The organism is Nonomuraea endophytica (assembly GCF_014203235.1).
GTDB classification, from domain to species: Bacteria; Actinomycetota; Actinomycetes; order Streptosporangiales; family Streptosporangiaceae; genus Nonomuraea; species Nonomuraea endophytica.
Window position 1 is genome coordinate 230,933 of the sequence record NZ_JACHIN010000003.1, and the last position, 114,743, is coordinate 345,675.

At 70.8% G+C, this 114,743-nt stretch carries 103 protein-coding genes and 1 tRNA gene (2 of these 104 running past the window's edge); 63 read left to right on the top strand and 41 right to left on the bottom strand.

Features of this window, described 5'->3' with window-relative positions:
• Positions 1-228, top strand: the 3' portion of a protein-coding gene (locus HNR40_RS56205) for a galactose-binding domain-containing protein (RefSeq protein ID WP_184960774.1). It extends 1,068 nt beyond the left edge of the window; only the last 228 of its 1,296 coding nucleotides appear in the window; its start codon lies beyond the left edge, outside the window; the stop codon is at positions 226-228.
• Positions 229-1,398, top strand: coding sequence for an MFS transporter (locus tag HNR40_RS12975; protein ID WP_184960775.1), 1,170 nt, complete (start codon positions 229-231; stop codon positions 1,396-1,398).
• On the opposite strand, the gene HNR40_RS12980 is transcribed toward HNR40_RS12975, so the two are convergent.
• Positions 1,376-1,906 (bottom strand): hypothetical protein, encoded by a 531-nt coding sequence (locus HNR40_RS12980; protein WP_184960777.1) that lies wholly within the window; start codon positions 1,904-1,906, stop codon positions 1,376-1,378. The genes HNR40_RS12975 and HNR40_RS12980 overlap by 23 nt on opposite strands.
• Before the next feature lie 295 nt (positions 1,907-2,201).
• On the opposite strand from HNR40_RS12980, the gene HNR40_RS12985 reads away from it, so the two are divergent.
• On the top strand, positions 2,202-2,966 hold the full coding sequence (locus HNR40_RS12985; RefSeq protein ID WP_246509028.1) for a TolB family protein: 765 nt from the start codon (positions 2,202-2,204) through the stop codon (positions 2,964-2,966).
• 843 nt (positions 2,967-3,809) lie between these two features.
• Entirely contained in the window at positions 3,810-7,208 is a 3,399-nt protein-coding gene (locus HNR40_RS12990) for a M28 family peptidase (RefSeq protein ID WP_312896317.1), read from the top strand.
• Between the two features lie 3 nt (positions 7,209-7,211).
• Here the strand turns inward: HNR40_RS12990 and HNR40_RS56210 are convergent, their stop codons facing one another.
• The 3 genes from HNR40_RS56210 to murA form a co-directional block, all read right to left on the bottom strand.
• Positions 7,212-10,061 (bottom strand): ATP-binding protein, encoded by a 2,850-nt coding sequence (locus HNR40_RS56210; protein WP_184960778.1) that lies wholly within the window; start codon positions 10,059-10,061, stop codon positions 7,212-7,214.
• 110 nt (positions 10,062-10,171) lie between these two features.
• On the bottom strand, positions 10,172-12,382 hold the full coding sequence (locus HNR40_RS13000) for a transglycosylase domain-containing protein (protein ID WP_184960779.1): 2,211 nt from the start codon (positions 12,380-12,382) through the stop codon (positions 10,172-10,174).
• A 52-nt stretch (positions 12,383-12,434) separates the two neighbouring features.
• Entirely contained in the window at positions 12,435-13,745 is a 1,311-nt protein-coding gene (gene murA / locus HNR40_RS13005) for a UDP-N-acetylglucosamine 1-carboxyvinyltransferase (protein WP_184960780.1), read from the bottom strand.
• 113 nt (positions 13,746-13,858) lie between these two features.
• Here murA and HNR40_RS13010 point away from each other — a divergent pair, with 113 nt between their 5' ends.
• Positions 13,859-14,362, top strand: a complete 504-nt coding sequence (locus HNR40_RS13010; RefSeq protein ID WP_312896318.1) for a hypothetical protein — start codon at positions 13,859-13,861, stop codon at positions 14,360-14,362.
• Here HNR40_RS13010 and HNR40_RS13015 read toward each other — a convergent pair.
• Entirely contained in the window at positions 14,359-15,729 is a 1,371-nt protein-coding gene (locus HNR40_RS13015; protein WP_184960782.1) for an amidase, read from the bottom strand. The two genes, HNR40_RS13010 and HNR40_RS13015, sit on opposite strands and share 4 nt — an antisense overlap.
• Before the next feature lie 66 nt (positions 15,730-15,795).
• Between HNR40_RS13015 and HNR40_RS13020 the strand changes: the two genes are divergently transcribed.
• The gene (locus tag HNR40_RS13020) at positions 15,796-16,302 is read left to right on the top strand and encodes an RDD family protein (protein ID WP_184960783.1); all 507 of its coding nucleotides are present in this window, start codon (positions 15,796-15,798) and stop codon (positions 16,300-16,302) included.
• Here HNR40_RS13020 and ybaK read toward each other — a convergent pair.
• On the bottom strand, positions 16,289-16,789 hold the full coding sequence (ybaK, locus tag HNR40_RS13025; protein ID WP_312896319.1) for a Cys-tRNA(Pro) deacylase: 501 nt from the start codon (positions 16,787-16,789) through the stop codon (positions 16,289-16,291). The two genes, HNR40_RS13020 and ybaK, sit on opposite strands and share 14 nt — an antisense overlap.
• Before the next feature lie 38 nt (positions 16,790-16,827).
• Entirely contained in the window at positions 16,828-17,538 is a 711-nt protein-coding gene (locus HNR40_RS13030) for an AraC family transcriptional regulator (protein ID WP_221340298.1), read from the bottom strand.
• Between the two features lie 107 nt (positions 17,539-17,645).
• On the opposite strand from HNR40_RS13030, the gene HNR40_RS13035 reads away from it, so the two are divergent.
• Both HNR40_RS13035 and HNR40_RS13040 read left to right on the top strand, forming a co-directional pair.
• A complete protein-coding gene (locus tag HNR40_RS13035; protein ID WP_312896320.1) occupies positions 17,646-18,767 on the top strand; it encodes an MFS transporter in 1,122 nt (373 codons plus the stop codon).
• Between the two features lie 19 nt (positions 18,768-18,786).
• Positions 18,787-19,659, top strand: a complete 873-nt coding sequence (locus tag HNR40_RS13040) for an alpha/beta fold hydrolase (RefSeq protein WP_184960787.1) — start codon at positions 18,787-18,789, stop codon at positions 19,657-19,659.
• 24 nt (positions 19,660-19,683) lie between these two features.
• Here HNR40_RS13040 and HNR40_RS13045 read toward each other — a convergent pair whose 3' ends face one another.
• The gene (locus HNR40_RS13045) at positions 19,684-21,153 is read right to left on the bottom strand and encodes an amidohydrolase family protein (RefSeq protein ID WP_184960789.1); all 1,470 of its coding nucleotides are present in this window, start codon (positions 21,151-21,153) and stop codon (positions 19,684-19,686) included.
• Positions 21,150-22,403 (bottom strand): MFS transporter, encoded by a 1,254-nt coding sequence (locus HNR40_RS13050; protein ID WP_184960791.1) that lies wholly within the window; start codon positions 22,401-22,403, stop codon positions 21,150-21,152. The genes HNR40_RS13045 and HNR40_RS13050 overlap by 4 nt, the downstream gene beginning before the upstream one ends.
• 173 nt (positions 22,404-22,576) lie before the next feature.
• Here HNR40_RS13050 and hisD point away from each other — a divergent pair, with 173 nt between their 5' ends.
• From hisD to HNR40_RS13100, 10 genes are read left to right on the top strand one after another with little or no spacing between them, the layout of a single operon-like run.
• A complete protein-coding gene (gene hisD / locus HNR40_RS13055; RefSeq protein ID WP_184960793.1) occupies positions 22,577-23,887 on the top strand; it encodes a histidinol dehydrogenase in 1,311 nt (436 codons plus the stop codon).
• On the top strand, positions 23,884-24,954 hold the full coding sequence (locus HNR40_RS13060; protein WP_184960794.1) for a histidinol-phosphate transaminase: 1,071 nt from the start codon (positions 23,884-23,886) through the stop codon (positions 24,952-24,954). The genes hisD and HNR40_RS13060 overlap by 4 nt, the downstream gene beginning before the upstream one ends.
• The gene (gene hisB, locus HNR40_RS13065) at positions 24,951-25,544 is read left to right on the top strand and encodes an imidazoleglycerol-phosphate dehydratase HisB (protein ID WP_184960796.1); all 594 of its coding nucleotides are present in this window, start codon (positions 24,951-24,953) and stop codon (positions 25,542-25,544) included. The genes HNR40_RS13060 and hisB overlap by 4 nt, the downstream gene beginning before the upstream one ends.
• Positions 25,541-25,696 carry a CG2302 family histidine operon protein gene (locus HNR40_RS13070; protein WP_184960798.1) on the top strand — a complete coding sequence of 52 codons (156 nt, stop codon included), beginning with the start codon at positions 25,541-25,543 and terminating at the stop codon, positions 25,694-25,696. Before hisB ends, HNR40_RS13070 begins: the two co-directional genes overlap by 4 nt.
• A complete protein-coding gene (gene hisH, locus HNR40_RS13075; protein ID WP_312896321.1) occupies positions 25,693-26,322 on the top strand; it encodes an imidazole glycerol phosphate synthase subunit HisH in 630 nt (209 codons plus the stop codon). The genes HNR40_RS13070 and hisH overlap by 4 nt, the downstream gene beginning before the upstream one ends.
• A 7-nt stretch (positions 26,323-26,329) precedes the next feature.
• Entirely contained in the window at positions 26,330-26,659 is a 330-nt protein-coding gene (locus tag HNR40_RS13080) for a hypothetical protein (RefSeq protein ID WP_184960802.1), read from the top strand.
• On the top strand, positions 26,660-27,382 hold the full coding sequence (priA, locus tag HNR40_RS13085; RefSeq protein WP_184960803.1) for a bifunctional 1-(5-phosphoribosyl)-5-((5-phosphoribosylamino)methylideneamino)imidazole-4-carboxamide isomerase/phosphoribosylanthranilate isomerase PriA: 723 nt from the start codon (positions 26,660-26,662) through the stop codon (positions 27,380-27,382). It begins immediately after the preceding gene.
• Positions 27,383-27,416: 34 nt separating this feature from the next.
• Positions 27,417-27,806, top strand: coding sequence for a Rid family hydrolase (locus HNR40_RS13090; protein WP_246509079.1), 390 nt, complete (start codon positions 27,417-27,419; stop codon positions 27,804-27,806).
• Positions 27,803-28,567 (top strand): imidazole glycerol phosphate synthase subunit HisF, encoded by a 765-nt coding sequence (gene hisF / locus HNR40_RS13095; protein WP_184960805.1) that lies wholly within the window; start codon positions 27,803-27,805, stop codon positions 28,565-28,567. The genes HNR40_RS13090 and hisF overlap by 4 nt, the downstream gene beginning before the upstream one ends.
• Positions 28,568-28,575: 8 nt before the next feature.
• Positions 28,576-28,890: a nuclear transport factor 2 family protein gene (locus HNR40_RS13100; RefSeq protein WP_184960806.1), complete on the top strand. Its 315-nt coding sequence runs from the start codon at positions 28,576-28,578 to the stop codon at positions 28,888-28,890.
• A gap of 34 nt (positions 28,891-28,924) precedes the next feature.
• Here the strand turns inward: HNR40_RS13100 and HNR40_RS13105 are convergent, their stop codons facing one another.
• Positions 28,925-30,283 carry a glutamine synthetase family protein gene (locus tag HNR40_RS13105; RefSeq protein ID WP_184960808.1) on the bottom strand — a complete coding sequence of 453 codons (1,359 nt, stop codon included), beginning with the start codon at positions 30,281-30,283 and terminating at the stop codon, positions 28,925-28,927.
• Between the two features lie 61 nt (positions 30,284-30,344).
• A complete protein-coding gene (locus HNR40_RS13110; RefSeq protein WP_184960810.1) occupies positions 30,345-30,506 on the bottom strand; it encodes a hypothetical protein in 162 nt (53 codons plus the stop codon).
• A 516-nt stretch (positions 30,507-31,022) separates the two neighbouring features.
• Between HNR40_RS13110 and HNR40_RS13115 the strand changes: the two genes are divergently transcribed.
• On the top strand, positions 31,023-31,643 hold the full coding sequence (locus HNR40_RS13115; protein WP_246509080.1) for a MerR family transcriptional regulator: 621 nt from the start codon (positions 31,023-31,025) through the stop codon (positions 31,641-31,643).
• Here HNR40_RS13115 and HNR40_RS13120 read toward each other — a convergent pair.
• A complete protein-coding gene (locus HNR40_RS13120) occupies positions 31,640-32,269 on the bottom strand; it encodes a TIGR03085 family metal-binding protein (protein WP_184960814.1) in 630 nt (209 codons plus the stop codon). The genes HNR40_RS13115 and HNR40_RS13120 overlap by 4 nt on opposite strands.
• 116 nt (positions 32,270-32,385) lie before the next feature.
• On the opposite strand from HNR40_RS13120, the gene HNR40_RS13125 reads away from it, so the two are divergent.
• The 19 genes from HNR40_RS13125 to HNR40_RS13215 all read left to right on the top strand — a co-directional run bounded on the left by HNR40_RS13125 (position 32,386) and on the right by HNR40_RS13215 (position 55,596).
• On the top strand, positions 32,386-34,167 hold the full coding sequence (locus tag HNR40_RS13125) for an ABC transporter ATP-binding protein (RefSeq protein ID WP_184961650.1): 1,782 nt from the start codon (positions 32,386-32,388) through the stop codon (positions 34,165-34,167).
• A complete protein-coding gene (locus tag HNR40_RS13130; RefSeq protein WP_184960815.1) occupies positions 34,167-35,936 on the top strand; it encodes an ABC transporter ATP-binding protein in 1,770 nt (589 codons plus the stop codon). Before HNR40_RS13125 ends, HNR40_RS13130 begins: the two co-directional genes overlap by 1 nt.
• Before the next feature lie 169 nt (positions 35,937-36,105).
• Entirely contained in the window at positions 36,106-36,444 is a 339-nt protein-coding gene (hisI, locus tag HNR40_RS13135; RefSeq protein ID WP_184960817.1) for a phosphoribosyl-AMP cyclohydrolase, read from the top strand.
• Positions 36,441-36,998, top strand: coding sequence for a Trp biosynthesis-associated membrane protein (locus HNR40_RS13140; RefSeq protein WP_184960819.1), 558 nt, complete (start codon positions 36,441-36,443; stop codon positions 36,996-36,998). Before hisI ends, HNR40_RS13140 begins: the two co-directional genes overlap by 4 nt.
• 90 nt (positions 36,999-37,088) lie before the next feature.
• Entirely contained in the window at positions 37,089-37,781 is a 693-nt protein-coding gene (locus HNR40_RS13145) for a DUF4190 domain-containing protein (RefSeq protein ID WP_184960821.1), read from the top strand.
• 123 nt (positions 37,782-37,904) lie between these two features.
• Positions 37,905-38,420 (top strand): CD225/dispanin family protein, encoded by a 516-nt coding sequence (locus HNR40_RS13150; protein WP_184960823.1) that lies wholly within the window; start codon positions 37,905-37,907, stop codon positions 38,418-38,420.
• Positions 38,421-38,437: 17 nt separating this feature from the next.
• Positions 38,438-38,887, top strand: a complete 450-nt coding sequence (locus tag HNR40_RS13155) for a DUF2752 domain-containing protein (protein WP_184960825.1) — start codon at positions 38,438-38,440, stop codon at positions 38,885-38,887.
• Positions 38,888-39,008: 121 nt separating this feature from the next.
• Positions 39,009-39,827: an indole-3-glycerol phosphate synthase TrpC gene (trpC, locus tag HNR40_RS13160; protein WP_184960826.1), complete on the top strand. Its 819-nt coding sequence runs from the start codon at positions 39,009-39,011 to the stop codon at positions 39,825-39,827.
• 38 nt (positions 39,828-39,865) lie between these two features.
• Positions 39,866-41,071: a tryptophan synthase subunit beta gene (gene trpB / locus HNR40_RS13165; protein WP_221340378.1), complete on the top strand. Its 1,206-nt coding sequence runs from the start codon at positions 39,866-39,868 to the stop codon at positions 41,069-41,071.
• 11 nt (positions 41,072-41,082) lie between these two features.
• On the top strand, positions 41,083-41,883 hold the full coding sequence (trpA, locus tag HNR40_RS13170; protein WP_184960828.1) for a tryptophan synthase subunit alpha: 801 nt from the start codon (positions 41,083-41,085) through the stop codon (positions 41,881-41,883).
• A gap of 178 nt (positions 41,884-42,061) precedes the next feature.
• The gene (locus HNR40_RS13175) at positions 42,062-46,036 is read left to right on the top strand and encodes an endo-alpha-N-acetylgalactosaminidase family protein (protein WP_184960830.1); all 3,975 of its coding nucleotides are present in this window, start codon (positions 42,062-42,064) and stop codon (positions 46,034-46,036) included.
• Positions 46,037-46,076: 40 nt separating this feature from the next.
• Positions 46,077-46,895 (top strand): AraC family transcriptional regulator, encoded by an 819-nt coding sequence (locus HNR40_RS54505; RefSeq protein WP_184961654.1) that lies wholly within the window; start codon positions 46,077-46,079, stop codon positions 46,893-46,895.
• A gap of 68 nt (positions 46,896-46,963) precedes the next feature.
• Positions 46,964-50,845, top strand: coding sequence for an endo-alpha-N-acetylgalactosaminidase family protein (locus HNR40_RS13185; protein WP_221340300.1), 3,882 nt, complete (start codon positions 46,964-46,966; stop codon positions 50,843-50,845).
• An 82-nt stretch (positions 50,846-50,927) separates the two neighbouring features.
• On the top strand, positions 50,928-51,458 hold the full coding sequence (locus tag HNR40_RS13190; protein ID WP_184960832.1) for a MauE/DoxX family redox-associated membrane protein: 531 nt from the start codon (positions 50,928-50,930) through the stop codon (positions 51,456-51,458).
• Positions 51,458-52,210: a DsbA family protein gene (locus HNR40_RS13195; protein WP_184960833.1), complete on the top strand. Its 753-nt coding sequence runs from the start codon at positions 51,458-51,460 to the stop codon at positions 52,208-52,210. The genes HNR40_RS13190 and HNR40_RS13195 overlap by 1 nt, the downstream gene beginning before the upstream one ends.
• Positions 52,211-52,324: 114 nt before the next feature.
• Positions 52,325-53,455 carry a prolipoprotein diacylglyceryl transferase gene (gene lgt, locus HNR40_RS13200; protein WP_376773468.1) on the top strand — a complete coding sequence of 377 codons (1,131 nt, stop codon included), beginning with the start codon at positions 52,325-52,327 and terminating at the stop codon, positions 53,453-53,455.
• The gene (locus HNR40_RS13205; RefSeq protein WP_184960838.1) at positions 53,452-54,156 is read left to right on the top strand and encodes a VIT1/CCC1 transporter family protein; all 705 of its coding nucleotides are present in this window, start codon (positions 53,452-53,454) and stop codon (positions 54,154-54,156) included. Before lgt ends, HNR40_RS13205 begins: the two co-directional genes overlap by 4 nt.
• The gene (locus HNR40_RS13210; protein ID WP_184960841.1) at positions 54,153-54,974 is read left to right on the top strand and encodes a hypothetical protein; all 822 of its coding nucleotides are present in this window, start codon (positions 54,153-54,155) and stop codon (positions 54,972-54,974) included. The genes HNR40_RS13205 and HNR40_RS13210 overlap by 4 nt, the downstream gene beginning before the upstream one ends.
• A 25-nt stretch (positions 54,975-54,999) precedes the next feature.
• Positions 55,000-55,596, top strand: a complete 597-nt coding sequence (locus tag HNR40_RS13215) for a hypothetical protein (protein WP_184960844.1) — start codon at positions 55,000-55,002, stop codon at positions 55,594-55,596.
• Here the strand turns inward: HNR40_RS13215 and HNR40_RS13220 are convergent.
• Positions 55,534-57,108: a bis-aminopropyl spermidine synthase family protein gene (locus HNR40_RS13220; protein WP_184960846.1), complete on the bottom strand. Its 1,575-nt coding sequence runs from the start codon at positions 57,106-57,108 to the stop codon at positions 55,534-55,536. The genes HNR40_RS13215 and HNR40_RS13220 overlap by 63 nt on opposite strands.
• Before the next feature lie 205 nt (positions 57,109-57,313).
• On the opposite strand from HNR40_RS13220, the gene gltB reads away from it, so the two are divergent.
• Together gltB and HNR40_RS13230 are read left to right on the top strand one after the other, a co-directional pair.
• Positions 57,314-61,813 carry a glutamate synthase large subunit gene (gene gltB, locus HNR40_RS13225; protein WP_184960850.1) on the top strand — a complete coding sequence of 1,500 codons (4,500 nt, stop codon included), beginning with the start codon at positions 57,314-57,316 and terminating at the stop codon, positions 61,811-61,813.
• 9 nt (positions 61,814-61,822) lie between these two features.
• Positions 61,823-63,301: a glutamate synthase subunit beta gene (locus HNR40_RS13230; RefSeq protein ID WP_184960852.1), complete on the top strand. Its 1,479-nt coding sequence runs from the start codon at positions 61,823-61,825 to the stop codon at positions 63,299-63,301.
• 222 nt (positions 63,302-63,523) lie between these two features.
• On the opposite strand, the gene HNR40_RS13235 is transcribed toward HNR40_RS13230, so the two are convergent.
• The gene (locus HNR40_RS13235; RefSeq protein ID WP_184960854.1) at positions 63,524-64,315 is read right to left on the bottom strand and encodes a neutral zinc metallopeptidase; all 792 of its coding nucleotides are present in this window, start codon (positions 64,313-64,315) and stop codon (positions 63,524-63,526) included.
• A gap of 183 nt (positions 64,316-64,498) precedes the next feature.
• On the opposite strand from HNR40_RS13235, the gene HNR40_RS13240 reads away from it, so the two are divergent.
• From HNR40_RS13240 to pyk, 3 genes are all read left to right on the top strand, one after another.
• Positions 64,499-66,109, top strand: a complete 1,611-nt coding sequence (locus tag HNR40_RS13240; RefSeq protein WP_246509029.1) for a S8 family peptidase — start codon at positions 64,499-64,501, stop codon at positions 66,107-66,109.
• Positions 66,110-66,124: 15 nt separating this feature from the next.
• Positions 66,125-66,475, top strand: coding sequence for a DUF2784 domain-containing protein (locus HNR40_RS13245; RefSeq protein ID WP_184960858.1), 351 nt, complete (start codon positions 66,125-66,127; stop codon positions 66,473-66,475).
• Positions 66,476-66,555: 80 nt separating this feature from the next.
• On the top strand, positions 66,556-67,986 hold the full coding sequence (pyk, locus tag HNR40_RS13250) for a pyruvate kinase (RefSeq protein ID WP_184960860.1): 1,431 nt from the start codon (positions 66,556-66,558) through the stop codon (positions 67,984-67,986).
• Between the two features lie 64 nt (positions 67,987-68,050).
• On the opposite strand, the gene dapD is transcribed toward pyk, so the two are convergent.
• The gene (gene dapD, locus HNR40_RS13255) at positions 68,051-69,013 is read right to left on the bottom strand and encodes a 2,3,4,5-tetrahydropyridine-2,6-dicarboxylate N-succinyltransferase (protein ID WP_184960862.1); all 963 of its coding nucleotides are present in this window, start codon (positions 69,011-69,013) and stop codon (positions 68,051-68,053) included.
• 17 nt (positions 69,014-69,030) lie between these two features.
• The gene (locus tag HNR40_RS13260) at positions 69,031-69,450 is read right to left on the bottom strand and encodes a pyridoxamine 5'-phosphate oxidase family protein (protein ID WP_184960864.1); all 420 of its coding nucleotides are present in this window, start codon (positions 69,448-69,450) and stop codon (positions 69,031-69,033) included.
• A 168-nt stretch (positions 69,451-69,618) separates the two neighbouring features.
• Between HNR40_RS13260 and HNR40_RS13265 the strand changes: the two genes are divergently transcribed.
• Positions 69,619-69,918: an ATP-binding cassette domain-containing protein gene (locus tag HNR40_RS13265; RefSeq protein WP_312896322.1), complete on the top strand. Its 300-nt coding sequence runs from the start codon at positions 69,619-69,621 to the stop codon at positions 69,916-69,918.
• 375 nt (positions 69,919-70,293) lie between these two features.
• On the opposite strand, the gene HNR40_RS13270 is transcribed toward HNR40_RS13265, so the two are convergent.
• Both HNR40_RS13270 and HNR40_RS13275 read right to left on the bottom strand, forming a co-directional pair.
• Entirely contained in the window at positions 70,294-71,061 is a 768-nt protein-coding gene (locus HNR40_RS13270) for a helix-turn-helix domain-containing protein (RefSeq protein ID WP_184960866.1), read from the bottom strand.
• 43 nt (positions 71,062-71,104) lie between these two features.
• Positions 71,105-71,190: transfer RNA gene (locus HNR40_RS13275), tRNA-Leu, on the bottom strand.
• Positions 71,191-71,295: 105 nt separating this feature from the next.
• Here HNR40_RS13275 and HNR40_RS13280 point away from each other — a divergent pair.
• Entirely contained in the window at positions 71,296-71,880 is a 585-nt protein-coding gene (locus HNR40_RS13280) for an ANTAR domain-containing response regulator (protein WP_312896323.1), read from the top strand.
• Positions 71,881-71,991: 111 nt separating this feature from the next.
• On the opposite strand, the gene HNR40_RS13285 is transcribed toward HNR40_RS13280, so the two are convergent.
• Positions 71,992-72,831, bottom strand: coding sequence for a hypothetical protein (locus HNR40_RS13285; protein ID WP_184960868.1), 840 nt, complete (start codon positions 72,829-72,831; stop codon positions 71,992-71,994).
• 164 nt (positions 72,832-72,995) lie between these two features.
• Between HNR40_RS13285 and HNR40_RS13290 the strand changes: the two genes are divergently transcribed.
• On the top strand, positions 72,996-74,285 hold the full coding sequence (locus HNR40_RS13290) for an ABC transporter substrate-binding protein (protein WP_184960870.1): 1,290 nt from the start codon (positions 72,996-72,998) through the stop codon (positions 74,283-74,285).
• Positions 74,286-74,495: 210 nt separating this feature from the next.
• Positions 74,496-75,791, top strand: a complete 1,296-nt coding sequence (locus tag HNR40_RS13295; RefSeq protein WP_184960872.1) for an ABC transporter substrate-binding protein — start codon at positions 74,496-74,498, stop codon at positions 75,789-75,791.
• A 48-nt stretch (positions 75,792-75,839) separates the two neighbouring features.
• On the opposite strand, the gene HNR40_RS13300 is transcribed toward HNR40_RS13295, so the two are convergent.
• The 6 genes from HNR40_RS13300 to HNR40_RS13325 all read right to left on the bottom strand — a co-directional run bounded on the left by HNR40_RS13300 (position 75,840) and on the right by HNR40_RS13325 (position 81,173).
• A complete protein-coding gene (locus tag HNR40_RS13300) occupies positions 75,840-76,241 on the bottom strand; it encodes a hypothetical protein (RefSeq protein WP_184960874.1) in 402 nt (133 codons plus the stop codon).
• A 90-nt stretch (positions 76,242-76,331) separates the two neighbouring features.
• Positions 76,332-77,117: an ABC transporter ATP-binding protein gene (locus tag HNR40_RS13305; RefSeq protein WP_184960875.1), complete on the bottom strand. Its 786-nt coding sequence runs from the start codon at positions 77,115-77,117 to the stop codon at positions 76,332-76,334.
• A complete protein-coding gene (locus tag HNR40_RS13310) occupies positions 77,114-78,052 on the bottom strand; it encodes an ABC transporter ATP-binding protein (RefSeq protein WP_184960877.1) in 939 nt (312 codons plus the stop codon). The genes HNR40_RS13305 and HNR40_RS13310 overlap by 4 nt, the downstream gene beginning before the upstream one ends.
• Positions 78,042-79,028, bottom strand: a complete 987-nt coding sequence (locus HNR40_RS13315) for a branched-chain amino acid ABC transporter permease (protein ID WP_184960879.1) — start codon at positions 79,026-79,028, stop codon at positions 78,042-78,044. The genes HNR40_RS13310 and HNR40_RS13315 overlap by 11 nt, the downstream gene beginning before the upstream one ends.
• Positions 79,029-79,039: 11 nt before the next feature.
• Complete coding sequence (locus HNR40_RS56215) at positions 79,040-80,191, bottom strand: branched-chain amino acid ABC transporter permease (RefSeq protein ID WP_312896324.1); 1,152 nt, start codon at positions 80,189-80,191, stop codon at positions 79,040-79,042.
• Positions 80,192-80,828: 637 nt separating this feature from the next.
• Positions 80,829-81,173, bottom strand: a complete 345-nt coding sequence (locus HNR40_RS13325; RefSeq protein WP_184961660.1) for a PaaI family thioesterase — start codon at positions 81,171-81,173, stop codon at positions 80,829-80,831.
• A 122-nt stretch (positions 81,174-81,295) separates the two neighbouring features.
• Between HNR40_RS13325 and polA the strand changes: the two genes are divergently transcribed.
• The 3 genes from polA to rpsA all read left to right on the top strand — a co-directional run bounded on the left by polA (position 81,296) and on the right by rpsA (position 87,076).
• Positions 81,296-83,986, top strand: coding sequence for a DNA polymerase I (gene polA, locus HNR40_RS13330; protein ID WP_184960883.1), 2,691 nt, complete (start codon positions 81,296-81,298; stop codon positions 83,984-83,986).
• Between the two features lie 208 nt (positions 83,987-84,194).
• A complete protein-coding gene (locus HNR40_RS13335) occupies positions 84,195-85,367 on the top strand; it encodes a polysaccharide deacetylase family protein (RefSeq protein WP_312896325.1) in 1,173 nt (390 codons plus the stop codon).
• Positions 85,368-85,579: 212 nt separating this feature from the next.
• On the top strand, positions 85,580-87,076 hold the full coding sequence (rpsA, locus tag HNR40_RS13340; RefSeq protein WP_184960885.1) for a 30S ribosomal protein S1: 1,497 nt from the start codon (positions 85,580-85,582) through the stop codon (positions 87,074-87,076).
• Between the two features lie 73 nt (positions 87,077-87,149).
• Here rpsA and HNR40_RS13345 read toward each other — a convergent pair whose 3' ends face one another.
• Positions 87,150-87,617, bottom strand: coding sequence for a hypothetical protein (locus tag HNR40_RS13345; protein WP_184960886.1), 468 nt, complete (start codon positions 87,615-87,617; stop codon positions 87,150-87,152).
• A gap of 93 nt (positions 87,618-87,710) precedes the next feature.
• On the opposite strand from HNR40_RS13345, the gene HNR40_RS13350 reads away from it, so the two are divergent.
• On the top strand, positions 87,711-88,286 hold the full coding sequence (locus HNR40_RS13350) for a dihydrofolate reductase family protein (RefSeq protein WP_184960888.1): 576 nt from the start codon (positions 87,711-87,713) through the stop codon (positions 88,284-88,286).
• On the opposite strand, the gene HNR40_RS13355 is transcribed toward HNR40_RS13350, so the two are convergent.
• A complete protein-coding gene (locus HNR40_RS13355) occupies positions 88,274-89,233 on the bottom strand; it encodes a DNA topoisomerase IB (protein WP_312896326.1) in 960 nt (319 codons plus the stop codon). The two genes, HNR40_RS13350 and HNR40_RS13355, sit on opposite strands and share 13 nt — an antisense overlap.
• A gap of 40 nt (positions 89,234-89,273) precedes the next feature.
• A complete protein-coding gene (locus HNR40_RS13360) occupies positions 89,274-90,485 on the bottom strand; it encodes a glycosyltransferase (RefSeq protein WP_184960890.1) in 1,212 nt (403 codons plus the stop codon).
• A 294-nt stretch (positions 90,486-90,779) separates the two neighbouring features.
• Here HNR40_RS13360 and HNR40_RS13365 point away from each other — a divergent pair, with 294 nt between their 5' ends.
• Positions 90,780-91,019, top strand: a complete 240-nt coding sequence (locus HNR40_RS13365) for a WhiB family transcriptional regulator (protein WP_184960892.1) — start codon at positions 90,780-90,782, stop codon at positions 91,017-91,019.
• Here the strand turns inward: HNR40_RS13365 and HNR40_RS13370 are convergent.
• Entirely contained in the window at positions 91,003-91,332 is a 330-nt protein-coding gene (locus tag HNR40_RS13370) for a helix-turn-helix transcriptional regulator (RefSeq protein ID WP_184960894.1), read from the bottom strand. The genes HNR40_RS13365 and HNR40_RS13370 overlap by 17 nt on opposite strands.
• 86 nt (positions 91,333-91,418) lie before the next feature.
• Between HNR40_RS13370 and HNR40_RS13375 the strand changes: the two genes are divergently transcribed.
• From HNR40_RS13375 to HNR40_RS13385, 3 genes are all read left to right on the top strand, one after another.
• Positions 91,419-91,778: an STAS domain-containing protein gene (locus HNR40_RS13375; protein ID WP_184960896.1), complete on the top strand. Its 360-nt coding sequence runs from the start codon at positions 91,419-91,421 to the stop codon at positions 91,776-91,778.
• A gap of 87 nt (positions 91,779-91,865) precedes the next feature.
• Positions 91,866-92,348 carry an EF-hand domain-containing protein gene (locus HNR40_RS13380; protein ID WP_184960898.1) on the top strand — a complete coding sequence of 161 codons (483 nt, stop codon included), beginning with the start codon at positions 91,866-91,868 and terminating at the stop codon, positions 92,346-92,348.
• Positions 92,349-92,429: 81 nt separating this feature from the next.
• Complete coding sequence (locus HNR40_RS13385; RefSeq protein WP_184960900.1) at positions 92,430-92,750, top strand: plasmid stabilization protein; 321 nt, start codon at positions 92,430-92,432, stop codon at positions 92,748-92,750.
• An 88-nt stretch (positions 92,751-92,838) separates the two neighbouring features.
• Here the strand turns inward: HNR40_RS13385 and HNR40_RS13390 are convergent, their stop codons facing one another.
• The gene (locus HNR40_RS13390; RefSeq protein WP_184960901.1) at positions 92,839-93,297 is read right to left on the bottom strand and encodes an SRPBCC domain-containing protein; all 459 of its coding nucleotides are present in this window, start codon (positions 93,295-93,297) and stop codon (positions 92,839-92,841) included.
• 128 nt (positions 93,298-93,425) lie between these two features.
• On the opposite strand from HNR40_RS13390, the gene HNR40_RS13395 reads away from it, so the two are divergent.
• Genes HNR40_RS13395 through coaE form a run of 4 tightly spaced genes read left to right on the top strand, consistent with a single transcriptional unit; the run spans position 93,426 to position 95,633 of the window.
• Positions 93,426-93,989, top strand: coding sequence for a PadR family transcriptional regulator (locus tag HNR40_RS13395; protein ID WP_184960902.1), 564 nt, complete (start codon positions 93,426-93,428; stop codon positions 93,987-93,989).
• Between the two features lie 50 nt (positions 93,990-94,039).
• Positions 94,040-94,558 (top strand): DoxX family protein, encoded by a 519-nt coding sequence (locus HNR40_RS13400; RefSeq protein WP_184960904.1) that lies wholly within the window; start codon positions 94,040-94,042, stop codon positions 94,556-94,558.
• Between the two features lie 12 nt (positions 94,559-94,570).
• Complete coding sequence (locus HNR40_RS13405; protein WP_184961666.1) at positions 94,571-95,026, top strand: GNAT family N-acetyltransferase; 456 nt, start codon at positions 94,571-94,573, stop codon at positions 95,024-95,026.
• A gap of 4 nt (positions 95,027-95,030) precedes the next feature.
• Positions 95,031-95,633, top strand: coding sequence for a dephospho-CoA kinase (gene coaE / locus HNR40_RS13410; RefSeq protein ID WP_184960906.1), 603 nt, complete (start codon positions 95,031-95,033; stop codon positions 95,631-95,633).
• Here coaE and HNR40_RS57835 read toward each other — a convergent pair whose 3' ends face one another.
• A complete protein-coding gene (locus HNR40_RS57835) occupies positions 95,634-95,837 on the bottom strand; it encodes a DUF397 domain-containing protein (protein WP_184960908.1) in 204 nt (67 codons plus the stop codon).
• A 25-nt stretch (positions 95,838-95,862) separates the two neighbouring features.
• Positions 95,863-96,732 (bottom strand): helix-turn-helix domain-containing protein, encoded by an 870-nt coding sequence (locus HNR40_RS13420; RefSeq protein WP_312896327.1) that lies wholly within the window; start codon positions 96,730-96,732, stop codon positions 95,863-95,865.
• 302 nt (positions 96,733-97,034) lie between these two features.
• Between HNR40_RS13420 and HNR40_RS13425 the strand changes: the two genes are divergently transcribed.
• Entirely contained in the window at positions 97,035-97,556 is a 522-nt protein-coding gene (locus HNR40_RS13425; RefSeq protein WP_184960911.1) for a DUF6292 family protein, read from the top strand.
• Here the strand turns inward: HNR40_RS13425 and HNR40_RS13430 are convergent.
• The 3 genes from HNR40_RS13430 to HNR40_RS13440 form a co-directional block, all read right to left on the bottom strand.
• Positions 97,525-98,532, bottom strand: coding sequence for a helix-turn-helix domain-containing protein (locus HNR40_RS13430; RefSeq protein ID WP_184960912.1), 1,008 nt, complete (start codon positions 98,530-98,532; stop codon positions 97,525-97,527). The genes HNR40_RS13425 and HNR40_RS13430 overlap by 32 nt on opposite strands.
• Before the next feature lie 14 nt (positions 98,533-98,546).
• The gene (locus HNR40_RS13435) at positions 98,547-99,515 is read right to left on the bottom strand and encodes an alpha/beta hydrolase (protein WP_184960914.1); all 969 of its coding nucleotides are present in this window, start codon (positions 99,513-99,515) and stop codon (positions 98,547-98,549) included.
• A gap of 74 nt (positions 99,516-99,589) precedes the next feature.
• Entirely contained in the window at positions 99,590-105,148 is a 5,559-nt protein-coding gene (locus tag HNR40_RS13440) for a WD40 domain-containing protein (RefSeq protein WP_184960916.1), read from the bottom strand.
• Positions 105,149-105,205: 57 nt separating this feature from the next.
• On the opposite strand from HNR40_RS13440, the gene HNR40_RS13445 reads away from it, so the two are divergent.
• On the top strand, positions 105,206-106,366 hold the full coding sequence (locus HNR40_RS13445) for an ArsB/NhaD family transporter (RefSeq protein ID WP_184960918.1): 1,161 nt from the start codon (positions 105,206-105,208) through the stop codon (positions 106,364-106,366).
• Positions 106,367-106,431: 65 nt separating this feature from the next.
• Positions 106,432-108,495, top strand: coding sequence for a phosphocholine-specific phospholipase C (locus HNR40_RS13450; RefSeq protein WP_184960920.1), 2,064 nt, complete (start codon positions 106,432-106,434; stop codon positions 108,493-108,495).
• Positions 108,496-108,501: 6 nt separating this feature from the next.
• Here HNR40_RS13450 and HNR40_RS13455 read toward each other — a convergent pair whose 3' ends face one another.
• The 3 genes from HNR40_RS13455 to HNR40_RS13465 are packed head-to-tail and all read right to left on the bottom strand — an operon-like array spanning position 108,502 to position 111,054.
• A complete protein-coding gene (locus HNR40_RS13455; RefSeq protein WP_184960922.1) occupies positions 108,502-109,401 on the bottom strand; it encodes an inositol monophosphatase family protein in 900 nt (299 codons plus the stop codon).
• Positions 109,401-110,024 (bottom strand): hypothetical protein, encoded by a 624-nt coding sequence (locus tag HNR40_RS13460; protein ID WP_184960924.1) that lies wholly within the window; start codon positions 110,022-110,024, stop codon positions 109,401-109,403. The genes HNR40_RS13455 and HNR40_RS13460 overlap by 1 nt, the downstream gene beginning before the upstream one ends.
• On the bottom strand, positions 110,002-111,054 hold the full coding sequence (locus HNR40_RS13465; protein WP_246509031.1) for a hypothetical protein: 1,053 nt from the start codon (positions 111,052-111,054) through the stop codon (positions 110,002-110,004). Before HNR40_RS13465 ends, HNR40_RS13460 begins: the two co-directional genes overlap by 23 nt.
• 171 nt (positions 111,055-111,225) lie before the next feature.
• Here HNR40_RS13465 and HNR40_RS13470 point away from each other — a divergent pair, with 171 nt between their 5' ends.
• Entirely contained in the window at positions 111,226-112,119 is an 894-nt protein-coding gene (locus HNR40_RS13470) for a PIG-L family deacetylase (RefSeq protein WP_184960926.1), read from the top strand.
• Between the two features lie 20 nt (positions 112,120-112,139).
• On the opposite strand, the gene HNR40_RS13475 is transcribed toward HNR40_RS13470, so the two are convergent.
• The 3 genes in view from HNR40_RS13475 to HNR40_RS13485 are tightly spaced (at most 9 nt apart) and all read right to left on the bottom strand, a layout consistent with a single transcriptional unit that may run on beyond the window.
• Positions 112,140-112,913, bottom strand: coding sequence for a sporulation protein (locus HNR40_RS13475; protein WP_184960928.1), 774 nt, complete (start codon positions 112,911-112,913; stop codon positions 112,140-112,142).
• Between the two features lie 9 nt (positions 112,914-112,922).
• A complete protein-coding gene (locus HNR40_RS13480; protein WP_184960930.1) occupies positions 112,923-114,149 on the bottom strand; it encodes an SPFH domain-containing protein in 1,227 nt (408 codons plus the stop codon).
• Positions 114,149-114,743, bottom strand: the end of a protein-coding gene (locus tag HNR40_RS13485) for an SPFH domain-containing protein (RefSeq protein ID WP_184960931.1). Its footprint extends 1,019 nt past the window's final position; 595 of the gene's 1,614 nt are visible here — the last part of the coding sequence; its start codon lies off the right edge, out of view; its stop codon occupies positions 114,149-114,151. Before HNR40_RS13485 ends, HNR40_RS13480 begins: the two co-directional genes overlap by 1 nt.

Below are 114,743 nucleotides of genomic sequence, written 5' to 3' on the forward strand. Positions count from 1 at the left end.
CAGAGCCCGACCGCCCAGGCCGACCCCAACGGCATCGTCGAGATCCTCGGCGGGATGGGCGGGGCCTCGCCGTACAACATCGAGAACGTCCAGCCGAACAGCCAGAAGCGCATCACCAACACCTTCGGCGTCCTGAAGCTGAACTTCACCGACACCACCTTCGCCTGGCAACTGATCGGCGTCGACGGTTCGGTCAAGGACACCAGCCCGACCTACACCTGCCACTAGATGTACGTATCGATCCGCGGCACCATGCTCACCCGCGCCGTGCCCGCCAACGTGGTGGCGCTCGGCGCGGTGAGCCTGGTGACCGACATCTCCTCAGAAATGATCACAGCGGTGCTTCCGCTGTACCTCGTCGGCACGCTCGGGCTCAGCCTCGTGCAGTTCGGCGTCCTCGACGGCCTCTACTTCGGCATCACCGCCGCCGTACGCCTCGCCGGCGGCCACGCCGCCGACCGCTGGCGCCGCCGCAAGCTGGTGGCCGGCCTCGGCTACGCCCTGTCCGCCGCCGCCAAGGTCGGCCTGCTCGCGGCCGGCGCCTCCGTGGCGGCGCTGGGCGCGGCCATCGCCGCCGACCGCACCGGCAAAGGCCTGCGCACCGCGCCCCGGGACGCGCTGATCACGTTGAGCGCGCCGCCGGAGGGGCTCGGCTCGGCGTTCGGCGTCCACCGCGCGATGGACACCGCCGGCGCCTTCCTCGGCCCGCTGGCCGCCTTCGGTGTACTGGCGGCGACCGGCGGCGCGCACGACGCCGTGTTCGTGACCAGCTTCTGCGTCGCGATGCTCGGCGTCGTCCTGCTCGCCGCCCTGGTCCGCGACCGCCGCGGCCCCCTGGCCCCCCGCCCGTCCCTGCGCGCGGCGGTCCTGCGCGACCGCGCGTTCCTCCGGGTCTGCGCGGCCGCGTGCCTGCTCGGACTGGTGACGGTCAGCGACGCGTTCGTCTACCTCATGCTGCAACGTCGCCTGGGCTTCGCCCCGGAACTGTTCCCGTTGCTGCCGTTGGGGACGGCCGCGGTCTATTTGGTGCTGGCCGTCCCCTTCGGCCGCCTTGCCGACCGGTACGGCAGGGCCTACGTGTTCCTGGGCGGGCATCTGGCTTTGCTGGGGGCGTACCTGGTGCTGATGGGGCCGGGCTGGCTCGTACCGGTGCTCGTGTTGCACGGCGCGTTCTACGCGGCAACGGACGGCGTCCTGATGGCCCTGGCCGCCCCCATGCTCCCCGAAACCCTCCGAACCAGCGGCCTGGCGGTACTACAAACCGGACAGGCGGCAGCCCGCATGGTCTCATCGATCGGCTTCGGAGTGCTGTGGACCGGATTGGGCGCAGGCCAGGGGCTCCTGGTGATGGCCGCCGGACTCGTCCTATCGATCATCATTGCTTGGAGAGTCCTATGACCCCCACCCCAACCCCAACCTCCACCCCAACCCCAACCTCCACCCCAACCCCCACCCCCACCTCCACCCCCACCTCCACCCCCACCTCCACCCCCACCTCCACCCCCACCTCCACCCCCACCTCCACCCCCACCCCCACCCCCACCCCCACCCCAACCGCCCCTCCCGCCTCGCCCCCTCCCATCTCCGCCCCTCCCGCCTCAGCCCCTCCCACGTCCTCCGCCTCCGCCTCCGCCCCTACCGCCCCTCTCACCTCTCCCGCCTCCGCCCCTTCCACCTCTCCCGCCTCGGCGTCTCCGGCCTCTGCCCCTTCCACCTCTCCCGCCTCCACCTCTCCCGCATCCGCCTCTCCTGCCTCCGTCCCTTCCCCCTCTCCCGCCTCGACCCTTCCCACCCCCGCTTCTCCCAGCTCCACCCCTGCTGCCTCTGCCGTTCCCGCCTCTGCCGCTCCCGCTTCCGATCCTCCCGAGCTCACCTCTTCGGCCTCCGCGACGGACGCCCACGTCACCCCCGACCGCTCCACCCCTGACCGTGTCCCTCGCGGCCTGCGGGAGGTGGCTACCGACCAGGTGGTAGGGAGGAGTGGGGTCCTGCGGGAGGTGGCTACCGACCAGGTGGTAGGCGGGAGCGGGGTCCGGCGGGTGGGGGCGGTTGTGCTGGCGGTGGTGGTGCTGGCCGGGGTGGCTGTTGGGTATGCGAGTTGGGCGGCGGCGAAGAAGGAGGGGCCGGCGGCTTCGGCTGTGGATCCGGGGAGGGCGGGGCAACTGGTGGTTCGGAGTTCGGGGCGGGTTGCCTCGGTGCCGATGGGTGATCCCAGGGCGGTGCCGGCCGTCAGCGCGACCAAGTGTGACCGGAACTACACGGCCGCCGGTACGACCATCTGCCTGGTCACCCGCCCTGGTGCGCCGCCCACCACGGACGCGGTCATTCTTGACCGTTCGATGCGTGAGGTCCGCACGGTACGGCTGGCCGGAATCCCCAGCCGGGCCCGGATCTCGGCCAGTGGGCGGATGGCGTCGTGGACGGTGTTCGTAACCGGTGACTCCTACAACAGCGGCGGCTTCTCCACCTGGAGCGGCATCCTGGACACCAAGACCGGCTACGTGATCACCAACATCGAGGAGATCCCGCTACGCATCGACGGCCACCGCTACTACTCCGCCGACGTCAACTACTGGGGCATCACCTTCGCCGCCGACGACTCCCGCTTCTATGCCACGTTGTCCACGAAGGGCAAGACGTACCTGGTGGAGGGGGACTTCACGAACTGGCGCGCACGTACGCTCCGCGAGAACGCCGAATGCCCCTCCCTCTCCCCGGACGGCACCACCCTGGTCTACAAGAAACGCGTCAAACCGGGCCCGTGGCGCCTGTACGCCCTCGACCTCGCCACCGGCCGCGAAACGCCGCTGGCCGAGACCGCCTCCATCGACGACCAGGCCGCGTGGCTGGACGAGCGCACCGTGATGTACGCCAAGGGCAAGGACATCTGGTCCGTCCCCGCCAACGGCACCGGCACCCCCCACCTCCTCACCCCCAACGCCTCCTCCCCCTCCGCCATCCACTAACCATCCCCACCCCTCCGGCCCACCCTGCTCCCCGCTCTCTGGCTCGCCTTCGCGCCCCCTCCGGCCGGGCCGCGCCATCCCGCCCCGTCCTTTGGTTCGGCGGCGTGGTGATGCTGCGCGGGTTGTCGCGGGTGCACGCCAAGCATGGGTGGGGCCGCGCCATCCCGCCCCGTCCTTTGGTTCGGCGGTGTGGTGATGCTGCGCGGGTTGCTGCGGGTGCACGCCAAGCATGGGTGGGGCCGCGCCATCCCGCCCCGCCCTCTAGCCCGGCGGCGTGGTGATGCCGCGCGGGTTGTCGCGGGTGCGCCAAGGCATGGGTGAGGCGGGGCCGCGCGGTGTGGGCTCGCGGGCGTGCTGGCGGGGACGGGGGTGATGGGCGCGCCTGTGTGGCTGAGGGGCGGGCAGGGTGCCGTGCGGGCGGGGTGGAAGGCGGGCGTCGGGGGCGAGGAGTCGGGGGGAGGCGGAAAGCGGCCAGAGGTCGGGGTGCGGGCGAGAGGGCGCGGCGTGCCAGCGGGCGGGGTGCGGGGGCAGGCGGGCTCAGGGGCGAGGGGGCGAGGGGGCGGGGGTGGGTGGGAAGCGGGCCACGGGTCGGGGTGCGGGTGAGAGGGCGCGGCGTGCCAGCGGGTGTGGCGGGGTGGGGGTTGGGGGCGAGGGGTCGGGTGGGTCTTACAGGTGGGCGCGTAAAGCGGTGGTTAACGTAATTTCCGTACGTATACCGATAGCGATACGGATATCCCGTCAAGCTGTCCAGTCTTAGTGTCAAGCCGCCACACCCCCCATCCTCCACGCCGGCCCGCCCATACCGGCGGGCCAGCGTGGACGGACCCCTGAAAGGACTGGCGAGTGAGACGCAGATCCGTCCTCGCGGCAGTCGCCGGGCTGGCCGTGACGGCCGCCATGGTGATCAATCCAGCAGCCGCAGCGGCGCCCCCGGGCGTCAACCCCCAAAAGAGCCTGACCGCCTCAGACCCGAAGAGCCTCGCCGCCACCGCGGCCGATCGGGCCGTTGCCAGCGGGCTGGACGAATTACGCAAGGGACCTGATGAGACGTACTGGCGCCGGGCGGTCACGCCTGGCGCCAGTGGCATGTTCTACGTGTCCTACGAGCGCACCTACAAGGGCCTGCCGGTGGTCGGCGGCGACGCTGTCGTCGTGACCGACTCGCAGGGCCGGGTGCGTGACACCACCGCGGCTTCCGGCGCGGCTCCGGCCGATCTCGCGGTGCAGCCTGTGGTCAGCGCCGAGCGCGCGGCCCGGGTGTCGAAGAGCCGGCTGTCGCGGGTGGACGTCACCGGTACGCCCCGCCTGGTGGTGCTGGCCTGGGGCGAGCGGCCGGCGCTGGCCTGGGAGACCGTGGTGGAGGGCGTCGCCGCCCGTAAGCCGAGCAAGCAGCACGTCTTCGTGGACGCCCGCACCGGCAAGGTCGCCGACCACTACGACGAGGTCAAGGCCGGCACCGGCAACGGCTACTACTACCCGAACGTGACCATCGACACGAGCCAGGCGAGCGGCACGTACCGGATGGTCGACACCACTCGTCCCGGTATCCAGTGCGGCGGTCAGAACGGCCAGCCGTACACCGGACCGGACGACGCCTGGGGCAACGGCCAGGGCACCAACCTGGAGACCGCCTGCGTGGACGCCCTGTACGGCGTGCAGCGCGAGTGGGAGATGCTCCGTGACTGGCTCGGCCGCAACGGCATCGACGGCGCCGGCCGAGGCTTCCCGGCGCGGGTCGGCCTGGCCGACGTCAACGCGTACTGGAACGGCAGTTACACCAACTTCGGCCGTTCCCAGGACAACCAGCGCCAGGTCACCCCGATCGACGTGGTCGGCCACGAGTACGGCCACGCGATCTTCCAGACCACGCCCGGCGGCGCCGGTTCCGGCAACGAGAACGGCGGCATCAACGAGGGCACCGGCGACATCTTCGGCGCTCTGACCGAGCACTACGCCAACCACCCGAACGACCCGCCGGACTACGAGGTGGGTGAAGAGGTGAACCTGGTGGGCGACGGCCCGATCAGGTACATGTTCGACCCGTCGCGCGTCGGCGACCCGAACTGCTGGTCGACCGCGATCCCGAACACCGAGGTGCACGCGGCGGCCGGTCCGCTGAACCACTGGTTCTACCTGCTGGCCGAGGGCAACGCGCCCGGCGGCGGCAAGCCGAACAGCCCGATCTGCTCCGGCGGACCGAGCTCGGTGACCGGCATCGGCATCCAGAAGGCCGGCAAGATCTTCATGGGCGCGCTGGCCCGCAAGACCTCGACCTGGCGTTACGCCGGCGTCCGTTCGGCCTCGCTGGCCGCGGTGGTCGAGCTGTACGGCGCCGCCAGCGTCGAGTGCGCCACGACCAAGGCGGCGTGGAACGCGGTGAGCGTGCCGGTGCAGACCGGTGAGCCGACGTGCCAGCAGGCCGGTCAGGACTTCTCCATCTCCACCAACCCGGCGACGGGGACGGTCCAGCCGGGTCAGACGGCCACGACGACGGTCGGCACCCAGACCACGTCGGGCGCGGCGCAGACGGTCAACCTGACCGCCTCCGGGCTGCCGGCCGGCGCCAACGCCAGCTTCAGCCCGGCGTCGGTGACCAGCGGCAACAACAGCACGCTGACGATCACGACGAGCGCGACGACGCCGCAGGGCGCCCACACCATCACGGTGACGGGCACCGGCCAGACCGCCACGCACACGGCCACCTACCGGCTGACGGTGGGCACCTCGACGGTGGACCCGCCGGACATCAGCCTGACGAACGTCAAGGCGCACCTCTCGCAGTTCCAGACGATCGCCACCAACAACGGCGGCAACCGCAGGTCGACCGGCGCCGGCTACACCGCCTCGGTCTCCTACGTGGAGCAGAAGCTCCAGGCCGCCGGCTTCGAGGTACGCCGCGTGGCGTGTGGTTCGACCTGCACCTCCGGGGCGGGCCCGAACCTGATCGCCGACTGGCCCGGCGGTGACGCCAACCAGGTCATCATGGCCGGCGCGCACCTCGACGGCGTCTCGGCCGGACCGGGCATCAACGACAACGCCTCCGGCTCGTCGGCGCTGCTCGAAGTCGCGCTGACGCTGGCGGCGACGCGGCCGAACATGCTCAAGCACGTCAGGTTCGGCTGGTGGAGCGACGAGGAGCAGGGTCTCAACGGCTCCGAGGGCTACGTGGCCACGCTGAACCAGACCGAGCGCACCAAGATCCAGGTCTACCACAACTACGACATGGTGGGCTCGCCCAACGGCGGCTACTTCATCAACAACATCAACACCACCGCCGCGCAGCACCTCAAGGCGTTCTACGACCGGCTGAACCTGCAGCCTGAGGAGAACACCGAGGGCGCCAACCGCTCCGACGACGCCTCCTTCCGCAACGCGGGCATCGCGACGTCGGGTGTGGCGGCGGGCGCCAGCTACACCAAGACCCAGGCGCAGGCGACCAAGTGGGGCGGCACGGCCGGACAGGCCTATGACCGCTGCTACCACGCGGCGTGCGACACCTCCGCCAACATCAACGACACGGTCCTCGACCGCGCCTCCGACGCGTCGGCGTGGGCCATCTGGAAGCTCGCGGTGGGCACGGACAACCCGAACCCGCGCGACTTCTCGATCGCGGCCAACCCGTCGTCCGGCACCGTTCTGGCCGGCAACGCGGCGACGACCACGATCAACACGCAGACGACGGCCGGCACCGCGCAGACGGTCAACCTGACCGCCTCGGGCCTGCCCGCCGGCGCCAACGCCACCTTCAACCCCGCCTCGGTCACCTCCGGAGCCAGCTCCACGCTGACGATCACCACCAGCGCGTCGACCCCGACGGGCAACCACTCGGTGACGATCACCGGCACCGGTGAGACCGCGACCCGCACCACGGTGTTCACGCTGAACGTGACGGGCGACACGGGCGGCCGCACGTTCCGCAACGACACCGACTACCAGATCCGCGACTTCACCTACGTCCAGAGCCCGATCACCTCCACGGCGACGGGCACGGCGCAGTCGCCGGTGACGGTCACCGCCACCAGCAACCACACCTGCCTGGAGGACCTGGACATCTGGCTGCGTGGCCCCAACGGCACGTGGCGCCAGATCAGGGCCGCCGGCGGCACGTCCTGCTCGGCCTTCGGCACCCGGACCTGGACCGTGCCGGTGACCCAGCAGGCGAGCGGCCAGTGGGTGCTCTACATCGAGGACATCTACGCCCAGGACCAGGGCGTTCTCGACTGGTGGAGCATCAAGGTCTGATGATCACCCGGGTCCCGGCCGCTCGGCGGCCGGGACCCCCTCAGCGGCGAGCGCGGACACGACCTCCGTCCGCGAGCGCACTCCGAGTTTGCGCAGGAGGGTCGCCACGTGAGTCTCGACCGTCCTGCGCGACAGGAACAGCACCTCCGCGATCTCCTTGTTGGTACGGCCCAGCGCCACCAGCCTGGCCACCTCCCGCTCCCGGGGAGACAGGACACCGGCGCTCTTGCGCCGCACGGTCGGGATGGCGACGCCGCACTCGCGCAGCGCGTGCCGGCACCGGGCGGCGTCCCGGGTGGCTCCGAGGGCGGCGAACCGTTCGGCGGCCTCGGCCAGCGCGGTGGCGGCAGCCGTACGGTCGCCCAGGGCGAGGTTGGAACCCGCTTCTGCCTCTCCGGCGCGGGCGGCGGCGTAGGGCTGCGGCAGGGCGGCGTAGGCGGCTCGGGCCAGCGCGAACCTGGCGGCGGCCGCCTCGTGCCGGCCGGCGGCGGCTTCGAGGGTGCCGCGGGCCAGGTCGAGCGCGGCGGCGCTGGAGGGCGCGCGGCGGCCCACGACTCCTTCGGCGAAGCCGGCGGTCAGGTCGGCGGCCTCCTCGGCCATCCCGCCGCGCAGCAGGGCGTTGACGGCGGGGACCAGAAGCTGGTCGCCCCAGACCCACAGGCCCTTGCCGCGCAGCCGTTCCACCGCGCGCACCGCCTCCACCACGGCCGGGGCCTCCTCGCCGCGGGCCAGGTGCAGCTCGATGAGGCCGCCGCTGGCGGCCAGCGCGAGCGGCAGGTAGCCGGCGTGCGGTTCGTCGAGGCCGGCGGCGTGCAGGTGGGCGGCGGCCTCGGACCACTCGCCCGAGGCGAGCGCGAGGCGGCCGATGACGAAGTGCGCGTCGAGGGTCGCGACCGGGGTCTCCTCGAACTGCTCGATCGCGGTCGCCGCCCTGGCGGCCAGGCCCTCCCAGCGTCCGGTCAGCCAGGCCAGGCGCAGGTCCACCCCTTCGGCCAGGTTGGCGTGGAAGAAGGCGCCGGTGTCCTGGGCGAGCGTGCGGCCGCGGCGGCCGAGGTCGTCGGCCTCGCCGTACAGGCCGAGGGTGGCGGCCAGGTCGTAGAGGTTGCAGTAGGCGCGGGCGACCTGCCTGCGCACGGCGGCGGAGGGGTCGGAGGCCGGCAGGCGGGCGATGAGCTTACTCGCATCGGGGGTGCCCATCGCCATCGCCAGCGCCGCCCTGTTGCCCAGCACCGCCGAGCTCACCTCGGGGTCGTCGGCGGTCGCGACCAGTTCCTCGGCGCGGGCCATCCACTTCTCGTGCACGGCCAGGGGTTCGGTGCCCCACCAGGGCATGGCCAGCCCGGCCAGGCCCCTGGCCGCCAGCGCGGGGCGGTCGTCCAGTTCCTCCACGGCGGTCAGGATCGCCGGCGGGCCGGTGACCATGTCGCCCATCTGGGCGAACAGGATGAGGCCGAGGGCCAGCCTGGCCTGGCCGCGCAGGTCGCGGGAGAGCGTGTTGTCCGTGAGCACCTGCTTGAGCAGCCGGGTCACGCGGGGCACCGACAGCCCGGCCACGGCCAGGCGGCCCATGGTCAGGACCAGCGCGACGCGTTCGGAGCCGGGCAGTCCCGGGTCGGCGACCATCTCCTCGAGGAGCTGGATCGCCAGCGCCACGTCGCCGAGGGCGGCGGCCCGCTCGGCGGCGGCGGTGCCGTAGCGCAGCCAGGCGAGGGTGTCGCCGGACCTGCGGGCGTGGAAGGTGAGCTGGACCAGCGACGGCGGGTCCTCGCCGGACAGGGCCCGCACCGCGCGCTCGTGGGCCATCCTGCGGTCGGGGCCGGGGATGGTGTCGTAGACGGCCTCCTGGGCGAGGGCGTGGCGGAAGCCGTACCGGTTGCCGGGGTATTCGTGCAGGACGCCGAGGGCGAGCGCTTCGAGGAGGCCGCCGCCGTCGCCGGCGACGGCGGCGAGCTGCGGCTCGCCGGAGGGCAGACGGAGTACGGCGGCCGCCCGGACGGTGCCCAGCGCGGCGGGGGAGAGCCTGGCCAGCTGCTCGGTCATGGACTCGCGCAGCAGCAACGGCACTCCGGCGTGTTCCAGGGCTTCGGGGCTGCGGTCGTCGCCCAGCGAGCGCACGACCTCCTCGACCAGGAACGGGATGCCGGAGGTGCGTTCGTGCAGGCGGGTGGCGAAGGCGGAGGGCAGGTCGTCGCGGCCGAGCAGGCCGGCGGCCAGCGTGCCGACGTCGCGCGCGTCGAGCGGGCCGAGCGGGATGACGACGGTGGTGGCCTCGGGGGCGTGGCGGTAGGCGGAGCCGAGCGGCAGCCCGGCGGCGGGCAGGTCGCGCCTGCGGTAGGTCATGACCAGCGACAGCCCGTCCGGCGGCCGGCGGCGCAGGAACCGCAGCAGGTCCTGGGTGCCGTCGTCGGCCCAGTGCAGGTCCTCGATGACCAGGACGGTCGGCCCGGCGGCGTCCAGCAGGCCGTGCACGGCGCGGAAGAGACGGTGGCGCTCGGCGTCGGGGTCGGACAGCGGCGCCGGCGCCACGGGTAACACGTCGCTCAGCTCGGGCAGATGGCCGTGCAGCGCGCCGGTGACGGGATTGAGCTTCTCCGGGTACGGCAGGCGGCCCAGCAGGTCGCGTAGCGCCTCGAAGACCGGTCCATAGGGAAACGGCTCGCGCAGCTGATGGCAGTGCCCGAGCAGCAGGCTGCGCCCGGACGCGCGGGCGTGGACGGCCGCCGCGTGCACCAGCGTGGTCTTGCCGATGCCCGGCTCACCCTCTACCAACGCAACGGACGGGGGAGCCGTCATCGCCTCGCGCAGCGACTGTAGTGCGGCGTCCCGCCCGATTAAACCTGGCCAATCGCGCATGAATGACTCCGAACGGCTAGGTGAATCCTCCCGGACGTTATCCACCGCAGACACGTGGTTCAATCCCGGAACATAACTCCCGGGTTGCGATGCGGTGTCAAGCGCCCCCTTCAGCGGTGGCGGCGCTTCCAGCGCACCTTGTGCGGCTTGCGGTGGTTGCCGCCGCGGTTCCAGCGCACCCGCTGGTGGCGGGCCTTGCGGTCGCGGCCGGCCTTGCGCTCGGCCGCTTGGGCCTCCTTCAGGCCGGGAGTGAATCCGCCGCCAAAGCGGGACATGTCAGGATAGACGAAGCCGTGGCGCCGGACGTCTTGGAGCGCCGACTCCATCGACCGCACCCAGATCGGGCCCGGCAGCGAGGCGCCCTGGACCGAACCGTAGTACTCGTCGCCGATCTGGACCCCGCGCAGCGGATAGCGGTAGGAGCCCCGGATGTCGCCGACGCTGACCGCCGCCGCCAGGTCCGGCGTGTAGCCGGCGAACCACGCCGAGGTGTAGCCGTTGTTGGTGCCGGTCTTGCCGGCGGCGGGGCGGCCGATGCTCTGGCCCTTCATCGTGCCCTTGCTGAACACCCCGCTGAGCACGTGGTTGACCGCGTCGGCCACCCGCCGGTCGAGCGCCTGCTCGCAGGAGGGCGGCACCGAGGTCCTGCCGGTGTCGCCGCCCGCGCCGCCGGAGATCTCCAGGATGGCCTGCGGCTTGCAGTAACGGCCCCTGGCGCCGAAGGCGGCGAACGAGGCGGCCACCGTCACCGGGTCCATCTCGTTGACGCCGAGCGTGAACGTCGGCACCTCGCGCAGCGCCGTCCCGTCGGCGCGGCCGACGCCGAGCGCCTGCGCGGTCCTGACCACGTTGCAGAGGCCGACCTTCTCCTCCAGCATCATGTAGAAGATGTTGACCGACTGCCAGGTGCCGGTCTCCAGGCTGTGCGGGCCGCCCTTGCCCTCGCCGCTGGCGTTGTAGACGCGGGCACTGCGGTCGTTGACGGCGTTGCCCCGGCAGTCGCGGTAGCCGCTTGAGGGCACCAGCGCGCCGGGCGTCTGGAAGCCCTGGCCGAAGCGCCAGCCCTGCTGCAGGGCGGTGGCCAGGGTGAACGCCTTGAACGTCGAGCCCGCCTGGAAGCCCTGCCCGCCGCCGTGCATGACGTCGGCGGCCAGGTTGAAGGTGGTGTTCGGGCCGTTCTTGCGGTTGCCGGGGTTGTTGCCGAAGCGTTTGCTGGCCGCCATCGCCCTGATGCGGCCGTTGCCGGGCTCGACCATGGCCTCGGCGGCCACCTCGGTGTCCTCCGGGCGTACCTCCGCGGAGATGGCGCGCTCGGCGGCGCGTTGCGCCCTCGGGTCGAGCGCGGTGCGGATCGTCAGCCCGCCGCGGGCCATGCGCCGCTGCCGCTCGGCGGGCGTGTTGCCGAAGACCGGGCTGGACAGCAGCTCCCGCTGCACGTACACGCAGTAGAACGGGTAGGCGCTCTGGGCGCAGCCGCCCGGCTGGGGCGCCAGCTTGATGCCGAGCTTGGCGCTCTTGGCCGCCGCGGCCTGCGGCGCGGTCACCATGCCGAGCGCGGCCATGCGGTCCAGGACGAGGTCGCGCCGCGCCTTCAGCCGCGCCTGCTGCCTGCGTCCGAGCGAGGGGTCGTTGGCGTACGGCGAGCGCACCGCCCCGGCCAGCGTGGCCGCCTGGGCGAGCGTCAGCTTGGCCGAGGAGGTGGAGAAGAAGCGCCGGGCGGCGGCCTCGACGCCGTACGCGCCGGCGCCGAAGTAGGCGATGTTGAGGTAGCGCTCCAGGATCTCGTCCTTGCGGTACTTCTCCTCCAGCGCCAGCGCGTACCGCAGCTCGGTGATCTTCCTGGCCATGCTGGGCGCCCGCGCCCGGTCGCGCTCGACCTCGCTCTGCGCGTTCTCCACCAGGATGTTCTTCACGAGCTGCTGGGTGAGCGAGGAGCCGCCCTGGCGGATGCCGCCCGCCTGGCTGTTGGTGATCAGCGCCCGCAGCGTGCCCTTGACGTCGAGGCCGCCGTGCTCGTAGAAGCGGGCGTCCTCGATGGCCACGATGGCCTGGCGCATGACCGGCGCGACCGCGGCCAGCGGCACCTCGGTCCTGTTGGCGGTGTAGAACTGCGCGAAGACCTCACCGTGCCGGTCGAGGAGCCGCGTCACCTGGGAGAGCGGCTCTTCGCGGGGGGCGGGCGGCAGGTCGGTGAAGGTCGCGGCGAGGCTCTTGGCCGTGAGCCCCGCTCCGCTGACGGCGGGCACGGCCAGGGCGGCCGTGAGCACCCCTCCGAGAGCCCCCACCACACCCAACGCGCTGACGGATTTGAGGACGGTCACGAAGGATGATGTACGACCTGGTGATCAGCGGCAAACGCCCGCTTCCAACTCTTTACCGGCGCCTTTGGATGTTCAATCCCAGCATCTTGAACTGCTCGAAAGGCCGGTGATATCCGCGTTCGATGTGGTGCACCCCGCGCAGCGTGGACTGCCCGTCGGCCACCGCCGCAGCCAGTACCGCGGAGAAGCCGGCGCGGATGTCGGGCAGCCGCACGTCGGCGCCCTTGAGCTGCGACACGCCCCGCACGACCGCCGAGTGCTTGGCGTTGGTGTCGTGGTAGCGGCAGGCCGGGCCGCCCAGGCACTGGTCGAACACCTCGATCTCGCAGCCCATCTCCTGCAGCGCGGGCACGTAGACCAGGCGGTTCTCGAAGACGGTCTCGTGGAGCACCGACATGCCCTGGCTCTGGGTGAACAGCACCATGAGCGGCGTCTGCCAGTCGGTCATGAACCCCGGGTGGGTGTCGGTCTGCACCGCGGCCGAGCGCAGGCCCTCGGGCGGCGCGGTGGCGCACAGGTACTCGTCGTTGATCTGGAACTGGGCGCCCATCCTGGCCAGCGTGGTGATCGCGGTGACCAGGCGGTCCTGCGGGCAGCCGTGCACGCGGACCTCGCCGCCTGTGACCAGCCCGGCCGCCAGGTAGGAGAAGGCCTCGATGCGGTCGCCGGCCAGCCACGTCTGGGCGCCGTGCAGGCGCTCGACGCCCTCGATGACGATCCTGCGGTCGGGCGAGAGCTCGATCCTGGCGCCCATCCGCTGCAGGAACAGCGCCAGCTCCACGACCTCGGGCTCCATGGCCGCGTTCTTCAGCACGGTCTTGCCCTCGGCCAGCACCGCCGACATCAGCACCGTCTCGGTGGCGCCGACGCTCGGGTAGGGCAGCACGAGGCGGGTGCCGTTCAGGCGCTTGGCCTTGGCGTAGACGCCGCCCTCCTGGATGTCGACCTCGGCGCCCATCTGGCGCAGCGCGTCGACGTGGAAGTCGATGGGCCGCCGGCCGATCGGGTCGCCGCCGACCAGCGGCACGAACGCCTCTCCGGCCAGATGCAGCAGCGGGCCGAGCATCAGGATCGGTATGCGGTTGAGCCCGGTGTATTCCTCAGGCACCCTCGGCCGGATCTCCGGCCCCTGCTCGATGCGGATCTCGCCGTCGTCGATCTCCACGTTGATGCCGAGGGCGCGGAGCATGGCGGCGGTGATGCCGACCTCGCCGACCTCGGGCGCGTTGCCGATCGTGCTCTCCCCGGTGCCCAGCATGGCGGCCACCATGTGCTTGGAGACGCCGTTCTTGGATCCCCTGACGACGACGTCCCCCCGCAGCGGTCCGGAGGGATCGATCAGCCAGACCTCTTCATCGCTCATCCGGACATTGTCCCGCGTTACCGGACGCGCTGGTGCGATGTCCGCCTCGGCGTGTTCGGGTAGGTACCGGGATACCATCGAGCGGTTCGGGCATAGTTGCGAGGGAGAGTGGCGTGGTACGGCATGTGCGGTCTTTCGCGGTGACCGTGCTCGTCATGGCGGTCCTGGGGGTTCTGGCCGGTCTGGCCTGGTCGTACGCGGCTCCGCGCGCGGCGATGGCGGTCACCGAGAAGGGCCCCGTGCTGGCCGACCCGTCCACGCAGGCGCTCATCGCCGCCGACGGATGGTTCGCCGCGATCACCGGCGGACTCGGCCTGCTGTGCGGGGCCGCGGCGTGGTTCCGCAACCGGCACGAGCAGTTGCCCGTGCTCGCCGGGCTCTGCGCCGGCGGCGTGCTGGCCGCCTTCCTCACGTTCTGGGTCGGCTCGGCCGTCACCATCGGCGTGGTCACCGTGGAGGCGGCGGCGCCCGGCCTGAAGGTGGTGCCGGGGTCGCTTGAGCTGACCGCGCGCGGGGTGCTCGTGGCCTGGCCGCTGCTGGCCGTGGCGCTGTTCGGGCTGCTCGAAGGCATGCACGGCTACCGCGACTCGGCGTTGCGCAAGCCGTACGGGATCTAGAGGGCGGGGTGGCGGGAGCCGTACCCGGTGGCCTGCTCGAAGGCGCGCGCCACGCGCAGGACGCGCGCGTCGGCGAAGGGGCGGCCGACGATCTGCACGCCGACCGGCAGCCCCTCCGGCGTGAAGCCCGCGGGAACGCTGGCGGCGGGCGCGTGCAGGACGCTGATCCAGTACGCCGAGCGCATCCACGACAGGTAGTCGGGCAGGCGGACCCCGTTGATCTCGCTGACGTACGGGTCCTCGACCGGGAACGGCGGCACCTGGCTGACCGGGGCGAGCAGCACGTCGTATCGGTCCCAGAACGCGGTCATCCGGTGGTAGAGGCCGGTGCGCAGGCGTTCGGCGCGGGCCAGGTCGGCGCCGGACAGGAGGCGGCCCTGCTCGGCGTTCCAGCGGGTGTTGGGGCCGAGGATGTCCAGGTCGGGGAAGGCCAGCGCGTAATACCAGGCACGGTAAATGCGGAAGGCTTCGTCGGCGTCGGACAGGTCGAGGTCGACCCGCTCGACGCGGGCGCCGAGCTCCTCCAGGACATGGGGCGCGTTCGCGGTGACCTCGGCGGTGCGCGGGTCGACCGGCAGCCCGCCCAGGTCGGGGCTCCAGGCGACCCGCATGTGCTCCACGGTCTCGATGGGGTCGGTGTGGAAGGGCTCGGTGACCGCGAACGGCGAGCCCGGGTGGAACCCGGAGACGACCTGCAGCATCAGCACGAGATCGTCGACGGTCCTGGCCATGGGGCCGGGGACGGCGAGGGTGTACCAGGCCGCCTTGTCGGAGATCGCCGGCACCCGGCCGGGCGTCGGCCGCAGCCCCACCACGTTGCAGAACGAGGCCGGATTGCGCAGCGAGCCGCCCATGTCCGAGCCGTCGGCCAGCGGGATCATCCCGCTGGCCAGCGCCGCGGCCGCGCCGCCGCTGGAGCCGCCCGCCGACCTGGACAGGTCGTAGGGGTTGCGGGTGGCGCCGAACACCTCGTTGACGGTGTGGGAGCCGGTGCCGTACTCGGGCGTGTTCGTCTTGCCGATCGTGATCGCGCCGGCCGCCTTGAGGCGCTGCACGATCAGGTCGTCCTTCTCCGGCACGTGGTCGGCGAAGGCGGGCGAGCCGTACGTGGTGCGCAGGCCGGCGGTGTCCACGAGGTCCTTGTGCGCGACGGGCAGCCCGTGCAGCGGCCCGGCGGGCGCGACGGAGTCCAGCGCCCGCGCGGTGACCATGGCCTGTTCGGCGGCGAGCGTCACGATCGCGTTGACGCGCGGATTGACCTGCTCGATGCGGTCGAGGTGGGCCTGGAGCAGTTCCACGGCGCTGATCTCGCGGGCGCGCAGCAGCCGGGACATCTCGGTGGCCGTCAGATAGTGCAGATCCGTCACAGGGCGATCCTACGAATCCTCCCCCGGGGGGAGGCGCACCCGCCCGCCCGCTGGCATCGTCGGACCATGGTCAAGGCGCCGCTGAAACCCCGGTTCGTCGCGCTGGGCCTCGACTACCTCGTCATCCTGGGCTGGCTCGCCGTCCTCGCGGTGGCCGCGCTGGCCGGGCTGAGCAGGCTGTTCGGCGCGTCCCTGATCGCCGACGACCTGCTCGTCACCGGCCTGACGGTCGTGCCGGTCTGGCTCTACCTGAGCGTGGGCGAGGCGTCGGCCGGGCAGGCGACGCTGGGCAAACGGCGCGCCGGCCTGGTCGTGACCACAGTGGACGGCCGTCGGCCCGGGCCCGGCCGGGTGCTGGCGCGCAACGCGGTCAAGCTCCTGCCCTGGCAGCTCGCCCACATGGCCGCCATCCGGATGTTCCACGCCCCGGGCGAGATGAGCGTGGCCGTCGTCGCCGCCCTGACCGTCTGTTACGGCCTGGTGCTGCTCACGCTGGTGCTCCTGTTCGCGCGCCGCGACCGCGCCTCCGCGCACGACCTGGCAGCCGGTACGCGCGTGGTCAGCCGGTCTTAGCGATCGGAGCCGTCGTGGCCCGGGTCAGCCCGACGAGGTTGCCCGGCGCCGTCTCGATCTGCAGCCCGCGCCGCCCGGCCGAGAAGTAGATCGTCTCGAAGCCGAGCGCCGACTCGTCCACCACGGTCGGCAGCTGCCTGCGCTGCCCGAGCGGGCTGATGCCGCCCACCACGTAGCCGGTGACCCGCTCGACCTTGGCCGCGTCGGCCATCGCCGCCCGCTTGCTCCCGAGCGCCGCCGCGAACGCCTTCAGGTCCAGCTTGCCCGCCACCGGCACCACCGCCACCGCAAGCCCGCTCTCCACCTCGGCCACGAGCGTCTTGAAGATCTGCTCGTACGGCAGGCCGAGCGCGTCGGCCGCCTCCTCGCCATAGGCCTGCGCGTTGGCGTCGTGTTCATAGGGATGGAGGGTGAAGTCCGCCTCCGCCTTGGCCAGCGCCACCGTGGCCGGGGTGCCCTGGCCGCCGCCTTTGCTCTTCTTGCTCACAACACGCCATCGTACTCGGGATCTACAATGTAAAGGCGTCAGGGGCGGAACGCGCGCCCTGGGGTGTGTCCGAAGACATGCCGGAAGGCGTCGATGAAGGCGCTGGCCGACGACCAGCCGCACCGGTGCGCCACGGTGGTGACCTGGAGGCCCTCCGCCAGCAGGATCAGCGCGTGGTGCAGGCGGGTCTGGGTGCGCCACTGCGGGAAGGTCATGCCGAGTTCGGCCCGGCAGAGCCTGGCCAGGGTGCGGTCGCTGGTGCCCGCGGCCGCGGCCAGTTCCGGCAGCGTACGGTCGTCGGCCGGATCGGCGCCGACCATCGCGCAGACCGCGGCCAGGCGGGGGTCGCGGGGCGCGGGCAGGTGCACCGGGTGCTCGGGGGCGGGGGAGCGGCGCAGCCGGTCGAGCAGAACGGCGCGCAGCAGCGGGTCTTCCGGCTCCTCCGAGCAGGCCACGATCAGCTCACGCAGCAGCGGCGTCACGGCCAGGACGGCGGGCCGCTCCAGGCCCAGCGGGTTCTCGGCGAAGCCGATCAGGCGCAGGTCGGTACGTCCGTAGGCGCGGTGCTCGTGGACGGTGCCGGCCGGGATCCACAGTGCCCGGTTGCCCGGCGCCACCCAGGTGCCGGCGCCGGTGGTGATGGAGATGACGCCCTCGTAGGGGTAGGCGATCTGGTGGTCGTCGTGCCGGTGCGCGTCGATCTCGCCGCCGCCGGGCAGGGGGCGTGTCCCGGTGGGGGCTTCAGGCATGTGCCGTACCATCCCCTCACCTCCTCCCCGGACGTATGGCGATTTTCCGGCATATGTTGGCACTTTATCGGAAGCGCGCCACACACCCCGGCGGCGACGATCGAGGGGTGCGGATCAACAGGATGGGCGTGCTCGCCGCCGGCCACGCCAGTGTCGACTTCTACCAGGGCGTCGTCCCGGCCATGGTTCCGTTCCTGGTGGCCGAGCGGCACTACGGCTACGTGGCCGCCTCCGGGATCGTGCTGGCCGCCACCCTCCTGTCGTCGGTCGTGCAGCCGCTGTTCGGGGCGATCGCCGACCGGTGGCGGCTGGGCTGGCTGATCCCGGTGAGCATGCTGGTGACCGGGCTCGGGGTGGGGCTGGCGGGCCCGGCCGGCTCGTACCCGCTGACGTGGCTGGCGATCGCCCTGTCCGGGCTGGGCGTGGCGGCCTACCATCCCGAGTCGGCGCGGCTGGCCAGGGCGGCCAGCCAGGGCAGCCATGTGGGGATGAGCTGGTTCTCGCTGGGCGGCAACCTCGGGTTCGCGGTGGCGCCGCTGATGGTCACGCCGTTGCTGGCCTGGGGCGGGCTGGCCGTCTCGCCGCTGCTGGCGGTGCCCGCTGTGCTGGGGTGCCTGGTCACGGTGGTGGCGATGCGGTCGGTCGGGCGGGGTGGGGGCGCTGGCCGTACGCGGGAGGGGGCGCGTGACGACTGGGCGGCCTTCGTGCGGCTGGCGCTGGTGATGGGGTTGCGGTCGGTGGGCTACATCGGGCTGAGCACGTTCGTGGCGCTGTACGTGGGCGGGGGAGCGGCGGGCGCGGTCGCGCTGTTCGTGCAGTTCGCGGGGGGTGCGGCGGGGACGATCCTGGGCGGCCGCCTGGCCACCCGCTACGGGCGGGTGCGGACGTTGCGGCTGGCCTACGCGGCCGCGGTGCCCGCCGTGGCCGGGGTGGTGCTGGTGCCGGGACCGGCCGTGTTCCTGTTCGTGGCGGCGGCGGGCGTCGCCCTTTACGTCCCGTTCTCGCTGCACGTCACGCTCGGGCAGGACTACCTGCCCCGCCACGCCGGTACGGCCAGCGGCGTCACCCTGGGCCTGGCGGTGAGTGTGGGCGGCGTCGCCAGCCCGCTGATCGGCGCCCTGGCCGAGGCCACCTCGTTGCGCCTGGCGCTGGCCACGCTCATCGTGATGCCGTTGCTGGCCTGGTTCCTGTCGCGCCCGCTGAAGGAGCCGGCGATCGTCCTGCCGTGACCCTTCATATGCTGACGTGATGTCTTTCGTGACCATGGACGACGGTGTCCGGCTGTGGACCGGGACCACCGGGCGGGGCGCGCCCGTCGTCCTGCTGCACGGCGGTCCCGGCCTGTGGGACTATCTCGGCCCGCTGGCCGCCCTGTTCGGTGACGGCGTCGTCGTGCACCGCTTCGACCAGCGCGGCTGCGGCCGGTCGGGGCCCTCGGACGAGCAGCGCCTGGACCGCCTGGTCGCCGATCTCGAGATCCTGCGCCGCCACTGGGGGTATGAGCGGTGGGCGGTCGTCGGCCACTCCTTCGGCGCCACGCTGGCCCTCGCCTACGCCGGGGCGCACCCGGACCGGCTGACGTGGGTGGGCTACCTCAGTGGGACGGGTCTGGGCGACTGGAGGACGGGCTACCGGGCCGAGCGTGACCGGCGGATGACGGCCGGGCAGCGCGCGCGGCTGGCCGAGCTGGAGTCGCTGCCCGTGCGGAGTCCGGAGCAGGAGCGGGAGTTCCGCACGCTGGCGTGGTTCACCGACCATGCCGATCGGGATCGGGCCTGGGACTGGGCGGCCGAGGACGCCGCGGCGCCGTACGAGATCAACTGGGTGGCCAACCGGCGTCTGGCCGCCGAGGCGGCGGCCCGGCCGGAGGAGGACGTCCGGCGGATCGCGGTGCCGGTCTCGGTCATCCACGGCGCGGGCGACCCCCGGCCGGTCGGCTCCGTGGCGGCGCTGGCCGGGGCGCTGCCGGACGGCCGGCTGCACGTGCTGGAGGGGGCCGGCCACCATCCCTGGCGGGAACGGCCGGGCGAGCTCGGCGAGATTCTGCGGGAGGTTGGGATCCCAGCCCAGGGGAAAAGCTGGGATCCCAGGCCCCCGAGGGGTCCCAGCCCCGGAGGGTGACGGGCTGGGGCCCCGGGTCCGGCGTCAGGCTCTGACCGGGCGGCCGGGGAAGGCCGTGGTGACGATCTCCGAGTCCCTGACCACGAAGTCGCCGGCGACGACGACGTGGACGAAACCGGATGAGCCCTGGGCGGTGTCGGTGTAGGTGGCGCGGTCGGTGACGGTCTCCGGGTCGAAGACGGTGAGGTCGGCGTCGCAGCCCACCTGTACGCGGCCCTTGCGGAGCATCGCGGGCACACCGGAGCCGACGACGTCGGCGGGCACCAGCGTGCAGCGCCTGATGGCCTCCTGCAGGCCGAGGACGGCGTTCTCGCGGACGAGGCGGCGCAGCGTGCGGCCGTAGGTGCCGGCCGTACGCGGGTGGGTGACGGCGTCGGGGGCCAGCGGCCAGGCGAGGGGGTCGGGCGCGCCCGAGCGCCACAGCAGTGGCACGGCGTCGGTGGCGACGGCGGCGTCGGGGAAGGCGAGCGCCCGCTGGATGTAGTCGAAGGCGGCAGGGTCGTCCTCGTCGAGGAGGTGGACGAACGCGGCGGCTCCCGGGGTGTCGCGGCGGGCGGCGCGCAGGGCCTCCTCGTCGGCCAGGCGGCCCTCGGCGCCGAGCAGGCCGATGGAGTGGGCGGTCAGTCCGCGCCGGTGCAGGATCTCGGGGGCGAGGAAGGCGGCGCCGACGCCGGTCATGCCGGCGCCGTAGGGGTAGGCCTCGGTGGTGACGCGCGAGCCTTCGGCGCGGACCTTCTCCACGAGGCCGAGCACCCGGTCCACGTGCCGGATCGAGGTGCTGTTGACGTGGCAGTAGTGCATGTGGGCGCCGGTCTCGGCGGCGGCGCGCACCACTTCCTCGGCGCCGTCGATGGGCGTGGTGGGGTCCTGCTCGACGAGTTCGCGGGCGTGGGTGTAGGTCGGCAGGTTGTGGCGGGCGGCCAGCGCGGCCACGGCGAGGTATTCGGACGGGTCCACGCGCGGGGCGTAGCCGACGAGGACGCCGATGCCGAGCGCGCCGTCGGCGAGGTCGCCTTCCAGCATGGCGAGGATGCGGTCCACGACCGGGCGGGCCGCGGGGCGCTGCCAGTCCTCGTGGCCGATGTGGGCGAGGAACTCCTCGATGTCGCCACCGGCCTCCAGCCCGAGGAGCACGGCCATGCGGGCGATGCCCCAGGAGGTGGCGAAGCCGTAGTTGAGCGGCCGGCCCTGCTGGGCGGCCTTGTGGTAGGCGGCGCCGACGGGGTAGGCGCCGGCTTCGAGTTCGAGCACGGTGGTGACGCCGTCGAGGGCCTGCAGGCGGTGCCCGGCGACGTCCATGGTGTGGCTGTGCAGGTCGATGAAGCCGGGGCAGACGACCAGGCCGCCGAGGTCGACGCGGGTCGTGCCGGTGAGCGGCGTCGGTGAGACGGCGCGGATGACGCCGCCGGTGATGCCGATGTCGCGCACGGCGTCGAGGCCGGTCTCGGGGTCGATGGCCCGGCCGTTGGCGAGGACGAGGTCGTACGCGGTCACGCGGTCTCCTTGGTGCCGAAGGTGAACTGTTCCGGGCGTTGCGGGACGATGACGGCGATCAGCGCGGCCAGCACCGTGGTGGCGATGAGCAGGCCGAAGGCGGCGGTGTAGGAGACCTTGTCGACGAGCAGGCCCATGAGGACGGGGGCGAGCACGCCGGCGACCTGGCCGCCGACGTTGACGACGCCCATGCCGGAGCCGACGACGGCGGGCGGCAGCGCGCGGAACGGCATGCCGAGCACGCCCATGGTGGACAGGCCCGCCACGCCCAGGGCGAGCGTCTGGTAGACGGTGAAGCCGATGGCCGTCTCGGCCTGGAGCATGACCACCAGCAGGAGCGCGGTGAGCAGCAGCAGGGGGATGACGAAGAGCCGGGCGCGGTTGTGGAAGTAGCGGTCGAACAACCAGCCGCCGACGAACGTGGTCGCGCACATGACCAGGCTGGGGACGGCGCTCATGAAGCCGGTGCTGATGAGCGAGATGCCGCGTTCCTCCAGCAGGTAGCTGGGGACCCAGGTCATCATCCCGTAGCCGAGCATGTTGGCGGCGCAGAACAGCGCGGCGAACTTCCACACCGAGGCCGAGCGCAGCACGAGGGACAGGGGCACGCCCTGGCGTTCGGCGCGGTCGGAGCCGTTGAGGTGGGAGGGCAGCGCGGGTGGCAGCATCTTCCACAGCATGAAGCCGATGATCACTCCGGCGACGGCGGTGACCCAGAAGGTGTGCCGCCAGCCGAGCAGGAGGATGAGGGGCGCCACGATGAGCGGGGCCACGCCGGCGCCGAGCTGGTTGGCGGCCAGCATCGACCCGGCGGCCGTGGCGCGGCTCTCGGGGGTGGTGCGTTCGGCCATGGCCTTGAACGAGGCGCCGGGGAACAGTCCCTGGCCGACGCCGAACAACGCCCTGATGACCAGCAGCGCCCCCAGGCCCCAGGCCAGGCCGGTGAGCGCGGTGAAGATCGACCACAGCACGAGGGAGACCATGAGCTGGCGGCGGGCGCCGTAGCGGTCGGCGAGGATGCCGCCGGGCACCTGGCACAGCAGGTAGACCAGGGAGAAGACGGTGATGAGCCAGCCTTGCTCGGTCTTGCTGAGGTCGTACTCGGCCCCGATGAACGGCAGGGCGACCGCCATCATGACGCGGTCGATGTAGTCGATCACCCACACGCCCATGAGCAGGCCGACGGTCAGCGCGGCGGTCTTGCGCACCTGCGTCGATGTCATGGTGCCGGTGGTTTCGGCCAGTCCCATGCGGGTGGTTCCTCCTGGGCCTCGGATCGCTTTGGGTAACCCTCCGCCTCCTGCCCGCGTTTGTGCTTCGTGCTGGACCACCAAGTCGTCGGCCACGCGCTGTGCTGGCGTACAAACCGTCCGCATCGTGGACGATACGGGGATGGGCTGCGGGACTCCGTAGACTAGGGAGGGTGATTTCCCGTATCGACATGCGAGGTTCCCTGCCGGAGAACCTGCGCGACGTGCTGCCCCGCGCCGAGCTCGACGTCGAGGCCGCCCTGGAGAAGGTGCGGCCCATCTGCGAGGACGTGCGCCATCGTGGGGCGGCAGCCGTACGGGAGCTGACCGCCAGGTTCGACGGTGTCGAGATCGCCTCCACGCGCGTGGCGAAGGAGGAGATCGACCGGGCCCTGGCCGAGCTCGACCCGAGGGTGCGGGCGGCGCTGGAGGAGTCGATCAGGCGGGCCAGGAAGGTCCACCGCGACCAGCGGCGCAACGACACGACCACCGAGGTGGTCCCGGGTGGCACGGTCACCGAGCGCTGGGTGCCGGTCGAGCGGGTGGGGCTCTACGTGCCGGGCGGCCGGGCGGTCTACCCGTCGAGCGTGGTCATGAACGTGGTTCCCGCGCAGGAGGCGGGGGTCGCCTCGCTGGCGGTCACCAGCCCGGCGCAGCGCGACTTCGGCGGGCTGCCGCACCCGACGATCCTGGCGGCCTGCGCGCTGCTGGGCGTCGACGAGGTCTACAACGTGGGCGGCGCGCAGGCGGTGGCGATGTTCGCCTACGGCACCGAGGAGTGCGCGCCGGCGACCATGGTCACCGGCCCCGGCAACATCTGGGTGGCGGCGGCCAAGCGGCTGCTGAAGGGCCGCATCGGCATCGACTCCGAGGCGGGCCCGACCGAGATCGCGATCCTGGCCGACTCCACGGCCGACCCGGTGCACGTGGCCGCCGACCTGATCAGCCAGGCCGAGCACGACGTGATCGCCGCCGCGGTGCTGGTCACCGACAGCGTGGAGCTGGCCGAGGCGGTGGAGAAGGAGCTGCCTGGCCAGGTCGCGGCGACCAAGCACAGCGAGCGCATCGCCGAGGCGCTGGGCGGCCGGCAGTCGGGCATCGTGCTGGTCTCGGACGTCGAGGCCGGGCTGAAGGTGGTCGACGCCTACGCGGCCGAGCACCTGGAGATCCACACCGCCGACGCCGCCGCGGTGGCGGCGCGGGTGCGCAACGCGGGGGCGATCTTCGTGGGCACCTACGCGCCGGTCTCGCTGGGCGACTACCTCGCCGGGTCCAACCACGTGCTGCCGACCGGCGGCTGCGCCTGCCACTCCAGCGGGCTGTCGGTGCAGTCGTTCCTGCGCGGCATCCACGTGGTCGACTACACCCGGGAGGCGCTGGCGGGCGCCGCCGCGCACGTGTCGGTGCTGGCCGACGCCGAAGACCTGCCCGCACACGGCGCGGCGGTCCGCGCCCGTTTCGACTGGGAAGTGCCTAACCCGTGAGGCTGGAAGACCTGCCGCTGCGCGACGACCTCAGGGGGAAGACGCCTTATGGCGCGCCCCAGATCGACGTCCCGATCCGGCTCAACACCAACGAGAACCCCTACCCGCCCTCCAAGGCCCTGGTCGACGACCTGGCCGAGGAGGTGCGCAAGAGTGCCTCGACCCTCAACCGTTACCCCGACCGCGACGCCGTGGAGCTGCGCGCGGAGCTGGCCGGATACCTCGGCCACGGGCTGAGCGGCGAGCAGGTGTGGGCGGCCAACGGCTCCAACGAGGTGCTCCAGCAGATCCTGCAGGCGTTCGGCGGCCACGGCCGCACCGCGCTGGGCTTCGAGCCGTCCTACTCGATGCACCCGATCATCACCTCGGGCACGAGCACCGAGTGGGTCGACGGCACGCGTGAGGAGGACTTCACGCTCGATCCGGGCAAGGCGGTCGCCGCGATCGAGGAGCACCGGCCCGACATCGTCTTCCTGACCTCGCCGAACAACCCGACGGGCACCTCGCTGCCGCTGGCCACGATCCGGGCGGTGCTGGAGGCGGCGCCGGGCATGGTCGTCGTGGACGAGGCCTACGCCGAGTTCGCCCGGGAGGGCACGGCGTCGGCGCTGACGCTGCTGCCGGAGTTCCCCCGGCTGATCGTGACGCGCACGATGTCGAAGGCGTTCGCTATGGCCGGGACGCGGGTGGGGTATCTGGCCGCGCATCCGGTGGTGGTGCAGGCGTTGCTGCTGGTCCGCCTGCCGTACCACCTGTCGACGCTGACGCAGGCCGCGGCGCGTACGGCGCTGCGCCACCGCGAGGAGTTGCTCGGCGGGGTGGCGGCGCTGCGGCGCGAGCGCGATGCCACGGTGGAATGGCTGCGCGGTCAGGGGTTGACGGTCGCCGATTCGGACGCCAATTTCGTGTTGTTCGGACGGTTCGCAAATCGTGAGGCGGTGTGGCGGGGGCTCCTGGAGCGGGGAGTGCTCATCCGCGAGGTCGGGCCACCGCAGTGGCTGCGGGTCTCGATCGGCACCGGCGAGGAGATGGCGGCGTTCCGCGCCGCTCTGGAGGGAGTTCTGTGAGCCGTATCGGCCGCGTGGAGAGGGCCACCAAGGAGACGACGGTGCTGGTCGAGGTGGACCTCGACGGCACGGGTCAGGTCGAGGTGTCCACCGGGGTGGGCTTCTTCGACCACATGCTCAACCAGCTGGGCAAGCACGGGTTGTTCGACCTGACCGTCAAGACCGAGGGCGACCTCCACATCGACTCCCACCACACGATGGAGGACACGGCGCTGGCCTTGGGCGCGGCGTTCCGGCAGGCGCTGGGCGACAAGTCGGGCCTGCGGCGGTTCGGTGACGCGTCGTGCCCGCTGGACGAGGCGCTGGCCAACGTGACGGTCGATCTGTCCGGCCGGCCGTACCTCGTGCACTCCGAGCCCGAGGGCATGGCGCCGATGATCGGCCCTTCCTACGACACGACGATGACCAGGCACATCCTGGAGTCGTTCGTGGCGCAGGCGGCGATCTGCCTGCACGTGCGCGTCCCCTACGGCCGCAACGCCCACCACATCGTGGAGGCGCAGTTCAAGGCGCTGGCCCGCGCGCTGCGCGCGGCCAGCGAGCGCGACCCGCGCGCCAGCGGGGTGCCGTCCACCAAGGGTGTCCTATGAGCGAGAACATGATCGCTTATGCGATGGTGTTCATCGGGCTCTTCCTGTTCGGCGGGGTGTTCTCGCTGTTCAAGCAGGGGCTGAAGCTCGGTGCGGTGTTCTGCGCCCTCGGCGGCGTCATGGCGATCACGGCGGGGGTGCTGTGGTGGTGAGCAAGAACGTCGTGGTGCTCGACTACGGCTCCGGCAACCTGCGCTCCGCCGAGCGCGCGCTGGCCAGGACCGGCGCCCAGGTGACGGTGACCGCCGACTACGACACGGCGCTGAACGCCGAAGGGCTGGTCGTGCCCGGGGTGGGCGCGTTCGCGGCGTGCATGGCCGGGCTCAAGGGCGTGCGCGGCGACGAGATCGTCGGGCGCAGGCTCGCCGGCGGCCGGCCGGTGCTGGGCATCTGCGTCGGCATGCAGGTGCTGTTCGCGCGGGGTGTGGAGCACGGCGTGGAGACCGAGGGCTGCGGCGAGTGGCCGGGCACGGTCGAGCGGCTGGAGGCGCCGGTCCTGCCGCACATGGGCTGGAACACCGTCAAGGTGCCCGATGGCAGCGTGCTGTTCGCCGGGATCGAGGAGGAGCGCTTCTACTTCGTGCACTCCTACGGCGTACGCGAGTGGGAACTGGTGCCCGGCGACGGCTTCGGCCAGCCGCTGGTCACCTGGGCCGAGCACGGCGTGCCGTTCGTGGCCGCCGTGGAAAACGGGCCGCTCATGGCCGCCCAGTTCCACCCGGAGAAGTCCGGGGACGCGGGAGCCGCCCTGCTCAAGAACTGGGCCGGCACCCTGTGAACACGCGGTGAGCAAGGAACGTGCGCGGCGGCGCGCCGTGCGCGAGGCCGAGCGCGCGCAGGCGATGCGGCGCAACGAGGTACGGCAGGCGCGGGCGGCGCGCCGCCGTGCCCGCCTCGGCCGGCTGGTTCCCCGGCCGGTGCGCTTCGCCCGCCAGGGCGGCCTGCTGGCCCGCCGCCATCGTGTCCAGAACGCCGTCGTGATCGGCGTCTTCCTGCTCGTGCAACTGCTGGTGTGGCTGATCTGGCGGGCGCCGGCGGTGAGTTTCGGCGTGCTCGTCTTCTCGGTGTTGTTCGTCCCTGTCTTCGTGACCCTTGCCTTCAACCGGAGGATCTGAATGTCGCTTGTGTTGCTCCCGGCCGTGGACGTGGTGGGCGGCCAGGCCGTACGCCTGGTTCAGGGTGAGGCCGGAACCGAAACCGGCTACGGCGACCCGCTCGCCGCCGCGCTGGCCTGGCAGGAGGCGGGTGCGGAGTGGATCCACCTGGTGGATCTCGACGCCGCCTTCGGCCGGGGCAGCAACCACGCGCAGATCGCCGAGGTCATCGAGCGGCTGGAGGTGAACGTGGAGCTGTCGGGCGGCATCCGCGACGACGAGTCGCTGAAGGCGGCGCTGGCCACCGGCTGCCGCCGGGTCAACATCGGCACCGCCGCGCTGGAGAACCCGGACTGGTGCCGGAAGATCATCGCCGAGCACGGCGACAAGATCGCGGTCGGCCTCGACGTGCGCGGCACCACGATCGCCACCCGGGGCTGGACGAAGGAGGCCGGCGACCTGTGGCAGACGCTCGAACGGCTGGAGGCCGACGGCTGCCCGCGTTACGTGGTGACCGACGTGACCAAGGACGGCACGCTGCGCGGCCCGAACCTGGAGCTGCTGCGCGAGTTCTGCTCGCGCACCGAGCGGCCGGTCGTGGCCAGCGGCGGCGTCTCCAGCCTCGATGACCTGGTGGCGTTGTCCGGCCTGGTGTCGCAGGGGCTGGAGGGCGCCATCGTGGGCCGGGCGCTCTACGCCCGGGCGTTCACGCTGGAGAACGCGCTGGATGCGGTCCGCGTTTAGTTCGTTGGGAGGGGGCGTGATGGGCAGCGTGAGCATGGAAAGAACCGGGACGAGGGTGTTCTCGGGCGGAATCTGGGAGGAGCGCTACGGCTACGCGAGAGCCGTGGTCGTGGGCGACCGGGTGGTCGTCTCCGGCTGCACGGCCACCGTCGACGGCGAGGTCCAGCACGTCGGCGATCCCTACTGGCAGAGCATGACGGCGATGAGCATCGCCCTGGAGGCGGTCGAGGCGGGTGGGCTGACCCGCGACGACGTCGTCATGGTTCGGTACTACGTCGTCGAGCACCGCCACTTCGACCAGGTCGGCTCCGCGATCGCCGAGGTGTTCGGCCGGGTGCGGCCGGCGTGCACGGGCGTACGGGTGGCCGGACTGGTCGACCCGCGGATGCTGGTCGAGATCGAGATCGAGGCGCAGAGAGCATGACGGTCGCGGTACGAGTCATCCCGTGTCTGGACGTGGACGCGGGACGCGTGGTCAAGGGCGTCAACTTCGAGAACCTGCGCGACGCGGGCGACCCTGTCGAGCTGGCGCGGCGCTATGACGCCGAGGGCGCCGACGAGCTCACCTTCCTCGACATCACCGCTTCGTCGGGTGAGCGGGAGACGATGCTCGACGTGGTCCGCAGGACCGCCGAGCAGGTGTTCATCCCGCTGACCGTGGGCGGCGGCATCCGCGCGGTCGAGGACGTCAACCGGCTGCTGCGGGCGGGCGCGGACAAGGTGTCGCTGAACACCGCCGCGATCGCCCGTCCCGAACTGCTGACGGAGTGCTCGCGCCGCTTCGGCGCGCAGTGCGTGGTGCTGTCGGTGGACGCGCGGCGTGCTCCCGGTACGGCCAGCGGCTTCGAGGTCACCACCCACGGCGGCCGCCGGGGCACCGGGATCGACGCCGTCGAGTGGGCGGCCCGCGGCGAGGAACTGGGCGTGGGCGAGATCCTGCTCAACTCGATGGACGGCGACGGCACCCTGGACGGCTACGACCTGGAGATGATCCGGGCCGTGCGAGCCGCGGTCCGGGTCCCGGTGATCGCCAGCGGCGGCGCCGGCCGGCTGGAGGACTTCCCGCCGGCGGTAGCGGAGGGCGCCGACGCGGTGCTGGCGGCCTCGGTGTTCCACTTCGGCACGCTGAAGATCTCCGAGGTCAAGGACACTCTGCGGACGGCGGGATACCCCGTCCGGGGATAACTGGCGGTATGACCGCTAACAACCCGGTGGTGGCGGCGTTCGTCGCCGCCATCAACGAAGGTGACAAGGCGGCGTTCGAGGCGCTTCTGGCCCCGGACGCCACCATGTCCGACGACGGTTCCGACCGCGACCTCGGCCAGTGGACCGAGCGGGAGATCTTCTCGGCCGGTGGCCATTTCACCGTCGAGTCGCAGGAGCCGGACGGGCTGTCGATGCTCGCCCGGTTCCGCAACGACACGTGGGGCGAGATGAAGACCCGCTGGCGCTTCACCCTCACCCCGGACGGCTCGAAGATCCAGCGCTTCGAGACCGGCCAGGCATAGAGAGCGCCTTCAGGTCCTGAAGGCACGTGCGGGGCTAGAAGGCTCGTATGTGGTTGTAGAGCTCGAAGGCGGCGTCGTGTTCGCCGAACGCCGCCGCCTCCGAGCGTTTGACCGCCAGGTACGCGCGGGCGCGCAGGTCGCCCAGGGCGGCCATCAGCACCTCGTCGGCCTCCAGCGCGTCCAGCGCCTCGGTCAGCGTGGCGGGCAGGCGCGGGTGCCGGTCCGGCTCGGTGTCGGGGTCGACGGTGACCGGCTCGCCCGGGTCGAGCTTGCGGCGGATGCCGTCCAGCCCGGCGTGGATGACCGCGCCCAGCGACAGGTACGGGTTGGCCGAGGAGTCCGAGGGCTTGAGCTCCAGGTTGGTCTCGCCGCCGGCGCCCAGCGGGGAGCACACGCGGACCGCCGCCTCGCGGTTGTCCGGCCCGTGGACGGCGTAGCCGCTGGACCACATGCGCGGGCCCAGGCGGCGGAAGCTGTTGACGCTGCCGCAGGTGAGCGCGGTCAGGGCGGGCAGGTGGGCGAGCAGGCCGCCGACGAACCAGCCGCGCACGTCGTCGTCGGCGAACAGGTTGCGGCCCTCGCGCCACAGCGAGAGGTGCAGGTGGGCGCCGTTTCCGGCTTGTGCGGCCAGGGGTTTGGGGGCCAGCGAGGCCCACATGCCCATGCGGACGGCCACGCCGCGCACGGTCTCGCGGTAGATGACGTGGTTGTCGGCGGCGCGCAGGGCGGGAGCGTGGCGTATGGAGAGTTCTTGCTGGCCGGGGCCGAGTTCCGGGTGGTAGTGCTCGACCTGGAGTCCCTGTTTCTCGAGGGCGTGCATGAGGCTCATCGTGTAGTCGTGGGCGGTGTCGAAGCCGGTGGCGGCGTAGCAGAGGGTGTCGTCGAGGGGGACGAGCCGGTCGGGTCCGCCGCTGGGGTCGGGCTGGCGGCGGCCGAGCGTGAACTCCGGCTCGAAGGCGGCCTCCAGCGTGTAGCCCTCACGGTCGAGGATGGCCACGGCGTCCTTGAGGAAGGTGCGCGGGCAGGCGTCCCACGGGCTGCCGTCGGCCTGGCGCTGGTCAGCCAGCATCGCGGCGGCGCCGGGCGCGTAAGGCAGCGGCACGAAGGTCGCGGGGTCAGGCACGAGCCTGACCTCGCCGACGGGTCCCAGCTGCTCGACCTCCTGGAGCTGGTCGAGCATGTTCATCGCCATCATGGCCACCGTGTGGCCGATCCCCGTCTCCAGTCGCTCGGCCAGCCGTGACCGCGACGCCGCCTTGCCACGGATGACACCGCCGTGGTCGGCGTAGAGGAATCGGATCAGCTCGATCCCATCGATCTCCGCGCGTTCCAGAATGCGGTTGACGGCGGGATCAGGCTGATGGACCCTGGTGACGCTCTGACGATCTTCCATCCTGTCTGCGTAGCACGAACCGGCAGCTCAAGGAAGCGACTTCCGCAGACGAAGACGTTCCTCAGTTGAGAACGTTGGTGAAGAACACGGCCAGTTGGTTCGCTCCATTGACGATTCCGTCGAACACGCCGTTCACGGCGGCGGCGGCTTGGGCCGGCCGGGTGAACAAGTAGAAGATCACGAACGCCACCGCGACGTATGTGACCACCTTCTTGACCTGCATGGGGGGCCTCCTGCAGTCCATTCCCAGCCGTATATACCCGGATCTGGGCGATCACTGGCATCTTCTGTGAAGATGTTCTTGATCATAACCGGGGGGCGTCTTTCCTACGTCATGGTACGGGCTTTGTAGCCTCGGGGTGCGCCTGCCACGCCGTAATTCCGAGACGTGAGACGGAGTCCCAGGTAGAGGGCCGGGGCGGTGGAGAAGGCAGGGTCGTGAGGAACGGAACAGGGGCCCTCAGCAGGGGGTGAAGGCCGCATTCGCGGCTGTCGAGCTGGGTCCAGCGGCCCCCGAAAAGATCCCACACCGCGGCCACCAGGCCCGGGTGAAGGAGTGGGCGGCGAAGTTCAGCGGCGTGGCCCACGGGGGCGTGTGGGGCGCCGATGGGCAGAGTGGCGCCGGTGACGAGTGAGAGCGCGGCCGTGGCCAAGCCGCAGAGCGCGAGTGGATAGTGAAGCTCTCCGCTATCTATAGCTAAGCTATCCAACACTGGCAAGGGAGGAGCAAGGCGTGCGGATGGCGGAGCTGTGCGAGACGACCGGGGTCCCGGTCCCGACGATCAAGTACTACCTGCGGGAGGGACTGCTGGCGCCGGGCCGCCCGGTCGGCCGTAACCAGGCCGACTACGGGCCCGAGCACGTGAAGCGGCTACGGCTCGTGCGCGCGCTCATCGAGTACGGCGGGCTCGGCATCGCCGCCATCCGTGAGCTCACCGTCCGCCTCGACAACCCGGGCGTCGCCCTGTTCGAGCTGATGGGGGAGGCGCAGAAGACCGTCACCACGCACGACGACCCCCGCCCCGGACCTGTTCGCGACCGGGCGGAGCGGATCGTGGCCGAGCTGCTGGAGCGCAAGGGGTGGCAGGACGCCGGCCGCAACCCCGCCATCGGCACCCTGGTGGGCGTGCTGGCCGTGCTGGACGAGCTGGGCCGCCAGGACATGGTGGCGGCGCTGGGCGACTACGCCGACGCCGCCGAGCGTGTCGCCGAGGTGGACCTGCGGGTGATGGGCGCGGTCGAGGACCGCGAGCAGGCGGTTGAGATCGTCGCCCTCGGCACCCGCCTGGGCGACGCCATCGTGGGCGCCCTGCGGCGGGTGGCGCAGGAGCACATGTCGCAGCGGGCCTTCGACTTCTAGACGCCGAGGGAGGCGTTGAGCAGGCGGGCCACGGCGTCCTCGTCGCCGGTGAGGTCCACGCGGGCGTGCTGCTGGCGGCCGAAGCAGAACAGCAGCAGGTCCCCCGCCCGCCCGGTCACCTCGACCTTGGGTCCTTCCTGCGCCCCGCCCAGCGCGACGCCCCCGCCCAGCCGGTGGAGCACTACTCCCACGGGCGATTTACGCAGCATGAGGCGGGCTCCCATGGCCAGCCGCTTCCAGATGAGGCGCTCGAAGTCGTCGGACAGCCGGCGCGGCTCCCATCCGGGCTGGGCGCGCCGGATGTCCTCGTGGTGGACGAAGAACTCCAGCGTGTTGACCGCCTCGTCCAGGAACGGCAGCAGCCCGTAGAAGCCGCCGGGCTTGCGGACCATCCCGACCAGTTCGGGGAAGGGATGCTGGGCCTTCAGGCCGTTCTGCACCGAGGCGGTGTATCCGGCCAGCGGCCGGAGCGCGATGCCGGCCGCCGCGTCCGGGCGGCGTTCCCGCAGAACCAGGTGGGCGGCCAGGTCGTAGGTCGCCCACCCGGTGCACAGGGTGGGCGCGTCGGGGCCGGTCTGGTCGAGCAGATCGCAGATCGCGGAGCGTTCGGCACGGGCGTGAGTCACGGGGCCCAGCCTACCTGTGGGAATAACGGGGTGATCAGCCGTGATAGGCACTATGTAGAAATATCCCCGTTGGGAAGGAATCCCCCCGAGTGGCGAGCAAGGTCACCTCGGCCGTGATGCGTCAAGGACTGGGCGTCCTTGGGGTGGCCATCCGCACGGAGAAGGCGGTGTTCGCGATCGCCGTCCTGGCCAGCGGCCTGTACGGCGGCATGACCGTGGCCTCGGCGTGGGCCCTGGGCTGGGCGACGGAGAACGCCGTCCTGCCCGCTTTCGAGAAGGGCGACATCACCTCAGGCGTGCTCTGGTCGGCCACCCTGCTGATCATGGGCACCGCGCTGCTCAAGTCGATCGGCGTGGCGGGCCGGCGCATCTTCGCCGGTGTCGTCCAGTACCGCATGCAGGCGCGCTCGCGCCGCGACGTCACCAAGCAGTACCTGCGGCTGCCCCTGTCCTGGCACCACCAGCACCCCACCGGCCAGCTGCTGTCGAACGCCAGCGCCGACGCCGAGGCGGCCTGGGCGCCGCTGGCCCCGCTGCCGATGGCGGTGGGCGTGATCGTCATGCTGATCACGGCCGCGATCGCGATGGTGTTCACCGACCCGGCCCTGGCGCTGGTCGGTTTCCTGATTTTTCCGGCGATAGCCGTACTGAATCTGATTTATCAGCGCAAGCTCAGCCCACTCGCCACCCGCGCCCAGCAACTCCGGGCCGAGGTCAGCGAGATCGCGCACGAGAGCTTCGACGGCGCGCTCGTCGTCAAGACGCTCGGCCGCGAGGCGCTGGAGACCGAGCGCTTCCAGCGGCGCGCGCACGAGCTGCGGGACGCCAACATCGCGGTCGGACGGGTGCGCGGCCTGTTCGACCCCATGCTGGAGGCCTTGCCCACGCTCGGTGTGCTGATCGTGCTGGCCGTGGGCGCGATGCGGCTGTCGTCCGGCTCGATCAACTCGGGTGAGCTGGTGCAGGTGGCCTACCTGTTCACGTTGCTGTCGTTCCCGATCAGGGCGCTCGGCTGGGTGCTCGCGGAACTGCCCCGCAGCGTGGTCGGCTGGACGCGGGTGCAGGCCGTGCTCGACGCGAGCGGCTCCATGGAGTACGGCTCCGCCGAACCCGCCGGCACGCGGCCCGCGTCCCTCCAGGTCGACGACGTCTCCTACGCCTACGGCGACAGCGAGGTGCTGCACGGGGTGAGCTTCGACGTGGCGGCCGGCCGTACCGTGGCGCTGGTGGGACCCACCGGGTCGGGCAAGTCCACGCTCACACAGCTGCTGGTGCGGCTGGTGGACCCGGCCGCCGGCGAGGTCAGGCTCGACGGCGAGGACCTGCGCGAGCTGGCCTACGGCGCGATCGCCCGCTCGGCGGCGCTGGTGCCGCAGCAGACGTTCCTGTTCGACGACACCGTGCGCGGCAACGTCGCTCTCGGCCTGGACGTCACCGACGAGGAGGTGTGGGCGGCGCTGCGGCTGGCGCAGGCGGACGGCTTCGTCGCGCGGCTGGCCGACGGCCTCGACACCCGCGTCGGCGAGCGCGGCACCACCCTGTCCGGCGGCCAGCGCCAGCGCGTCGCGCTGGCCCGCGCGATCGTGCGCAGGCCGCGCCTGCTGATTCTCGACGACGCGACCTCCAGCGTGGACCCGCAGGTCGAGGCCAAGATCCTGTACGGCCTGCGCGACTCCGCCGAATCCTCCACCACGGTCGTGGTCGCCTACCGGATGGCCACGATCGCCTTGGCCGACGAGGTCGTCTTCCTGGAGCGCGGCCGGGTCGCCGACCGGGGCACCCACGAGGAGCTCCTGGCCCGCTGCGAGGGCTACCGCAACCTCGTGACCGCCTACGAGCGCGAGGAGTCCGAGCGGGCCGCGATCGAGGCCGACGAACAAGAAGGGGTGAGCGCCTGATGGCTCTGCAGGGAGTGGAGCGCACGGCGCTGGCCACCGTGCGACGGGGTCTGTCGCTGACGCCCGAGTTCCGCAACGGCCTGATCGGCACGATGGCCCTGGCCGTCGTCGCCACCGTCGGCAAGATCATCGTGCCGATCGCGGTGCAGCAGACGATCGACACCGGCATCAAGGGCGGCAAGCCCGATCTTTCATACATCTTCGGTGCGGTGGCGATCTGTGCCGTCGCGGTCATCCTGACGGCCCTGGCCGGATACCTGATGAACGTCCGCCTCTACAAATCCACCGAGTCCTCCCTGGCGACGCTGCGCGTCCGCGGGTTCCGGCACGTGCACGACCTGTCGGTGCTCACCCAGAACACCGAACGCCGCGGTGCCCTGGTCTCCCGCGTCACCAACGACGTCGACCAGATCAGCACGTTCATGCAGTGGGGCGGCCTGATGATCATCGTGGCGCTCGGGCAGCTGCTCGTGGCCACCGTGCTCATGTTCATCTACTCCTGGCAGCTCACCCTCCTGGTGTGGATCTGCTTCATCCCGCTGATGATCGCCCTGCCGCGGTTCCAGCGGTTGCTGTCGCGGGCGTACACGATCGTCCGCGAACGCACCGGCGACATGCTCGCCGCCGTCAGCGAGTCGGTCGTCGGCGCCGCCGTGATCCGCGCCTACGCCGCCGAGGGCCGCACCGCCGAGCGCGTCGACACCAGCGTGGACGCCAACCGCTCCGCCCAGATCAGGGCCCAGACGATCGTCGGCTTCGTCTTCCCGCTGACGGAGATCGTCGCCGCCCTGGCCATCGCCGGGATCGTGCTGCTCGGCGTCCAGCTCGGCCTGTCCGGCGGCATCTCCGCGGGCAAGCTCGTCGCCTTCCTGTTCCTCGTCACCCTGTTCGTCTCGCCGCTCCAGATCGCCACCGAAGTGCTCAACGAGGCCCAGAACGCCGTCGCCGGCTGGCGGCGCATCCTCGGCGTCCTCGACACCCCGCCCGACGTGGCCGACCCCGGCGAGAAGGGCGCGGAACTGCCCCGCGGCCCCATCTCCGTCAAGTTCGAAGACGTGCACTTCGCCTACCCTGGCGGCGAACCCGTCCTGCAGGAGGTCACCGTCGAGATCCCGCCGCGCTCGCGCGTGGCGATCGTGGGGGAGACCGGCTCGGGCAAGACGACGTTCGCCAAGCTCCTGACCCGCCTCATGGACCCCGCCGCGGGCCGCGTCACCATCGACGGCCACGACCTGCGCGAGATCCGCTTCTCGTCGTTGCGCGAGCGCATCGTGATGGTGCCGCAGGACGGCTTCCTGTTCGACGGCACACTCGCCGACAACATCCGGTACGGCCGGCCGTCCGCGACCGACGCCGAGATCAGCCTCGCGCTGACCGAGCTCGGCCTGGCCGACTGGGTGGACGGCCTGCCCGCCGCCCTCGACACCCCGGTAGGCCAGCGCGGCGAGTCCCTGTCGGCCGGCGAACGCCAGCTCGTCGCCCTGGCCCGCGCCTACCTCGCCGACCCCGACCTCCTCCTGCTCGACGAGGCCACCTCCGCCGTCGACCCCGCCACCGAGGTACGGCTGGCCCGCGCCCTGGAGGGCGTCACCAGGGGCCGCACGGCCGTCTCGATCGCCCACCGGCTGTCCACGGCGGAGAACGCGGACGAGGTCCTGGTGTTCGACGCCGGCCGGTTGGTCCAGCGAGGCGCCCACGCCGACCTGGTCCGAGAGGAGGGGGTCTACGCAGGACTCCACGCCTCCTGGATCTCCGCCGCCCACTCCTGACCACCCCCGCCCATCTCGCCACTTCGGCCTCGCACCCCACCTGCATGGCGCCGCCCCCGCTCTCCAGCACCCGGATGCCGGGGTCTGGGCCCGCGACCCGAGCGTCGTGGCGGTGAAGCGGGTGGGGAGTGGGGGAAGAAGCGGCGGGCTGGGCTGGTTGAATGGCGGCATGTCCCTGGATCCCGACATCGCCGCGCGGCTCAAGCGCGGCCCCGACGGGCTGGTGCCCGCGATCGTCCAGCAGTACGACTCCGGCGAGGTGCTCATGCTCGCCTGGATGGACGACGAGGCGCTGCATCGCACGCTCACCACCGGCCGCGCCACCTACTGGTCGCGCAGCCGCCAGGAGTACTGGGTGAAGGGGAACACCTCCGGCCACGTCCAGCACGTGAAGGCGGTGGCGCTCGACTGCGACGGTGACACGGTCCTGCTCAAGGTGGACCAGGTGGGCGCCGCCTGCCACACGGGCGACCGCACGTGCTTCGACGCCGACGCGCTGCTGCCGTGAACAGGGAGACGTGGGTCTGGGCTGCGGCCACCGCGGCGGGCTGCCTGCTGGTGCTGCTGGCGGCGGGCCGCGTCTGGGTGCGTGCGGCCGGGACGGCCACCGGGACGGGCGGGGTTACCGCCGCCGGGACGGGCGGTGACCTGAGCGGCGGCCTGACCGCGGTGGGGCTGGCGGCGCTGGCCGGTGTGGTGGCGGTGCTGGCGACCAAGGGCGTGGGGCGCCGCGTCGTGGGCGCGCTGCTGGGGTTGTGCGGCGCGGGCCTCGGGTGGATCACCTTCTCGGCGCTGTCACAGGGGCCGATCGCCGCGTGGGCGAGGAATGTTCCGGCGCTTCATGGGGTGACGGATCCGGCGTACACGATCGAGGTGTTCTGGCCCGTCGTGGCGGGCGCCGGTGCGGCGCTGGTGCTGGTGGGGGGCGTGATGGCGGTGGTACGCGGCGGGCGTTGGACGGCCATGTCGGCCCGCTACGACCGGCGGCCGGCGGGGGAGCGGCCTGCGGATGACCGTTCGATGTGGGACGCTCTGGACAGAGGCGACGATCCCACGAGCTGAGTCCTGAAATTTCCGGGGCTTTCGGTGCAGATCGAGGTTCCAGACCTACGCTTCCGTGCAAGGGGCCACGATGACGAAGGGCGCGGCAGCATGACCTACGGCAACCAGGACGGCAGCGGTGGCTACGGCGCGCAGCCGCCCGGCGGGGGATACGGCCAGCAGCCGGGCAACGGCGGCGGATACGAGCAGCAGCCCGGCAGCGGCGGCGGTTACGGCCAGCCTCAGCCGGGCAGCGGCGGTTACGGCCAGCAGCCGGGCAGCGGCGGTGGCTATGGTCAGCAGCCCGGCAGCGGCGGTGGCTACGGCCAGCAGCCCGGCAGCGGGGGCGGTTACGGCCAGCCTCAGCCGGGCAGCGGCGGTTACGGCCAGCCGGATCCCTACGGGCAGCAACAGCCCGGTTACGGCTACGGCCAGCCCTCCGGCGGCTACGGTCAGGCCCAGGAGGCCTACGCCCAGCAGCCCGTCTACGCCCAGCCCGCCTACGGCCAGCCCGCCGCCTACGGCAAGCCTCCGGCCCAGACGAACGCCATGGCCATCACCTCGCTGATCCTCGGCATCGTCGGCCTGTTCCTGTGCGGCCTGACCAGCATCCCGGGCGCGATCTGCGGCCACGTCGCGCTGGCCCAGGTGAAGCGCAACGGCGGCGAGGGGCACGGTCTGGCGGTGGCCGGGCTGATCACCTCCTACCTGACGATCGTGGCGTGGGTCATCGGCTGGCTGGTGTTCGGCGGCTTCATCCTGGCGATGCTCGGGCTGGCGAGCGCGGCGGGCACGAGCTACTGACACCCTCCTTGCGGTCAGGTCACAAATCATCCTTATGACGGATAATTCCCCATGTGGGGCGTGGTAGGTCGCTATGCTGCGGCGGGCAACTCGCCACAAGCACCACACGAGGAGTCTCCAGTCATGAGCTACGGAAACCAGGGCGGCAGCGGCGGTTACGGTGCCCAGCCCCCCGGTGGGGGATACGGCCAGCAGCCGCCGAGCGGCGGCGGCTATGGCCAGCAGCCTCCCGGCGGAGGCTACGGCGCGCAGCCTCCGAGCGGCGGGGGCTACGGCGAGCAGCCTCCCGGGGGCGGCGGTTATGGACAGCAACCCCCGAGCGGCGGCGGCTACGGCCAGCCCGGCGGCTACGGCGGCGGGCAGAACCCGCCGGACAACCACTTGGTGTGGGCGATCCTGACCACGATCTTCTGCTGCCTCCCGCTGGGCATCGTGTCGATCGTGAAGTCGTCGCAGGTCAACTCGAAGTGGCAGGCAGGTGACTACCAGGGCGCGATGCTGGCCTCCGAGGAGGCGAAGACCTGGTGGAAGCGCGCGCTGATCGGCGGCATCATCTACTACGTGCTGCTCATCATCGGCCTGATCATCTACTTCGTGATCATCGCGGCCGCCGTGTCCAGCAGCTACTCGTCGTACTAAAGGCGATACTTGACCTCATGAGCGTTGCGAACCTCGAGCGGCGGGCCGCGGACCGTTGGAAGGCCGTGCTCCCGCCGCTCGGTGTCGCCGCGGGCACGGCGGCGGTCTTCGCCTTCGTCGGCGCGGTCGACCCGAACGAGCCGGGGCATTATCCGACCTGCCCGTTCCTGTGGCTGACCGAGCAGGCGTTCGGCACGGGGCTGTTCTGTCCCGGCTGCGGGACGCTGCGGACCATCCACGCGCTGGCCCACCTCGACCCGGTGGCCGCGCTCGGGCTCAATCCGCTGGCCGTGGCGGTCGTGCCGTTCCTGCTGTTCTGGTGGGGCCGGTGGCTGGTGCGGTCGTGGAAGGGGTCACCCAGGCGGACGACCCTGGCCCATCCCGGCTACATCTGGGCCTTCCTCGCGGTCGTGATCGTCTATTGGGTCGTGCGAAATCTTCCGTTTGGGGCTTTTTTGGCTCCGTAGTCGGGCCCCGATGGTGAGGTACGCGCGACCGGGCCGATACCATCGCAAGAGCAGGCCGGGAGCGGACGCGAAGCGAACTCTCAGCCGCCCCCAACACTGCCGACCGGAGGGACCCCAGCGCGTGAGTGTGCTCGACGACATCCTCGACGGGGTGCGAGCGGACCTGGCCACACGACAGCAGGCCGTGTCGCTTGACGAGCTCAAGGAACGGGCAGGGCGGGCTCCCACCCCCAGAGACGCCTATGCGGCACTGGGCGGCGACCGGGTGTCGGTGATCGCCGAGGTCAAGCGCTCAAGCCCGTCCAAGGGCGCGCTGGCCGCGATCGCCGACCCGGCCGCGCTCGCCGCCGACTACGAAGCGGGCGGCGCGCACGTCATCAGCGTGCTGACCGAACAGCGCCGCTTCGGCGGCAGCCTCGACGACCTGGCCGCCGTGCGCGCCCGGGTCGACATCCCGATCCTGCGCAAAGACTTCATCCTCACCGCCTACCAGCTGTGGGAGGCCAGGGCCTACGGCGCCGACCTGGCGCTGCTCATGGTCGTCTCCCTGGAGCAGGAGGCGCTGGTGTCGCTGATCGAGCGGGCGGACTCGATCGGGCTCGCGCCGCTGGTCGAGGTCCACACCGTGGAGGAGACCGAGCGCGCGATCGCGGCCGGGGCCAAGATCATCGGGATCAACGCCCGCGACCTGAAGACGCTGGAGGTCGACCGCGACGTCTTCAGCAAGATCGCGCCGATGATCCCCGACGACATCATCAAGATCGCCGAATCCGGGGTGCGCGGCCCGCACGACCTGCTCGCCTACGCGCGCGGCGGCGCCGATGCCGTCCTCGTGGGTGAGAGCCTGGTCACCGGCAAGGACCCGCGCAAGGCCGTGGAGGCGCTCGTGACCGCCGGCGCCCACCCAGCGACGCGCCCCGACCACGGATCAGAGGGATAGCAGTGGCACAAGACGGCTCCATCCTCACGGCCGCCGACCTGGCCGGCAACGGCGCTTATGGCAACGACCCCGACGTGCACGGCAAGTTCGGCATCTTCGGCGGCCGCTACGTGCCCGAGGCGCTCATCCCGGCGCTCGACGAGGTGGCCTCGGTCTACGAGACGGCCAAGAACGACGTGGGGTTCCTGCGCGAGTTCGACCACCTGCTGCGCACGTACGCGGGCCGGCCCACCACGCTGACCGAGGTCCCGCGCTTCGGCGAGCAGGCCGGCGGCGCCCGGATCATCCTCAAGCGCGAGGACCTGACCCACACCGGCGCCCACAAGATCAACAACGTGCTGGGCCAGGCGCTGCTCACCAAGCGCCTGGGCAAGAAGCGGGTCATCGCCGAGACCGGGGCGGGCCAGCACGGCGTGGCCACCGCCACCGCCGCGGCCCTGCTCGGCCTGGAGTGCGTCATCTACATGGGCGCCGTCGACTGCGAGCGCCAGGCGCTCAACGTGGCCAGGATGAAGTTGCTCGGCGCCACCGTGATCCCGGTGACCAACGGCTCGCAGACGCTCAAGGACGCCATCAACGAGGCCTTCCGCGACTGGGTCACCAACGTCGACACCACCCACTACCTCTTCGGCACCGTCGCGGGCCCGCATCCCTTCCCCGAGATCGTGCGCGACTTCGCCCGCATCATCGGCGTGGAGGCGCGCCGCCAGATGCTGGAGCTGACCGGCGCCCTGCCCAACGCCATCTGCGCCGCCGTCGGCGGCGGCAGCAACGCCATCGGCATCTTCCACGCCTTCATCGGCGACAAGGACGTCGCGCTGCACGGCTACGAGGCGGGCGGCCACGGCCTGGCCAGCGGCGAGCACGCGCTCACGCTGACCGCCGGCTCGGTCGGCGTCCTGCACGGCTCGCGCACCTATGTGCTCCAGGACGACGAGGGCCAGACGATCGAGTCCCACTCGATCTCCGCCGGCCTCGACTACCCGGGCGTCGGCCCCGAGCACGCCTGGCTGAAGGACAGCGGCCGCGCCACCTACCACGGCATCACCGACGCCGAGGCCATGGAGGCGTTCTCGCTGCTGGCCAGGACCGAGGGCATCATCCCGGCGATCGAGTCCTCCCACGCGCTCGCCGGAGCGCTCAAGCTCGGCCGCGAACTGGGCCCGGAGGCGACCATCCTGGTCAACCTCTCCGGGCGCGGCGACAAGGACATGGGCACCGCCATGAAGTACTTCAACCTCTAGGGTTCACGATCATGACCACTCTTCAGACGGTGTTCGCCAAGGCCAAGGCGGACAACCGGGCGGCGCTCGTCGGCTATCTGCCCGCGGGGTTCCCGTCCAAGGACGGCGCCATCACCGCCGCCGCGGCCCTGGTCGAGGCGGGTTGCGACGTCATCGAGATCGGCCTGCCGTACTCCGACCCGCTCATGGACGGTCCCACCATCCAGGACGCGGTGCACCGCTCGCTGACCAACGGCACCCGCATCGCCGACGTGTTCCGCACGGTCGAGGGGGTGGCCGCCACCGGCGCCGCCACGCTCGTCATGACCTACTGGAACCCGATCGACCGCTACGGCGCCGAGCGTTTCGCCCGTGACCTGGCCAGTGCGGGCGGGGTGGGCACGATCACGCCCGACCTCACGCCCGAGGAGTCCGGGCCGTGGCGCGAGGCCTCCGCGGCTGCGGGCATCGACACCGTCTTCCTGGTGGCGCCCAGTTCCACGGAGGAGCGCATCAAGGCCGTGGTCGAGTGCTGCACCGGCTTCGTCTACGCGGCCTCGCTCATGGGCGTCACAGGCGCCCGCGAGAGCGTGAACGTGGCCGCCGAAGGCCTGGTCGAGCGCACCCGCGCCCACACCGACCTGCCCGTCTGCGTGGGTCTGGGCGTCGGCACCGGCGCGCAGGCGGCCGAGGTGGCCGGCTACGCCGACGGCGTCATCGTCGGCTCCGCGTTCATCCGCCGCCTGCTCGACGCGCCCGACGAGGCCGCGGGCCGCGCCGCCTGCGCCGAGCTGGCGCGCGACATGGCCGCGGGGGTCCGCTCCCACGTCTGATCTCCGGTATGGCGAAGCGCGGCCACCCAGGGTTTCCCGGGGGCCGCGCTTTTCGTTTGTGCATGCTTTCACCGGAGCTGCGGCGCAAAAGTGCAACAAGGCGCATGATTTGTCCATAGAAGCGGTCCGGTGATCGCGTCAGGGTGGCGGCACGAACTCTTCGCACGAAAGGACGCACATGCGTCGACGTTCCGCCGCGTTAGCCGGGCTCCTCGCACTCGCCACCCTCACCACCACCCCCGCCCAAGCCACTCCCACACCCCCCTCCGCACAAGCCGCCGCGGCACCAGGCTCGGAGGCCGCCGAGCCACGAGGGCTCCCACCCGCCTCGCCGGAGAGCGCGGGAGCGCGGGAGCCCTCGCCCACCAACGCCCCACCGGACGTCCGCCTCCCACCCACCACCACAACCCCGCCCACCCCCACCACCACGCGGCCCACGACCCCGCCCACGTCTGAGGCGTCGTCCAGCCCCGTGGCGCCGTCCGTGGAGGCGGCGGCCGTGGCGGATCCGGTGACGATCTCCTCGCGGGAGCTGGCCGTCTCCCTGGACCCGGCCTTCCCGAGGGTGCTCGGCTACACCGACCGGGCGAGCGGAGCCACCCTGGGCGGCAGCACCACCGTCCCGGTCGTGGTCCTGAACGGCACGCCGTACCCGGTGACGGGGACGCCGGCCGGCGCGGACGGGAAGACCGCACGCTACCGGCTGACGTTCGCCGCGCTGGGCGGGGTGGCGCTGGAGGCGTCGGTGGGGGTGCGGGGGCGGACCACGACGTTCCGGATCGACAAGGTGACCGACACGGCCGCCTTCCGGGTCGGGACGATCGATCTGCCCGGTCATGACCTGGTGTCGGTGGCCAGTGACCAGGCGGGGGCGGCGACGGCGTTCACCCGGCTGGATCCGAACTCGACGCGGACGGCGGACGTGTTCGCGAAGGTCACGGCGCAGACGGCGGCCGAGGCGCAGCCGGTCGGGGCGACCTACGGGATCGTCAACACCGACCGGCTGGCCGCCGCGATCGAGTCGAACTCCACCTACGACCGCCCCTCCGGCCCCACCGACGTGGACCGCGCCCGCTTCTGGCACCAGGCGCGCAAGGGCGCCGACGGCGTGGTCAGGGTGGGGGTGTGGAGCGGGCAGTGGACCTACCGGGCGGCGGGCGCGCCGTTCACCGAGGAGCTGCCCTGGGCGAAGGTGGTCGTCACCCCGGACGCCAACGGTGACGGGACGCTGGACTGGCAGGACGGCGCGATCGCCTTCCGCGGCATCGGCGTCAAGGCGCAGGGCTCCGAGCAGACCAAGGACCGGGTGGCGATCCACATCCCGTTCAACTTCGCCAGCCAGGCGACCCACCCGTTCCTGCGCACGCTGGACGACGTCAAGCGGGTCGCGCTGGCCACCGACGGGCTGGGGCAGCTGGCGATCCTGAAGGGCTACCAGTCGGAGGGCCACGACTCGGCGCACCCGGACTACGGCGGCAACTACAACAAGCGCGCGGGCGGCCTCAAGGACCTGAACACGCTGCTGAAGACCGGCAAGCGGTGGAACGCCGACTTCGGCGTGCACGTGAACGCCACGGAGGCCTACCCGGTGGCGAAGACGTTCAGCGAGACGCTGGTGAACAAGGACGCCAAGGGCTGGAACTGGCTCGACCAGTCGTACTACATCGACCAGCGCACCGACCTGACCACCGGCAACCTCGCCGAGCGCTTCCGGCGGCTACGCGAGGAGACCGGCAGCGGCGACCTCGCGCTGCTCTACGTCGACGTGTACTACAGCCACGGCTGGACCGCCGACCGCACGCTGGCCGAGCTGCGCCGCCAGGGCTGGCAGGTCTCCACGGAATGGTCGGACAAGCTGGAGCGCGCCTCGCTGTGGTCGCACTGGGCCACGGACATGAGCTACGGCGGCGCCACCAACAAGGGCCTCAACTCCCAGATCATCCGCTTCATCCGCAACCAGGAGAAGGACGTCTGGAACGCCCACCCGATCCTCGGCAACGCCAGGATCGAGGAGTTCGAGGGCTGGACCGGCGAGGTCGACTGGAACGCCTTCACCCGCAACATCTGGGAGCACAACCTCCCGGCCAAGTTCCTGCAGCACTACCCGATCCTCGACTGGAACGCCGACCAGATCGTCTTCGGCGACGGCGTGACCGGAACGGACAAGAGCGGCAAACGCGAGCTGTTCCTCGGCAACCGCAAGATCCTGGACGGCGCCACCTACCTGCTGCCGTGGGAGGGCAAGTCCTACCACTACAACCCGGCGGGTGGCCAGACCACCTGGGACGCCGACCGGCCGATGCGCCTGTACAAGCTGACCGACCAGGGCCGCGTCCCGATGGGCACGCTCACCCCGTCCGGCGGCAAGATCACGATCACCGCCGAGCCCGGCGTCCCGTACGTGCTCTACCCCGGCAAGGCACCCAAGCAGGACACACCCGAGTGGGGCGAGCGCTCCGGCGTCGCCGACCCCGGCTTCAACGACGACACGCTTCGCGCGTGGGAGCGCACCGGCCAGGTCTCGATCGAGAAGAACGCCAAGGGGCAGCGGGTCGCGCTGCTGGCCGCCGGTCAGCCCGCCGCGATCGAGCAGAACCTCAAGGGCCTCACCCCCGGCCGCACCTACAGCGCCTCGGCCTGGGTGGAGGTCGAACCGGGCAAGACCCGCGAGACCACCCTGGAGATCGGCGGCCAGTCCACCCGCGTCAGCAGCTCCACGGCCAGGAACAACGTCGCGGCCGACGAGAAGCACGGCACCTACTTCCAGCGCGTCAAGGCCGTCTTCACCGCCACCAGGAGCCACGCCAAACTCCGCCTCGGCGCGGGCGGCGGTGACGGCGCGGTCCGCGTGGACGACGTCCGCCTGGTCACGACCGCCAAGCCCGGCCCCGTCGAGGACTTCGAGAACGTCGACCAGGGCTGGGGACCGTTCGTGAAGGGCGACGCGGGCGGCAGCACCGACCCGCGCACCCACATCGCCCAGAAGCACGCCCCGTTCACGCAGGCCGGGTGGAACGGCAAGGCCGTGGACGACGTGATCGGCGGCGAGGAGTCGCTGAAGGTCCACGAGGAACGGCAGGGGCTGGTCTACCGGACCGTCCCGCAGACCGCCCGGTTCGTGAACGGCCACGCCTACGAGGTCTCCTTCGCCTACCAGAACGCCCAACAGGGCACGTACGCCTGGGTGACCGGCTACGACAAGGGCGGCAGAAGCGTCGAGACCCGGCGCACCCCGATCCCCGAGCAGCGCTCCACGACCCGTTTCACCGAACGCGTGGTCGCCGGGTGCGGTGACGTCTGGGTGGGCCTGCGGTCGCTGCGGCCCGAGCAGGCCGGGGCCGACTTCATCCTCGACGACTTCGCGGTCAAGGACCTTGGCCCCGCCCAAGAGCCGCCGGCCTGCGCCTCGCTGGAAGTCAGGCCCGGCCCGGCCACGCTGGAGCCCGGGGCGGCCAACGACGTGACGACCGTCTTCACGAACCTGGAGGACGCCCCGGCCGAGGTGGGCGTGACGCTGGCCGTACCGGATGGGTGGCAGGTCGGCGGCCAGGGGAGCGGGACCGTCCAGCCCGGTGCGGCGCTCACCACGACCTGGAAGGTGACGCCGCCGCTCGACGCCCCCTACCGGGCCTACGACCTCAAGGCGAGCGCCGTCTACGGCGGCAAGCGGGTCGAGGCGGCGGTCAGCGTGCGGACGCTGCCGCCACCGCCGTCCGGTACGGCGTGGGCCAGTGACCACGACTGGGTCAGCGCCGACAACGGCTGGGGCCCGGCCGAGCGGGACCGGTCCAACGGCGAGCAGGGCGAGGGCGACGGCCGGCCGCTGACCATCGGCGGCGTCGCCTACACCAAGGGCCTGGGCGTTCACGCGCCCAGCAGGATCCGCTACTACCTGGGCGGACGCTGCACCGGCTTCACCGCCGCCGTCGGCGTGGACGACGCGCAGCCCACGCGGGGGTCGGTGCGGTTCACCGTGCTGGCCGACGGGACGGCCAAGGCGCAGAGCCCGGTCCTGCGCGCCGCCGACGCCGCCCACGAACTGCGCGCCGACCTGACCGGGGCCAGGTACGTGGACCTGGTCGTGGACGACGGCGGCGACGGCAACGGCAACGACCACGGCGACTGGGGAGGGGCCCAGTTCACCTGCGGGTGAACCGCTAGGATCCCCTCCCGGCGTGGAGGAGGGCGTGAGGATGGTGGCACAGCCGTACCGGCAGTGGATGCACTACCTCACGCCCGGCCCCGCCCACCGCGGGCTCGGCCTGGTCTGCCTGGGCGCCGGCCACCAGGACGGCGCGCTGCCGACCGTGGGCCCGCGCACCATGCAGAACCACGTGGCGGTCGTGGTGACCGAGGGCGGCGGCTGGTTCGCCGAGGCGGGCGGCGCGCCCGTGGAGGTGGCCGCGCCCGCCGTGCTCTGGCTGCGTCCCGGCGTCCGGCACCACTACGCGCCGCACGCGCCGGGCTGGACGGAGTGGTTCGTCGACTTCACCGGGTCGGCGGTGGCCGCCTACACCGAGCTGGGGTTCCTGGGCGACGGGCGGCCGGTGACGCCGCTGACCACGTCCGAGCCGGCCGCCCGCGCCATCGGGCGCATCCTCCAGGCGTGCCGGCGCGGCAGCCCGTACCTGGAGGTGGAGACGTCGGCGGTCGTGCACGAGGTGCTGGTGGCGCTGCGGCACGCCCGCGTGGACGAGGGGCCGGACGGCGTGCTGGAGACGCTCGCGCGGGACGCCTGCCTGCCGATCCCGGTGGCCGAGCACGCCAGGCGGCTGGGGCTGCCGCTGGCCGAGCTGCGGCGGCGGGTACGGCGGCTGACCGGATGCAGTCCCAAGGACTACGTGCTGACGATCCGGCTCAACCAGGCCAAGGATCTGCTGGCCGGGACCGATCTGCCGGTGGCGGCGGTGGCGCGGCGGGTGGGGTATGACGATCCGGCGTACTTCACCCGGTTGTTCACCCGCCGGACGGGGATGCCGCCGAGCGAATTTCGCGCCGAACGTTTCGGCTAAGTCAGGATTTTTTGTCAAACTTCATGTCAAATCAGAGGAGAATGGGAGTTCCAGGAGAAGGAGCTCTTTTGCGTCGCTGGTTATCAGGGCCGCTCGCCGCCGTGCTGTCCCTCGCCATGGCCGCCCCGGCCCACTCCGCTCAGCCCGACCCGCCCACAACCCCGCCCGCGCCCCCGGTCACGACGGCGCCCGTCACTGAACCGCCGCCCGCCACACCGGACCGCGAGCCCAGCTATGAGCTGCCCTCGCCGGAGGAGTCCGCGACCGGCGCGCCGCGACCGGGCGTTCAGCGCATCCAGCCCAGCCCCGCACAGGTCGCCCGCCCCCTGACGCTCGCCTCCGGCGAGCTCTCGGTCGAGGTCGATCCGGCCTTTCCGCGCGTGCTCGGCTACACCGACCGCGCCACCGGGGCACGACTGGGCGGCAGTACGGCGGTGCCCGCCGTCGTCCTGAACGGCCGGCCGTACCCGGTGACGGCGGCCCTCACCGGCACGGACGGGAAGTCGGCCCGCTACCGGCTGACCTTCGCCGGCCTGGACGGCGTCGGGCTCGACGCGGCGATCAGCGTGAAACGGCGGGTGGCGACCTTCGCCGTCGAGGCCGTGCGCGACACCCCGGCCTTCCGCGTGGGCACGATCGACCTGCCCGGCCACGACCTGGTGTCGGTGGGAGGCGACCAGCCGGGCGCGGCGACGGCGTTCACCCGCCTGGACCCCAACTCGACGCGGACGGCGGACGTGTTCGCCAAGGTCACGGAGCCGGAGGCGGAGCCGATCGGCGCGACCTACGGCATCGTCAACACCGACCGGCTGGCCGCCGCCGTCGAGACCAACTCCGTTTACGACCAGCCCGCCGGCGCCACCGACAAGGACGCCGCCCGCCTGTGGCACCAGGCCCGCATGGGGGCCGACGGCGTGGTCAGGGTGGGCGTGTGGAGCGGGCAGTGGACCTACCGGGCGGCCGGCGCGCCGTTCACCGAGGAACTGCCCTGGGCGAAGGTCGTCGTGACGCCGGACGCCAACGGCGACGGCACGCTCGACTGGCAGGACGGCGCGATCGCCTTCCGCGACATCGCCGTCACCCCGCCCGGCGCGGGCGAGACGAGCCGGCGCGTGGTGACGCACATCCCGTTCAACTTCAGCAGCCAGGCCACGCACCCGTTCCTGCGCACGCTGGACGACGTCAAACGCATCGCGCTGGCCACCGACGGGCTGGGCCAGCTCGCCCTCCTGAAGGGCTACCAGTCGGAGGGCCACGACTCCGCCCACCCGGACTACGGCGGCAACTACAACACCCGCGCCGGCGGCCTCAAGGACCTCAACACCCTGCTGAAGACCGGCAAGCGGTGGAACGCCGGCTTCGGCGTCCACGTCAACGCCACCGAGTCCTACCCGGAGGCGAAGACGTTCAGCGAGACGCTGGTGGACAAGAACGTCAAAGGCTGGAACTGGCTCGACCAGTCCTACCGCATCGACCAGCGCCGCGACCTGACCGCCGGAACCCTCGCCGAGCGCTTCCGGCGGCTGCGCGAGGAGACCGACCGCAACCTGTCGGTCCTGTACGTGGACGTCTTCCGGCCGTTCGGCTGGGTCGCCGACCGCACGCTGGCCGAACTGCGCCGCCAGGGCTGGCAGGTGACGACGGAGTGGTCGGACAAGCTGGAACGCTCGTCCCTGTGGGCCCACTGGGCCAACGACCTCAACTACGGCGGCGTCACCAACAAGGGCCTGAACTCCCAGATCATCCGCTTCATCCGCAACCACCAGAAGGACGTCTGGAACGCCCACCCCATCCTCGGCAACGCCCGCATCGTCGAGTTCGAGGGCTGGACGGCCGAGAACAACTGGAACGCCTTCTACCGCAACGTCTGGGAGCACAACCTGCCGGTCAAGTTCCTGCAGCGGCAGCCGATCACGAAGTGGACAGCCGAGGAGATCCGCTTCGCGAACGGCGTGCGCGGCACCTTCACGGACGGCAGGCGCGAACTGTTCGTGCACGACCGCAAGGTCCTCGACGGAACCGCCTACCTGCTGCCGTGGGAGGGCAGGTCCTACCACTACAACCCGGCGGGCGGCCGGACGACCTGGGCGGCCGACCGGCCGATGAAGATCTACCGGCTCACCCCGCAGGGCCGGGTCGCCGAGGGCACGCTCACCCCGTACGGCGGCATGATCACGATCACCGCCGAGCCCGGCGTGCCGTACGTGCTCTATCCCGGCGATCCGCCCAGGCAGCCCGAGCCCGAGTGGGGCGAGGGCAGCGGCCTGCGCGACCCGGGCTTCAACGGCGAGCGCGCCTGGACCACGACGGGCCCGGTGAGCCTGCGCGTCAACGACCTCGGCCAGCGCCACGCCCACCTCGGCGGCGGCGCGCCGGCCGCGCTGGAGCAGCGCGTCACCGGCCTGCGTCCCGGCCGCCGCTACGCGGCCGAGGCGTTCGTGGAGATCGAACCGGGCCGCACCCGCGCCGTGACCCTGGAGATCGGCGCGCGGGAGGTCCGGCTGGACAGGTCCACGGCCAAGAACCACATCGCCTCCGACGAGAAGCGCGACACCTACTTCCAGCGCGTGCGGGTGCGCTTCACCGCCCCGGCCGGTCCGGTCACGCTGCGGATCGCGGCGGCCGACGGGGAGGGGGCCGTGCGGGTGGACGACGCCCGCGTGGTCCCGACGACCGCGGGACAGGACGGCTTCGAGGCGCCGGAGGCGGGCTGGGGCCCGTTCGTCAAGGGCGACGCGGGCGGCTCCTTCGACGCCCGCACCCACCTGGCGCAGCGGCGCGAGCCGTACACGCAGAAGGGGTGGAACGGCAAGGCGGTCGACGACGTGCTGGCCGGAGAGTGGTCGCTGAAGGTCCACGAGGAACGGCAGGGCCTGGTCTACCGGACGGTCCCGCAGACGGCCCGGTTCGTGAACGGCCACGCCTACGAGGTCTCCTTCGCCTACCAGAACGCCCTGGCCGACGCCTATACCTGGGTGACCGGCTATGACAAGGGCGGCAGAAGCGTCGAGACCCGGAGCACCCCGATCCCCGAGCAGCGCTCCACCACCCGCTTCACCGAACGGGTCGTGGCCGGGTGCGGCGACGCCTGGGTGGGCCTGCGCTCGCTGCGCGCCGAGCAGCCGGGCGCCGACTTCATCCTCGACGACTTCACCGTCAAGGACCTCGGACCCGTCGCCGAGCCCGCCGCCTGCGCCACGCTGGAGGTCAGGTCCGCCTCGCCGAGCGTGGAACAGGGCGTCGCCAACGAGGTCACCACCGTCTTCACCAACCTGGAGGACGCGGCGGCCCGCGACGTCGAGGTACGCCTCACCGCGCCGCCCGGCTGGACCGTCGAAGGCGAGGGGCGCGGCGACGTCGAGCCGGGCGCGGCGCTCACCACTGTGTGGAAGGTCACCCCGCCCGCCGACGCCGCCCACGACAGCTACGAGCTGAAGGCGGCCGCCGCGTACGCGGGCAAGAGTGTGCAGGGCCTCGCGGTCGTCAGGACGCTCCCGCCGCCGCCCACGGCCGACGCCTACGCCAGCGACCTGGAGTGGGTGGCCGCCGGCAACGGCTGGGGGCCGGCCGAGCGTGACCGGTCCAACGGCGACAAGGCCCAGGGCGACGGCTCGCCGCTCACCGTCGGCGGCCGGGTCTTCGCCAAGGGCCTCGGGACGCACGCGCCCGCCAGGATCCGCTACTACCTGGGCGGACGCTGCGCCGCCTTCGCCGCCGTCGTCGGCGTCGACGACTCCCAGGCCGCGCCGCGCGGCTCGGTCAGCTTCACCGTGCTGGCCGACGGGGTCGTCAAGGCCGGGACGCCGGTCCTGCGCGGGCCCGATCCGGCCCACGAGCTGAGCGCCGACGTACGCGGCGCGCGGTTCGTGGAACTCGTCGCCGGAGACGGCGGCGACGGGGTCGGCAACGACCACGCGGACTGGGGCGATGCCCGCTTCCGGTGCGGATGAGGAAGGATTTTGCCTTAGCCGACCCTTATCCAGCCCGTGATCGGATGTCCTGCGAGTACTGTGCGCTGTCGCAGGCGAAGACATGAAGGAGATCACCGTGGCCGCGTCGTCATCGTCACGCAACGTCAGATCGGCGATACCCTGGGTCACGACCGTCGCCCGCTTGGTCCTGGGCGTGGTGCTGATCGTGGCCGGGGGGCTGAAGATCGGCAACCCGTCCGACTCGGTGGTGGCGGTCAAGGCGTACCAGCTGCTGCCCGAGTCGCTGGCCACCATCGTGGGCTACGCGCTGCCGATCGTGGAGATCATCATCGGCATCCTGCTCGTGATCGGCCTGATGACCAGGGTGGTGGCGGTGGTCGGGGCACTGCTCATGCTCGCCTTCGTCTTCGGCATCGCCTGGGCGTGGGCGAAGGGCTACAAGATCGATTGCGGCTGTTTCGGGGGCGGTGGCGAGCTCAAGAAGGGCCAGGAGCCGACGTACCTGCTCGACATCCTGCGGGATTTCGGGCTGGTGGTGCTCGGCGTCTGGGCCGCGCGTTTCCCGCCGGGGCGTTTCGCCCTCGACGGAGCCCTCGGACTGCACACGGTGGATGACAAGGAGAACGACTGATGGGCAAGGGCGACCGCGAGAAGTCGGCGCGCGACCGGATCAAGGAGCAGCAGGCCGCCGATCGCAAGCGGGAGCAGCGCCGGCGGATCATCACCTACACCACGGCTGGCGTCGTGGCGGTGGCCGCGCTGGGCGCCGGGATCCTCTGGAACATGAACCGCTCCAAGTCGGAGGAGGCGGGCGCCAACCTCGCGCCGATCACCGTCGTGGCCGACGCGGGCGTCACGATGGGCAACGCCGGGGTCAGCAAGCCGGTGATCGACATCTACGAGGACTTCCAGTGCCCGGCCTGCAAGGAGCTGGAGCGGGTCAGCGGGTCCACGTTCAAGAACCTCGCCGCCGAAGGCAAGGCCAAGGTGGTCTACCACCCCATCACGATCTTCAGCGAGGAGCCGACGCGCGGCAACTCCATCCGCGCCGGGGCCGCCGCCCGCTGCGTGAAGGACGGCAAGCAGTGGATGGCCTTCCACGACACCCTCTTCGAGAAGCAGCCGAGCGAGACCGTCGAGGGCTTCAAGATCGACCAGCTGGTCGGGTGGGGCAAGGACGTCGGCGTCACCGCGCCCGACTTCGAGCAGTGCGTGACCAAGCAGCAGCACGCCGCCGTCCAGCAGAGCTACAGCGACAAGGTCAACAAGGAGCAAAACCTGACCGGCACGCCCACGGTCAAGCTCAACGGCGTCGAGATGGACAACGAGGTCCTCTTCCGCCCGTCGGAGCTGCGCGAGGCCGTCCTCAACGCAGCCAAGTAGCCCGCCGGTCCGCTACCCTCACCTGACATGCCCCTTGTTGCCTCGATTCCCAGCCCTCCCCAAGGGGTCTGGTATCTCGGCCCGATTCCTATCCGGGCCTACGCACTCTGCATCGTGCTCGGCGTCATCATCGCCGTCTGGATGAGCGAGCGCCGCTGGCGCGCCCGTGGCGGCGCGCCAGGCACCATGATCGACATCGCCGTGCCCGCGGTGATCTTCGGTCTCATCGGTGGCCGGCTCTACCACGTCATCACCGACTGGCAGCTCTACTTCGGCCCCGAAGCCCCCAACGAGCCATATGAGGCCCTGTTCATCTGGAACGGCGGGCTGGGAATCTGGGGCGCGGTCGCGCTGGGCGGCGTCGGCGTCTGGCTGACCTGCCGCAAACGCGGCATCTCACTGTCGGCCGTCGCCGACACGGTCGCGCCGGGCATCGCCATCGGCCAGGCGATCGGCCGCTGGGGCAACTGGTTCAACCAGGAGCTCTACGGCGGGCCGACCGATCTCCCGTGGGGGCTGGAGATCGACATCAACAAGGACGGCACGGTAGACGGCCTCTACCACCCGACCTTCCTGTACGAGTCCATCTGGAACCTCATCCTCGCCTTCGTCCTCATCTGGGCGGGCAAACGCTTCACGCTGCGGCACGGGCGGCTGTTCGCGCTCTACGTGGCCGGCTACACCCTCGGGCGCTTCTGGATCGAGGGGCTGCGCATCGACCCCGTCGGCGGCGTGGACCACGCGGTGACGTTCCTGAGCCTGCGCATCAACCAGTGGACCGCGCTCGTGCTGTTCGTCGCGGCGCTCGCCTTCTTCTTCCTGACGCGCGGCAAGGACACCGTGGAGTACGTGCTGCCGCGCGACGGCTCCGGGCCGCCGGGGGAGGGGGAGTCGGCCGACCCGGCCCACGCGGCCGACCAGGCGGACGAGTCCGACACCGTCCGGGAAGCGGACACCGCGGAGAAGACAGCGGAGGACGCGGAAGACGGCGAACCCGCCAAGGCCGAAGCCTCCGCCGACGAGCCCGCCGCCGACGAGCCCGCGAAGACCGACGAGGCCGTGAAGATTGACGAGCCCGCGAAGCCTGCCGAGACGACCGCGAAGGCCGACGAGGCCGCGAAGCCCGCTGAGACCGATGTGCCCGTCGCGAAGACCGACGAGCCGGTCAAGGACGACGCCGTCAAGGACGACGCGGTCAAGGACGACGCGGAAGCCGTACGGGAAGAGGAAAAGAACCCGCGATGAATGATCGCGCGGAGCAGCACCACCAGCATCGCGACGTCACCGGCGGCTGGCTTCGGCCGTCGGTGTTCGGGGCGATGGACGGGCTGGTGTCGAACTTCGCGCTCATCGCCGGTGTCGCGGGCGGCACCGACGACACCAAGGTGATCGCCCTGGCCGGTGTCGCGGGCCTGGCGGCCGGGGCGTTCTCGATGGCCGGCGGCGAATACGTGTCGGTGGCCAGCCAGCGCGAGCTGGCCCTCGCCGAGATCGCCGTCGAGCGGCGCGAGCTCGACCGCCACCCCGCCGCCGAGCTGAAGGAGCTCGCCGACGACTTCGTGGCCAAGGGCGTCGCGCCCGACCTGGCCGCCGAAGTGGCCAGGCAGATCTCGGCCAACCCCGAGCGCGCCCTGGAAGTGCACGCCCAGAACGAGCTGGGCATCGGGCCCAAGGACCTGCCCTCGCCCAAGGTGGCCGCGCTGTCGTCGTTCGCCTCCTTCTCGGTGGGGGCCGTGCTGCCGCTGCTGCCGTACCTGTTCGGGGTGACCGGCCTGACGCTGTCGGCGCTGCTGTCGTGTGTGGCGTTGTTCGGGGCGGGCGCGCTCGTCTCGGCCGTGACCGCCCGCAGCTGGTGGTACTCGGGCCTGCGCCAGCTCGTCGTGGGCGCGGTGGCGGCCGGGCTGACCTTCGCGCTCGGCAACCTGATCGGAGGAACGGGGCTGTGAGGAGCAGCAGCAGGAAGCGGCGGCGTACCCGTACCCCGAAGTCCGACTGGCAGCTGCCGCTGCTCAGCGACATGGGCCTGCGGCCCGAGCAGCAACGCCTGCTCGTGATCATCGCATCGGCGCTCGGCGTCGTGGTCCTGGCCGTGGGGCTGGTGGCCGTCGTCGGCTCGATGGGCACCGGCTACCTGCCCGACCGCGCGGCCACCGCCGCGGCCGGCGGGCCCGGCACCGCCCGGCCGGACTCCTTCCACGGCTGGAGCTCGCCCAAGCTGTTCGAGCCGATCAACGAGCGGGCCAAGGACGCCAAGCCGCTCACCGAGAAGGAACTGTTCGCCGGAAAGACGCTGGCCGACGAGAAGAAGCTCACGCTCAAGCTGGTCGCGCAGGAGCTCGGCGCCGACTGCGCGGCCGTGCTGTGGGGCCCGGACCTGGTCGAGAAGGCCGCCGACGGCGAGTGCACGCAGGCCGCCCGCGCCCTCTACACCAGCTCGGACGGCCGTTACGTCGCCCAGTACACCCTGCTCAACCTGCGCGACGCCAAGGCGGCCGACGAACTGGTAGCCGAGCTCAAGGCGGGCTACCGGGGCGGCTGGACGCACGCCCTGCAGAGCGAGAAGGCGTCCTTCCCCGCCGGCGGCTACACCGAGGGCGGCGCGTACGCGCTCGGCCACTACCTGGGCGTGGTCTGGATCGGCCGCGCCGACGGCGCCGAGCCGGCGCCCAAGGACGACTTCGTCTCCGTCACCCTCACCCTGCGCGGAGCGGAGAAGGCCGTCTATCGCCGCGTCGTCGCGATCACCGGGCAGCAGCCCTCGTGACCCACCGTCCCGCCGGAGTTCGCCGATGATTCCCGCTCGCGTGGCGGTCCCCGTGGCCGTGCTGATCGTGCTCGCCGCCGCCCTGGCCGCCTGGTTCCTCACCCGTGGCGGCCCCGTCCGGCCCGCGACCTTCCGCGGCGAGCCCACCTCGGCCATGTACGCCGCCATCGACTCCCGCCAGAGCGACGCCGCCCCGCTGACCACCGAAGAGGTCTTCACCCCGGCCACCGCGAAGCTGGGCGAGCTGACCAGGGGCGCGGCCGAGCAGCTCGACGACTGCGCCGACGCCCTGGCAGGCCCGGAGGCCGCCGGCTGCTCGCAGGCCCTGCGCGCCACCTACACCGGCCCGGCGGTCAACGGCCAGTTCGTCATCTTCAACCTGCCCGACGGCCGCGCCGCCGACGCCCTGGTGTCGGCGCTGGGCAAGGAGGGCTTCCTGGAGCAGGCGGTCGACTTCGACATCGCCCGCAGCTGGGCGCAAGCTCGGGCGCTCGGCCATTACGTGACCGTCAGCTGGGTGGGCCCGGCCGCCGAGGGCGCCAGGGTGGACCTCACCCAGTCACAGGTGGCCCTGGACACCCTCGCGCGCGTCGTGCAGTCCCGGGTCGTCAAGGCCGTCTGACCCGGCGAGCGTGGCGGCCACCGCGCCGGGCAGCGCCCGCAGGTGGTGGAGCGGGGCCTCCAGCGGCGTGATGCCCTCCGACCAGGGGGCCGCGGCGCGGATCAGCGCGCGGGCCTCGTTCTTGGTGAGCGCTCCGCCCCTGGCCGTGATGAGCGCCTCCCGCCAGGTGTTGGCGAGCTTGGCGTGGGCGTTGTCGAGGATCCCTCGCAGCGCTCTGGCCGCCGGGCCGGCGGGGGGCGGGAGCCGTACCGCGTCGAGGACCGTGCCGTCGGCGCTCAGCTCGTAGACGACGCTCAGCTCGTGGGGCCGCGCCGCGAGCGGCGCGGCGAGGAAGGCCCGCACGTGGCGGGCCTTGGTGGCCAGCAGCAGACGCGGCAGCGCCCCTTCCAGCCCAGCCGGTACGGCTACCGCCACCCGCTCCACCGCGGCCGCGTAGGGCTTGGCCAGCCACGTGGACAGCTTCACCCGCGGCAGCCCGAGCGCCTTGGGCCACTCTCCCACGAGCAGGTCGGGCGCGAAGTCCCCGAGGTCGTGCGCCTGCTCGGGCGCGGACTCCACCGACTGTGGCCCCTGCGTGTAGATGGCGGTGGCGACCCGGTCGAGGCGGGCGGCGACGGCGGGCGCGGTCTTGGTGGTGGGCCGCAGGATGTACAGGTCCGCGGCCGAGCCGATGGCCTCGGCGCCGAGGTAGCGGTTGAAGTCGGGGTAGATGGCCTCGTTGAGCAGGTTGAGCGCCGACAGGGCGTTCTGCACCTTGAGCGCGAGCATGGGCGTGCGCTCGCCCGCGCCGTAGGCCAGCAGCACCCGGCCCTCGTCCTTGAGCCCTTCCAGCGCCCGCGCCACGAAGAGCCCGACCCCCTCCGGCGTGTACGGCGGGTCGGTGATCGCCAGATCGTGCCCCCGGGCCGACGGCGGCAGCCCGAGCCGCAGGTCGGCCCAGCGGGTGCGGACCCCGAGGTCCTGCTCGTCGATGTAGGCCAGGATGCGCTCGTCGATGTCGGCGACCGTGACCTCGGCGGCCGGGTACACCAGCTTGACGGCCAACGAGGTCAGGTCGTGGTCGCCCACGCACAGCAGCTTGGCGCCCGGCAGCCAGAAGCGGGCGCCGAGCAGCAGCGCCCGGCGCAGCACGGTCTCCGGGGTGGCGGCGACGTGGTCGAGCGCGTGGCGGCCCCGCGGCGCCCCGGCGATCAGCTCCTCCAGGCGGGCCAGCACGTGGTGGTAGTGGGGGAGCAGGTGCGCGACCGGGTCGGCGGGCGGCGGGGCCAGCGCGAGCAGGTCCTGGTAGTCGCCCGCGTGTTCGAGGGGCAGCCGGTAGCGCTCGCCGGAGCGTTCCAGGCGGGGCAGCTCTCGCAGCAGGGCCTCGATGCCCCGGCGTGAGGTGGCGCTGTCGCGCACCAGTTCGGCGAGGGTGCGCCACCGGCCCTCGCAGAGCAGCGCCAGCGCGTGCCGGTAGCGCCTGCTGTCGGCCCCGGCCTCATCGAGCAGGCGTTCGACCCCTTCGCGCTCCATGGAGGCAGCTTATCGGTCCAGAAATTCCGGGGTTTGGGACACATGCGTCCGTATACCGGAACAGGTGCGATGTTCGCGATGTGGACCTGGTGGGCACCATTCGGGCAACGTGTTGTAACCTCTAACGCACAACTGCAGCAGGGCCAACGTCGTCCCTCGCCTTTGAAGCACCAAGAGCAAGCGAAGAGACGACGGGAGGGATTCAATGCCTGCTGCCCACCTCGGGTTCCCCGAGCCCCAGGGCCTCTACCACCCCGCCAACGAGCATGACGCCTGCGGCGTGGCCATGGTGGCCGACGTCGCCGGACGACGTGGCCACGGCATCGTGGAGAAGGCCTTGGAGGCGTTGTGCAACCTTGACCACCGGGGGGCCAAGGGTAGCGAGCCGGACACCGGCGACGGAGCCGGGATCCTGACGCAGATCCCCGATGCATTCCTGCGCGCGAACGTGCCGTTCGCGCTGCCTCCGGCGGGCGAGTACGCCGTGGGCACGGCCTTCCTGGCCAGCGACTCCGAGGCGCGCGAGATCGGCGTGCGCATGATCGAGGAGATCGCCGCCGAGGAGGGCCTGACCGTGCTCGGCTGGCGGGACGTGCCGGTCGACCGGGCTCTTCCCGGGCCGAGCGCCCGGGCCGTCATGCCGTTCTTCAAGCAGCTGTTCGTGGCCGGGCCCGATGGGGAGTCCGGGCTGGAGCTGGACCGGCTGGCGTACTGCCTGCGCAAGCGGGCCGAGCACGAGGTGGACGTCTACTTCCCCTCGCTGAGCGCGCGCACGATCGTCTACAAGGGCATGCTCACCCCTGGCCAGGTCGAGCCGTTCTTCCCCGACCTGACCGACGAGCGCTTCGAGAGCGCGATCGCGCTGGTGCACTCGCGCTTCTCGACCAACACCTTCCCGAGCTGGCCGCTGGCCCACCCGTACCGGTACGTGGCGCACAACGGCGAGATCAACACGGTCAAGGGCAACCGCAACTGGATGCGGGCGCGCGAGGCGATGCTGGAGTCCGCGCACATCCCAGGCGATATTTCGCGACTTTTCCCCATCTGTGACCCGGACGGGTCCGACACCGCCTCCTTCGACGAGGCCCTGGAGCTCCTCCACATCGGCGGCCGCTCGCTCCCGCACGCGGTCCTCATGATGATCCCGGAGGCGTGGGAGAACCACACCGGGATGGACCCGGCCCGCCGCGCCTTCTACGAGTTCCACTCCTCGATGATGGAGGCCTGGGACGGCCCCGCCTCGATCACCTTCACCGACGGCACCCTGGCCGGAGCGGTGCTCGACCGCAACGGCCTGCGCCCCGGCCGGTTCTGGGTGACCGCCGACGGGCTCGTCGTGCTCGCCTCCGAGGCGGGCGTGCTGGACTTCAAGCCCGAGGAGGTCGTCCGCAAGGGCCGCCTGCAGCCGGGCCGGATGTTCCTCATCGACACCGCCCGTGGCAAGATCATCGAAGATGACGAGATCAAGGCTGAGCTCGCGGCGGCGCTGCCGTACGAGGAGTGGCTGCACGCCGGGCTCGTCCGCTTCGAGGAGCTGCGCGCCCGCCAGCGCGAGATCCCCACGCACGAGGCGCTGGTCAGGCGGCAGCAGACCTTCGGCTACACCGAGGAAGAGCTGCGCATCATCCTGTCGCCGATGGCCAAGAACGGCGCCGAGCCGATCGGGTCGATGGGCACCGACACGCCCGTGGCGGTCCTGAGCGAGAAGCCCCGGCTGCTGTTCGACTACTTCACGCAGCTGTTCGCGCAGGTCACCAACCCGCCGCTGGACGCCATCCGGGAAGAGGTCGTCACCTCGATGGCCAGTGTGCTCGGCCCCGAGGGCAACCTCCTCGACCCCGGGCCGACGAGCTGCCGCCAGCTCGTGCTGCCCTATCCGGTGATCGACAACGACGAGCTCGCGAAGATCATCCACATCAACGACGAGGGCGACCTGCCCGGCTTCCACCCGCACACCATCTCGGGCCTGTACCCGGTGGCGGGCGGCGGCGAGGCGCTGCTCCAGCGGCTGGAGGAGATCCGCGCCGAGGCCTCCCGGGCCATCGAGCAGGGCGCGCGCATCCTCGTGCTGTCCGACCGAGGCTCCTCGGCCGAGATGGCGCCGATCCCGTCGCTGATGCTGACCGGCGCGGTGCACCACCACCTCATCCAGGAGAAGACCCGCACCAAGATCGGCCTGGTGGTCGAGACCGGCGAGGCCCGCGAGTGCCACCACATGGCCCTGCTCGTGGGCTACGGCGCCGGCGTCATCAACCCCTACCTGGCCATCGAGACCGTCGAGGACCTGGTCGACACCGGTGTGCTCGCGATCGACAAGCGCAAGGCCGTGCGCAACCTCATCAAGGCGTACGGCAAGGGCGTCATCAAGGTCATGTCCAAGATGGGCGTGTCCACCGTCGCCTCCTACACCGGTGCGCAGATCTTCGAGGCGCTCGGGCTGGGCGCCGAGGTCGTCGACGCCTGCTTCAACGGCACCACCTCGCGGCTCGGCGGCGTCGGCTTCGCCGTACTGGCCGAAGAGGTCGCGCAGCGGCACAAGCGGGCCTACCCGCGCGCCGAGAACGCGCACCGGCGCCTGGAGGTCGGCGGCGAGTACCAGTGGCGGCGCGAGGGCGAGCCGCACCTGTTCAACCCCGAGACGGTCTTCAAGCTGCAGCACGCCACCCGCACGCGGCAGTACGAGATCTTCAAGGAGTACACGAACCTCGTCGACTCGCAGGCCGAGAAGCTGATGACGCTGCGCGGCCTGTTCCGGCTCAAGCCCGGCAACCCGATCCCGATCGAGGAGGTCGAGCCGGTCAGCGAGATCGTCAAGCGGTTCTCGACCGGCGCGATGTCCTACGGCTCCATCTCGCGCGAGGCCCACGAGACGCTCGCGATCGCGATGAACCAGCTCGGCGGCAAGTCCAACACCGGCGAGGGCGGCGAGGAGCCGGACCGGCTCTACGACATCTCCCGCCGCTCGGCGATCAAGCAGGTGGCCTCCGGCCGCTTCGGCGTGACCTCCGAGTACCTGGTCAACGCCGACGACCTGCAGATCAAGATGGCCCAGGGCGCCAAGCCCGGCGAGGGCGGCCAGCTGCCCGGCCACAAGGTCTACCCGTGGATCGCCAAGACCCGCCACTCCACCCCGGGCGTCGGCCTCATCTCGCCGCCGCCGCACCACGACATCTACTCCATCGAGGACCTGGCCCAGCTCATCCACGACCTGAAGAACGCCAACCCGGTCTCCCGGGTGCACGTGAAGCTGGTCGCGGAGGTCGGCGTCGGCACCGTCGCCGCGGGCGTGTCCAAGGCGCACGCCGACGTGGTGCTCATCTCCGGCCACGACGGCGGCACCGGCGCCTCGCCGCTCACGTCGCTGAAGCACGCGGGCGCGCCCTGGGAGCTCGGCCTCGCCGAGACCCAGCAGACGCTCCTGCTCAACGGCCTGCGCGACCGGATCGTGGTGCAGGTCGACGGCCAGCTCAAGACCGGCCGCGACGTGGTGATCGCCGCGCTGCTCGGCGCCGAGGAGTACGGCTTCGCCACCGCGCCGCTGGTCGTCTCCGGCTGCGTGATGATGCGGGTCTGCCACCTCGACACCTGCCCGGTGGGCGTCGCCACGCAGAACCCGGAGCTGCGCAAGCGCTTCACCGGCAAGCCCGAGTTCGTGGTCAACTTCTTCGAGTTCATCGCGCAGGAGATCCGCGAGTACCTTGCCGAGCTGGGCTTCCGCTCGCTCGACGAGGCGATCGGGCAGGTCGGCCTGCTCGACATCTCGGCCGCCGAGGACCACTGGAAGGCCAGCGGCCTCGACCTCGCCCCGATCCTGCACCAGGTCGACGTGCCCGCCGGCGACGCCCGGCGCCGGACCAAGTCCCAGGACCACGGTCTGGAGCACGCGCTGGACAACACCCTCATCCAGCTGGCCGAGGGTTCCATCCAGTACGGCGAGCCGGTCAAGCTCGACCTGCCGATCCGCAACGTCAACCGGACCGTCGGCACCATGCTCGGCCATCACGTCACCAAGAAGTGGGGCGGCGACGGCCTGCCGGACGACACGATCGACGTGTCGTTCACCGGTTCTGCCGGGAACTCGTTCGGCGCGTTCATCCCGCGCGGCATCACGCTGCGCCTGACCGGCGACGCCAACGACTACCTGGGCAAGGGGCTGTCGGGTGGCCGCATCACGGTCCGGCCGCACGACGCGGCGCCGCTGGACGGCCACATCATTGCCGGAAATGTCGCCCTTTACGGTGCTACTTCAGGTGAGGCGTTCATCCGGGGAGTCGTGGGCGAGCGGTTCTGCGTACGCAACTCCGGCGCCACCGCGGTCGTCGAAGGCGTCGGCGACCACGGCTGCGAGTACATGACCGGCGGCCGCGCCGTCATCCTCGGCCCCACCGGGCGCAACTTCGCGGCCGGCATGTCCGGCGGCATCGCGTACCTGCTCGACCTGGACGTGAACCGGGTCAACAGGGAGATGGTCGCGATCGAGGAGCCCAGCGCCGACGACGTGGAGTTCCTGCGCGAGACGGTCGAGCGGCACTTCGCCGAGACCGGCTCGTCGGTGGCCGCCGCGCTGCTGGCCACCTGGGATCCGGGACGATTCAGCAAGATCATGCCGACCGACTACAAGCGGGTCCTGCAGGCCGCCGAGGCCGCCCGCATCGAAGGCCGGGACATCGACGAGGCGGTCATGGCCGCTGCGGTTCAGGGATAGGGGGCTTCCATGGCTGACCCGAAGGGTTTCCTCACGCACGACAGGGAGTTGCCCGCGCGCCGTCCCGTGGACGTGCGCATCCAGGACTGGAAGGAGGTCTACCAGGACTTCCCTCCGGCCAAGCTGAACCAGCAGGCCGCCCGCTGCATGGACTGCGGCATCCCGTTCTGCCACAACGGCTGCCCGCTGGGCAACCTCATCCCCGAATGGAACGACCTCGTCTACCGCGAGGACTTCCAGGAGGCGATCGAACGCCTGCACGCCACGAACAACTTCCCGGAGTTCACCGGCCGCCTGTGCCCCGCCCCGTGCGAGGCCGCCTGCGTGCTCGGCATCAACTCCGACCCCGTGGCGATCAAGCGGGTCGAGGTCGAGATCATCGACCGGGCCTTCGCCGAGGGCTGGGTCCGCCCCGAGCCCGCGGCGGTCAGGACCGGCCGGCGCGTGGCCGTGGTCGGATCGGGCCCGGCCGGGCTGGCCGCCGCCCAGCAGCTCACCCGCGCCGGGCACGACGTCGTCGTGTTCGAGCGGGCCGACGCCATCGGCGGGCTGCTGCGTTACGGCATCCCCGAGTTCAAGATGGAGAAGCGCCACATCGACCGGCGCCTGGAGCAGATGCGGGCCGAGGGCACCGAGTTCCGCACCTCGGTCAACGTCGGCGTCGACATCACCGCGGCGCGGCTGCGGTCCGAGTTCGACGCCGTCGTCCTGGCCGGTGGCGCCACCCAGTGGCGTGACCTGCCCGTCGAGGGCCGCGAGCTGCGCGGCGTCTACCAGGCGATGGAGTACCTGCCCCCGGCCAACCGCGCGGTATCCAATGCGCCCAAGTCCGGCGCGGATGCCGACTCGTCGATGAACGCCCGGGGCAAGCACGTCGTGGTCATCGGCGGCGGCGACACCGGCGCCGACTGCATCGGCACCGCCATCCGCCAGGGCGCCGCGTCGGTGACCCAGCTGGAGATCATGCCGCGCCCGCCCGCGTCCCGCGCGGGCTCGCAGCCGTGGCCGACGTTCCCGACGCTGTTCAAGATGGAGAGCGCCCACGAGGAACTGGCCGACGGCGGCGGCGACCGCGTCTACGCCGTCTCCACCCTGGGCTTCGCCGGCGACGCGGAGGGCAACGTCCGCGCGCTGCGGCTGGTCGAGGTCGAGGGCCCGCAGAACGGCTTCAAGCCGATCCCGGGCACCGAGCGGGAGATCCCCGCCGAGCTCGTCACGCTGTCCATGGGCTTCACCGGGCCCGAGAAGACCGTCCTGCTGGAGGAGCTGGGCGTCGCCTACGACAAGCGCGGGAACGTGGCCCGTGACGCGTCGTACATGACCTCGGTGGAGGGCGTGTTCTCGGCCGGGGACATCGGGCGTGGGCAGTCGCTCATCGTCTGGGCCATCGCCGAGGGCCGCGCCGCCGCCTCCCGGGTGGACGCGTTCCTGACGGGGGAGACGGCGCTGCCGTACCCGATCCTCCCGACGGCCCGCTCGCTCGTCTGACCCTTTTCACGCTGTACGGCGGGGCGGCCCCAACCGCCCCGCCAACCCCCCTTTCCGGCCCACCCTCGCAGCCTCTACCCGGCCACGTCGGCCGCCCGGCCATCCCGCTCGTGCTGTGCCCCGGCGAGTCCCGTGCCCCTGGCCCCACGGTTCGCAGAGCACCGAGCCCGTACTGGGCCTTCGGTTTTTGGGGCCTGCCTTTTGTGGCTGGGAGCTTTGGGGTCAGGCGACCGTGGCTGGGTTCGCCGTCCAGGTGTTGCAGGCTGACGGGGTCTCGGCGGCGAAGCCCTTGTTGAACCAGCGGGCCCGGTTGGCGCGGCTGCCGTGGTCGTTGGTCTTGCTGCCCTTCTCGCCGCCCAGCGACCAGGCGATGGCGATCAGCGCGCCCCACTCGGGGACCGAGCGCTTCTGGGCGTCCCACACGCTGCCGATGTACACACCGGCCAGGCAGTCGGCCTGCAGCTCGTAACGCCGCTGGGCCTCCAGGACGTGGGCCTTGGAGGTGTACTTCTCCTGGACCGCCCCCTGCAGCACGCCGGTCAGCCGCTGGACGTGGTGACCGTACTCGTGCGCCATGACCAGCATGAAGCCCACCTCGGGCGCGTACTCCCTGACCGGACCCGGCAGATAGACGCCGATGACGCCGGTGGGGTTGCAGTAGGCGCCGGGCATGATGTCGGCGGCCTTGCCCTGGCAGAAGGGCGCGTTGCCGCTGGTCATGTAAGTGAACGACGGCTTGGCCGAGGCCGGCCCGTTGGCCCGCAGGTGCTTGCCCCAGGCGGTGTTCAGGCAGGTGTAGGTCGTGGTCAGGTACGCCCGCACGGCCGCGTGCCCACGGTTGGCCGGGGCGGGGAGCCGGCAGGCGGAGGCCGGGAACTGGCCGCTCTTGTACAGGGCGTTGTGGGTGAGGCGGCGGTCCTTGATCGGGTACGAGCCGGCCATCGCCGGGCTCGGCGCGAGGCTGGCCAGGGCCGCGGCGGTGAGCGCGGTGGCGGCGACGGCGGTGAGTCTCATGCCGTTCACGGTGGCCGGAGCCTCTTGAAAGCCGGTTGCCGCTCACCTGAAAGCCACCGCATCTACCAATAGATAGCGAAATATCGGGATGAAGTTGACCGATTGGGTGAGTGTCGGAAAGATGCGTTTTCTGGCTGGAACAAAGGGGGAGCAATGCGGCGGATCGCCTCAGTCTTGGCGGGGTTGGCCGTCGTCACCTCACTGACCGCCTGCGCCCCGGCCGCGCAGGTCCCGAGCGGCTCCGAGGCGAGCGCGGACTTCCTGGTCTTCTACGCCGACGGCAAGCGGCAAGAAACGCTCGGCGCGATCGGGCGGGCCGGCGGCTCCGCCGTACGGACTGAGGAACGGCTTGGATACGTGCTGGCCAGGGGTGCGGGGGAACGGTTCGCCGCCGCACTCGACGACGACCCGGCTGTCGTGGGCGTCTCCTCCGACCGCAAGATCGGGTACGCCTCGGCGAGCCCCGCACTCCCCGGTACGGCCAGCGCCTTCCCCGACGCCTCGGCCCGCGAAGGCGCGGTCAAGGGCCGCGAGCCGCTGGCCTCGCGGCAGTGGGACATGCGGATGATCGGCGCCGACAAGGCCAACGCCACCCTGCCCGGCAGCAAAAAGGTGCTGGTCGGCGTCATCGACACCGGCATCGACGGCAACCACCCGGACATCGCGCCGAACTTCGAGCGCGCCCTGTCGCGAAACTTCGTCACCGACCGCCCCAACGACAAGCACGGCGAAACGCTCGACGGCCCCTGCGAGGCGGCCGGCTGCAAGGACCCGGTCGACCGCGACGACGACGGCCACGGCACCCACGTGGCCAGCACGATCGCCTCCCCGCTGAACGGCGTCGGCGTCGCCGGCGTCGCCCCCGGCGTGCGGCTGGTGAACATCCGCGCCGGCCAGGACTCCGGCTTCTTCTTCCTCAAGCCCAGCCTCGACGCCCTCACCTACGCCGCCGACATCGGCGTCGACGTGGTCAACATGAGCTACTACGTGGACCCGTGGCTGTTCAACTGCACCGCCAACAAGGCCGACAGCGCCCGCGAGCGGTCCGAGCAGCGGGCCATCATCACCGGCATGCAGCGCGCCCTGAACTACGCCAGGGGCAAGGGCGTCACGCTCATCTCCGCCCTCGGCAACGGCGCCACCGACCTGGGCAGGCCGGAGGTGGACAAGGACAGCCCCGGCTACCCACGTGGCGACGAGCGCGTACGCCGTATCGACAACTCGTGCCTGAACGTGCCGGCCGAGTCGAAGGGCGTCATCTCGATCTCGGCGGTCGGCCCGTCCGGCCGCAAGTCGATCTACAGCGACTACGGCGTCGAGCAGACCGACCTGGCCGCGCCCGGCGGCGACGCGCTCGACGGCAAGGGCGCCTCGCCCACCCGCTCCATCCTCGCCGCCGCGCCCGAGTCGGCACTGCGCGCCAACGACAAGATCGACAAGAACGGCAAGCCGAAGACGAACGAAGTGGTCCGCGACTGCTCCAAGGGCACGTGCTCGTACTACCAGTACCTGGACGGCACCTCGATGGCCGCCCCGCACGCCACCGGCGTCGCCGCCCTGCTGATCAGCCGCTTCGGCAAGCCGGGCAAGGGCGGCCTCACACTGTCTCCCGCGACGGTGGAGAAGCTGCTCAACAAGAGCGCCACCCCCAAGGCCTGCCCGACGCCGCGCGCGTACGTCTACCAGGTCTACGGCGAGGAGGCCACGCACACCTGCGAAGGCGGCAAGGACAAGAACGGCTTCTACGGCCGCGGCATCGTCAACGCGCTGAACGCCACCACCGTCAAGCGCTGAATGTAGGGTCGGGGCATGGGGTACCGCCTCATCGCAGAAGCCGCGATGCTGGTGCACTTCGCCTTCCTCGTCTACATGGCCGTCGGCGGGTTTCTGGCCTGGCGCTGGCGGCGTACCATCTGGATCCACCTGGCCGTGGTCGCCTGGGGTGTACTGTCAATCACGACAGGTGTGGAGTGCCCGCTGACCCTGGTCGAAGACTGGGGCCGTGAGCGGGCCGGGCAGGCGGGGCTGCCGGACTCCGGGTTCATCGACCACTACATCGAAGGTGTGATCTACCCGGAGGAATACACACTCTTGGCACGCTGGGGTGTGGCCGTTCTCGTGCTGTTCTCCTATATCGGCTACGTTCTCCGACGTCGATGACGGGGTCCTCACAATGATGCAGCGACCGAGGATGCTCGCTTCGCTCCATCAAGTGGTCTGTACCAATTAAGGTGGGACACGTGACTCGTCGCGCGAAAATCGTCTGCACACTTGGCCCCGCCACATCTTCCCCCGAGCGACTGCGCGAGCTGATCGCCGCCGGGATGGATGTCGCCCGCTTCAACCTCTCGCATGGCAACCATGAGATGCACAAAGAGGTATTCGACCGGGTGAGGGAGGTGGCGGCCGACCTCGGCCGCGGCGTAGGCGTGCTCGCCGACCTGCAAGGCCCCAAGATCCGCGTGGGCACCTTCGAGGAGGGCCCGGTCCGGCTCGGGTTCGGCGACGTCTTCACCGTCACCACCGAAGACGTGCCCGGCGACCGCGAGCAGGTCTCCACCACCTACAAGGGCCTGCCCGGCGACGTGCGCTCCGGCGACACGATCCTGGTCGACGACGGCCGCCTGGTGCTGGAGGTGACCCGCGTCGACGGCCAGCGCGTGACCACCCGCGTCGTCATCGGCGGGATGATCTCCGACAACAAGGGCCTCAACCTGCCCGGCGTCAACGTCAGCGCCCCCGCGCTCACCGACAAGGACGAGGCCGACCTGCGCTGGGCGCTGCGCACCGGCTTCGACATGATCGCGCTGTCGTTCGTCCGCCGTCCTTCGGACGCCGACGTGGTCCGCAACATCATGGAGCAGGAGGCCGTACGCCTGCCGCTGCTCGCCAAGATCGAGAAGCCGCAGGCCGTCGAACGCCTCCCGGAGATCGTCGAGGCCTTCGACGGCATCATGGTGGCCCGCGGCGACCTGGGCGTCGAGCTCCCGCTCGAAGAGGTGCCGATCGTCCAGCGGCGCATCATCGAGCTGTGCCGCGAGAAGGCCAGGCCGGTCATCGTCGCCACCCAGATGCTCGACTCGATGATGAACGCCCCACGCCCCACCAGGGCCGAGACCTCCGACGTGGCCTACGCCGTCATGGACGGCGCCGACGCCGTCATGCTCTCCGGCGAGACCTCGGTCGGCAACTACCCCATCGAGGCCGTCTCCACGATGGACCGCATCGCCTGCGCCGCCGAGAAGGCCTCCCTGACGGCCACGCACAGCCTCGACCGGCTGCCGGAGACCACCGGCGGCGCCATCGCCCGCGCCGCCGCCGAAGTCGGCGCCATCGTGGGCGCCAAGGCGCTGGTCGCCTTCACGATGTCCGGCGAGACCGCGCGCCGCCTGGCCCGCTACCGCTCGCCGATCCCGCTGCTCGCCTTCACCTCGGCGCCGCACGTACGCGGGCAGCTGTCGCTGACATGGGGCGTGGAGACCTTCCACGTGCCGTTCGTCCACCACACCGACGACATGGTCCGCCAGGTGGAGGCGTCACTGCTGTCGCTGGGCCGGCTGGAGAAGGGCGACAAGGTCGTCATCGTCGCCGGTTCCCCTCCCGGCACCCCGGGCTCCACCAACGCGCTGCGCGTGCACACCATCGGCTCCGCCGTGTCGCACGCCCACTAGCCCTTCTGCCGAAACCCCGCGAGCGCCGCCTACCCGGTCTCGCGGGGTTTCCCGCTTCCGGGACTCAGTTGGCGTGCAGGGTGGCGTTGAGCTCGATGCGCTGACCGGTGCGGGCGACCGCCTCGACCGCGCCCGACTGGGAGTTGCGGCGGAACAGCAGGCCGTTGGAGCCCGACAGCTCCTTGCCCTTCACCACGCGGCCGTCCGGCAGCGCGATCTTGGTGCCGGCCGTGACGTACAGGCCCGCCTCCACCACGCAGTCGTCGCCCAGCGAGATCCCCACACCGGCGTTGGCGCCCAGCAGGCAGCGCTCGCCGATCGCGATGACCTCCTTGCCGCCGCCCGACAGCGTGCCCATGATCGACGCGCCGCCGCCCACGTCGGAGCCGTCGCCGACGACGACGCCGGCCGAGATGCGGCCCTCGACCATCGAGGCGCCCAGCGTGCCGGCGTTGAAGTTGACGAAGCCCTCGTGCATCACGGTCGTGCCCGAGGCCAGGTGGGCGCCGAGCCGCACCCGGTCGGCGTCGGCCACGCGGACACCGGAGGGCAGCACGTAGTCGACCATCCTCGGGAACTTGTCCACGCCGTAGACCGTCACCGCCCCCGTGGCGCGCAACCGCAACCGGGTCCGCTCGAACCCGTCCACCGCGCACGGCCCCCGGTCGGTCCACACGACGTTGGCCAGCAGCCCGAACAACCCGTCCAGGCTCAGCCCGCGCGGGCGTACCAGACGCGACGACAGCAGATGCAGACGCAGGTACGCGTCGTGCGCGTCGGCCGGGGCCTCCGACAGTTTGGCGATGCCGGTGCGCACGGCGACGACCTCGACGCCGCGCGCCGGGTCGGGGCCGGTCAGGGCGGCCAGCTCGCCCGCCTCGTCGGCGGTGAGGCGTTCGGTGCCGGCGAAGCCTGGCTCGCCCAGCTCGGGCGCGGGGAACCAGGTGTCGAGCACGGTGCCGTCGGCGGCGATGGTGGCCAGGCCGATGCCGTGGGCGCCGGTGGTGGTGGGGTCGATAGCAGTCACGGACCCAAAATACCGGGTCAGATGGTGCCGAGGTCGGCCGACAGCCACCGCTCGGGCCGCATGTGGAACGTGACGAGGACGGCGAGGTTCGACTGCTCGACGTAGCCGGAGACCGCGTCCTCGGGCAGGTAGCGGGCGACGATCCTGGTCATCTCCGCCAGCGTGGTCGGATTCTTCGCGACCACCGGGCCTTCCGCGGACACGTAGCGGTAGGTGGGGTGGCTCCGCTGGGCGAGCATCGACACCCGGCCCGCCTTGCCGATCAGCTGCGCCTTGACCGAATCGCCGTCGGTGAGGAACGACACCATGCCGCCCGGCTCGTAGTCGTACCAGATGGGCACGTTCAGCGGCGCCCGGCCCTCGCCCGCCTCCACCGCGACCGCCCCGATGTGCGGCTCGGCCAGGAACGCCTCCCGATCAGCAGCGCTCAACGCCACGGCAACCCCCCGAAGATCGTCGTACTCCTGCCGCCGACCCTAACCCAGCGAAGCCCCGCCGAACGTGACGCGGACCGTCAGCCCGCCACCCGGATTCGCCTCAGCCGCCACGACGCTGTCGCGCAGCGGGAAGTAGACGAGAGCCACCGGGCCGCCGCCCGCCGAACGATGCCGTCAGCCGGGTCCGCTCGTAGATGCGCCGATCCGGTAACCGGCCCTGGGCACCGTCTCCACCACCGGAGGGCCGCCGAAGCCCTGGAGCGCGTCGGCCTGGCTGACCGCATGCGCCACCGGCCCCACGAACTGTCCGGCGGCCAGAAGCAGCGCGAGGCCATCGCCCGCGCCGTCGCCGGCGAACCCGACCTGCTCCTGGCGACGAATCCACCGGCGCGCTGGACACCGGGTCGGGCGCGGCCGTACTCGATCTCCTGCACGAGCTCAACCGCGACGGCGCGACCATCGCCGTGATCACCCACGCCCCCGAGATCGCCGCCGCCCTGACCCGCCAGGTACGCGTCAGAGACGGGCAGGTGAACCGCCAGCCTTGCCGTAGGCACCCTGGCCAGCCTGTACCCAGCCGTAAGAGCCGCCCGCACCTCCCCAACCACAGCCCTCCATGCCACCTAAACCTCACCCGCCCATCCAGACGGCCTCACCACAGAAACCCGCGTACCCCACCGACCCGCACCCTCTTCACCCGCCCGCTTCCCCCTGTCCGGGCGGCGCAAAGTCCAGGTCGGTCCGACGGCAGGCCGAGTCACGCCGGCCCGGCCCTGCGGGGCGCGTCACAGCGGTTGGTCCGAGGTCTTGTCGCCGCTTCATCCTCTGCATTCGCCCCGTCCCTCACGTCTTCGGGCCGACATGGCAGTCGAGCAACGCCACCGCCTCCCGCCGGGCCACGGAGATCTCGTTGCGCTTGCTGTGGCGCCAGGCGACCCCCAGCCGGTCAAGGGCCTCACCACAGATCCGCAGGATGTCGCCCGACTCGTTCTTGAACAGGTAACGCGGATACTCGTACCAGTGGTCGCGGCCGTTGAAATGGCGGCGGACGCGGTTCAGCCCGCGGTAGCCGTCGGAGTGCATGAGCCCCCGCACCAGGTCGCCGGGAAAGGAATCGGCGATGTGCTCCTGCCATGGCTCCAGGACGATTGGGCGGTGGTGCTTCTTGCCCGGGCCGTGCTGGGGGAGCAGATGCGGCCAGTGCTTGGAGTAGCTGTTGACCACCACGCAGCCCGGTCGCCTCAGCAGCCCGACAGAGCTCGGGAGCACTGCGGCCATGGCCTGCGCGGCCGCCTCGATCAGACCGGGCCAGGACGCCGAGCAGGAGATCATGAGCCTGTAGACGCCGCGCCGATGGTGGACGACGTGCCCGTCGCCGAGGTAAAGGCCCAGGAGGTAGGCGTAGACGCCGGGCGGCTGGGGAGGCAGAGGGCTGCGCGCGCATCGCACGCAGGAGCCCGATGATCGGGGGTCGTCACGTGCCCTGCGGTCGCCCGTGCGCCACTTTCTGACGGCTCCGGCGGAGACCCCGCAGGCTCCGGCGATCTGGTGGTCGGAGAGTCCTTGGGCGGAGAGGTGGAGCGCGCGGTCGACGGTGTCGCGAGGGTGCATGCGCTCAGTGTGTCTGTCGTCACTGACAGTTTTGGAGGTGTGGTGGTGCCGGAAGCGGGATTCGAACCCGCACGCCCTCTCGAGCGGGCGCTTTTGAGGCGCCTATGTCTGCCATTCCATCATTCCGGCTGGGAAAACCGGCAAAATCCGGTTTTGTGCCGGGACGCGCCTGACTAGATCAGGTTCGGACACCGGCGTGGATCTAATGTAGCGGACCTCGGTACTCTTCTGCTCGTGAGTACGCAGCGGCGAGTAGTGATCGCGGAAGACGAGGCGCTGATCCGCCTCGACCTCAAGGAGATGCTTGAGGAGGACGGCTACGTCGTCGTGGGTGAGGCGGGTGACGGTGAGCAGGCGATACTGCTGGCCACCGAACTCAAGCCCGACCTCGTCATTCTCGACGTCAAGATGCCCGTGCTCGACGGCATCTCGGCGGCCGAGCGGATCGTCGCCGAACGGGTGGCCCCCTGTCTCATCCTCACCGCCTTCTCCCAGCGGGACCTGGTCGAGCGGGCCAGGGACGCGGGGGCGATGGCCTATCTGGTCAAGCCGTTCACGAAGGCGGACCTGGTGCCGGCGATCGAGATGGCGGTCAGCCGGCACGAGGAGATGGTGGCGCTGGCCACCGAGGTGTCCAGCCTGTCCGAGCGGCTGGAGACCCGCAAGCTGGTCGAGCGGGCCAAGGGGCTGCTCATGGCGGCGCACGGGTGGAGCGAGCCGCAGGCGTTCCGGTGGATCCAGAAGGCCTCGATGGACCGGCGCCTCAGCATGCGCGAAGTGGCCCAGATCGTCGTCGCGGACGCCACCAAGTCCGAATAGCTCCGGCCGAGAGCTCAACATCGGCCATGGCCGCGCGCCTCGGTCCTCCCGCACCCCTCGGGTGCTCCCCGCGGGAGGAAGCACCGTGAGGAGCCCTGGGGGGTGTGAAGGCTAGAGGCCGCAGGTCTTGCGGGCGTAGCCGAGGATGAGCTGGTCCAGGCGCATGGTGGGCGTCTGGACGGTGTCGGAGCGGAAGACCAGGAAACGCGGTTCGCCGGCGCCCAGTGCCACCCGGGCGTTGAAGAGCATGGCGATCTTGGCTTCCGCGAACGAGTGCGGGTCGCAGCGGCCCGGGGTGATCTGGATGGGGATCTCCAGCCGCGCCGTGCCCGCCTTGAGGGTCGTTTTCCGAGAAGTCAGCTCATAGTGCACGTTGCCTGACAACTCGGTAATGGTCACATCTTCGTTGCTATCGCGGCGCGTCACGATAACACTGCCGTGGAGGACCTTGTCCTTCTCGGTCCACGCCGACCCGAACCCCACCGTCACCGCCTGCTGCACCAGGAACTGCTCGCATTCCTCCCGGAAGAGCTTCGCCAGCAACGGGTCCGGATGGGGCAGCGCCCAGGTGACCTCGCGTGAGGGTTCGTCTCCCGCCTTGACGTGCGCGATCACCCGCGCCGGCCGTAGTTCGGGGACGGCTCCGGCGGCGCACTTGGCGGCGCCGTACGAGATGCGCAAGGCGACCGGAACGCTCTTGATGGCGGTGTCCATGCGCGAGAACCCGGTCTCCTGGAACGAAGGCCCGCTCAACCGCACGTCGGACACCCACGCGGGGGTGCTTCCGCGGTTGGCCATGACCACGCTCAGCATGTGCTTGGGCATGTCGGATCGTCCCTGCGTGAGGGTCACGGTGAGCCCCTGCGGGGGGCTCGTGGAGGGGGCGGGCGGAGTGGCTCCACAGGCGGAAAGGCCGAGGACCAGGACCAGGAGGGCGGCGGTGCGCTTCACATCGCCACAGTAGAGGCGGCTCGCGACCGGGCCAGGTTAAGGAGGAGTCACGACTGCGCATCGTAAGGTCGCGGCCTCTCCCGCCGGATATTTCCGGGGTCATGCTGATCGTGGATTTCGCGAACTCCATGTCCCCCCTGCATATCTGCACGAAGGAGATATCGATGATTCGGCGAGCGTTGGCCGTCGCGACCGCGGCGGTCTCGGCCCTCGCACTCGCGGCCTGCGGATCCTCCGGCACTGACGGTGCGGGTACCCGGGCGAGCGACACGGCCTCCGCGCCGGGCGGCACCGTCGCCAAGGGCGACGGCACGCTGGTCCTCGGCTCCGTACTCCCTCAGACCGGGAACCTGTCCTACCTGGGCCCGCCGATGTTCGCGGGCGTCGATCTGGCGGTCAAGGAGATCAACGCGGCGGGCGGCGTGCTGGGCAAGCAGATCTCGGTCGCGCACACCGACTCCGGCGACACCACGACCCAGATCGCCGCGCAGTCCACCGACAGCCTGCTGGCCAAGAAGGTCGACGCGATCGTGGGATCGGCGTCCTCCTCGGTCTCGCTGTCCATCCTCGACAAGATCACGGGCTCGGGTGTGCTGATGTTCTCGCCGTCGGCGACGGGCATCGAGCTCACCAACGCCAAGGACAACGGCCTGTTCTGGCGTACGGCCCCGCCCGACGTCCTCCAGGGCCGGGTATTGGGCGACCTGGCGGTCTCGGAAGGCGACGACACGGTGGCGATCGTGGCCATGCAGGACGCCTACGGTTCCGGCCTGGCCGACTCCACGGAGAAGGCCGTGCTCGCCGGCGGGGGCGAGGTCGTGGAGAAGATCCTCTACGACCCCAAGGCGGCCGACTTCTCGGCCGACGTGGCCAAGGTGAAGGCGAAGAACCCGAAGGGCATCGTGCTCATCGGGTTCGCCGAGACCAGCAAGGTCGTCCAGGAGCTGGTGAAGCAGGGCCTGACCAGCGACAAGCACCACTGGTACATGGTCGACGGCAACCTGTCCAACACCAACTACCTGAAGTTCCCCAAGGGCACGATGAAGGGCGTCAAGGGCACCCTGCCGGGCTCGGAGGCGCCGGGGGCGTTCCAGAAGAAGCTGCTGGAGGTCAATCCGGACCTCGACGTCTTCGGGTACGGCCCCGAGTCCTACGACGCGGTGAACCTGATCGCGCTGGCGGCGGAGGCGGCCAAGAGCGACGTGGGCGCCGACCTGGCCGCGAAGCTGGGCGAGGTCAGCAAGGGCGGCGAGAAGTGCAACGCCTTCAAGGTCTGCGCCGACCTTCTCAAGGCGGGCAAGGACATCGACTACGACGGCGTGAGCGGGCCTGTGGAGTTCAACGACGCGGGCGATCCGGCGACCGCCACGATTGGCATCTACCAATTCGGGCAGAACAACACCTTCGACGCGGCCAAGGCTCTGGAGTATCGGTCGGGGAACATCGCGGGGTAACAGGGTGTCAGCGGCCGGTTTCCCAGCTAACCGGCCGCTACCTGGGGGTTTTCTTCATAAGTTGAGGAGTGATTACGACTCAGCATCCAAGTGCCGACAGTTCTTCCAGGCATCTAGCTGGAAGCGTGCTGCTTTTTGTACGTTTCGCTCATTCGATCGGGAACGTCGGCGGTGCTGACAGCCTCCCGGCCTGGATGAAGGAGACACTTCATGACCCGCATTGCCCCACTCGGGCGCGTGCTCGCCGTCGCGGCTGCGGCGAGCCTCGCTCTGACGGCCTGTGGCGGCGGCGCTGACACCGCCGGCACCAAGGCCACCGATTCGGCGGCGCCGGCGACCTCGGCCGCGGCCGGCAAGGGCGACGGCACGCTGAACCTCGGCACGCTCCTCCCGCAGACCGGCTCGCTCGCCTACCTCGGCCCGCCCGAGTTCGCCGGCGTCGACCTGGCCGTCAAGGAGATCAACGACGCGGGCGGCGTCCTCGGCAAGCAGGTCTCGGTCTCACACACCGACTCCGGCGACACCACGACGCAGATCGCTTCGCAGTCGGTGGACAGCCTGCTGGCCAAGAAGGTGGACGCCATCATCGGCGCCGCCTCCTCCTCGGTGTCGCTGTCCGTCATCGACAAGATCACGGGTGCCGGCGTGGTGCACTTCTCGCCCGCCAACACCTCCATCGAGCTCACCACCTACAAGGACAACGGCCTGTTCTGGCGTACGGCTCCGCCGGACATCCTGCAGGGCCGCGTCCTGGGTGACCTCGCGGTGGCCGACGGCGACGACACGGTCGCCATCCTCGCGCTGCAGGACTCCTACGGCACCGGCCTGGCCGACTCCACGGAGAAGGCCGTCATCGCCGGTGGCGGCGAGGTCGTCGAGAAGATCATCTACGACCCCAAGGCCGCGGACTTCTCGGCCGACGTCGCGAAGGTCAAGGCCAAGAACCCGAAGGGCATCGTGCTCATCGGCTTCGCCGAGACCAACAAGGTCGTCCAGGAGCTCGTCAAGCAGGGCCTGACCGCTGACAAGCACCACTGGTACATGGTCGACGGCAACCTGTCCAACACGAACTTCCTGAAGTTCCCGAAGAACACCCTGAAGGGCGTCAAGGGCACGCTTCCCGGCGCGGCCGCTCCGGACACGTTCCAGAAGAAGCTGCTCGAGATCAACCCGAAGCTCGAGGACTTCAGCTACGCGCCTGAGTCCTACGACGCCGCCAACCTCATCGCCCTGGCCGCCGAGGCCGCCAAGAGCGACGCGGGCACCGACATCGCCACGAAGCTGGGCGAGGTCAGCAAGGGCGGCGAGAAGTGCAACGACTTCAAGACCTGCGTCGACCTGCTGAAGGCCGGCAAGGACATCGACTACGACGGCATCAGCGGTCCGGTCGAGTTCAACGACGCCGGTGACCCGGCGACGGCCACCATCGGCATCTACCAGTACGGCGCGGACAACAAGTACCCCGCCAAGGCCATCGACTACCGCACCGGCAACATCGACGGTTAAGTAGTCAGGCGGGAGCCCCGGGACCTCGGTCCCGGGGCTTCTTCGCGTTCAGCGGCCCTTGCAGCCTTCGACGATCCTGTCGGCGGCGGCCCGGTAGTCCTTCAGGAGCGCCACCTGGCGCTTCCTGGGGGTCTGGGCGCTGGACAGCCCTTTCGTGGCCTTCTCGACCTTCTCCGCCTCGCCCTGGAGCGTCTGGGGGAGCCGGGGGCCGAACTCCTGCACCATTCCCCGCAACTCGGCCAGCCGGCCCAGGACGGCGTTCTCGAAGTTCTGCTCGTCCTCCTTGCCCGCGGGCAGGAGCAGCAGCCCGGCGTAGCCGATGGAGGAGACGACGCGGGTGCAGGGGTCGTCGTCGGGGTCGCCGCCCGTGCTGTACTTGGCGGTCTCGCTCGCGGACGCCTGCGTCTTCTGCGCCGGTGGGCTGTTCTGGCAGGCCACGAGCATGGGCATTAACAGGGCGATAGCCGTAATGCGTCGCACAATGCTCATTAAACGCGGAGAAGGGGCCCCAAAGGGACCCCTTCGCGCGAAACAGCGTGTTTACGCCCGTGCCAGCGTGCCCAGGTAGAGCTCGATGACCTTCGGGTCGTTGGCCAGCTGGCGGCCGGTGCCGGTGTAGGCGTTGCGGCCCTGGTCGAGCACGTAACCGCGGTGGCAGATCTGCAGGCAACGCCGCGCGTTCTGCTCCACCATGATCACGGTCACGCCCGCCTTGTTGATCTGCTGGGCCTGGATGAAGACCAGGTCCTGCAGCTTCGGCGACAGGCCGGCCGACGGCTCGTCCAGCAGCAGCACCGACGGCTCGGTCATGAGCGCCCTGGCCATGGCCACCATCTGCCGCTCACCGCCCGACAGGGAGCCGGCGCGCTGCTTGCGCCGCTCCTTGAGCGCGGGGAACAGCTCGGCGACGAACTCGAAGCGCTCCTTGAACTTCGTGGGCACCTGGTAGGCGCCCATCTCGAGGTTCTCCTCGATCGTCAGGCTGGGGAAGACGTTGTTGCTCTGCGGGACGTAGCCGACCCCGCGGGCGACCAACTGGTGCGCCTTCATGTTCGTGATCTCTTCACCCTTGAGCACGACCGTGCCGCTGCGGATGTTGACCAGCCCGAACATGGCCTTGAGCAGCGTCGACTTCCCGGCGCCGTTGGGGCCGATGATGCCGATCAGCTCGCCCTCGCCGACGTAAAGGTCGGAGCCGTTGAGGATGTTGACCCCAGGCAGGTAGCCCGCGATGAGCTCGTCGCAGCGGAGCACGGCGTTCTCGGCCCCCGCCACGTGGGCGCTGCGGTCGGTGACGGCCGCCTTGGATTCCGGGATGCTGCTCACTTGCCTGCCTCCTCCTCGACCTCGGCCTCGAGCGCGGCCTCGGCCTCCTGGAGCTGCTCTTCCAGCTCCTCCTCGGACAGCGGCGCGTCGTGGTGGGCGCCCAGGTAGGCGTCGATCACCCGGGCGTCGGACATGATCGTGTCCGGCGGCCCCTCGGCGATGACGGTGCCCTGGGCCATCACGATCACCCAGTCGCTGATGTCGCGGACCATGTCCATGTCGTGCTCGACGAACAGCACGGTCATGCCCTGCTCGCGCAGGTCCTTGACGTGGCCCAGCAGCGACTGCGTCAGCGCCGGGTTGACGCCGGCCATCGGCTCGTCGAGCATGACCAGCTCGGGGCGGACCATGAGCGCGCGGGCCATCTCCAGCAGCTTGCGCTGGCCGCCGGACAGGGACCCCGCGAAGTCCTCGCGCTTGGCGTCCAGCTTGAAGCGCGCGAGCAGCTCATCGGCGCGCGCGGTGATCTCGTCCTCCTGGGCGCGCCAGGAGGAGGGCAGCAGCGCGCGGAAGAAGCTCTCGCCCTTCTGGTTCTGGGCGCCGAGGCGCATGTTCTCGATGACCGTCAGCTTCGACAGCGCCTTGGTCAGCTGGAACGTGCGCACCATGCCGGAGCGCGCGACCTTGTGGGCCGCGACGCCGTTCATCCTGGAGCCGTTGAACGTCCACTCGCCGGCGTCGGCGGTGTCGAAGCCGGTCAGCTGGTTGAAGAACGTGGTCTTGCCGGCGCCGTTCGGGCCGATCAGCGCGGTGATGGAGCCGCGCTGGATCTCCACGTGCTTGACGTCGACGGCGGTGAGGCCGCCGAAGCGGCGCACGACGTTGTCGACGACCAGGATCGGGTCGGGCTTGGTGACGCCGGGCTCGCGCTGGAGGTCCTTGAAGGCGGCCAGCGCGGCGGCCTTGTGGTCTGTGGGCTTGGTTTCAGCGTGCATCGAGTGCGATCTCCCTCTTGTCGCCGAAGATACCCTGCGGACGGAAGACCAGCAGCAGCACCAGGCCGAGACCGACCAGCATGAAGCGGAAGGCGCCGATCTGGTTGACCGACATCCACGTGATGTACTGCGCCTCGATCAGCTCGTTGAGCAGGTTGCCGATGAAGACGAGCAGCACCCAGAAGATCATCGAACCGACGACCGGGCCGAAGACGCGGGCCGCGCCGCCGAGGATGACGATCGTGTAGGCGTAGAAGGTCAGCTCGGTCGAGAACGCGTCCGGCTGCACCGAGGCGTAACCCAGCGCGTAGATGTAGCCGCCGAAACTGCCGATGAGGCCGCCGAGGATCAGCGACTGCATCTTGTACGAGAACACGTTCTTGCCCAGCGCGCGCACGGCCTCCTCGTCCTCGCGGATGGCCTTGAGCACGCGGCCCCACGGGCTCTTCATGAGCATGTAGATCACCAGGCACGACAGGCCGACGAGGATCCAGCCGATGAGCAGGACCCAGGTGACGCGCTCGTTGAAGGTGAAGGGGCCGATGCCGTACTCGCCCTTGGAGAAGGGGTTCATCGCGAAGAAGCCCTCGGAGAACCCGTAGCGGCCGTCGGAGCCGCCGAAGTAGTCCTTGAACGTGACCGAGCGGAAGATCAGGCGGACGATCTCGGCCGCCGCGATCGTGACGATGGCCAGGTAGTCGGCGCGCAGCCGTAGCGTCGGGATGCCGAGCAGCAGGGCGAGCAGGATGACCGAGGCCAGGCCGATGCCGATGCCGACCCAGAACGGCAGGCCGATCGTGACCACGGTGACGGCCAGGCCGTACGCCGCGACGCCGAGGAAGGCCGCCTGGCCGAAGTTGAGCAGGCCGGTGTACCCGAAGTGAAGGTTGATGCCGATCGCGGCCAGCATGTAGAAGACCGTCTCGACGCCCACCGCCGCCTCGACGGTGGTCACCATGATGTTGAACCAGTCCATGATTCCCCCCGTCAGCCGATCCGCTCGCGGCGGCCGAGGATGCCCTGCGGCCGGAAGAGCAGGACGATGATGAGTACGGCCAGCGCGCCCACACTCTTGAGCTCAGGAGAGATCCAGAGGGTGGACAGCTGGATGAACAGGCCCACGATGAGGGAGCCGACCAGCGCGCCGAAGGCGGTGCCGAGGCCGCCCAGCGTGACTCCGGCGAAGATGAGCAGCAGGATGTCCTGGCCCATCGTGAACTTCACGGTCTGCGACAGACCGAGCAGGATGCCGGCCAGCGCCGCGATGGCGCCGCCCGCGGTCCAGATGACGCGGATGACCCGGTCGACGTTGATGCCGGAGGAGGCGGCGAGCGCCGGGTTGTCGGCCACTGCCCGCGCGGCCTTGCCGGTGCGGGTCTTGAGCAGCGCGATGCCGACGATGACGAGCACGGCCAGTTCGATGGCCATCATGATGAAGTTCTTGGGCGCCGCGGTGATCGGGCCGACGGTGATGCCCGCCTGGGCGTTGAACTCGGTGTACGGCTCGCTGTCACCGCCGTGCAGGAACAGGAAGAGGAAGCGCAGGAACATCGCCACGCCGATGGAGATGATCATCATGGCGATGACGCCGGTGCCCCGCCTGCGCAGCTGCCCCCAGAAGAAGCGGTCCTGGAGGTAGCCGAAGGCGCCGCCGACCAGCACCGCGATGATCGCGGACGGGATGACGCCCAGGCCGAAGCCGACGTTGAAGAGATAGGCGATCAGCGCTCCGAACGTCACCAGCTCGCCGTGGGCGAAGTTGGTGAGCTTGGTGGTGCCGAAGATGAGCGACAGGCCCATCGCGGCGAGCGCGATGATCAGGCCGAGGTTGAAACCCTCGAAGGTGAGCTGTGCGGCCCGGGTCCAGAAACTGCTGTCGCTGGTGTCGGTGGGAGCCGGAGCCCCGGGAGTCTGCTCGCCACCCGCCTTAGGAACCAGGGCGAACAGGACAGTGGAGCAGTTGTCCTTATAAACCGTCGGGGTGCGGACGTTGTTGCCGCCGCGGACCTCAGCGGTCTGAGGGAGCGAGCTGACATCCAGGGTGACCTTGTACTTCCCCGGTTTGTCGACCTGGACGTCCCATGTGCCTTGGGCGTTACTGGCGACCTCCTTGACGGGTTTTCCGTCTTCGGTGGTCACGACGATTTTCGCGCCGTTCACTGGCTGGCCTTGGAGTTTGAGTGTTCCCTTCACTCCCTGACAGTCGGCAGGCCCCGCGGACGCGGGGCTGGCGAGCAGGAAGATCAGTCCACCCAGGAAGGCCGTGAACGCGATCACGGCTCTGCGCAATGGTGCTCCCTCTATTAGGTCAAGGCGGGGCTTGGGTTGTACCCCTCCATCTCGACACGCGGGCATCGCAGGCACAACTGGGATGCTGTGGCGGGAGCCTATTCCGGCGACGTCCGGTTCCGAACCGTTCGTCACCAATTAGTGATGCGGGTGTGTCGGTGATGTGAGCAAATAAGAAGGCAGGTCAGGGGCTAAATCGAGGTATACCCCTGGCATGGGCGCGGAGCCGTACTAAAACGAGACCATAACGATCGGTCGGAAAGCGCTGCACAGGCGGGCGACGTATGCATCAAGCCCGGAAAGGTGGGATGACCCGCTTATTGAGCGGGCAAAGAATAGGGCGAGCCCGGGGGTGACCTTTGGGACCGTGTCCGGCTTCCCCGGCCCGACACGTTATCTACTCGGCCTCCCCGCGGGCTCTGTCCGGTCAACCGTAGCGACCCACGGGGGCCGTGTGCAAAGGGTGAGCCGAACTGCCTTCGCCGTCTCAGGCGTCACGCAGCATGCACGTGAGGCGTGAGGTGCACACGCGCCGGCCCTCCTCGTCGGTGATCTCGATCTCGAACGTGGCCAGCGAGCGGCCGCCGTGAATGCGCGTCGCCACGCCCGTGACGTGCCCGGACGTGGCCGCTCTGTGGTGGGTGGCGTTGATCTCGATGCCGACGGCGATGCGGCCCTCGCCGGCGTGGATCGCCGAGCCGACCGAGCCCAGGGTCTCCGCCAGCACGACCGACGCGCCGCCGTGCAGCAACCCGTACGGCTGGGTATTGCCCTCCACCGGCATGCGGCCCACCACGCGCTCCGCACTGGCCTCGACGATCTCTATGCCCATACGCTCGGCGAGCGTGCCGCCGTGAAGGGAGTCGATGGTGACCCGGTCTATCTGCGTCAAGGAGGAGCCTCCAGTCTTCCGAGCTCAGGTTTTCTGTCGCACTTGGAGACTAGGCTTCTGGTGTGCCGAAGAGTGAAGTGACCCCCAACCGCCCATGCCTGTTGCTCCTTGACGGGCATTCGCTGGCCTATCGCGCGTTCTACGCGCTCAAGGACGCCAACCTCATGACCACCGACGGTCAGCACACCGAGGCGGTCTACGGGTTCACCTCGATGCTGACCAACATCCTGCGCGACGAGCAGCCGACCCACGTGGCGGTGGCCTTCGACCGGTCGGAGCCCACGTTCCGGCACGAGGAATACTCCGAGTACAAGGCCAACCGCAGCGAGACGCCCGAAGACTTCAAGGGCCAGATGCAGCTCATCTACGAGCTGCTCGACACCCTGCGCGTGCCCCGGCTGTCCAAGGCCGGCTTCGAGGCCGACGACCTCATCGCCACCCTGGCCACCCGCGCCTCCGGCGAGGACATGGACGTGCTGATCGTCACCGGCGACCGCGACGCGCTGCAACTCGTCAACGAGCGCGTGACCGTGCTCATGACCCGCCGCGGCATCAGCGACATGACGCGCTTCACGCCTGAGGCGGTCTTCGAGAAGTACGAGCTGACGCCCCAGCAGTATCCCGACTTCGCCGCGCTGCGCGGCGACCCGAGCGACAACCTGCTGAGCATCCCCGGCGTGGGCGAGAAGACCGCCGCCAAGTGGGTGCGCGAGTTCGGCTCGCTGACCGAGCTGGTCGACCGGGTCGACGAGGTCAAGGGCAAGGTCGGCGACAAGCTGCGCGAGCACGTCGCCCAGGTGCTGATGAACCGCAGGCTCACCGAACTGCTGCGCGACGTGCCGGTGGACGTCGAGGTCGCCGAGCTCACCCAGGGCGTCTGGGACCGCGAGGAGATCAACAAGCTCTTCGACACCCTGCAGATCCGCGGCGAGCTGCGTGAGCGCGTGTTCAAGGTGCTCGGCAGCGGCGAGGAGGAGCCCGAGCAGGGCTTCGAGGTCGAGACGATCATCCTCGGCCCCGACCGGGTGGCCGGCTGGCTGGAGGCGATGCCCGCGGGCCGCGCCGGCCTGGCGTTCAAGGGCGCCTACGGCAGCGGCACCGGCCGCATCGACGGCATCGCGATCGCCTCGCCCGACGGCACCGCCGCCCACATCGACCCGACCAAGCTCACCGAGGCCGACTTCGCCGCGCTCGGCGCCTGGCTGGCCGCCGACGACCGGCCCAAGGCCGTCCACGACGCCAAGGGGCCGCTGCTGGCCCTGTGGACGCAGGGCCTCGACCTGCGCGGCCTGAGTGCCGACACCGCGCTCGCCGCCTACCTCGCCATGCCGGGCCAGCGCACCTTCGCCCTCGAAGACCTCGCCCGCCGCTACCTCCACCGCGACCTCAAGGTCGAGGAGGAGTCGGGCGGGCAGGCGGCGCTGTTCGGCGACGACGAGGACGCCCCGGCCAAGGACCTCGCGCTGCGCGCCCACGCGGTGCGCGAGCTGGCCGACTCGCTGGAGACGTTCCTGTCCCAGCGCGGCGGCACCCAGCTGCTGGCCGACGTGGAGCTGCCGCTGGTGCGGGTGCTGGCCGAGCTGGAGCGGGCCGGCATCGCGGTCGACCACGACTACCTCACCGGCATGGAGGCGCAGTTCGCCGCCGCGGTCAAGCAGGCCGTGGAGGAGGCGCACCGGGTGGTGGGCGAGCAGTTCAACCTCGGCTCGCCCAAGCAACTGCAGGAGATCTTCTTCAACCAGCTCAACCTGCCCAAGACCAAGCGCACCAAGACCGGCTACTCCACCGACGCCGACCAGCTGGCCTGGCTGGCCACGCAGACCGACCACGAGCTGCCGGTCATCATGCTGCGCCACCGCGACCAGCAGAAGCTGCGCCAGACCGTCGAGGGCCTGATCAAGGAGATCGCCGACGACGGCCGCATCCACACCACGTTCAACCAGATCATCGCGGCCACCGGCCGGCTGTCGTCGGAGAAGCCCAACCTGCAGAACATCCCGATCCGCACCGCCGAGGGCCGCCGCATCCGGCAGGGCTTCACGGTCGGCGAGGGCTACGAGACGCTGCTGACCGCCGACTACAGCCAGATCGAGCTGCGCATCATGGCGCACCTGTCGGGCGACGAGTCGCTGATCGCCGCGTTCGAGTCGGGCCACGACTTCCACGCCGCCACCGCCTCGCGGGTATTCGACCTGCCGCCGGAGCAGGTCGACGGCGAGCTGCGCGCGCGCATCAAGGCGATGAACTACGGCCTGGCCTACGGCCTGTCCGACTTCGGTCTCGCCGGGCAGCTCAACATCCCGGTGGCCGAGGCGCGGGCGCTGAAGGAGGAATACTTCGAGGAGTTCGGCGGCGTGCGCGACTTCCTCAACGCCATCGTCTCCCAGGCCCGCACCGACGGCTACACCGAGACGATCATGGGCCGCCGCCGCTACCTGCCCGACCTGACCAGCGACAACCGCCAGCGCCGCGAGATGGCCGAGCGCATGGCGCTCAACGCGCCCATCCAGGGCTCGGCGGCCGACATCATCAAGGTCGCGATGCTCAACGTGCGCCAGGCGCTGGGCGAGGAGGGGCTGCGCTCGCGGATGCTGCTGCAGGTCCACGACGAGCTCGTGTTCGAGGCGGCGCCGGGCGAGCTGGAGCAGCTCAGGCAGCTCGTGACCGACCAGATGAACGCCGCCTACCAGCTTCGGGTGCCGCTGGAGGTCTCGGTGGGCGTGGGGCGTACGTGGGAGGACGCGGGGCACTGATCTCCGCTCTGCGACGGCGGGTCCGCTTCCGGGCCCGCCGTCCCGTTTTTCTACCCTCCGGTACGGCCCGCCGCGCCGCAAACCGGACATGTGTGATGTTGCACTGTGATGCGTGACATGGTCGGACATGGTGTGCCTTGGGCCTTCCGCGGAGGGCTTCTGGACTACCCTGGACCTTTGAAAATCCCCCGACCGGTACGGGAGTTCTGTGCGGCCCTCACTGTCATCCACGCGTGTCATCGGTGCGGCGAACGTCGCGGTCATCCTCGTCGCGGTCGTCGCCCTGATGATCATGCCGGGCGACGATCCGGGGGACCGGCCGCCGCCGGAGGCGGTCAAGGTGGGGCAGATCCAGCCGGCGCCCTCGTCGGGCCGGCCGTCCTCTCCAGGGCCGTCCGTGCAGCCGTCCGGGCAGCCGTCCGGGCAGCCGTCCGAGCCCGCACCGATCCCCACGGCGAGCCAGCCGCCGGCGGTGGTCGCCACGCCGGAGTTCGCCAGGCAGGTGAAGGCCAACGAGGCCGGGCTGGTGCCGATCATCATGTACCACCGCATCATCAAGAAGCGGATGGCCTCGATCGACCGCACCCCCGACCAACTGCGGCAGGAGCTGGAGAAGCTGGCCAAGCAGGGCTACGTGCCGATCACCGCGGCCGAGTTCGCCGCCGGGCGCATCCAGGTGCCGGCCGGCAAGTTCCCCGTCGTGCTGACCTTCGACGACGGTCATTCGAGCCACTTCGCCCTGGACGACCAGGGACGGCCCGCCAAGAACACCGCGGTCGCCATCATCTACGACGTCGCCCGCAAATACCCGTCCTTCCGGCCTGTCGCGACCTTCTGGGTCAATCACTACCCGTTCGGGCTGCAGAAGCAGGAGCAGCAGGCCTCGGCCGCGCAGTGGCTGCACAGGCAGGGCTTCGAGGTGGCCAACCACACCTGGACGCACCCCAACCTGCGGGCGATGGGCACCAAGAAGGTGCGCGAGCAGATCGCGCGGCTGGAGCGCATGCTGAAGAAGCTCGGAGTGCCGCCCTCCACGACGATGGCGCTGCCGTTCGGGAGCATGCCGCACAAGAAGAAGGCGGCCCGCAAGGGGGAGTGGGGCGGCGTGCGGTACGACTTCGACGCGGTCTTCCTGGCGGGGGCCGAGCCGTCGCTGTCACCCTTCGCCAAGGGGTACGATCCTGGTGCCGTCCAGCGGATCCAGAGCAACGGCAAGAAGGGCGAATGCCGTAAGTGGTGCTCGCAGTACTGGCTGGAATGGCTGCAGAAGCACCCGGGCTGGCGCTATGTCTCCGACGGTGACCCCGACCGCGTCTCGGTGCCGAAGAAGCTTCAGGGTAATATCGCCGCGAAGCGGAGAGACCAGGTCAACGCCTATTAGGCGCCGTGGTTCTCGAAGGTCATCGCCCTCTCGGATTGACCCCCGCCGCTAGGTCTCATATGCTGATCGCTGCGCTGTGGGCTCGCGCGCGCCTCAGACGGAGCGGGCTCGCGCTCGGTCACGTCGATGTCGTAATCCTCGGCTTGATGCGGAAGAGGGCCTGCCGCGCGCCGCCACATCGATATCTGTCCGCGTTCGGAGCAATTCCACACATGACGTCCAGCACTGAGGCCACCTCGAGCACCCCGCAGGTAGCGGTCAACGACATCGGGTCCGAGGAAGCCTTCCTCGCAGCGATCGACGAGACCATCAAGTACTTCAACGACGGCGACATCGTCGAGGGCACCGTCGTCAAGGTCGATCGAGACGAGGTTCTTCTCGACATCGGCTACAAGACCGAGGGTGTCATTCCCTCGCGAGAGCTCTCGATCAAGCACGATGTCGACCCCGCGGACGTCGTGGAAGTCGGCGAACACGTAGAGGCCCTGGTTCTCCAGAAGGAGGACAAGGAGGGTCGCCTGATCCTGTCCAAGAAGCGTGCTCAGTACGAGCGCGCCTGGGGCACGATCGAGAAGATCAAGGACGAGGACGGCATCGTCACCGGCACCGTCATCGAGGTCGTCAAGGGTGGTCTCATCCTCGACATCGGCCTCCGTGGCTTCCTCCCGGCCTCTCTGGTCGAGATGCGCCGGGTCCGTGACCTCCAGCCTTACGTCGGCCGCGAGCTCGAAGCGAAGATCATCGAGCTCGACAAGAACCGCAACAACGTGGTTCTGTCGCGTCGCGCCTGGCTTGAGCAGACGCAGTCCGAGGTCCGCCAGACCTTCCTCAACACCCTCCAGAAGGGCCAGGTCCGCAAGGGCGTCGTGTCCTCGATCGTCAACTTCGGTGCCTTCGTGGACCTGGGTGGCGTCGACGGTCTCGTCCACGTTTCGGAGCTGTCCTGGAAGCACATCGACCACCCGTCCGAGGTTGTCGAGGTCGGCCAGGAGGTCACCGTCGAGGTCCTCGACGTCGACATGGAGCGCGAGCGCGTCAGCCTCTCGCTCAAGGCGACGCAGGAAGACCCGTGGCAGCAGTTCGCCCGCACCCACCAGATCGGCCAGGTCGTTCCCGGCCGGGTCACCAAGCTGGTGCCGTTCGGCGCGTTCGTTCGGGTCGAAGAGGGCATCGAGGGCCTGGTCCACATCTCCGAGCTGGCCGAGCGCCACGTGGAGATTCCGGAGCAGGTCGTCCAGGTCGGCGACGAGATCTTCGTCAAGATCATAGACATTGACCTCGACCGCCGTCGCATCAGCCTCTCGCTGAAGCAGGCGAACGAGGGTGTCGGCACCGAGGTCGAGTTCGACCCGACCCTCTACGGCATGGCCGCCACCTACGACGACCAGGGCAACTACATCTACCCCGAGGGCTTCGACCCCGAGACGGGTGAGTGGCTGGAGGGCTTCGACCGCCAGCGCGAGGAGTGGGAGCGGCAGTACGCCGAGGCCCAGACCCGCTTCGAGGCCCACAAGAAGCAGATCGAAGAGGCCCGCAAGGCCGAGGCAGAGGCCGGCGAGGCCGCTCCTTCGTCCTACAGCGGTGAGACGCCGGCTCCGGCCAGCTCCTCCTCCTCGACCTCGTCTTCGTCCGCTCCGGCCAGCGGCGCCCTGGCCTCCGACGAAGCTCTCGCGGCACTGCGCGAGAAGCTCGCCGGCGGGCAGAGCTAACCAGCTCGGCAAGCGCTAAAGGATCAAGCCCCGCACCCTCGTGGTGCGGGGCTTGTCCCCTGTCCGGGGCCGGTCAGCCCGGTGTGGTCCTGGTGTAGGTGAGGCTGAAGTCGTGCGACCAGTCGGCGCCGTCCTTGGAGAACTCCCAGGCCGCGGCGAGCTTCCGGCCGTTCTCCTCGAAGACGCCGGTGAAGCGCTGGTTGAAGCCGGGCGCGTCGCGCCAGATCCGCCAGACGCCGTCCGCGAGCGTCATCTGGTAGACCCGGTGCACGCCGCGGGCGTCGGAGTGCAGGTAGGAGAAGACGCCGGTGGCGTCGTCCACGCCGATCAGGCAGATGGACGGCAAGGGTGAGTCCGACTGCCACTCCTGCGGGGCGTCGCCGTCGGCGGTGCCGTACGCGCGGAAGGCGAGGAACGCTCCGCCCTCGATCCACTCGAACACCGCGCGGCCGCCCGAGACGGTGTGGCCGCCGATATGGGCCTCGACGCTCCATTCGCCCACCAGGGCGTCGAGAGGGGCGAGTGCGGGGTTGCGTGCCATGAGGCTCTCCTCCGTGGTCAGACCCTCCGGTGCCATCCGGTAGGGTCGTCGGCCGTGCGTCCTGCACATCAAAGAGATCGAAGGAACGACCATATGCGCAAGCTCACCTACTACGTCGCCTCCACCCTGGACGGCTACATCGCCGAGCGCTCCGACGCCGACCCGTCGGGCGGGCTGTTCGCCATCGGGCAGGACTACATCGAGTTCGTCATCGCGAACTACCCGGAGACGCTGCCGGTCAACGCCCGTCAGGCGCTCGGTGTCACGGATGCGGGCACGCGCTTCGACACGGTGGTGGAGGGGCGGCGCTCGTACCAGATCGGCCTGGACATGGGCGTCAGCGACGCCTACCCGCACCTTCGCCACATCGTCTTCTCCCGCAAGCTCGCCCAGACCACCGACGTGGAGATCGTCGCGAGCGACCCCGTGGAGCGGGTCAGGAAGCTGAAGGCTGAGGACGGCCTCGGCATCTGGCTGGTCGGCGGCGCGGAGCTGGCGGGTGCGCTCTACGACGAGATCGACGAGATCGTGGTCAAGGTCAGCCCGGTCACGGCCGGTGCGGGCGTGCCGCTGTTCGCGGGGCGCGGCGAGGCCGAGGCGCGCCGGTTCACGCTGACCGATCACGTGATCCTGGACAGCGGCCTGGCCGTCATGACCTACTCCGCCTGAGCCCGTCGCGTGCGCAGGACCAGCTGGATCACCTGTTCCTCCAGATCTTGGTCGAGCGACACGGTCCTGCCACGCTCGTAGGCGCGCACGACCCGCGGGTCGATGTAGGAGGCCAGGGCGACGGCCGGAGTGTTGCCGAGACGGTCGGCCACCTGCTCCACCACCTGGCGCACCGCCCGCCGCCGGCCGAGCCTGCCGCGCGGGCGGCGCGTGCGGGCGAGGCCCTCCGCGGCCAGGACGGTGGCGTGCCAGGTGCGGAAGTCCTTCGCCGACACCTCGCAGTCGAGCAGTTCGCGCAGGTAGTCGTTGAGGTCCTCGGTGCGCACGTCCTTCCAGCCCGTGCCGTTGCGGTAACGCAGCAGCTCGCCGTCATGGCCGGTGCGCAGGAGCGCGGAGACCACCTCGCGCACGTGCGGGTCGCGGATCTCCGTCTCCTGCGGCTTGCCGCCCTTGGCCGCAAACCTGCACAGGACGCCGTCGCCGGTGCGGGTCACATGCTCGGTCCTGAGCGTGGCCAGGCCATAGGAGTCGTACTCGGCGCCGCCCGCCCGGAACAGCCCGAGGTCCAGCATGCGCGCGGCGGCGGCCAGCACGCGCTCGCGGGTCAGCCCGTCCTGCCCCAGATGCCGCCGGACCCGGCGGCGGAAGGCGGGCAGCCGCCCGGCCATCTCGGTGACCCGGTCGAACTTGAGCCGGTCCTGCTCCTCCCGCCACAGGTCGTGGTAGCGGTACTGGCGCCGGCCCGCCGCGTCGGTGCCCACGGCCTGCAGGTGGCCGTCGTCACGGCAGATCCACACCTCCCGCCAGGCGGGCGGGACGGCCAGGCCGCGGATCCGGGCCAGCACGCGGCGGTCGCGCACGCGGCGGCCGTCGGCGTAGTGGTAGCTGAACCCCCGGCCACGACGCCGACGGGTGATGCCCGGTTCCTCCGGGTTGCTGTGGCGCACGCCATCGCGCCTACCCGCAAACCCGCCAGGAACACGCCCGTCAGCAGCCCGAGGCCTCAAGCCGGACGATCCGTCCGCTGATCACCTGCGCGTAGACCGCCTCGGTGCGTTCGGCGACGCGTGGCCAGTTGTAGCGGCGGCGGGCCCGGCGGGCGCCCGCGGCGCCGAGCTCCGCGCGCCGCTCCGGAGACTCCAGCAGCTCACGCAGCGCCCTGGCCAGCGCCCGCGGCCGGCGCGGCGGCACCAGCGGGCCCCAGCCGGCGACCGTGTCCAGATGTCCGCCTACGGCCGAGGCCACCACGGGCACGCCGCAGGCCATCGCCTCGATCGGGACGATTCCAAACGGTTCGTACCACGGCACCGACACCACCACGTCGGCCGAGCGCATCAGGCTCGGCACGTCCGGCCGGGCCACGCTGCCGATCAGCCGTACCCGCCCGGCCAGGCCGTGCGTGGCGGCCTGGCCGCGCAACCGGGCCAGCTCCCCGTCCTCCTGGACGCCGCCCGCGATCAGCAGCTCGACGCCGGGCAACCGGCGTAGCGCCTGGACGACGGTGTCGACGCCCTTGCGCGGCACCAGCCGGGCGATGCAGAGGACCCGGCCGCCGGTACGCGGGCCGCACCACCAGCGGCTCGCCTCAAGGGGATCGGGCGGCGCGGGATGGAAACGATCGAGATCCACCCCGCACGGCACGACCGAAACCCGCTCGGACGGCACGCCCATCGCGGCCAGCTCGCGCACCTCGTCGGCGCAGGTGGCGACGATCGCGTCGGCGCGCCGGCCGATCTCGCGCTCGGCCTCCACGCGATGCGGCGGGCTGGTGTCGGCCGCGCCCTGCCAGCGCCGCTTCACGGTGCCGAGCGCGTGGTAGGTCAGCACCACGGGCACGTCCGCCGCCGCCGCGAGCGCCGCCTGCCCGCTCATCCAGAAGTGCGCGTGGATCACGTCCGGCCGCTCGCGCCGCCAGCGCTCGCGCAGGATCCGCGCGAAGTCCGGCATGTACGGCGCCAGCCCGTCCTTGGCCACCGGCTCAGCAGGCCCGGCCGGAACGTAGTCCACCGTGACGCCCAGCCCCATCGGCACCGGTTCCGCCTGGTGGGGGGAGGTGCGCCGGGTGTGGACGACGACCGTGTGCCCGCGCGCGGCCAGTGCCGAGGCCAGGGCGGCCACGTGAACGTTCTGCCCGCCGGCGTCCACTCCGCCGATCGCGGCCAGGGGGTCGGCGTGCTCGGAGATCATGGCGATTCTCATGCGCTCGGCTCCTTTTCACCACGTGCTCGCCTGGGGTCTCGAAAGATCGCTGTAGGGCGCGCACGGCCGCGCCGAGCCGAGTCACCAGCAGGGCGGCGTCGCCATGGCTGGGACGGCCGGAGCGCCTCGCGGGCGCGGGCCGTGGGTAAGGCTGGATCGTCCGGCGGGGAGTCGAACCCGGGACGTCTCATCGACTCTCCTCCCCGCCGGCTTCACCTTCGCTACCGAGAAACGCGGGCCTCAAACCTCACCGGTCCGTCGCATGACGTCGCGTAGCAGGGGTAGGCGCGCTGGATGCGGACATTGATCCACGACTGGACGGAACAAGCGGCCTGCCTGGAGGTCGATCCGGAGCTGTTCTTCCCCGTGTCCACCCATGGGCCGGGCGAGGAGCAGGTCATGGCGGCCAAGGCGGTCTGTGCCCGATGTCCGGTACGCGAGCAGTGCTTGGCCTATGCGCTGGACACCCGGCAGGCGGAGGGCGTCTGGGGCGGCACCGATCCGGCGCAGCGCGGGGTCAGGATTCGTCGGTAGAGCGCGGGTCGCCGGGCGGTGCCTCGCTGACGAACAGTTCGATCAGGGCGCGTACCGGCGCGTGCGCCTCGGTCGGGTAGCGGAAGCCCTGGTCGAGGTTGAGTTCGTAGCGGTTGCGGCGGCCCACCCGGTCGCGGGTGAGATAGCCGGCCTGCTCCAGGTCGGTCACGATGCCCTGCACCGCGCGCTCGGTGATGCCGATCGTGAACGCGATCTCGCGGAGCCGGGCTTCGGGGTCACGGGCGATCTCCAGCAGCACCCGCGCGTGATGTGTCAGGAACGTCCACGACGAGCGATCATCAGAGCTACCCATGTTTTCATCCTCCAGGCCCCTGACCTCAACTTCAATGACTGACGAACTCTCTTTCCGGAAAAGGTCATCGGGGTTACCCTGGTGCCGTGAGCGGTCTCGACGTCAGGTGTGAGCACACGCGCGGGGCCATGCTGATCCGCGTCGTCGGTGAGGTCGACGCCACCAACTCCGCGGGCCTGGCGAGCGCGATCGAGGACGCGCGCCGTCCCGGGGTGCCGGTGGTGCTGGACCTGGCCGGGATGACGTTCCTCGACAGCAGTGGCCTGAAGGTGCTGCTGAGCGCCCATCTCTTCGGCGAGCACGACGGAGGTCAGGTGCATCTGGTCGCCGTTCAGCCGGTTCCGATCCGGGTCCTGCGGATCACCGGCGTGCTGGACCGGCTGAACGTCCACGACACCCTCGAAGGAGCCTGGGCGGCCGTCTCGCCCAACGTACACCGGCCCTGAAGACAGGATTTTTCCCTCTTTGTCGGGGTAGTCGGTCGGGGTTGGATGGCGGGGCATCCCGCCATCCCGCCGAGGAGGCGACCTTCCATGACGTACTGCGCTTTTCGAGCGCCCGAATCCATCTGGGCGGATCGGGATGTCTTCGACCTGTTCGACAGCGATCGTGACGGACTGCTGTCCGCGGATGAGATCCTGCTCGGGCTCGGGCTGATGGCGCAGCCGGTGTCCAGGTCCGACGTCGACTTCCTCATCGAGCTCACCGACAGCGACGGCGACGGGCTCATCTCCCGCGCGGAGTTCGCCCAGTTACGCGAACGGGCACCGGCGCCCTTCTACGGCGGTGAGCTGGTCTTCCCCGGCTTCGGCAGCCCGGAGATCGACACGCGCACGCTGCGGGACTACCTGTGCCGGCGCGGCCTGGACTTCTCCCGGGCGCAGGTGACGGCGTTCCTGCGCAACGTCCACCCGGACGGCCGCGCGGCCCTGCCCTGCGAACTGTACGAAGCCTTCGTCCGCGCCTACCGGGAAGCAGGGGGTGGGGTGCATTTTGGTGGACGATGGGGTGATTGAGGGTGTTATGCGGGCAGGGGTGATCTGGGAAACTCTATGAGCAGGGCCACGCATTCCGGCCCTTGCGAAAGGACAAGAGCCATGCCTCGGGGATCAAGCCCGAAACGGGAACGCCAGTACGAGCACATCAAGGACAGCGCCAAGAAGCGCGGCACGAGCGAGAAGCGTGCCAAGGAGATCGCGGCCCGCACGGTCAACAAGGAGCGGGCGCGGGCGGGGGAGTCGAAGACGGCCAGCCGTACCTCCACCCAGGACATTTCCTCCGGCCGGCGCGGCGGGCTGCGCTCGCACTCCGGCGCCGGCGGCCGCACGCGCGACCAGCTCTACGCCGAGGCCAAGCGGCGTGACATCAAGGGCCGCTCGAAGATGACGAAGGCGCAGCTGCTGAAGGCCGTCGGCTGACCCGCAGTCGTCGCGACGCCCCGTTCGTGAACCCCCTCCCGGGCCGCCGACCCCACCGGTCGGCGGCCCTCAGCACACAGGGCGCCCGTCAGCGAGATTCGAGAAGTTTGGCCAGGTTGTCCAGGGCCATGCGGGTGCCGGTCTCGTTGTCGGCGGCCGAGACGGACTCCGGGAGCCCTTCGTGCAGGATGACGACCTCGGTGCCGCCGTCCGCGTCGGTCAGCGTCGTCGTCATGGTCATCTCGCCGCCCAGCGCCGGATCCGCGCTCTCGAACTCGACGACCTCCACCACCTGCTCATCCGGCACCAACCGCACGAACCGCCCGTGGTAGGTATCGGTGTGCCCGCCGGACTTCCCCGCCTCGTCCGGTGAGTGGTAGGTCAGCGAGATCCGGAAATATCCGCCCTCCCACCCCTCGAACGTGTGCACCTGACTGCTCATCCCCTCGGGCACCCGCCACGCCGCGATCGCACTCGGGTCAAGAAAGGCCTGGTAGACGGCCGATCGCGGGGCTCGTACCAGCCGGGAGACCTGGGTCGTAGGCATACGCCCACCCTACGGCCCGCCGTACCGGTCAGGAGATCGTGTCCTCACGGCGAGTGGATGGTCGGTGGTGGGCCCTTCTTGCGGGGTTGTCGCGCATAGGCTCGGGTGAGGGCTACGAAGGGTGGAGGATGTCTGCGACACGCCTGCTGATCCTGGGTGCGGTACGCCGGCGGGGCCGGGCCCACGGCTACCAGGTGCGTTGTGATCTGGAGTCGTGGGGCGCCCATGAGTGGGCCGGGATGAAACCGGGGTCGATCTACCACGGGCTCAAGCAGATGGCGGCTCAGGGGTTGATGGTGGCCCATGATGTCGCGCCCAGCACCGCTGGGGGGCCGCCGCGTACCGAGTATGAGATCACGGCGGAGGGCGAGCAGGCGTACTTCGCGTTGCTGCGTGATGCGCTGACCCGCCACGATCAGCGGCTGGATGTCATCACCGCTGGGGTCGGTCTGATCGAGGATCTGTCCAGGGCTGAGGCGGTCGAGTTGCTGCTGCGGAGGGTGCAGGGGCTGGAGGATTGGCGGGCCGTCGTCACCAAGGAGTGGACGCCGGGGGCGGATCCGGAGGTGTGGGGGGCCGTGGGCGAGGTGCTCGGGATGTGGGTGCACACGGCCGACAGCGGCGCCCAGTGGACGCTGGGTCTGATCGAACGGCTGCGCAACGGGGCGTACAGGATGGCCGACGACGTCTGACCGCTTCGGACAATCAGGATTTATAGCGCTAAGTGGGTATGTATCGCTGCATGAAGGATGATGCGGAGGATGTCGGGGTTGCGCTTTTGCGGGTGCCCGTGGGGTTGCTGCTCATGGGGCACGGGGCGCAGAAGCTCTTCGGCTGGTTCGGTGGTGGCGGGCCTGATGAGACCGGCGAGATGATGACGGCGCTCGGGTACCCCCATGGCAAACTGATGGCGCTGGCGGCCGGGCTGGGGGAGTTCGGGTCGGGTGCCGGGATCGCGCTCGGCGCCGGCACTCCGCTGGCCTCCGCCGGGCTCATCTCCGTGATGACGAACGCCATCGTCTCCGTGCACCTGCCCAAGGGGTTGTGGGCGCAGAACGGAGGCTTCGAGTACCCGATGGTGCTGGGCATCGGGGCTGCGGCGCTGGCCGTGCACGGGCCGGGGAAATTCTCCGTGGACGCGCTGCTCGGGCTTCATCGCAGGGGGATCGGGTGGGGGCTGGCCGCCCTCGCGCTGGGGGTCGGGGCTGCGGCGGCCGTACTGTCGACTCGTGGCAGGGACACGCCCGGCGAGGATGAGTAAAGTGGGCGGGTGCTGATAGAGCGGGCAGTCGTGGCCGACGCCGGGGAGATCCTCACGCTGCAGCGTGCGGCCTACGTGACCGAGGCCCAGCTCTACGGTGACCCGTTCATCGCCCCGCTCGTGGAGTCCGCCGAGCAGGTGCGCAAGGCCGTCGAGAGTGCGACGGTCCTCAAGGCGGTCGACGGCGGCCGGATCGTCGGCGCCGTTCGCGGCCAGTTGTCCGGCACCACGTGCCTGGTCGGCCGGCTCGTCATCGCGCCCGACCGCCAGGGCGAGGGCCTCGGCACCGCCCTGCTGGCCGCCCTGCACGAGCAGGTGCCGCAGGCGACGGCTTTCGACCTGTTCACCGGGCACCTGTCCATGAGCCTGCGGCTATATCACAAGCTCGGCTACCGCGAGACGCACCGCGAGCGGATGGACGACCACCTGACGCTGGTGCATCTGCGCCGCCCGGTCTCGGTACCCTGATCACGTGCTGAAGGTGGGACTGACCGGCGGGATCGGCTCCGGTAAAAGCGAAGTGTCCAAGCGGCTGGCCGCCAAGGGCGCCGTGGTGATCGACGCCGACAAGATCGCCCGCGAGGTGGTCGAACCCGGCACCGTCGGCCTGGCCCGCGTCGTCGCCGCCTTCGGCCGGGAGATCCTCCGCCCGGACGGCACCCTGGACCGCGAGAAGCTCGGCGCCATCGTCTTCTCCGACGCCGACCAGCTCGCCACCCTCAACGCCATCGTCCACCCGCTGGTGGGCGAGCGCGTGGCCACCCTCCAGAACCAGGCCGCCGCCGACGCCATCGTCGTCTACGACGTGCCGTTGCTGGCCGAGAACAAACTCGCTCCCATGTACGACGTGGTCATCGTCGTGGACGCGGCCGACGACACGCGCATCCGCCGCCTGGCCGACCACCGAGACATGCCGGAGGCCGACGCGAAGGCCCGCATCGCCGCCCAGGCTTCCCGAGAGGCTCGCCTGGCCATCGCCGACCTGGTCGTGCCCAACGAGGGTTCGCTGGATGACCTGGCCGGGCGGGTGGAGGAGGCGTGGGAGGAACTGCGACGACGTGCGGGCCGTGGGTAGTCAGAGGCCGGACTGCTTGATGCGCCGGATGAGGTCGGCGTAGGAGGAAGCGGTGAGGACCAAAGGGGATTGGCTCAGGTCTTTGCTGTCCCGGATCGCGATCTGACCTGGGGCGTGCTGCGCCACTTCTACACAATTGCCGTCGGCGCTGCACGAAGTCGCTCGTTTCCACGCGACTCCCGAGGCGAAAGAATCCTGAGACATGACGGGCACCGTACTTGTTGCAGAGTTAGAAGTCAAAGGCGCGCTGATGGTATCTGATAATTTTGTGTGCTTCTTTGCCGGAAAGTGCAGAGTTGCGTAGTATGGCGAACTCTCTCTCCAGCGTAGCGGCACGCAGCTCGTCGAAGACGAACTGCTCGGAGGTGTTGCTGCCGATATAGGGCAGAGAACTGCCGGGCGTCTCGTCGTCACCGAGATTGAACAGTGTGAACGACTCGTCCAGTATTCCGTGAGCGCCTCCCAGGGGAAGAACGAAGAGCTCGACGTGACTCTGCAGGGATATATCCAATAGCTTCGCCAATTGTTGATGCATTATCCGCTTGCTGCCAAATCTCCGGATAAGAACGGACTCATCAAGGATGATGTAATAGGTTGCGGAAACGGGTGGACTGAGGATGGACTGCCGGCTCAGTCGAAGTGCTACTCGCTCCTCGACCTGGCTGGCGGTCAGTCCCACGTCAACCAGTCGCCAGTTCTCTATGAGGGTTTTCGCATACTCCTCGGTCTGCAGGATCCCCGGCACGAAACTGGTACACCACTGCCGGGTCGAGGTTGAGAGCGTCTCGATTTCGAGAAACGCGAGAAGGCTCTGACTCATCGGCTCTCGATGACGCCAGGAAGGTGGGGTTGGCGAACTGGCCGCGAGCTTGATCAGGCGGGTTCTGCGGCTCTCTGTCACTTCGAACAAGTCGAGAAACTTGTCGGTATCATCCTGGGAAATGCTGATCCGGGCGTTTTCTACCCTGCTGACCTTGGATGGGGACCAGCCGAGTTGCCGGGCGAGGTCGTCGCCGGTCATCCCCGATCGTTCGCGCAGGCGCTTCAACTCGAAAGCCAGGAGGCGTCGCTGTACGGTTGGGACGGATGTCCGATTCACGCGTTCTCCTCAAGGTTGAACTTTTCCCGGATTCCGCCGTGATCACTCCCTGCATTGAGCCATAGAAATAAAGCTGCATGCAAGCTTGCATGCAGCTTTAGCCGCTCTCATCCTAGAGTCAGGGAGGCGGCATGAATCGGAATATGCCACACAGCGCGACCGCGCAAGCAACTCCCACCCCGGCTGCAGCCAGCGTCGCCGTGCGCCGGGCTCTCGGCGGTTCCCCCACGAGGGGTCAACCTTCACGGGACGACCAGGGAGCGGCGCATGCGCTACCGAGACCACGCGCGACGGGCGCGGATGTGGTGACCCCGGACGGCACCTGGCGGCTGGCCTGGCGTGAGCTTCACCGCGGCTACCTCCACGACGTCTACCTCGCGCTGATCCGGCGGGAGATCCGGCCGAGGGCGCACTGGATCGGCGAGTACCTGCCGCGCTCGGCCACGATCGAGCTGGAGGAGCCGTGCCTGGCCGGGGACGTCTCGCTGGCGCTGGCGTGGGACGAGGAGAGCGGCTGGCGGTTCGGGCGCTTCGTGCAGGGGGACGCGCGCTGCCCCACGCTCCTGCGGGCGCAGCGCTACATCGGGGGCGACGTGCTGCCGGATCCGGCCGAGGTGGGAGATACCGCGGTGGCGCTGATCGGCGGGCTGCTCCAGCCGCAGTGGTGGTGGCGCAGGAAGGCGCGGCCGGGGTGGGGGTGGCCGTATCCGCCGGAGTACCGGTCCTATAGGGACGTGGGGGACGGGTTCGACGAGCGCTTGCGCTCGCACCTGCCACCGGACGATCCCTCGGTCATGGATGACGGTGGAGCCTGCGCAGGGTGAGGGCCAGTTGCAGGCGTAGCCGGCCCTCCGGATCGCGGACGGTCCAGCCGAGGAGGTGTTCGGCGTGGGCCAGGCGGTCCTGGAGGGTGGAGTGGTGGACGGGGAGCTGGGCCGCCGCGGCTCGCAGACTGATGGCGTACGCGATCGCGTGCAGCGTGGCGAGCATCCAGGGAGCGGCGGAGGCGGCGTGCTCCAGCGCGTGGACGTCCGGGACGGGATCGGCCCCCGCCGGGACCGCCGCCGCCAGTGCGGCCAGTCCGCCCAGGCTGTCGTAGACGACGACGCGCGGGCCGGGATCCTGGTCGGTGCCGTCGGCGGCCAGGCGCAGCGCCAGCAGGGCCAGCGGCCAGGAGGCGGGCAGATCGCGCACGGGTACGGCGGGGCCGACGCCGGTCCTGCGGCCGGGAAGCGCAGCGCCCGGATCGGTGTCGGCGGGCACGATCCTGGCGTCGCCGCCCGCGAAGGCCACCGCCCTGGCCTGGCCGGTCACCTCCATGCCGAGGGAGCGGGCGGCGCGCAGCCGGGCCTGCTCCGGGGCGGTGCCGTCCAGGACCAGTTCCACGAGCGCCGGGTCGTCGCGCGACGGCGCCCGCCCGCGGGTCCGGTCGAGGACGTCCCTGGCGGCCACGGCGGCGCGTTCGAGCACGACCGCGTGCACGGGCCCGGCCGGTCCCGGCATCTCCAGCCACAACCGGGCGGCGCCGCCGGGCGCGGCCCCGACCGGCCAGCCTGGATCCACCTCCTGCCAGCGGTCCGTGGCGGTGCCGCCGCGGCTGCCGTCGGCCAGCACCCGGACCCGGACGTGGCGTTCCTCGTCGACCAGGCGGGCCGGGCACCCGGCCAGTACGGCCGCGCCCCGGACGATCGCCTCCAGCCCGGCCCGCGCCTCCACCAGCCGGTCGAAGTACGCGATCACCTGAAGCGCCGCCCCCGCGTCGGGGTCGAGGGCGGACAGCCTGCCCGCGAGCTCCTTCACACAGCCATCATGTCTCAGCCGCCGAGCAGGCGCCGCAGCCAGCGCAGCCGCGCCTCCTTGGCGTCCTGCGAGAGCGCGGCCTGCGGGGCGAGGCCGTCGAAGCCGTGGAAGCCGCCCGGCCACACGTGCAGTTCGGCCCGGCCGCCGTCGCGCCAGACGCGCACGGCGTAGTCGACGTCCTCGTCGCGGAAGGTCTCGGCCGAGCCGACGTCGATGAACGTGGGCGGCAGGCCGGACAGGTCGGTGGCGCGGGCGGGCGCGGCGTAGGGGGACACGTCGGCGGTGCCCCGGGCGGGGCCGAGGAGGGCGGTCCAGCCGGTCTCGTTCGCGGTGCGGTCCCAGATGCCCAGCCCGGCCATCTGGTGGGAGGACGGGCTGTCGTTGCGGTCGTCGAGCATGGGGCAGACGAGCAGCTGGCCCAGGATCGCCGGCCCGCCGCGGTCGCGGGCGAGCAGCACGACGGCGGCGGCCAGCCCGCCACCCGCGCTCGCGCCGCCCACGATGACGCGGGCGGGGTCGATGCCCAGCTCGGCGGCGTTCTTGGCGGTCCATTCGAGGCCGGCGTAGCAGTCCTCGACCGGCGCCGGATGCGGGTGCTCGGGGGCCAGGCGGTACTCGACCGAGACGATCGCCACCCCGAGCTCCAGCGCGAGGTCGCCCAGGTCGGGCATGCCCAGGCGGCGGTCGCCGAACATCATGCCGCCGCCGTGGATGAAGTAGATGGCGGGGATCGCGCCGGCGGCGGCGGCGGGGCGGGCCACGAGCAGCGTGATGTCCGGAGCCCCCTCCGGACCCGGCGCGGTGTGGTCGGCGATGACGAGCGCGCCGTCCCGCGCGAGCTCCTCGTCGGAGGGCTGCGGCATGCTCGCGCGCGCCTCGCGCATGCCCTGGATCATGTCCGCGCTGATCGAGGAGGGAATGGCGGCGCCGAACATGTCGAGAGCCGCGGTGAGTTCCGGGTCGAACGGAGGTGGTGTGCTCATGGTGTTCATGGTGCGTTACGGCTCAGCCCGCCTGCGAGCGCCACGTGGAGGAGACAACCCGCCATCTGGCGGGTTCAGATGTCGGCCTCCAGTGGGATCTGCCGTACTCCCGGCAGATACACGTCCAGCTCTCCGAGCTCGAACCTCGACATCCCCACCACGTGCCAGAACTGGCCGCCGACCTGCCCCTCCAGCTTGTACCTGCCGTCGGGGGCCAGTGCCGCCCAGCCTTCCGGCAGGCCGAGCAGCGTCGCCTTGCGTTCGGCCCCTTCCCAGAGGATCACCACGCCGTCGTCGCCGGCGCTGGCCAGCAGGTCTTCGGCGGGGCTGAAGGCCACCGACCAGACGCGGCGGGCGTGGCCGTACAACGTGTGGAGGAGACGGCCGGAGGCCGTGTCCCAGACTCGGACGGCGGGATCGTCGCCGCCGGTGGCCAGCTGGGAGCCGTCGCGGGAGAAGGTGACGCTCCACAGCCGCCCGACGTTCTTGGTGAGCGTGTGGAGCAGGCGGGGCTGCCACGGCTGGCCGGGGCGCAGCTCCCAGACCATGGTCTTGCCGTCGTTGCTGGCGCTGGCCAGTTGCCTGCCGTTGGGGGAGAAGACGACGGAGTAGACGCGGTCGGCGTGGCCTTCGAGGGTGGCCACGCGCCCGCCGGACTCGACGTGCCAGATGCGCACCAGCCGGTCGTCGCAGCCGGTGGCGACGAAGCGGCCGTCGGGGCTGAAGGCGATCGAGCGGACCCGGCCGCGATGGTCGGCGAGGTTGCTGAGCAGGCGCGCGGTGGGCCGGTACCAGACGCGCACGCTGTCGTCGTCGTTGGCGGTGGCCAGCAGCGAGCCGTCGGGGCTGAACGCCTCGGCCCACACGTGGTCGGTCTCGGCGTTGAGCTCGCGCTCGTAGTCGCCGGTGGCGCCGTTCCAGAAGTGGACGCCGCCGTCGTTGCTGGAGGTGGCCAGGAGCGGGCCGGACGGGGCGAACGTGGCGGAGATGAGCCGGTCGGCGCTGCCGCTGAGCTCGCGCAGCCGTCGCCCGGTGCGCGGCTCCCAGATGCGGACGATGCCGTCGTTGCCGCTGGTGGCGAGCATGGAGCCGTCGGCGCTGAACCGGGCGGAGGAGATGCGCCTGCCGTGGCCGCGCAGCACCTGCTGGCAGCGGCCGGTCGCCGGCTCCCACAGCCGGACGGTGCCGTCGTTGCTGCTGGTGGCCAGTTGCTCGCCGTCGGGGCGGAAGGCGAAGGGCCACACCGAGCTGCGGTGGCCGCTCAGTTCGGTACGGCGGCCGCCCCCGACGTCCTGCAGCCGCACGGCACCGTTGGCGTCGCCGGTGGCCACGGTGTGCCCGTCGGGGGAGAAGGCCACCTGGTAGACGGCGGCCGCGTGGCTGGTGTGGACGCCGTGCGCGGCGCCGCTGGCCGGGTCCCACAGCCGTACGACGCCCGCGGTGTCGCCGCTGGCCAGCAGGTTGCCGCCGGGGGAGAAGGCCACGCAGTAGACGCTTCTGGCGTGCCCGGTCAGGGTGTGCTCCAGGGCCCAGGTGGTGGCGTTCCAGACGCGGACGGTGCCGGCCTCGTCGCCGCTGGCCAGCCACCGGCCGCCGGCCACGACCCGGTAGACGGCGCCGCGGTGCCCGTCGAGCGAGCCGGTCAGGTGGCCGGTGGCCACGTCCCACACCCGCACCACGCCCGCGGCGTCGCCGGTCACCAGCGCGCCGCCGACGAACGCGGCGGTGAACACGGGCGCCTGGTGGCCGGTCAGGTCGTGGACGAGGTCGCCGCTGGTGGTGTCCCACAGGTGGATGACGCCGTCCGCGTCGCCCGCGGCGACCAGCGCGCCGTCGGGGCTGAGCCGTAGTGGCCAGACTCCGTCGGGGTGGCCGACGCGGCGGTGGCGCAGCTCGCCGGTGAGCGCGTCCCACAGCAGCACCTGCCCGTCGCTGGCCCCGGTGGCCAGGACGTCCCCGGCGAAGGTGACGGCGTAGACGCGGCCGGTGTGCTCCTGCAGCGTGCGTACGGGCTGGCCGTCCACGCACAGCAGCACGCCGCCGTCCTGGTTGCCGATCGCCAGCGTGGAGCCGTCGGGGCTGTAGGCGACGGGTTCCGGAAGGCGCGTGGTCTGGAAGTGGAAGCCGTACGGCACGCCGATCCCCGCAGGCGCGAGATGCACCTCGACCGGATGCCCCGGCACGACGGCGGCGCCGTGCAGCTCGGACATCGGCGGCAGGGTGCCGGTCACGTTGATCAGCGAGGCGCGGTGCCAGCGGGTGCCCTCGGCGGCCACGTCGCTGAGGTCGGTCTTGGCCAGGCGGGCCCCGGACAGGTCGGCGCCGGACAGGTCGGCCCCGGTGAGCCGGGCGCCGTCGAGCTTGGCCCCGGCCAGCTTGGCCGAGTTGAGCCTGGCCCGCGACAGGTTCGTGCCGGCGAGGGTGGCGCCGGTCAGGTCGGCGCCGGTGAGGTCGACTCCGGTCAGGTCACGGCCGGACAGGTCCTCGCCGCGCAGGTCCGCGCCGCGCAGGTCGGCCTGGGCGGGTGTGCGCAGCCGCGTGCTGATCTTGATGGCGTTGGCGGTGGCCACGTCGTCGGCCGGCGGGTCGGCCAGCCAGGCCCGCAGCGCCTGGGAGTCGGCCAGGTCGCACAGGAACTCCACGGTCAGCGCCGACAGCGGGCGCCGCGACAGCGCCTCCCAGCGCCCGGCGGCGATGTGCCGGGCGATCAGCCACTCCATGACCGAGGCGTGGATGAAGCCGAACATGCCCTCGTCGGTGCGTACCATCAGGCTGCCGGTGCCCACGGCGTGCGCGGTCTGCGGGCCGGTGAGCTGCCCGTCGGCCAGGTCGGTGAGCGTCTCGGCGAGCTCGGTCAGCTCGGCCAGGCCCAGGAAGGCCTCGCCGGTGTCCCACAGCCGCAACGCCAGCGCGGTGACGGCCCGCCACAGCTCGTCCACGCTGAGCGTCCCGGCCGAGCCGGGGATGCTGGTGCGCTGCTCCTCGAAGCGCAGCCACGAGCTGAGGATCTCCTCGTACAGCAGCGCCGGGCTGATCGTGTGGCGGGTCGTGGCCACGGTACGCAGCCGGTCGGCGTCCAGATCGGCGATGAAGCTGAGCATGCGCGGGTTCTGCGCGAGGTCCAGCAGGTCCTTGATGCCCTCCATGAGCGACATGCGGGCCACGGCCTCGTCGCCGTCGGTGAACCGGTTCTCCAGGTACGTGCGGATCTGGGCGTGCGTGAAGTCCTCCACGGCGAAGACCCGCCGCTGCGGCAGCACCCCGACGCGCTCGCCGAGCGTGGTCAGCACCTGGCTCTGCGACTTGAAGTGTTGTGTACGGCTGGCCACCACGATCTTCGCCTTGTCCACGGCCGCGGCCAGCAACGTGGACAGGTGGTCGGCCGCCCGGTCGTAGGTCAGCCGGGTCACCAGCTCGTCGAACCCGTCGAACAGCAGCACGATGCGCCCCTGCGCGAGGAGGTAGCGGAACGCCTTGAGGTCGATGACCTCCTCGCGGTGGTTGGCCAGGTGCGCGGCGACGAGCGCGTCGACCGAGTGCGCCTTGTCCAGGGCCCGCAGCTCGATGAAGATCGGCGTCAGGTGGGGCAGCTCGGCCGGGATGCGCCGGGCCAGCTCGCGCAGGGCGAACGTCTTGCCGTGCCCGAACTCGCCGAGCAGCAGCAGGAAACGGCCGTGGTCGGCGGAGAGCTGGCGCATCATCTCGTCGGTCAGCCCCTGCTCGACCTTGCCGGGGCGGTCGAGCGCCCGGTAGCGCTGCGGGACGTACAGGTCGGGCGGGTAGCGGCGGTCGCCGACGAGCCTGGCGGTCTGCTCGGCGACGTAGCCGGACAGGTCGAGCAGACCCTGGAACTCGGTGAAGCTGCGCAGGCGTACACCCCGGCGCATGAGGTCTTCACGCAGGGAACGTTCCGGCGGCGCGCCCTGGTAGACGAGCTCGCCCTGCAGGCCGGTGGCGTGCGCCTGGCGGACGAAGCGCTCGGCGTCCTCGGTGGCCGGCGTGCCGACGTGCGCGCCGACCATGGACAGCCGCACGAACCCGTCCTCGGGGTAGGTGACCACCAGATGGTCGGGGAAGCGGCGGATCCTGGCCCGCTCGTGCCTGGCCTCGCAGACCTCGGTGAGCCGGTCGAGCAGCAGGTCGACCGGCCGCGGCGCGGGCGGAGCGGGCTCCGGCTCGGAGTCGGGGACCGGCCCCGGCACGGAGGGGGCGTTCTGGTCGGCGCGGAAGGTCTCCTGGGCCGAGCGCCAGGCGCGCTTTTCGCGTTCGGGCTGGTCGGGGCCGTCTGGCGCCCAGACGCGCAGGCCCTCGCGGGTGAGCTCCAGCACGCGGTGGCGGCCAGGCCGCAGCTCGGGGCCGTCCAGCAGGAGGTTGATCCGGTGGGCGAGCAGGCGCTCGTAGGTGACGGCGTCGCTGAGGTCCCGCGCCGGATGGCCGATCGCGCCGAGCCGCAGCCAGCCGCGCTCCTCGTAGGGGCGCAGCCGTTCGGCGAACCAGGCCGCCTGGCCCTCGCCGAGCAGCGCGTACGCGTCGCGCTCCAGGTGGCTCATCGCCATCGTGGAGTTGAACCCGGCGATGACGACCTTGAGATCGGGGATCTCGAACATCGACCACGGCTGCCCGCCGTCGAAGACCCGGTCGTCCAGCCCCTGGAAGACCTCGGCGAACAGCCCCGCGAAGTGCCGCCACTTCGGCCAGTACGGCGGCTGCGGGCTGACGTCGTCGGCCTCGCAGGTCAGGAAGTACGCGCTCGCGGCGGCCTTGGTGACATCGCGCGGCCCCGGCACGATGGCCAGCCGGTGCGGTTCGAGCCCGATGAGGTGGCGCAGGTCGGTGAGGAAGCGGGTGGCCTGGCCGAACTGGCCGAGGCTGCCGGACTCGGTGAGGTTGCCGCTGACCACCATCAGGTCGGGACGCGGCATGCCCCTGTCGTACATGCCGGTCAGGTCGGCCCAGATCCTCGCCTGCATGTCCTCGGGCGTGAACGGCTCGCCCGGGTCGGGCAGCGCCCGGCCGAAGCGCGGCCCGCCGACGTGCAGCACGCCCACCGACTCGCGCGAGCGGGCCGACTCCGCCTGGGGCGGGAAGCCGGGCGCCGTCACCGGCGTGCGCCTGGCGCGTGAGCGCTCGCCGGGTTCCGGCAGCGTGGGCGCCGGGGCGGGCTCGCCGGTGCCGTCGGGGAAGGCGGGGGCCAGCTCCGGCTTGGCGCGGCCGGCCAGCGACTCGCGTACCCGGCCGAGCAACAGGGCCCTGGCCAGGCCGGGATCGGTGACGCCCAGCAGGTCCACCCACGTGATCGTGGACAGCAGCCCTTCGAGCTGGACGTCCTCCAGCCGGATGGTGACGAGCTTGTTGGACGGGTTGTCCGGGTCGGCCCGCAGCGCGGCCTGCCACTCCAGGCGGCCGTAGCGCGAGGTGAGGTAGTTGCGCGAGAGCACCGCCACGACCAGCTGCGCCTCGCTGACGCCGCGGTCCATGAAGTCGATGAAGTTCGTGCCCGGCACGAAGTCCCAGTCCTGGATCATCGTCCGGTATCCGGCCGCCTCCAGTTGCCAGGCGATCCATGTGGCCCACGCCGTGTCGGCGGGGGAGTAGCTGACGAAGATGTCCGTGGGCCTTCCGTCACGCGCCATCTGGCCAGTATCCCGCGTGGGATCGGTGTTTTGGAGGTGGTGTGCGATCATCGTCGGGTGTGGAGGCGACTGTCCGTGCTCGACTGGGTCAGGATCGGGCTGCTCGCGCTGGGACTGGCCTTCGTGGCCACGGGCTGGCTGCCGCTGACCGTCGCGGTCGAGAAGTTCGACGAGATCGCGCCTCTGCTGCTGTTTCTCGTCGGCGTGATCGTCCTGGCCGAGCTGACGAAGGAGGCTCAGGTCTTCGACGCGATCGCGGCGAGGATGGCGGTGCTCGGCCGCGGCAGCTATCTCGCACTTTTCTTCTTGTGTACGGCTTTCGCCTCCTTCGTCACGATATTTCTGAACCTGGACACCACGGCGGTCCTTCTCACCCCGGTCATGCTCGCCCTGGCCGCCCGCGCGGGGATCGCCGCGCTGCCCCTGGCCATGACCACGATCTGGCTGGCCAACACCGCGAGCCTCCTGCTGCCGGTCTCCAACCTGACGAACCTGCTGGGCATGAACGCCCTGCAGATGTCCAACCGGGAGTTCGCCACCCGCATGTGGGCGCCGCAGGTCGCCGCGATCGCGGTGACGATGGTGTTTTTGTGGCTGTTCTTCTGGCGCAGAGGCCGCCGCGGCGAGGTCCGCTACACCCCGCCCAGCCTGGAGCCGATCGCCGACACCGTCCTGTTCTGGGCGGCTTCGGCGGCCTGTGTGCTGTTCATTGGCGCGCTCCTGCTCGACCAGCCGGTCCACGTGGCCGCGACGGTGGCCGCGCTGATCGTCGTGGTCGCCTTCTTCGTGCGCGACCGCAAGCGGCTGACCTGGAGCCTGATCCCCTGGCAGCTGCTCATCTTCGTCACCGGCCTGTTCCTGGTCGTCCCGGCGCTCAGCCTGCACGGCCTGGCCGACGTCATGAGCTGGATGATCGGCGGCGGCGACAACCCCTACCGCACCGCGGCCGTGGGCGCCGGACTGTCCAACGCCATCAACAACCTGCCCGCCTACCAGGCGCTGGAGGAGGTCGCCGGCCGCGACCAGCTGCTGGCCGTGCTGATCGGCACCAACGTCGGCCCGGTCATCACGCCGTGGGCGTCGCTGGCGACCCTGCTGTGGTTCGAGTCGTGCCGCCGCCACGGCGTGAAGGTGCCGATGCGCCGCTTCCTGCTCACCGGCGCGGTCCTGGCCGTCACCGCCCTCGTCGCCGCGGTCTGGGCGCTGGGCGCGGTATGAGCTGTTCGCATGATCGCCACCTGCCCGTAATGGGATAGTTTCCTACCTTTGACACGCTCTCCGCCATGTCTCACGCACCCTCTCGCCGCGGCTTCCTCGCCCTCGGCGCCGGCATCGCGGCCGGCTCGCTGCTGCCCCCCTCCGTGCACCGGGCCCTGGCCATGCCCGTCCCGCAGGGCGGCCTGTCGGCCATCAAGCACGTGGTCTTCCTCATGCAGGAGAACCGCTCGTTCGACCACTACTTCGGCAGCATGCGCGGGGTGCGCGGCTTCGCCGACCGCAACGCGGTCACGCTCAAGAACGGCAAGCCCGTCTACGAGCAGCCGAACGGGACGGGAAGCGTGCTGCCCTTCCCGGTACGCGAGGCGGCCGACCTGGTCGGCAAGGACCTGCAGTGGATCAGCGCCCTGGCCCACGGCTGGAACGACGGCCAGCGTGCCGCGGCCAAGGGCTGGCACGACGGCTGGATCCCGGCCAAGAGCCCGGCCACGATGACGTTCTACCGCCGCGCGGACATCCCCCTGCAGTACGAGCTGGCCGACACCTTCACCATCTGCGACAACTACCACTGCTCGGTGCTCTCCTCGACCAGCCCGAACCGCAACTACCACGTCTCGGGCCACACCGGCTACGAGCCCGGCACCACCAGGCGGGCCATCGACAACGCCGCCTACAGCGAGGACACCCACCAGGGCTACGACTGGGCCAACGCGGGCGAGATCCTCCAGGCGGCGGGCCGCAGCTGGAAGGTCTACCACGAGTGGGACAACTACCAGGACAACAACCTCGAGTTCTTCGCCCGCTTCCGCCAGGTCGCCCGCAAGGCGCTGCAGGGCGACTTCAAGAGCATGGACGCCTTCTACGGCCAGGTGAGCGGCGCCGCCGAGCCCAGGCGCCGGCAGCTCCTGGCCCGCCTGGACGAAGGCGTGGCCAAGCTCGACCCGCAGGAGCGCGAATTGTTCGAGCGCGGCCTGCGCCGCGTGCCGGCCAAGCAGCTGGCCGCCTCCTTCCGCGCCGACGTCGAGGCCGGAACCCTGCCCGAGGTCAGCTACATCGTGCCGTCGGCCGCCGACTCCGAGCACCCGAGCGCCTCCTCGCCCCTGCAGAGCGCCCGCATCACCTACGACATCCTCGACGCCATCGCCTCCCACCCCGAGACCTGGCAGTCGACCGCGCTGTTCATCACCTACGACGAGAACGACGGCTTCTTCGACCACGTCCCGCCGCCGCTCCCGCCCGTCGAGCAGACCTCCGACTGGTACGACGGCAAGCCCATCGGCCTCGGCATCCGCGTCCCGATGACGGTCGTCTCGCCCTGGACCGCCGGCGGCCACGTGGCCTCGCAGATCTTCGACCACAGCTCGACCTGCCGCTTCCTGGAGACCTGGCTGGGCGTGCGCTTCCCCGACATCACGCCCTGGCGCCGCACGGTCGCCGGCGACCTCACCTCCGCCTTCGACTTCTCCGGTACGGCCCAGCCGCCAGCCCCCGCCACCCCGGCGCCGGTCCCGGCCTTCAGCGGCCGGTGGAGGCCGGCGCCGCCGGCCAGCCAGTCGATGCCGGAGCAGGAGCCGGGGACCAAGCCGGCGCGGGCGCTGCCGTACCAGCCGAACGCCTGGGCGCGGGCGCTCGGGAAGGAGCTGGAGGTGACGCTCGCCAACACCGGCGCGGCGAGCATGCACATGACGCTTTATCCCTACAAAGGGGAGTTCGACCTGCCGCAGCACTTCGACGTGCTGGGCGTGAGCACGCGGCGGGTGGCGGTGGGCGATGCCTACCACCTGGCGGTGACCGGGCCGAACGGGTTCCGGCGCGAGTTCGCCGGCACGCTGTCGGGGGCGGCGGGCCGGGTGGAGGCGCGGGCGGTGATCGACATCGACCCCCGGCGGCTGCGCGTCGAGATCACCAACCTGGGCGACTCCCGGGTGAAGCTGCGGGTCCGGGCGCTGGCCTACGGCGGGAAGGAGCAGGCGGTGCCGCTGCGGGCCGGGCAGTACCGGCAGGTGGTGTGGCCGCTGGAGGGCTCGCACGGCTGGTACGACCTGGAGATCACCTGTGAGGAGGACCCGTCCTACCGGCGCCGCCTGATGGGCCACGTCGAGAACGGCCGCCCCAGCGTCACCGGCTGACCCGCCTCAACTCCCCGGGTTTCCCCGCGTGGGGGTTTCCTCGTGTGGGTTTCCCGTGGGGGGTTTCCCCGGGTGGGGGTGATCTGGGTCGGGTTCGGGGGTTGCCGGGGTGAGGAGGGGGAGGAGGGTGGGGAGGGTGTCGGGGTGGGCGGCGACGAAGCTGCGGTCCGCCGCGGTCGCGTTGACGTTCTCGTCGAACGGCGAGCCGTCCAATGCCCGGATCTCCATCCCCGCCTCCTGCGCGATCAGCGCCCCCGCGGGCAGGTCCACGGCTTCGGGGCGGTAGCCGACCATGCCGTCGATGTCGCCCCTGGCCAGCATGACCCAGGAGAGCAACGGGGCCCACAACTGGAGGACGCGCCGCGCGTGCAGTTCCAGGGCCGCCTTCAGGCCGAGGACGGTCGCGTCGTCGCGGGTGACCGTATAGCCCTGGGTCCAGGCCAGCAAAGGACCGTGGGGGAGGGGGCGGGAGGGGGGCGCCAGCCGTACACCTGAAGGGGACAGTGCCCCGTGACCTCGGATCGCCGACCACGTCTGGCGGGTGACGGGGTCGTGCACGACCCCGAGCACGGGACGGCCGGCGTGGCACAACGCCAGCCCCACCACGTAGGCGGGCAGGCCGATGGCGACGTTGTTGGTGCCGTCGAGCGGGTCGACCAGCCAAGTCCACTCCGCCCCGGCGGCGCCCAGCAGGCCGGACTCCTCGGCGATCACCGCGTGGGAGGGGTAGGCGGTCAGGATGCGTTCGACGAGGACCTTCTCCGAGGCCAGGTCGAGGTCGGTGACGACGTCGCCGGCGGCGCCCTTGGCGTGCACGCCGAACGCGTCAGCCGTGCCGGCCGACAGCAGCCGCCCGGCCGCCCGCGCCGCCTCCACGGCCAGGTCGCGCGCACGCTCCAGATCCATCACGGACCCCCAAGGTGAGTCAGGACCAGCTGGACGGCCAGCGCCCGCTCCCCGTCGTCGAGCGGGCGGCGGGCGACGTGGTGGCCGGGCGCGCCGAGCGGGCCCAGCGACAGGTCGCGGCTGCCGGTGCGCCCGGAGCCCAGCGCGATCGTGGCGGCCTCGCCGCCCTCGGGCACGACGCTGGAGTGGAAGCTGTCGGCGGGCAGCGTGTAGGTGTCACCGGCGCCGAACACCTCGACCAGCCCGGTCGAGTGGCGCACGGTGCGCGGCGTGGGCGAGATGCGGTCGCCGTCGTCGCCGCTGACCACCTCGAACACCTGGTGGGTGGCCTCGGCGGCGGGCGTGTCGGTGACGACGGCGTGGACGTTGCGCACCTGGCCGTACAGGACGTGGCTGACCAGGTCCCAGCTGTGGCAGTGGATCTGTGAGGTGGTGCTGCCAGCGCCGGGCAGGCGGCGCGACCACAGGTGCAGGCAGACGCCGTCGCCGCCGGTGCGTTCGAGCGGCAGGCAGACGAATCCCAGCGGATGGTGCACACCGTGGAAGTCCCCCCGGAGGGCGGTGCTCACCCATGCGCGGGCGCGCGCCGCGGTGAGTTCCTCATGTGCGCTGCGGTAGCTCATACGGATCCTTGGCCCGCAAAGCCTTGCGGGTGATGTCGACGATGTCGCGATCGTTGTACGTCCTGGGCAGCGGCAGCTCGACCCCGCGGAAGAGTTCCTGGACCTCCTCGACCGTGGGCTCGTCGCTCAGCGGCACGAGCTTGTAGGACTCCAGCGGCACCCGGCGCGCCTGCTCCAGGCTGAGCCGGAGCTCGGTGTCGCAGCTCTCGTAGTAGAAGGTACCGGCCAGCGCGGTCATAGCCCGGTTCGGATCCTCGATCGTCATGATCACCCTGGCGGCGGACAAATCCCAGCGGAAGGTGGTCATCGTGGAGGACAGGCCCACGCCGATGTCGAGCAGGCCGTAGCGCTGGCGGTGCCAGAACGCGGCCAGGATCGTCGCGTAGGACTCCTTGCGAACCCGGTCGGGGGTCCACGTCTCGCCGGTGACGTCCGGGGCGTCGGCCAGCGAGCGGCGGTAGTGGGCGTACGCCTCGCAGACCTCGTTGTTGGTCGGGTCGATGATCTCGATGCGGACGGTCAGGTGGCGCTTGTCCTTGCGGGCCGCGGCCACGCACTCGGGCAGCGTGACGGCGCGCAGGAACGTTCCGGTGCCGCCCTTGAAGCTCCACCGGGTGGTGCCGGCGCGGGCGTCGCTGTGCGCCTGGGCGATCTCCAGCGGGCTGGCCAGGACCCTGACCAGCTGGAGTTCGTCGAGGGCGCGGCGGGTGCCGGTGACCAGGGTCTCGATCTGCTCCAGCCGGGCCAGGCGTACCGGCAGCTCGGACAGCGCGCCGGAGGTGATGGTCGCCTCGACGGGTGCCTGGCGCAGCCGGTCGCGCAGCAGGGCGGTGGCGACCAGCGCGAGGATGACCAGCGTCGCGGCGCTGACGAGCTGGTTCTGGATCTCCTGGCCGTCCTTGCCGAAGATCTCGTCCGGCATGATCCCCAGGATGCCCACGGTGATCGCCAAGCCGAGCGCGATCGCGCCGTCGGCGTTCTGCGCCGCCCATGGAGCGATCCGCCTCAGCGCCGCGCCGACCCGCCCCATCGTCTCGCCCCATCCGCAACGATCAGTAAGTTCCCCCACGTCATGGTAACGAGCGGGTCATGCGACCACCAGAGCATGATCCCGTACCTGGGGAGGAGGGGAGAATCCACCCCTTTGATGAGGTACGCCGCTGACCTGCCCTTACGCTAGGTGTGGGGGTTGTAAACGGGGATGAAGTGGGTCAAGGCGGCGGGGGCCGTCGTGTGCGCTCTGGTGCTGGTCGTGTTCACGGTCTGCCCGGTGCTGCCGTGGACGATGGGACAGGTGGTCGCCGCCGAGCGGGCCGACCGCTTCGTCCAGGTCGTCGCGCACGCCGACGACGACCTGCTCTTCATGAGCCCCGACCTGTTCGGCGCGGTGGCCGGCGGCCGGGTCACCACGACGATCTACCTCACCGCAGGCGAAGGGCCGACCGGGGTGGAGGACGACCGCGACCCGCGCGCCTACGTCCGCGACCGGCAGGAAGGCATCAAGGCCGCCTACGCCTACCTCGCCGGGGTGCCGAACGTCTGGCGCTCCCGCGTCCTGAGCCTCGGCAGGCTGCCGGTCCGCGTCGACACGCTCGCCGCCAGCCCCAGGATCAGGCTCGTCTTCGCCGGGCTGCCCGACGGCGGCGACCCCCGGGCCGACGGCGGGCACGACGCGCTGGCCAGGATGTGGGCCAGGGACGCCTGTGTGCGCAGGTTCACCGGGCCGTGCCCGCACCCGTGCGTACGCAGGCAGGACGTGCTCGACACGCTGCGCGCGCTCTACCAGCGCTACCGGCCGACCGTGCTGCGCACTCTCGACCCCAACCCGCCCGACTGGCACGGCGACCACACCGACCACACGACCTCGGCCAAGTTCGCCGCCGAGGCCGCGCGGGGGATGAAGCTGAAGCTGCTGGCCTACCGCGGCTACACGATGACCGGCTGGCCGTCCAACCTCGACTGGCGGGCCAGGCGGCTGAAGGAGGCCGCGTTCCAGGTCTACCGGCGCCACGACTACCGCGCCGAGTCGGGACCGCGCTACGCCGCCTGGCTCAAGAGGATGTACCTCGTCCGGCCCGGGGTGTTCGGGCCGTGAGCCAGGACGGCAGAAGCGTTCTAGAACCAGCCCCGCCGACGGGCCATCGCCTCGAGGCCCTGCTGCAGCGCCTGCTCGGCGGCGCCGGGGTGGTCGCCGTAGCGGACGGTGAAGCGGTTGTAGGAGTCGCCGCCCGAGCTGAGGAAACCGCCCCGGTTGTCGGCCTCCAGGATGACGTCCATCTGGGACGGGCCCGCGATGAACGTCAGCTCCAGCTCGTTGAAGTGGCGTCGCCACTGGCCGCCGGCGTAGTACTCGATCTCCTGGAAGAACGGCATCGTCGAGCCGTACAGGGTGCCGCGTTCCAGGTCGGCCTTCTTGAAGCCGAAGCCCAGCCGGTCCAGGGCCGTGATGATGTGCTCCTGAGCCGCCAGCGGGCTGACGAACAGCGGGTCGAGGTCGCCCTTGTCCAGCGCGCCGGCCAGCGCCAGCTCGGTCTGGACGCCCAGCCGCATGCCCGGCAGCGCGTGGCCGCCGATCGCGCTGATCGGCGTCTCCCACGGCACCGGGATCTCGAACGGGTGGCTGTGCGAGGTCCCCGCCGCCAGGTGGAACGGCCCCGACACCTGCTGGCGCAGGAAGCTGTAGGTCGAGCGGTACTCGCTGTCGCCGCTCTCGATCTCGACCACGGCGGTGAACTCGATGTGGATGCCCTCGACCTTGTAGTCGGAGCCGCTGCTCTTGAAGTGCACGTCACCGCGGAGCATCTCGCCCGGGCGGACGGTGGCGTTGCTCAGAACGGTGTCGACCTCGACGCCGGCGCCGAACGCGGCCTTCAACTTGCGGAACACCATGGGGTTCTCCTAAGAGGTAGTGCCTGACCCGTTTCCGTGGGAGCCGGAGAGCCGGGGGAGGAGCTGTGCGAGCAGCAGGGTGGACATCGGGTCGGACTGGCCGCCGGCCGTACGAACCACGAGGGGCTGGGGTGCGCTCTCGGCCAGTTTGGCACCGACGTCGAGGCGACGGCGAGCCAGCTCATACTGCAGGACGGCGCGGTTGTCGCGGTAGGACTCCGCCAGCCTGCGCAGCGCCTTGGCCTCGTTCTCGGCGGCGGTGAGGTCGGCGCGGCCGCGCGCCTCGATCTCCCAGCGCACGCGCTGCGCCTCGGTCTCCTGCTCCTCCAGCATGCGGGCCACGTCCTTGCGGGCCGTGTTGTGCGCGGCCTTGACCTCGACGACGCGGGCGTCGCGGGTCTTCTTGGAGCGCTCGATCTCCATGAGCAGCGTGTCGATACGGCGCTTGCGCGTCAGCTCCCACTCGCGCTCGTAGGCGGACAGCTCCTTGGCGACCTTCTCGCGGGTGGCCAGGTGCTGCTGGTACTGGTCGGGCAACTGCACGTCGGGGATGTTGGCGCCGATGATGCGCACGCCGTAGCGGTCGAGCTGGCGGCTGAGCGCGTCCTGCATGTCGCCCACGTCGGAGCCGCGCAGGTCGTAGGCGCGCTCGGTGTTGACGCGGCGGCTGCGCTGGCGGATGGCGTCCTGGACGGCGCTGGACAGCACGAGGTCGAAGTTGCCGGCGCCGATGGTGCGCACGAAGGCGACCGGGTCGACGATGCGGAACTTCAGGAAGAACTCGATCGACTTCAGCGGCACGTTCTCGGCCGTCGGGCAGGCCACGATCGGCGCCGAGTAGGGGATCTCGGTGGAGGTGTCGACGACGGCGTCGACCCGGTCCCACGGCAGCCAGAGGTAGTGGCGGCCGGGCGGGAGCGTTCCGGTGATCGCGCCCCACCTGCTGCGGACCCCGGTGGTGCCCTCCTCGATCTCGATGATGGCCTTGCGCCACATCCACACGGCCGCGATCACCACCAGCGCGGCGGCCGTCAGAGCCGCCCAGAGCCAGCCGGAGAAGATCGCCAGCCCGGCGAAGTACAGGGCCAGGAAGATCAGGGCCATCCACGCGAAGCCGCGCCGGTCCTTGGGGATCACGACCGGCACGAGCTGGCCCTGCTCGCCGCCGCGCAGCAGCTGCCTGATGTCCGACCAGGAGGCCAGAGACTCCTTGATCTTCGAGAACTCACGCGCCATCAGAGCTCACCCTCCTTCTGTACGGCAGGCAGCGGACGCTCCAGGGTCTTGTCCGCGTCGACGGGTGGTTCGGGGGCGATCTCCGGCAGCTCGGTGGCGTCGGCCGGCTGGGCGACCTTCTTCAGCAGGGCGGCGATCTCGATCTCGCGGTCGGCCACCCGCTGCCCGATCTCGGAGAGCCTGCTCCTGATGGCGGCCATGTCCTCGGGCGAGAACAGCGCGGCCCCCTTGCCGCCGATCAGCTGCTGGGCCAGCGCGAGGAAGTCGATGTCGGTCTCCTCGCCCACCTGCACCACCTGGGGCAGCTTCGATGCCACGGACTCCAGCTTGGTCAGCAGGTCCTGCTGGAAGCGGTAGTCGAGGATCTCCGGCGCCTCGGCGGCGCTCAGCGCCCTGATGTCCAGCGCCTGCGCCTCCAGGAGCGCGGCGTTGGCGTTGGCGGAGGACTCCGCCTCGACCAGGCGCTGCCCGGCCTGCGCCTTGGCCTGGTGGCTGGCCCGCTCAAGGGCGGTGTCCATCCTGGCCTGGTAGCCGGCGATCTCGGCCTGGATGGCGCTGAGCGTCTCCTGCAGCCCGGCCAGCTCCTTGATCAGG

Excerpts from the sequence above, each read along its gene's own strand:
- HNR40_RS12975 (WP_184960775.1), top strand. The coding sequence starts at position 229 with ATGTACGTATCGATCCGCGGCACCATGCTCACCCGCGCCGTGCCCGCC.
- HNR40_RS12985 (WP_246509028.1), top strand. The coding sequence starts at position 2,202 with ATGGGTGATCCCAGGGCGGTGCCGGCCGTCAGCGCGACCAAGTGTGAC.
- HNR40_RS56210 (WP_184960778.1), bottom strand. The coding sequence starts at position 10,061 with ATGCGCGATTGGCCAGGTTTAATCGGGCGGGACGCCGCACTACAGTCG.
- murA (WP_184960780.1), bottom strand. The coding sequence starts at position 13,745 with ATGAGCGATGAAGAGGTCTGGCTGATCGATCCCTCCGGACCGCTGCGG.
- HNR40_RS13020 (WP_184960783.1), top strand. The coding sequence starts at position 15,796 with ATGGTCAAGGCGCCGCTGAAACCCCGGTTCGTCGCGCTGGGCCTCGAC.
- HNR40_RS13030 (WP_221340298.1), bottom strand. The coding sequence starts at position 17,538 with ATGCCTGAAGCCCCCACCGGGACACGCCCCCTGCCCGGCGGCGGCGAG.
- HNR40_RS13040 (WP_184960787.1), top strand. The coding sequence starts at position 18,787 with ATGTCTTTCGTGACCATGGACGACGGTGTCCGGCTGTGGACCGGGACC.
- HNR40_RS13050 (WP_184960791.1), bottom strand. The coding sequence starts at position 22,403 with ATGGGACTGGCCGAAACCACCGGCACCATGACATCGACGCAGGTGCGC.
- HNR40_RS13070 (WP_184960798.1), top strand. The coding sequence starts at position 25,541 with ATGAGCGAGAACATGATCGCTTATGCGATGGTGTTCATCGGGCTCTTC.
- priA (WP_184960803.1), top strand. The coding sequence starts at position 26,660 with ATGTCGCTTGTGTTGCTCCCGGCCGTGGACGTGGTGGGCGGCCAGGCC.
- HNR40_RS13090 (WP_246509079.1), top strand. The coding sequence starts at position 27,417 with ATGGAAAGAACCGGGACGAGGGTGTTCTCGGGCGGAATCTGGGAGGAG.
- hisF (WP_184960805.1), top strand. The coding sequence starts at position 27,803 with ATGACGGTCGCGGTACGAGTCATCCCGTGTCTGGACGTGGACGCGGGA.
- HNR40_RS13100 (WP_184960806.1), top strand. The coding sequence starts at position 28,576 with ATGACCGCTAACAACCCGGTGGTGGCGGCGTTCGTCGCCGCCATCAAC.
- HNR40_RS13105 (WP_184960808.1), bottom strand. The coding sequence starts at position 30,283 with ATGGAAGATCGTCAGAGCGTCACCAGGGTCCATCAGCCTGATCCCGCC.
- HNR40_RS13110 (WP_184960810.1), bottom strand. The coding sequence starts at position 30,506 with ATGCAGGTCAAGAAGGTGGTCACATACGTCGCGGTGGCGTTCGTGATC.
- HNR40_RS13115 (WP_246509080.1), top strand. The coding sequence starts at position 31,023 with ATGGCGGAGCTGTGCGAGACGACCGGGGTCCCGGTCCCGACGATCAAG.
- HNR40_RS13125 (WP_184961650.1), top strand. The coding sequence starts at position 32,386 with ATGCGTCAAGGACTGGGCGTCCTTGGGGTGGCCATCCGCACGGAGAAG.
- HNR40_RS13130 (WP_184960815.1), top strand. The coding sequence starts at position 34,167 with ATGGCTCTGCAGGGAGTGGAGCGCACGGCGCTGGCCACCGTGCGACGG.
- hisI (WP_184960817.1), top strand. The coding sequence starts at position 36,106 with ATGTCCCTGGATCCCGACATCGCCGCGCGGCTCAAGCGCGGCCCCGAC.
- HNR40_RS13145 (WP_184960821.1), top strand. The coding sequence starts at position 37,089 with ATGACCTACGGCAACCAGGACGGCAGCGGTGGCTACGGCGCGCAGCCG.
- HNR40_RS13150 (WP_184960823.1), top strand. The coding sequence starts at position 37,905 with ATGAGCTACGGAAACCAGGGCGGCAGCGGCGGTTACGGTGCCCAGCCC.
- HNR40_RS13155 (WP_184960825.1), top strand. The coding sequence starts at position 38,438 with ATGAGCGTTGCGAACCTCGAGCGGCGGGCCGCGGACCGTTGGAAGGCC.
- trpA (WP_184960828.1), top strand. The coding sequence starts at position 41,083 with ATGACCACTCTTCAGACGGTGTTCGCCAAGGCCAAGGCGGACAACCGG.
- HNR40_RS13175 (WP_184960830.1), top strand. The coding sequence starts at position 42,062 with ATGCGTCGACGTTCCGCCGCGTTAGCCGGGCTCCTCGCACTCGCCACC.
- HNR40_RS54505 (WP_184961654.1), top strand. The coding sequence starts at position 46,077 with ATGGTGGCACAGCCGTACCGGCAGTGGATGCACTACCTCACGCCCGGC.
- HNR40_RS13190 (WP_184960832.1), top strand. The coding sequence starts at position 50,928 with ATGAAGGAGATCACCGTGGCCGCGTCGTCATCGTCACGCAACGTCAGA.
- HNR40_RS13195 (WP_184960833.1), top strand. The coding sequence starts at position 51,458 with ATGGGCAAGGGCGACCGCGAGAAGTCGGCGCGCGACCGGATCAAGGAG.
- HNR40_RS13205 (WP_184960838.1), top strand. The coding sequence starts at position 53,452 with ATGAATGATCGCGCGGAGCAGCACCACCAGCATCGCGACGTCACCGGC.
- HNR40_RS13215 (WP_184960844.1), top strand. The coding sequence starts at position 55,000 with ATGATTCCCGCTCGCGTGGCGGTCCCCGTGGCCGTGCTGATCGTGCTC.
- HNR40_RS13220 (WP_184960846.1), bottom strand. The coding sequence starts at position 57,108 with ATGGAGCGCGAAGGGGTCGAACGCCTGCTCGATGAGGCCGGGGCCGAC.
- gltB (WP_184960850.1), top strand. The coding sequence starts at position 57,314 with ATGCCTGCTGCCCACCTCGGGTTCCCCGAGCCCCAGGGCCTCTACCAC.
- HNR40_RS13230 (WP_184960852.1), top strand. The coding sequence starts at position 61,823 with ATGGCTGACCCGAAGGGTTTCCTCACGCACGACAGGGAGTTGCCCGCG.
- HNR40_RS13235 (WP_184960854.1), bottom strand. The coding sequence starts at position 64,315 with ATGAGACTCACCGCCGTCGCCGCCACCGCGCTCACCGCCGCGGCCCTG.
- HNR40_RS13245 (WP_184960858.1), top strand. The coding sequence starts at position 66,125 with ATGGGGTACCGCCTCATCGCAGAAGCCGCGATGCTGGTGCACTTCGCC.
- HNR40_RS13265 (WP_312896322.1), top strand. The coding sequence starts at position 69,619 with ATGCCGTCAGCCGGGTCCGCTCGTAGATGCGCCGATCCGGTAACCGGC.
- HNR40_RS13270 (WP_184960866.1), bottom strand. The coding sequence starts at position 71,061 with ATGCACCCTCGCGACACCGTCGACCGCGCGCTCCACCTCTCCGCCCAA.
- HNR40_RS13290 (WP_184960870.1), top strand. The coding sequence starts at position 72,996 with ATGATTCGGCGAGCGTTGGCCGTCGCGACCGCGGCGGTCTCGGCCCTC.
- HNR40_RS13295 (WP_184960872.1), top strand. The coding sequence starts at position 74,496 with ATGACCCGCATTGCCCCACTCGGGCGCGTGCTCGCCGTCGCGGCTGCG.
- HNR40_RS13300 (WP_184960874.1), bottom strand. The coding sequence starts at position 76,241 with ATGCCCATGCTCGTGGCCTGCCAGAACAGCCCACCGGCGCAGAAGACG.
- HNR40_RS13310 (WP_184960877.1), bottom strand. The coding sequence starts at position 78,052 with ATGCACGCTGAAACCAAGCCCACAGACCACAAGGCCGCCGCGCTGGCC.
- HNR40_RS13315 (WP_184960879.1), bottom strand. The coding sequence starts at position 79,028 with ATGGACTGGTTCAACATCATGGTGACCACCGTCGAGGCGGCGGTGGGC.
- HNR40_RS13325 (WP_184961660.1), bottom strand. The coding sequence starts at position 81,173 with ATGGGCATAGAGATCGTCGAGGCCAGTGCGGAGCGCGTGGTGGGCCGC.
- rpsA (WP_184960885.1), top strand. The coding sequence starts at position 85,580 with ATGACGTCCAGCACTGAGGCCACCTCGAGCACCCCGCAGGTAGCGGTC.
- HNR40_RS13345 (WP_184960886.1), bottom strand. The coding sequence starts at position 87,617 with ATGGCACGCAACCCCGCACTCGCCCCTCTCGACGCCCTGGTGGGCGAA.
- HNR40_RS13350 (WP_184960888.1), top strand. The coding sequence starts at position 87,711 with ATGCGCAAGCTCACCTACTACGTCGCCTCCACCCTGGACGGCTACATC.
- HNR40_RS13360 (WP_184960890.1), bottom strand. The coding sequence starts at position 90,485 with ATGAGAATCGCCATGATCTCCGAGCACGCCGACCCCCTGGCCGCGATC.
- HNR40_RS13365 (WP_184960892.1), top strand. The coding sequence starts at position 90,780 with ATGCGGACATTGATCCACGACTGGACGGAACAAGCGGCCTGCCTGGAG.
- HNR40_RS13370 (WP_184960894.1), bottom strand. The coding sequence starts at position 91,332 with ATGGGTAGCTCTGATGATCGCTCGTCGTGGACGTTCCTGACACATCAC.
- HNR40_RS13380 (WP_184960898.1), top strand. The coding sequence starts at position 91,866 with ATGACGTACTGCGCTTTTCGAGCGCCCGAATCCATCTGGGCGGATCGG.
- HNR40_RS13385 (WP_184960900.1), top strand. The coding sequence starts at position 92,430 with ATGCCTCGGGGATCAAGCCCGAAACGGGAACGCCAGTACGAGCACATC.
- HNR40_RS13390 (WP_184960901.1), bottom strand. The coding sequence starts at position 93,297 with ATGCCTACGACCCAGGTCTCCCGGCTGGTACGAGCCCCGCGATCGGCC.
- HNR40_RS13395 (WP_184960902.1), top strand. The coding sequence starts at position 93,426 with ATGTCTGCGACACGCCTGCTGATCCTGGGTGCGGTACGCCGGCGGGGC.
- HNR40_RS13400 (WP_184960904.1), top strand. The coding sequence starts at position 94,040 with ATGAAGGATGATGCGGAGGATGTCGGGGTTGCGCTTTTGCGGGTGCCC.
- HNR40_RS57835 (WP_184960908.1), bottom strand. The coding sequence starts at position 95,837 with ATGTCTCAGGATTCTTTCGCCTCGGGAGTCGCGTGGAAACGAGCGACT.
- HNR40_RS13435 (WP_184960914.1), bottom strand. The coding sequence starts at position 99,515 with ATGAGCACACCACCTCCGTTCGACCCGGAACTCACCGCGGCTCTCGAC.
- HNR40_RS13440 (WP_184960916.1), bottom strand. The coding sequence starts at position 105,148 with ATGGCGCGTGACGGAAGGCCCACGGACATCTTCGTCAGCTACTCCCCC.
- HNR40_RS13450 (WP_184960920.1), top strand. The coding sequence starts at position 106,432 with ATGTCTCACGCACCCTCTCGCCGCGGCTTCCTCGCCCTCGGCGCCGGC.
- HNR40_RS13455 (WP_184960922.1), bottom strand. The coding sequence starts at position 109,401 with ATGGATCTGGAGCGTGCGCGCGACCTGGCCGTGGAGGCGGCGCGGGCG.
- HNR40_RS13460 (WP_184960924.1), bottom strand. The coding sequence starts at position 110,024 with ATGAGCTACCGCAGCGCACATGAGGAACTCACCGCGGCGCGCGCCCGC.
- HNR40_RS13465 (WP_246509031.1), bottom strand. The coding sequence starts at position 111,054 with ATGGGGCGGGTCGGCGCGGCGCTGAGGCGGATCGCTCCATGGGCGGCG.
- HNR40_RS13470 (WP_184960926.1), top strand. The coding sequence starts at position 111,226 with ATGAAGTGGGTCAAGGCGGCGGGGGCCGTCGTGTGCGCTCTGGTGCTG.
- HNR40_RS13475 (WP_184960928.1), bottom strand. The coding sequence starts at position 112,913 with ATGGTGTTCCGCAAGTTGAAGGCCGCGTTCGGCGCCGGCGTCGAGGTC.
- HNR40_RS13480 (WP_184960930.1), bottom strand. The coding sequence starts at position 114,149 with ATGGCGCGTGAGTTCTCGAAGATCAAGGAGTCTCTGGCCTCCTGGTCG.